This is a genomic window from Gammaproteobacteria bacterium (genome assembly GCA_015709635.1).
GTDB lineage: Bacteria > Pseudomonadota > Gammaproteobacteria > Burkholderiales > Nitrosomonadaceae > Nitrosomonas.
The window spans coordinates 865,069-980,411 of record CP054180.1 but is presented as its reverse complement, the minus strand read 5'-3'; the positions used below and the strand labels follow the sequence as shown (position 1 = coordinate 980,411).

The following is a 115,343-nucleotide window of genomic DNA, read 5'->3' as shown; positions in this document are numbered from 1 at the left end:
AGTGCGTGAAAATTTCGATCAGGAATACGATCTGCACTATCACGCTATGGATAAAGAATTGAGCGACATCATTCAAAAATACAATGATCCCCGGCTTATCGCGCGCGACATGAATCAACGCTACGACATCACCGATTCGACCGAGGATTATTACACCCTGAACGGACTGTCGTTTCCTTATACGTTGAGGGAATCCTTGATCATCGTTGAACCTGATCAGAAAGTTAAGCTGCGTCTGTTGAACAGTGGTGGTGAATCGATTGCCGTGCATACGCATGGGCACCATGCCACGATCACGCATTATGACGGTGTAGAGCATAATCCGGTTGCGCAGATCATGCGCGATGTGTTCGACATGGCACCGGCACAGCGTCTCGACCTGAAACTGGAAACCGTCAATGACGGAAAACACAGCTACGGTGAAGGCGATTGGTTGATTCACGATCACCGGGAAAGAGGCATCACCACCAACGGTATGGCCGAAGGCGGCAGCATGAGTTCGATCGTATACAAATCCTACCTGAACGGCAGCGGCCTGCCGAAAGTCAGTCATTTCGGCGTTGATCTGAACAAATACTTCACCAAAGAATATTTCGAAAGAAGGCTGCCCATCTGGCAGGATCTGGATGAATCGGCAAGCCTCGGTTCACCCGGCGGGCAAACCGGCCTCACCCCCCAGGCACAGACTTCATTATTGAATGGTGTGATCGGTCTGCTGATAGGGCTGATCATTTATCTGATTTTCGCCAAACGGGAACAAATCAAGCAAAGCGTTATCGCTGCGGTTTCACGTCTCAAAGGGGCAAAAGGGAGTAACCAATCATGATTAAGACGACAACCATTACTTTCTTACTGGCTGGAATTCTCGCTGTCAGCACGAACGTCATCGCTCAGGATAAAGCTAAAGCGACTGGCAATGAACATGATCATCATGATCATAGCGGTCATAGTATGAATCAGGTTCCGGCAGAGACTGAGGAGCAACAAACCGAGGATCACAGCGGTCACGATCATAGCGACCATGATCATAGTGGCAGTCATGACATCAGCGCAGAGCAGCATACCGATCACAGTGCGCATTCCACCAGTTCGCAATCCGCGGAGCACGGCGATGGGCACCACCATCACCATATGGATCATGATCATATTATGGATCACGAAGGTACCATGATCATGGGGCAAAATTTGGATAAACTGCCCAGCAGCTGCAAGAGTATTTCCGAAGAAGTGGAAATTACCGTGCGTGCCGGCAGAAAATATGCCGCCAAATTTCCCGGTACCGCTTTTGCGTTCGATCAACAGCAATGGCATGTCAAACCTTGCTCCAAAGTTACGTGGAACTTTGTCAATGAAGACGACATCCGGCACCAATTCATGATGCACGGACTGCCGAAATATCTTTATAAATATGGCATGTTCCACTTGGAAGTAACGGGACCTAAAACGGTTACCGGCACTATCATTGTGCCGGGATCCGATGATACGTTCCTCGTTCACTGTGATATCTCGCATCACATGGAAAAAGGGATGAAAGCGCAATTGGTGGTCGGAAAAGGGGCGGAAAACATACCGAGCATTCCCGGTGTGACGCCTTACAATATCAACGATACGTATGAAGCGGAAAATCTGCCCAAAGTCTCGGATAAAGCGGAACAAAATGCAATGGTGCGGCAAATTACCACATTTACCAACAATAATTTGCAAAACTACGGCATGATGCTGATCGGCGCGCTAATCGGATTACTTGGCATACCTCTGATCAGCAAGAGCCCATTCTTCCGCAAGAAAAAAACCAATTAAGCTGAAGCAAAATTTTCAGTTAGCAAATAAAAATAGCCCGGGTAAATCCAGATCTGGATTTACCCGGGCTATTTTTGTATAAAACATCCTCACATTACGAGGTTGGCGTACTGGTTGGTGGTTGGTTGGTCGCTCACTTCTTATTGGGCAAGTTTTTAATCAACTTACTTAAATATTCTCCAAATTCATTTTTAAGCTCGGGGTGCTGCAGTGCAAACTCCACAGTGGCTTCCAAATAACCGGATTTACTGCCGCAATCATAGCGCTTACCGTCAAATTCGTAACCCAGTACCGTTTCGTCTTGCAACAGTTTTGCAATGGCATCCGTGAGCTGAATTTCATTACCGGCGCCCCGCTCGGTTTTCTCCAGCAGCTTGAAAATCCGCGGTGTCAGGATATAGCGGCCGACCACCGCGAGATCGGACGGCGCCTTGTCGACCGGCGGCTTCTCGACAATCGCATTGACTTTGGACAGATTATCGGCGATCGACGTGCCGTTGATAATACCGTAACGATTAACCGTATGATGCGGTACTTTTTCGATTCCTAAGACTGAACAATGGTGCTGCGCGTAAATATCGACCATTTGACTTAAGCAACCTTTTTCGCCGCCATCGATCAAATCGTCGGCCAATAATACCGCAAACGGTTCATCACCAACGACCGATTGTGCGCATAAAACTGCGTGCCCCAAACCAAGCGCCTCGGCTTGTCGGATATAAACGCAATCAATCCGCGACGGCAGGATATTGCAGACGATATCCAGCATTTTATGCTTTTTACCCGCTTCCAGTTTCGTTTCCAGTTCAAATGCCTTATCGAAGTGATCGGGTATGGAGCTTTTATTGCGTCCAATGATGAAAATTAATACGTCGATACCTGCGGCAACCGCCTCCTCTGCTGCAAATTGGATCAATGGTTTATCAACGATCGGGAGCATTTCCTTGGGATTTGCCTTAGTCGCGGGCAAAAAACGCGTACCTAATCCGGCTACAGGAAAAACCGCTTTTCTGATCGCTTTCATTTCTAGTTCTCCTTAATAATAAGTCGTCACAATTGCTTTTACGCGATTCTGATAATCCGGGAAAAGTAACGTACTTAACTTTGATAGCCGCTTGGATTGATACTCTGCCAGTGCCAACTGCTTACGCACATTGCTTCCAACCCGAGCTTCGCTTGCCAGCCCAGAATTTCGGAAGCACGCGTTGGATCGGCATAACAAGCGGCGATATCACCGGAACGCCGCGGAGCGATTTTGTACGGAATAGGCTGTCCGCTCGCTCGTTCGTATGCACGCACCACATCCAGTACGCTATACCCTCGCCCGGTGCCTAGGTTTACGGTCAAGCAACCGGAATGTTGATTACTTTGTTGTGTATGACGCACGGCATCGAGCGCTTCCAATGCTTTAAGGTGTCCGTGCGCCAGATCGACGACATGAATATAATCGCGCACGCCGGTGCCATCCGGTGTAGGGTAATCGTTTCCCCATACATTGAGAGCTTCTCTTCGCCCCACGGCGACCTGCGCCACAAATGGCATTAAATTATTCGGAATTCCTTGCGGATCTTCACCGATCAATCCGCTCACATGAGCACCTACCGGGTTGAAGTAGCGCAATATGCCGATGCGGAATGAATGATCACTGTGCTGCAAATCGCGCAGAATCTCTTCGATCATCCATTTGCTGCGCCCGTAGGGATTCGTTGGTGCCAGCGGATGATCCTCGGTTAGCGGCAACCGCATCGGGTCACCGTAAACCGTTGCCGATGAACTGAATACCAGTGTTTTGACATTGCATTCCTGCATCGCTTCCAATAATCGCAATGCCCCAACGATGTTATTATCGTAATAGGTTAATGGTTTCTCAACCGACTCCCCGACCGCCTTAAGTCCGGCAAAATGGATAACCGCTTTGGCTTTGCAGTGCTGTAATGCTGCCGTCAAAGCAGCGCGGTCGCGGCAATCACCGGTAATTAATCCAGGTTTTCTGCCGGTGATTTTCTGTACACGAGCCAGAGCCTCCGGATTGCTGTTACAGAAATTGTCAAAAATAGTGACATCAAATCCCGCACTGAGCAATTCAACGCAAGTATGTGATCCTATATACCCGGCACCGCCTGTGACAAGAATCATGATAATGGGCCTCGAAGAAAGTCATGAGCTTGAATGCCATGAACCCTGGAAAACGGCAATCATTTATCGCAACAGTGTAACTCGAAACTAATTACAAAATGATTTAAGAAAACACTGAATAACTATCTATATAAGCGATTTGTTGCGTAAAGATACGCTCAAGGATTCGCTTCACACGATCTCCCTGCGTCCTATCCGCTTGTAATTTTCTTATTTACCAAGTTATTCAGTATTTGTATTTCCTTAATGACGCGAATGATTACCAGCAATCAATTCAGCACACCTGCATGCGTCAGGCGGTGGATGATATGCTCGACCGCCTGTTCGATTGTTTGAGCCGTCGTATCGATGTGAATCTCTGGGGTTCCGTGCAATGAATCAAAAGGGGTCACAGCATCGATGAATACCTCAAAAAATTCATTCTGAGCAACCATTTCCCGCGCTATTGTGTGCTCAGCAGAAGATGGTGACATTAAGGACACCAAAACAATTTGCCCGGCCTCAACCATCAACTTGGCCACTTCCACCATACGCCGGATGTGTTCAATACGATCGGCATCGCTGAAACCGAGATCTTTGTTCAAGCCGCGGCGAACATTGTCTTCATCCAGCAAATATGTGTGCTTACCCAGCGAATAGAGTTTCTTCTCGAGTAGAGCGGCAATGGCCGATTTATCACTACCAGCCCCGCTAAACCAGATGATAAAAGGCTTTTGCCCCTTGAGAGTCGCATGTGCCTGCTTGTTTACAGTGATCGCTTGCCACTCGATGTTTTTGCGCGAATGGCGCAAAGCAGACTGCAGCATGCCGGCGCCTACCGTGTTGTTGGATAAGCGATCGATCAAGATAAAACCGCCCGTATCACGATCTTCGCTATATGGATCGAATGCGATCGACTGGTCCGTATTCAGATTACAAGCACCGATTTCATTGAGCTCCAGTTTCGTGGCGGCAACCTGCTCAAGCGTATTGACATTGACTTTATACTTTATCCCGGAAACATTGGCCGTAACCGTTTTTGTGCCAATCTTCATCAAATACGGTCTATCGGGCAATAACGGTTCGTCGATCATCCAAACCACGGTCGCTTCAAATTGATCCGCCACACCGGGTGGCGAATCGGTAGTTGCCAGAACATCGCCCCGGCTGATATCGATTTCATCCGTCAACGTCAGTGTAATCGATTGGCCGTTAACGGCCTTGTCTAGATCTCCGTCCTGAGTGACGATTCTCGCCACCCGGCTTTGTTTTCCGGACGGCAGGACACAAATAGGATCACCCGGCTTGACACTGCCACGCACGACGATGCCGGAATAACCGCGAAAATCCAGATTGGGGCGATTCACCCATTGCACCGGCATGCGAAAAACACCGGATTGCTCAGCGGCATCTTCAACTTGCACGGTTTCCAGATACCCCATCAATGTATCACCGCAATACCAAGGCGTATTCCTGCTCAATTCGATAATATTGTCACCCTTCAGGGCCGACATCGGAATGGTGACAATATTCCGCAATCCGACTTTCTTGGCAAACACACGGTAATCGTGATCGATGCGGTTATACACTTCTTCGGAATAACCGACCATGTCGAGCTTATTGATCGCCAGCACGACGTGGCGGATGCCGATTAACGAAACCAAGTAGCTGTGCCGCCGCGTTTGCGTCAAAACACCCTTGCGCGCATCGATCAGAATGATGGCCACGTCCGCAGTCGATGCGCCGGTAATCATATTACGGGTGTATTGTTCATGCCCCGGTGTATCGGCAACGATAAATTTTCGTCTGTCGGTAGAAAAAAAACGGTATGCGACATCGATGGTAATGCCTTGTTCGCGCTCCGCCGCAAGCCCATCGACCAGCAGCGCAAAATCCAAATCACCCGCTTGCGTGCCGACTTTCTTCGAATCAACTTCCAGCTGCGTCAATTGATCCTCGAATATCATTTTCGATTCGTAGAGCAATCGGCCGATTAGGGTGCTTTTGCCATCGTCGACACTGCCGCAGGTAATAAAACGAAGCAAACTCTTATTTTCGTGCGTTTTTAGATACAGTTCGATATCTTCGGCGATTAAGTCGGATACATGTGCCATCAGAAATAACCCTCTTGCTTTTTCTTCTCCATAGAACCGGTTGAATCATGATCGATCAACCGGCCTTGCCGTTCGGAGGTTTTGGTCAATAGCATTTCCTGGATGATTGCCGTCAAAGTATTGGCTTCGCTTTCGATCGCGCCAGTTAGTGGATAACATCCCAACGTGCGGAATCTCACCCGTTTCATCATCGGTTGCTCCCCGTTCCGCAATGGCAATCGTGCGTCATCCACCATGATTAGTGTGCCGTCACGTTCGACCACGGGGCGTTCCTTGGCAAAATACAATGGCACAATGGGTATGTCATTCAGATAGATATATTGCCAGATATCAAGTTCGGTCCAGTTAGAAAGCGGAAACACCCGGATACTCTCACCTTTATTCTTGCGCGCATTATATAACCGCCAAAGCTCGGGCCGTTGCAGCTTGGGATCCCAGCGGTGTTGCGCCGAGCGGATGGAAAAAATACGCTCTTTGGCACGAGACTTTTCCTCATCCCGGCGCGCGCCACCGAATGCCACATCGAAACCGTGTTTATCCAACGCTTGTTTTAACCCTTCTGTCTTCCAGATATCCGTGTGAATCGCCGAACCGTGCGTAAACGGATTAATTCCTTTTTCTACCCCGTGCGGGTTGATATGTACCAGTAATTCGAGTCCGAGCTTTTTCGCCATGACATCGCGAAATTCAATCATTTCTCTGAATTTCCAAGTTGTATCAACATGAAGCAGCGGAAACGGCGGTTTTGAAGGATAAAACGCTTTAACTGCCAGGTGCAGCATGACAGCGCTATCTTTACCAATGGAATAGAGCATCACCGGATGTTCGCACTCCGCAACAACCTCTCGCATGATTTGAATACTCTCTGCTTCTAAACGCTGTAAATGTGTCAGCATTATCAATTACTTCCTCTAATGGCAAAACATCGTAGATCTTGCATTAACTAAATTAACTCGCCGGTGAATTTTCTCAAAAAACTAAAAAGGATTATTTTTCCTATCGCTTGCTACTTGAAAAGTGCATCTCATCAATGACACATGATGATTTAGGTAGAATCAATACCGAAAAGGATAAAGATTTGAAATTTGATTTAATAACTATAGGAAATATTCTTGCAACATTGAAATTTGCAGTAAATTCAACTTAGCGCTTTACCGCCTATTCTTACAAATATTTTATCTGATACTGGCGATATTGTCAGTGAACAAGACATTATATTTGCGACCCGTATTATAAAAACGAGAATTCAAACGGAGAAAGCCATTTCTATCAGCAGCCGATTAAGGTATAATGTTGCGCTTTGGGTCGTTAGCTCAGCCGGTAGAGCAGCGGACTTTTAATCCGTTGGTCGGCAGTTCGAATCTGCCACGACCTACCAAATAAAAACAAGGGGTTAATCATTTCTGATAACCCCTTGTTTTTTCCTGGGGTTACACCGGGGTTACTTTGTGCAGATTTTTTGACTGAAATATTGCTGTGTAAATTATTCAGCAAATTATTCCAAACTGATCTCTATGTTTAAGCGATGAACAACCCCGCCGCAAGCAGCGGGGTATCAGAAGAGAGCGAGTTGTCTGTCTTCGTATAACTGCTGATAGACATCTCCCTGCTTTTTAACGTAATTTCTTATTGTGTCCTCATCGCCATGACGGCCAACTGTGCTGACGAAATAACCATCAGTCCAGAATTCCCCGCCCCACAACTGTTTCTTCACATGAGGGCACAAGCGAAACACCTCCCGCGCCGTGATGCTCTTGATCAGTATTACCAGTTTTGTGACACTGTATGCGGGAACCGACTGCACCAGAAAATGCACATGATCCTTATCCGTACCGATCTCCATGAACTTCAACTGGTAACGCCGTTCGAGATCTAAACAGACATCCCGCAACACCCCATCCACAGCCTCGTCAAATACGGCGCGGCGATATTTCGCCGGAAACACCAGATGATAAAGCAGCACCGTTACATTATGGTTTTATGTATATATTCGCTCACACGAATATATTACGCCCCAAGGGGCGGGGAATAAATCCCGGAAAGATTAAAGGGCGTGCAAAAGTCGATATGTGGAAGAGTGGTGTGATCCTACTACTGGAAAGGTTTTGGTGTAAATGAGAATGATGTCTGGATGGCTGCCTTAGCAATGACATACAATTTGGCACTTGTAACTGCTGATAAAATGAATCACATTAAGAGCATCGCTCCAGCTCAATTACAAGTACTTGATTGGTCAAAAGATGGATAGCGATTATTGGAAATTTTAAGCATGCATAACGAGGCTTTCTGGGAAACAATCAAGATTTATAAAAGGCGCAGCCTGGCTTCAGGTTAGCTTTTCTAAACCAGTAAGTCTGACCTCCCAGCCGACTTTTTCACAGACGAAGAAGGCTGGGCTTTAATCATATTCACGCCTCTTCTTACGATCACAAAACTTCATAATCAAGTTGATACACTGTTATTGGTTCGATTTTTCCTTGCTGTTTAATCGATCCCCTCTAAGCTTTGATAACCTGGTTAATGACGGGGTTTGTTCTTTTAAAGCGCGTTTCCTTCCCCATTAGGAAACGCGCTTCTTTATTTCTCCACTCGCTTGCGCCCCACAAACCCCACCAACCCCAGCCCGGCCAGCAGCATGGCGTAGGTGGATGGCTCAGGGATTGGAGCTACCGGGGAAAGAAAAAAACCACTTCCTCTATCAAATTCTGATGTTCCAACACCTAATATTTGACCTTTGTTGTTAATAGCAACAGGTATCGGAGCATAGAAACCTGAATCTATTGTAACAAGCGACGCTATATTGGTAGCAATACCATGGCTGTATATAAATCCACTTTTCCAATGTTCACCGGCGCCGTAAATATCGAGACGTTGAACCAATAATATCACCGAAATCGTTAATTCCTGTTGGAATAGCATCATTCATTCCTATTGATCCAAGATCAAGAAAACTCATATTCTCGCCGTTAGGCCCTGTTACAAAAGAATGTATATGTGACCTAAGTAATCGCTAAATGATGTAACAAATGAGTAACCTATTACCTGTCCCGAGCTATTTATTCCAGTGGCGACATAATGCAGGGTATCTCCTGGGTTGTATCTTGCTTGATTACGTCAAGCGCTTTCATGCCAGATGCATCAGGCCCAGTGATAAATGCCCGATCACCTTCTGAAGAAACCGAATAGCCGGCAACTTGACCATTATCATTTATCTCAGTGGCAACGCTATATGCTCCTCCAAGTGTTCCAAGGTCTGTTATTCCAACACCATTAGGCCCGGTAACAAACGCATGAGATAGCCATCAGGTGTTTGAGCGCTCCCAACAATCTGCCCTTTGTTATTCATATCATAGATGCTGGTGTTTTTACCGCCCAATGACAAAGGTTGATTTCATTTATTCCGACTCCATTAGGTCCAGTGATAAAAGAATGCCTAGCACCGTCTGAGTCAGTATAAAACCCAGCAATTTGTCCAAAATCGTTAATTACGTTACTGTCTATTTTTTCTCCAAAAATTTCATCCCTTCGCCATCCGGACCGGAAATAAATAGTCCTTCTGGATAAGTTGCCCCAACAATCTGACCTGAGTTATTAATATCCCCACCAAACAGAGAGGGGAATATTTTTATTGAATAATCAGTGCTTGCAACGACAGATAACGAAGATGAGACGAGAAATGCAATTACTGCTGCGCGCAATGTTTTTCTTATCATTCTTAACTCCTTTTGTTTTCATCTTAGTACGTTGTACCCACATCCCTGCATGCACCTAATTACCATTTGGAGCTTACCTCGGTTAGCATGCCGATTAAACCGGATAGCGATGTGAATAAGATCAAAATGTTGCGTATCCGACTCCTTCCCAAAGAATATGCCATAGGATTCAGGCATTCTCTAAATATTTCCCATTGGGCTTATATCAAATAGCGATATTAATCGCATCAAACCTATTGAGCAATCAAAACGAGGAAAATTAAAACTGAACCACTACCCACTAATCGGAATGTTTGACACTCGATCAAGTTTCATGTAGGTTTATTCACTAAGATAAGAGAAAAGCTTTAGTTGTTTTGTTTTCCTATTTAGCAGGGCCAACCTTCGGAAGAGGAAAGAACTATGAACTTGTCTGAATACATTCACGTTACCAGCCATCCCTATAATTCTCTTTTGAAGGAATTCAATATCTGGGGAAGCTTTTCTTATCCAAACAGCTTTCATTCAACATGCAGTCACAAACCGAATCCAATTGGTGCTGGGCTGCAACTTCAACAAGCGTATCTCATTTCTATTGGTTATGGAGCACCTGGACCCAATGTCGAGTGGCAAACGGGGAACTTGGCCATAGCGATTGCTGTAATAACCCGGTGCCATCGGCTTGCAACGTGCCGTGGTATCTCGACAAGGCGCTGACTCGCACCAACAACTTTGTCAGCATAATGGGGCAAGCCAGCTTCCAGCAGGTGAAGGATGAAATCGATGCAGGCCGCCCTGTGGGTGCCAGAATCGGTTGGAATGGTGGTGGCGGTCATTTCATGGTCATTTACGGCTATAGTCGTGTTCTTAATTTGGAGTACTTTGATATTGATGATCCGATTTACGGCAAGAGTCACCTTACGGTATCTGATTTTGCAAGCAACTATCAAGGAAGTGGCACCTGGACCCACACCTATTTCACTAAGAGCTATTTCAAATTGCCAATAAAATATCTGATTCCAATCGAGCCGATTCTTCGTCGTATTTGGGAAGCCCGTCCGCTATTACAATTAAAGCAGGGAAAAATATCGACGACGGAACTACCTGGAACACGTGCATTTCAGGAGATCGAGGATGAAAACCGCGCTGCCATCGGTATGGCTCATCGCGTATATTCACTCGGACTGGATGCATTATTGGATAGACGTGAAGCGGCACCAGAGCCTGTGGCACTCCGGGTAATCGAAACTTCTGGAGAAACCTTGCAAGCATTTTTCGATGTCAGCGAGGAGGGCGAACCGCGCGTCCTGCAAATGTCAGCAGCAAAGATCAATTGGATATATATGCCTGAGGCCTAACTGAAATTCTTAGGATAAGTGGCGAAGAGCGTCAGGAGATTGAGTTACGACTATTTCGCGTGCCAGCACTTAATTTCGAGGCATTGTGGCTCAATTACGAAGGCGAAGGCGCAGGAAAGGACTCGCTCGTTCCAATACATACAGTGGGTCGACTGGCTCAATATAAAGCAGTGCCTTTGAATGAAGCTCTGGATACATTACGGGATGCAGCAAAGCCGTTAGCACAGATGAATGACACGATGGGAGCATAGTCTGCAGCGTTTCGGTTGATTGCTAAATTTTTTATCCAGTGAGCTCAGTATACCGGCCTTCACTATTACCGCTTTTGCCTTTATTAATAGCGCCAATAGTCTTTGGTTTCCAATACAAATCAAGCTCAACGTCAGCGCCAATCAGTTCCTCAATGCTGATATACCCAAGTTCACCGCCATCACCGAACAGATCAGCTAGTCCGAACGCCTGAAGCTGCTCTTCCTCCATATCGCGTTCGGTGATATACCAATCTCCAGACCCTTTGAAGTAGTGCAGATAAGCAATTGCGTCATCCCCATACCGTCTTGCTCGTATGTTTTTGGCATCGCTTGGATTACATTAGCAATTTCGATCAATTTATCCTTGAAAAACTGGCCTTCATCGCCACGAATACCCATGCCGATTGCAGATAACTGAGATTTGCCGATGAACCGCTTTAACAGCGGCATGACTTTGTTTACATCTTCTATGGTGTTTTGCTGACTCACTTCCGGCTCTGGTGCGCCACCAACACCAAGAGCATCACGAATTTCTTTGATTCTTTTAACAAACCCAAGCTTCTCAATGCCCGGTGCTGCCGTACTAATAATTTTTCTGATACCGGCAAGCTCTTTCATCAATCCGATCTTTTCGATACCCGAAACGCTATCAAGCGTTATAGTCGCAACGGAATCAAATTCTTCACGCGGCTGATTATCAATTTCGGATATTTCTTCTTCATTTCTGGTGTGCGCAATAGATTCCTGGCGCCACGATGACGAATACGATTTGTCATGTAATCGTAAATTACCCTCGCGTCCCATTGATAATCTGACAATTGTTTCCTTTGCTCTTCTGTCATATCCGGAATGCCAGCCTTCCTGTTTATTGCAACATCCAGCAAGTATCTTAGGAGTTTTTGGCTTCCTCCTTGTTCATCACGCTAGTTCCATTGATATTTGGCATTCCTTGCGGAATTCTTGCGGATTCTTTATCCGATTCAAAAATTGCTTGAATGCCTTGAATAGTTGAAGTGTCGCCGATATTACCTTCTTGTCCTTGTCGAGATAAATACCATCAGCAGAATCAATCGCCATTTCACCTTCCATTTCGTCGCCCTCTTCATTATTTTGGTTATCAACAAAATCGCTCTCAGCAAAAGCCAATAAATCATCAAATGGCGGGATCACTTCAATGTCGCTTCTGGTCGGCTGGCAGAATCCGTATAGGTCGACAGGTGTTAAGTTCTGGACATCCAGTAAGTGGCCATGATCACCGCTCACTTGATTCAACAGCAGCCAGTCTTTGAAAAATTGAATCGCACTTTCATCACCGACATACTCAATAGAAACGTCCTCATTTTCACTGAAAACAGCATCGAATTGACCGACCGGCGTTAGAACCTTGTAAATGCTATTCATCATGATTGTTCACCTGATAATTTATTGGCCTCTTTAATGATTGCAGATTCCTTCCGACCACGCGATAAAGAATAGTGTAAACCTGGTTATTGTTCATACTTGCCATGCGCATAAAGGCTTTGAGAAATCGCTCATCGCCATGTACCGGTGCTGAGTTAGGTATGAATCGTTTATTGTCGCTAGTTACCAATGTCCCAGTCATCTCTGCGAAAACCACCGCATACCCATTCGCCATGCGTTTAGTTAAGACATTCTTGAACTTGCCTACAAATACCCGGTAATTACCCCATGAACCAATGAATCTGGTGTTCAAATCACCCAGCCCATCCCAGCCGAGCAAATTGTTTTGATCAACCTGATCGAGTTTCTCAAACCATCCATCATCAATAATTTCAATGCCAGAAGAGAGGACATCCAGGGCGGATTCGTACTCGTTGTTTGCTTGCTCTCTTTTTCCTGAGCCTTGTCTTTGGCGCCATCCTGAACCAAGCGAAGCGCCCTCATGGCTGGGCTTAAATCAGCTTGCAAATACCCTGCCATCAGCGCCGCCATTTCGGATCTTTGGCCACCAACATTGCGGCATCGGATGGATTGGAAAGGTATTGAATACCCATTGACCAAACTTCCGTGGTTTTGTCGCGGTAAACCTTGCCAACGTAGGGATTGATGAAGTCATCAGAATACGCACCCTCATTGCTGCGATAACCACGATTGCCGGTCAATGATCTGAGAGAATAAACCTTCTCGCTTTTTCTTCGCTTCAGCAGATACCCATTAGATGCCGCCTTGGCCGCAGGATCAGCCTCAAGATGATGAGCCATTTCATGCCACAGAATGGTTTTATTAAAACTGCTTCCGGGGCGGATAACGTTATCCTCAAAATGACCGATTCCGCTGGCATTTGCGCGCCTGCTTCCATCTGTTTCGATGCGCACTTGCCTGAGCTTCCCGCCAGTGATTCGGTAGAATTCAGCCATGTCGCGACGCACATCCTCTTCCCGGTACCAGATCTTCTTCAATTTAGTCAGCGCGGATTTTTCAATAATCTGACTATTTGCCCAAGCATCGGCTTGCTCTTTAGTTACTTTGGAGCTATTAAGCAGAGTATCAATGATTTTCTGGCCTATTGGCGCAATGCTGTCCTTTAATTCGGCAATACGCTTTCTTTGGTCTTCATATTTTTTACCTCTTAATTTCTTTATTAGATCCAACGCCGCAGTTTTATTGATCATTGCCGCCTTAAATTCTTCGGCTGCTTTCGCTATCTCCTCAACGCTGTATCCGTTTGCTGTATTTATCGCAATCAGCTCTGATAATTTGAGGTGCAATCTTTCATATTCCTGATCCGCTTCCTTTTCAGCGCGGCAATTTCTGGCTTGTCTTCTGGCCGCGCATTGGTCAGCTCATCAATGGATTTTAAGGTTTCTTGAATCACATCCTTATCGACATCAAACACGTTACCGGAAGATTTTAAATGGTCGAATGCCGCCGTCATCCATTCTTCACTGACCATATCTTTGCCGCCGCGCATGACATCAGCAATGGCATTCATAAAATCGCTTCTTAGCTGCTCGAATTCTTCACCGGGATTATTTGATAGCAGCAGATTGTGTATTTTAAGTGCCGTATCAGCCTCAGAACCCTCAACGCTTCCGGAACCCTGGAAATATCAGAACGCAAGTGATTGGTTAAGGATTTCAGCGATTCAACGGGATTTGATGGATTGATCGACAGGTTTACGGCCAGAGTGCCATCTTGAATCGACAGCAATTGCCGTATCTCGCGCACGCGCTTTACCAGGGTAAGCTTGTTTACACCGGAAACGCCCGGCATGTTTGATCTGATTGAACCCAGCTCACGAACCAGTTTTAGCTTTTCTGTGCCGCCGATAGCGCTATCTAATGCGATCATAGTTTTACCCGTTCGCCTGTTTGTCCAATTCCGCCCAGCGCTCTGCGGCTTGACCTATTAGCGCGTCATACTCATCGCCCTTGCCAGCGGCAACAATCGCATTGGCAAATGCTTCAATCTCATCCAGCAGCGCCATTAGATCGGACTTATCTTTATCACCGGCGATAACCGAATTAAGGAATTCTCTGGCTGCTTTCATGTCATCTGACTCCGCTTCGGTTTTAGAAGCCTCAGTAGCTTCACGCAGCAGTCCTTTGCCGAATGCGTCAAAATATCGGTATCAGTCACACCTGAATTCTTGATGTCGTAATCACTGACAGTGTTTATTTCTCCACTTGGGCGGATAATTAAACTGGAAATTCCCAGCCCATCAAGCTTTGAATAGCCGCTATTAACGATGGAATATCAACGTTAAAATCAGATTCCGGGAGTTTTTGCCCGCTATTTATCCTTTCTTCAATTTCTCTTCTGCTATCCAAGTCTTCAAACGATAGTCCGCCAGCGTTCTCATGGAATTTAAGAAAATCTTCAGCATCCTTAATATTCTGATCAGTCCCTTTTCTCTTGGCAAGAAGCACTACGTTCTGTGAGTGAAAATTCCAATTATCCAGCGCATAGCTGGCCGCATTAAATTCTTCTTCAGTCATAGCTCTTACACTATCGATCGGAAGATTCCATAATTCCGGGCTACCGCTCTCATCAAAACGCGCGACGAAAATTCGTCCATGGTCTCTGTGGTGTTGGCTAATTTGTAAGAATCTGCAATTTTTCCTGATGAAAATAGCTGTTGAATTTGTTGCTCTATATCTGAATCTTTTATTTCCACCGAGAACTTTCGGATGTAATTGAACCATCTATTTCAGCAGCAATCTGTTCCGGAGTTTTGGTTAGACTATCGCCGGTCTTGAGATTGAAGCCACCCGGACCTTTCACAACGTATGAAACACCGACAACATTCTTACCTGGACCAACATGCTTGATACTTACATCCATAGAATAAGATCCCTTGGTCATCGGCCAGGAATAGTGTTCTGCGCTCCACCCTAAACCTCGCAACGAATTCCGAACCGCAACAATACGACCCTGGAATAATGCATCAAGAGAATCCTGATATTTCAACTGCATTTTGGATCAGCCATGACTTTGGCGTATCCTTCTGGTGATGTTGGGTCAAAATCGGCGTTTTCTTGTATCTTGGCAGAAAAATTCGGATCAACGGCATTCACCGCATCATCAAGATGCTTTGCATTTTCCTTCGCGGATTCATCGGTTCTGAGTTCAACGCTCACCAGTGGATTATCACCATGCATTGCATCGATCTTTCCGCCAATTACCTTGGCAGAAACACGGCGGATTCCGTCTCGATTAACCATGCTCACTACGCCACCACCGATTTCTTTCGTAACCCAATAGAGCCGTTGTCCGTCACCCTGGTTTTTCCATCCAAAATCATCAATCAGTGATTTCAATATTTCTTGCGCAAAATCATCGCTGGCTTTAATTGCCGCGTTATCACTGTCCTCGCGTTCTATTTTCGCCACCTCGAAATCACGCTGCACAGATTTTAGTTCTTCCTCCAAACCGGCTATTTCATCCTTCAGACCTTGAATGTTTTGCATGCGCTCTGCCCGCTTCGAATTTGCCCGGCCAAACGCAGCACTATTCTTCTCGGCCAATCGCATAATTCGGCGCGATACCTCGCGTATATCCAAATCTTTACCGCGCTCAGGCGCAACAACGATGGTTATATCCTTTTGTTCAGCAACCATTTCCAGCTAATCAACTCATCCGCTGGCGTCAGTTTGTTTGGCGTTGTATCCGGATTGTGGAAGAAGATCGAAACTGTTTGCCCGTCCGACAATTCAAAATGACCGCAACATTGGTTCTGCCAAGCTGTTTGAATGGATCGGTGATTTGCATCGCCACAGGCTTGACGGTATCTCCCGTGCGCTCCATAACTACGCGCAGCAATTCCATCTTCCGGTTGAGTTTTGCGTATGGAGTAACAAACGCGTCCAGTGCTAAAACGGAATCTGAATCTTCCATGATTTCCGCAATACTTACCGAATCAAGCAGCAACACATTGCCGCTTTCCTCGGATTGGCGAACCTGATACAACAATTGATCGATAGCTATTCCGATCGGTAGCGCTTCGCTATCCCACTGCACTCTTCTTGTCATGGCTTCTAGTCCTTCGTTTGGTAAGTTTTTGGCGTTATTATGTAGCAACAACACAAAGTTGCTATTAGCTTAAGCGATTAATATAGCACCTGTATTTTTACTTTCAGGTGCGGAATGTCCGAATCAAATGTTGCTTCAAGTCTTGTTGCGAAACGCACAGAAATGTCTGGCCTTATCCAACAATATCAGTCTGAAATAGATCGAATCCTGGGTGAAATAAGTCACTTAGATGCCACAATTAAGTTATTTGCGCCAGGATTGGATCTACGCTCAATCCGCGCCAAGAAACGCAGAGTGCAGAACAAATATTTTAAGCCTGGGGAGTGCCCTAAATTGGTTTTAGATATCCTTAGAAAAGCCGGATGCTCAATGACCAGCAGGAAAATAGCTGAAGCCATGCTGCAAGCGAAAGGTATTGAACCAACCCCAGAAATGATAGATCAGTTACAAAGAAGTGCCTTGGGTGTATTGAAGATTTTAGAAAAAAGAACTGGTTATTCAAGGATCTCAGGATGGAGTAGCTCGCACTTGGTTAATCAATTAAAATTCCTAATATTCAGTTGAGTGACTTTATATTTAATGGCAAACGACAACAAAACAAAACCTGATACTGGAATTGCTGATTTAACCCGGAAAAATCCTGACTTCTCTGAGAAACCTATCTTTGATAATGCAGTTTTGACACATTAAAGCCACCTCCTCCGCCTGGTGGTGTTCCGGCTAATAAGGATGATTCGAATGAGCCTAGAAAATGAGTATCACGGTCTCCTATTTGGAGTCCGAAGATCAATTCGTTATCACAGCAGACGACGCAGCTTCTATGATCGATTTAATCTTTTCGTGAATGCATTTTCACTTGTTATGGGTTCGGCAACTGTATATGGAATATTGAAGGATCAATATCAGGAGGTTGCCATTATAGCGGCCATGTTTGTAACGATATTTTCAGCAATAAATTTGGTTGTCGGATCGTCTCGCCAAGCTCGTTTACATCATGATTTGTGCAAGCGTTTTATTGATCTGGAAAAGAAAATTACTTCATGCCATGAAAAGAATGATGGCAACATTGCTGCTTTCATTGGCGAAAGATTAGATATTGAAGCAGAAGAGCCGCCGGTACTGCATATGCTTAACTCTATTTGCCATAATGAGTTAGCTAGAGCGATGGGGTATGGTGAGCCGGAGCATTTCGCAAAAATAACTTTCCTACAAAGGCTGTTCGCTCCAATCATTGATATTCGTGTGAACACACTATCAAATTAGGCTTGAAATCTATTATCAACTAGCACGCCAGCCTCTCAGATTGCCGCTTATTCCCCTGCCAGTATCCGCACCAATCATTATGTGTGCGAGTTTTGGCACATTTCTTTGTAATGTCCATAAAAATTTCACCGTTCGGCTGACGTCGCGTATCTTCACGATAAGCCGCTTCATTAGCGTAATTTGCCAGATATTGATTGCCGAACTTATGTGTTTGACCGTACTGCATGCGGCGGAAACGTGAAAAATAAGACTCTGCCAGATTGTTTGTTATTCCTTTATCGCTCCGATACTCTTTGGTATGGTTCACGCGGCGCGCATCGAATCTAGCATGTAACGTATCGTAAGCATGAGATTCATCGGCACAGATTATTGATCCTCTCTTCACGAATTGATTGGCTGGTTTACTTACGTCTGCTTGATTCTCGGCTTTGATAACGAAAGTCAAAGTTTTGTTTGAACCTTTAATCAAATTCCCATCTGTTTCAACTTTTGCCGCATCACGAACACGCAGCGCTTATTTGGCTTCTGATGCTCGATGAGACGACGATCAACACGGTCTTTCTTCTTATTTTTCTGACGGATTGATCCATTCACGTAAGCGCCGTCCATGTGTATCTCACCTGTGAGCTGAGAATTATCCCGGCATTTAATCAACGATTCACGTATTTTATGCGCTAGGACAAAGGCGGTTTTATATTGCACCCCAAGATCGCGGGATAGTTGCAGCGCAGACAATCCTTTTACAGCGTTGGTATAGATCGCAATTGCAGCTAGATAAACGCACAGCGGTAACTTGTGGAATGCAAATATTGTCCCTGAAGTCACCGAGAACGTGTGGCCACAATCCTTGCAGCGCCATTGCTGGCGTGTATTAATGAAGTAATGCTTTCCTACTGTTCCACATACCGGACACGCCACATTGTCGCCAGAACCCCAGCGCACTTCCTTGAATAATTGAAATGCTTGGTCATCAGTCAATTCCATTACTTTGCGCACCGATAAAGTGCGGGCTTTGGCTGATAGTAGAAAGTGTTGCGACATGGTTAATCACTCTGTATGTGTCATATATGACATCAATATATCATGTATAGAATAATATACAACACATATATTTCAAATACGAAACATATGTTACTTATGTGTTATTCTATAATCTTAAAATAAACACGAGGATTGAGACATGGAAACTCAAGATTGGAAATCTAATGCAAAAATATCCTGAAGTCCGAGTTAGCACGGAAAGGTGTTGATTACGAAACCCTAGCCAAAAAGCTTAAGGAGCTTGGTATCGAAGAAAACTATAACAGCATAAACACCAAGATCAATCGAGGATCATTTACTTTTCAGTTCTTCTTGCAGTGTATGAAAGCTATTGGTGTTGATACAGTAAAGATTGATTGAGGATTGACGCTATGATTCCAGAAATAAACGCGGCAATACAAAGCGCTAAGGTGCTAAAAGAGTTTATCAGCGCCCATAAAGATCTAATGAGCTACAATGATTTGTCATCTGCTATAGCAGAAGTCAATTCGAAACTAAATTGTTCCCCAATATGTTTCGTCAACCTCTACAGGAGAACCATCACTACCTAGACTTCCGGTAGGCTCAATGCTCATAGCTTCACGAATACGGTGCGCCATAAACCATGCTGTTTTATAAGTTACTCCTAGAGTACGGTGTAATTGATGTGCGCTTATTCCTTTCTTACTGGAACACATAAGATGAGTAGCGAGCAACCATTTATGTAATGGGACTTTTGATCTCTCAAATACTGTTCCAACTGTTACAGTATATTGTTTGCGACAATGACCACAAAAATATAATCCTAGGCGATGAGCTTTGCCCTCTAATTTCGATTGACGATCGTGGCCTCCACAATGTGGGCATGCCGATCCATTTGGCCAACGAATTGATTCAAGATGCTCTCTTGCTGCATCATCATCGTTAAATCGTGGCTCGGAAAATAATGTGGTTTTCATATCAATACCTCATATAGTTAAATGAAGTATAAATATTAATTTTGCATTTGTAAAGTATATAATTCCGTTAAATTAGATCAAATTCCGAGGTGACTACACACTACTTGCCCTTGGATGATTGCTTGTATGCCCTGCGAAGCGGTATTCCCAGCCTGACGCGCTCTAGCCTGTATCGTTTGTTTCGGCGTCGTGACATCAGCCGATTGCCGGAGATGGAAGGTGATAAGCCGACAAAAAATTTTGCCAAATATCTGATCGGCTATTTCCATGTGGATATAGCCGCAATACGGATAGAAGAGGGCAAACTCTATCTATTCGTAGGCATCAACAGTACCAGCAAGTTCGCCTATGCCGAACTACTCACCAACAATACGGCAAGATGGAAGCCGCATAGCTCTTGCGCAACCTGATCGCTACCGTGCTCACCGACAATGGTATCCAGTTCACTAATCGCAAAAAGACCGGTGGGCGTTTGTGCATATCTTTGATCGGTCTGCCATGAAAACGACATAGAACACAGACTCACCAAGGTTAGTCACCCATGGACAAATGAACAAGTGGAACGCATGAACCGGATGTTGAAAGAGGCAACCGTCAAGGCTACTATTACGAAAATCACGCCCAGTTACGAGCACATCTGTACAACTTCCTAGATGCCTATAACCTTCGCCAGACATCTCAAAACCCTACAGGGACTCACACCCCATAATACGTCATTAAATGCTGGCAAAAACAGCCCAAACGATTTAAGATCAACCCAGATCGTCACAAAGTGGGACTAAATATCTAGAGATCTTACACGTAAGTGACATTTTTGTTAGCTAATGACACGATATGTCAATGATAGTTATGGTTAGGAATGAAGACCAAAATGGCGGTGAATTTGACTAAGAATCAGGTTTTATGTATATTTTGGAGCGATTTATCTTTCCTTGCATTTAATCCAAATCGAACTGAATTACAATCAAGATTCATTTGGTTACCCAGCTTTTATCAAAACATAGGACATAGTTGATCTATGATCAGGTATCTAGCAGCGGCAGCAATGCTAAAAGCATTTTCACTGAATAATCTTACACGTTCTAGTTACCGCTACCTTGGCAATATATTTGGTCAAAAAAAACGCCAACAACAAAGTATTGACGTATATATTAATCGTGGCGACTTGTTAGTCCAATTAGTAAAAAATTTAGTGTACTAAAAGACGGTGGCGCAGTGGTTGAACTTGGCACCGGTTGGATACATTGGTTTGGATTGTATTTGGCTTTGCACGTAGAGAAAACATCAGCTTGGAGTTATTCGATGTATGGGATAATCGCCAACTAGATGCGCTGAAGAGTGCTTTCAATAAGCTAGCATCGCAATCGAAACATGATATTGGCATCAATCCGACACAGCGCGCTCGGTTAACCTCTATTCAAACAGTGCATTCTTTTGATGAACTCTATCGCATTTTCAACGCAAATTACACCATCAATAGTGAAGGCTCTTTATCGGGTTACCCGGATGCAAGCTATAACTTAATTACTAGCTTCCATGTGATGGAGCATATCAACAAAAACTCCATCGAAGAATCTATTGAACATATGTTCCGCATATTGAAACCGGGAGGTTTCTGTATACATCAAATTGGTATTGATGATCATCTTGCACACTACGATAACAAAGTTTCCCAGAAAAATTATCTTCAGTTTTCGATCTTCAATCGCAAGTACCTATTTGAAAATATAGTTCAGTACCACAATGTCTTGCAAGGCGAGGATTATCAACACCTGTTCCGAAAAATGGCTTCGAGATTGCCGAAATCAATCGTGAGCATTGTGACATTTCCGGGCTCAGAGTTCATCCCGACTGGAAAAATTATTCACAAGAAGATCTCGAAACCACTATTCTTACGATCATCTGTCATAAACCGGTATGATTTTACGTAATTATGAATGCCATTCATCTTTATCGTATTGCACATTATTTGCACTGTAGGCATGTGCCATTATTGCCTGGTCTGCTCCGCCTGCTGATGTTCCTTCTTTATAATAGTGTAATTCCTCCCCAATGCAGTATTGGAAAAAGCTCCTGGTTTGCACATGGTGGAATTGGTGTGGTACTACACCCCGATTGCCTTATTGGTGAACGAGTATTGATTGGACAGGGCGTCACGATAGGAGGCAGTTTCGGCTCCGGGACACCCAAAATAGGAAATGACGTTTGGATTGGACCAGGCGCCAGAATACTTGGAGCCGTAACTGTTGGATGTAACTCGATCATTGGCGCTAATGCTGTGGTAATAAAAGATGTAGTAGAAAATAGTGTGATTGGCGGAGTTCCAGGAAATTAATTAGATCAATCCTCCCGGATCGCTTAATGTTCAAGAAGGTAAGCTAGTAGCTGATGAGACGCCAGTAACACTGAGGAATTCTTGATTTTCATACTTAATTTTCTCAAGCTTTCCTATAACTCATGAATCAATATTGTAGATTGTCGAATTATTACTTCAACCCAGACGACACAATTATTTTTATCATAACAAGACACTCTCACACCACACGGAAAATCATCCCAAATTTCCAATCCTGTGATGTGGTTATCCACCGATGCTCGTCCCCACTATAAGGATTACTGATAAAGATCCGGTTTATCGGAAGATTATAATCTCCATATTCGGTCCACTGTGATCGACAATTACTTGACCATCAACAGCTGCCCAATAGCGTCCGTCACTATCACTTGATCGGTGCCAGTAAACTTCAAATTTAGACCACTTATCAACCGGTACTGGAACAACATGATTTTCTTCACGCCAGTAATCGACTGGTGTGAACGGACCATTGGCAACATTATCACCCTTTGTAGTCCAATAAAGTTTATTATCAGGTCCCTTCATCACATAGACGGTAATACGATAATCACCATTTCCTGTATTTGCGTAACCCCTGTCTTGAACTCAAAATGAGCACGCCATTGCGCACCTGATACTGTACTATCCAATTGCGTTTCCAAATCAGCTTGATACTTGAACCAGTAAGTTATGTACAAGTCCTTAACATCACCAATATTCCACGGTCTCCTGATTAACAATGGTGCTTGCGACCCTCCTGTTCCTAAGACTCCCTTTATTTTTACTTGTTGGAAAAGCTCATTAACTAAATCTCCCTTGGGTCCAGTTACCTGCCTGATCTTACTGGTCATGTAATTTCCAATTGTAGAGGGGTAATAGGATCAACAGTAATCCACTGGAGACCAGAAAATCCGAACCCAAGGCCGAAACCGGCCAAGTATATCCAGTTTCTTTATCTGTGCCATTTAGAGCTTGCCATGCTCCGTTAGTATAGAAGTTAGTTAATGACCCAAGTGAGACATCAGTTCCAAAATTTGATTTAAAAAGTAAATTTGCTGCGTAAAGCGCTGGAGTAAAAGATATAGCTATAGAAAAAATTAATAACATAATCATATTACCCATAAATTGAGCATTGCTGCTCGTACTTAATTTTCCAATTTGCAATAGCTTATTGCCGATCAATGATACAAAATTGGTAATTAATAATGTCTGTCTATTGATTTCCATATCTGCTCGGTATAAACATAATTCTTCAATATTGTTGTAATCAAATAAAACCAGATACTTTATTAAGTCCTTTTTCAAATTCTATTAAGTCACATTATCGATCGCTTATAGATACGCTGAGAATTATAGTAACTCATATAAGCGTTGTAGTCACTGTAGTCACCTCGGAAATTTGATCCAAATAAACAACCCCGTGGCAAGACCACGGGGTATTAGAAAAGCTCAAGTTGACGCAGCTCTTCTTTTGGTTTGCCTTGATTCTTTACATAACGCTCAACTACACCCCAATCCGCTCTTTCCCCTACAGTTGCAACATAATAGCCATCTGTCCAAAACTCACCACCCCACAAATCTCGTTTCAAATCCGGCTTCTTCTTAAACAATTCCCACGCTGTTATGCTTTTGAATATCCTAACAATCTGACCCGGTGCAATTTTAGGATGGGCCGTACAAAGTATATGTACGTGATCTTTGTCACAACCTATCTGCCCAAACTCAATGTCGTATCGTTCTTCTATCTCTTTCGCTGTCAGCATAATAATTCTTACAACCGCTTCGTCTAACAGTCCACGCCTGTATTGCACAGGAAATACAATGTGATAATGTATCTGCCATGCACAGTGGCTCGCTTTCTCTACAACATCTCGCATCCCAACATTCTAAAGCCTACTTAGATCCCCGTGGCAAGACCACGGGGAATCGCAAGTTTAAAGTAGAGTTTTCTTAACCAAAAGGAGCTCTATGATGAAGAAATCGAAGTACAGTGAACAGCAAATCATTGCCTTGCTCAGGGAAGTCGAGCTAGGCGCCAAAGTCAACGAGACCTGCCGCAAGTACGGCATCAGTGATGCGACATACTACAAATGGAAATCCGCTTACGGGTGGTATTATGGATGCATCGCAACTCAGGCATCTGAAGGAACTTCAAGCCGAGAACGCCAAGCTCAAGAAGATGTGTGCTGAGCTGGCACTCATGCACAATGCGCTGCAGGATGTTGTCACAAAAAAGCTATAGCCCCGGCGAAAAAGGTTGAGATAGTTCAGTTTATGACTGCGGAACATGAGTTATCCTCCCGTCAGGCCTGCCGGGCGATCCGGATGGCGAGATCGTTACTCTATTACCGGGCCAGCAGCAAGAATGACGAAGGCGTGATCGAAGCCATCAACGCTTACATAGCAAAGAATCCCAAACATGGATTTGGTTTGCTGGGTGGATTCAACCGGTCGTCGCAACACATTTGATTATGGAGGTGTTTATGGGACGACCAGCAGGATGGATGCAAAAGTTGACGAAGAGAGGAGCGATGCGCTCGCCAGGTGCGCCGTCACTTCGCAGTGAGATTGAGCGGCTATTTTGGGAGCAGATTGCAACTGGTATAACAAGCGAGAAAGCGGCAGAGGCTGTTGGTGTGTCGTCAGCGGTGGGTACCCGCTGGTTCCGTTATCGTGGCGGGATGCCATTATTTATGTCTAACCCCATATCAGGAAGATACTTGTCATTTGCTGAACGAGAAGAGATTGGACTGCTACGAGTGCAAAGTGTTGGCGTGCGTGAGATTGCTCGCCGTCTTGAACGAAGTCCGTCGACAATTTCACGGGAGCTGACTCGTAATGCTGCGACTCGTAGCGGTCGGCTCGAGTATCGCGCTTCTGTCGCACAGTGGAAGGCGGAACTGGTTGCCAAGAGACCGAAAACGGCTAAACTGGTGACTAACCCTCGGTAAACAACGCTAGAAATTCTTACAATGCGCAGCGTACGCCAAGCGCTGTCAAGAATGAACGAATCCGGCACTGGAATGACACCCCCCTTTGATTCCAACAAGGTGAGCACGCGAAAAAATATTTCAATTTAACCATTCGAGCCTGTCAACGAATAAAAAGCTGCTTCGTTAATTGCTCTCGAATACAAGGCCCTCGGTTTTATGTGAAATCAGAGAGGCGATTTGAAAGAATAAAATTTAATGTGCTAGCTGCCCGCTTGCTATGAGAAAACTTAATATTGCCTATACTTGCAATGTCAGAAAGCCATGGATGGAGGATGAGCGCTATGGCGAATTCGAAGGTCCGGATACGATCGCAGCAGTAACAGCGGCGCTGGAACGCATCGGTGCAAATGTGGAATTGATCGATGTGGGACCTGACATTTATTCGCAACTGCAAAAACGCAAGCATCAGATCGATTTGGTGTTCAATAACAGCGAAGGTCTCGATGAAAAAGAATTACGCGAAGCCATTGTCCCTTTCTTTTGCGAACACTTGCATATTCCATATACCGGCAGCAGCCCTAAGACTTTCATCAATAAAATGGATAAAGCAACGGCCAAAAAGATCGTCGCCTATGATGGCGTACCAACCGCGCAATTCCAGCTCATGGCGCCCGGCGACCGGCTTGGTAACTTATCCTTCCCTTTGATGGTCAAGCCGTATAGTGAAGGCACCAGTATCGGTATCAGCCAAAAAAGCAAAGTAAACTCGATTGCCGAGCTGAATGAAGCGGTGGATGCGATTTATGCGCAATTCAATCAGCCAGCGTTGGTCGAAGAATTTCTGCCCGGCGCCGAGTATACGATCGGTTTTATCGGAAATTTTGTGCTGCCCATCTTGGAAATCGATTTTGCCAAGATTCCCGGACAACCACACGTTCGTGATCCGCATGTGAAAGACATCGAGAATCCTTATATTTCACATCTTGATTGGAGCGAGAAAGCGAAGAACTACGCCAAAATCGCCATCGCAGCGCACGAAGCATTGGAAGTGCGTGACTATAACCGGATCGATTTTCGCACACGGGATGGTCAGCTTTATTTTCTCGAAGCCAATGTGATTCCGGGTCTCCATCCCACCGAAGCGGATCTCACTACCATGTGCCGGCACGCTAATATTATGCACAACGACATGATCGCATTGATCGTACATGCCGCTGTGCAGCGGCTTTCGCTATCGCGCCCGGAACAATTCACGGAAAAAACGGAATTACTCGCTGAAGTAGCGCATCTTGCTATCGGCAAAGCAGCGCAAGCAGGCACGATTGCCTACCGTGACCGGACATACTCACTGTTGGGAAAACAAACAGCAGAGCAAGCATCATGATCGTATCCATCTCAAAGGAATTATTTCCCAGTCTGGTAAAAATCGCGTTACAGGATATCGGTTCGATGTATCAAGCGGCTATTTATGACGAGTTGGAAGATATCGCGCACGGCAAGAATTTCGGTGTTTGCATGATGGATAGCGGCGAGCCGGCCGGCTATGCGATCGCCAGAAGAACGGTCGACACCTACCATCTGCTGACGCTCGCCGTAGACAAGCAACATCGCGGCAAAGGGTACGGCTCTTTGATGCTGGATAGCATTTTTGCCGAAATCGAGCGCCAGGGAGGGAAAATCCTCAACGTCGTAACCGATGCCGATGCCAACGAAAGCTTGCGGTTTTATCTGAAAAACGGCTTTGCCTTGACCGGCATCGTGCAAGATGAGTTTATTCCGGGCGTAGCCCAAGCGCATCTCACCAGACGGGCGGGCTATAGACCCTACAGCTAGGCAGACAAGAATCGTCAGGTTGCTTGCTATTTTATAACGATGCATTCTACGAGGCGTACACGACCATGAGAATAAAAGCGATCAAAATGGATGGATGTGGTAATTCTTTTCTGGTAGTCGATGAAATGAAAACGCCTCTGATGGGATTTAACCGATCCTTGATTGCAAACGCACTGGCAACGCAGCACGATACCGACGGTATTCTTTTTGTCGACGTGGATCGGCTGCAAGGAACGCCGACGATGAAAATTTTCGATCGTGACGGTACCGAAGAAACCATGTGCGGCAATGGTCTGCGTTGCGCAACGCGATATCTGCATGACATGTACATCCGCAGCGGTAATTTTTCGATTATTACCGGCGACGGCAAAAAGGAAGTGCACGTCATCGACGATCTGACCGAAGTGAATTTAGGCGAAGCACGCGACTACCGGCAGATCAACGATCAGCTGCACTACGTCTTTACCGGTGTGCCGCACGTTGTGGTGATTGGTTCGGAAATGAGTCTGGAAAACGCCAGAATATTTGGCAAATCGTTGCGCGAAGAAAAATCGCTGTGCGAGTTCGTCGGCCATCCGGAAGGCGTCAATGTGAATTTTATCTGGCGCGATGCGGAAGGTATTTCGGTACGCACGTTTGAAATGGGTGTTGAGGATGTCACGCTCAGTTGCGGAACCGGAAGCGCAGCAAGCGCCTATGTTGCATCAAAAGTCTTCGGCACCACCTTACCGATTATGACCAACTCACTGGGCGGCAGCCTGAAAATCACGCAAATCGAGGGACGCTTGTCGATTCGTGGACAAACACGCTATCAAGGTAAAGTCACCGGATTTGTAAATAATATTCATCCTAAGTCCAATAGTCCGATCGATTACCATCATCACTACCCGCAGTACCACTGGTAATTCACAACAAGGCGTGGGTTTTTTAAAGGGTATTCCATGGAATTTTCAATTGTTACATTTTTACTGATCATGGCCGCCATGGCGCTTGCCGATGTGTGCTGGACGCTCTATTTCATCGATGTGGAAGAAAGAAGGGCGCACCCTGCCGCATTCTGGTCCGCGATGATTATTCTGGTTACCGCATTTACCGTCACGAATTATGTTGAAAACAAAATCTACATTGCCGCCGCTTTCTTGGGTGCGTATTTGGGCACATACGTGACTATCAAATGGAAGCTGAAACAAGAAACCGAAATGAAAAACACAGCAACTACGTCAAACGAGACTGAAAAATAACCAACTTCCACCATTCAAATCGCTAGCCCTAAGAAGTCGATCATAGCCTCCTCCATATCTCCACTCGCCACCACTCGCGGCGATTTCAGAAAACAAAATCACGGGCACAGGTTTACAAAGCTGGATGGACTTCAGCATCAGCAACATAAAGTATTCTTTGACAAGATATTCATTTTAATGTAAATGAGAATTGTCTTAATTCGAGAAAGGATATGGATTACTTTTTTATTGATTAAATCATTCAATGCCGGCCGTTGCGGATAAGCCCGGTTGACACCAACTCAACGCACCGGCCAATAATAAAGGAGCTTTATCATGCATAAAATCCGACTCCATCGTGCAGCGCTCGTTACCGGTCTACTTTTAGTTACATTCGCCCTTCCTTCTCACGCTGTGTTATTCAATATCGATAACCTCGTCACTGACGACCAAAGCGCTCATGCCGCACAAATTACCGATTCCGGCCTGATCAATGCTTGGGGATTATCCTACGCACCAACGGGACCATTTTGGGTATCCGCCAACGGTACCGGAACATCTCCTCTATATAGCGTTGACCCGGCGACTCAAGTGACCAGCAAGTTAGCGTTAACTGTTACGATTCCTGGTGCCGGTAATGTCACGGGCCAGGTTTTCAACGGCACGAGTGCTTTTAACGGCGACCGGTTTCTGTTCGTCAGTGAAGACGGTACCGTTTCCGGATGGCGCCCTGCTTTAGGTTCGACTGCCGAAACACTCGCTGTCGCATCCGCTACTTCGCTTTATAAAGGCGCAGCCTTCAGCACAATTGGCAGTGATAGCTATCTGTACGCAGCCAACTTCCATACCGGTGCAGTCGATGTATACAAGGGCTCCACACTGTCTCCGGCACTCACCGGCACATTCACCGATCCTAGCTTGCCATCGGGTTATGCGCCGTTCAATATCCAGAATTTGGATGGTACGCTTTATGTGACTTATGCTCAGCAAGATCCACTCTCACCGGATGAAGTTGCCGGACCAGGGCTAGGTCTCGTGGATGCATATGACCAACAGGGAAATTTCCTTGCCCGCATCGCCACGGGTGGCAGCTTGAATGCGCCTTGGGGTTTGGCGATTGCACCGTCTTCCTTCGGCTCAATGGCCGGTGCGCTGCTGGTCGGTAACTTTGGCGATGGCCACATCAGCGCCTTTGATCCGGCAACGCATGCATTTTTAGGACAGGTTCTCGGCAATGACGGTAATCCACTTGCAATCGACGGGCTTTGGGCGATATCACCCGGCAACGATGGTTTGGCTGGAAGCAGCCATTTGCTGTATTTCACCGCCGGTCCTGACGATGAAAGCCATGGATTGTTCGGCGTGTTGACACCGGTTCCGGAACCATCAGTCTACGCTATGCTGCTCATCGGTTTAGTTGTGATCGGTAGTGTATTCATACGCCGCAATCCGAGCTAGCTGATCGTCTTAAAACGACTCTACCGTTTAAGGAAACTCTGAGAAAGGTAGCGAGCGACGACCAGGCACGCAGTTTACAAATGATAAACGAGCTCTTGAGCCTGATTTCAACGCAGCATGACCGAGCATCGCAGTTTCTCGGAGCTTTCTTAAACAGCTAAAATACAACATGCGCTGCGCTGTTTTTATTCAAAATTGGAAAGGTGCGCGGAGTCTCATAAAGTTCCGGTATTCCATACTCGCTTTCCCGCAACCGGCGGAGTAAACTTGATACAGCTTTTGTCAGGAAAATGATTCATCTTGGATCATTTTCCGATACCGCCACTACTATCAAGCCGGAAGATTTCTACAAATCATTGCAAAACGGAATCGCATGCAGAAGATTGTGGCGAATTTCGATTAATTATCAGAAAGGATATTGATGATGAAAAAAATTCTCATGCTCGGCTCACTCGTAGCTTCCGTGATTCTCTATGGAACCTATATGATGACTGGCAATGGATCGTTATTGGCTTTCGTATTGCTCGGGCTGCTGATCTCGTTTGTCTGTGCCATGCTATTTCTGACGGATAAATAGCGATTGAATCCAAAATCGCCATCGGATTGCGAGATCACGATAGCAATATGTAAAACAATCTGGAAACTTCACGCCATCTCGTATTTAAAACCGGGCCGGAACATTGCTCAGACCCCGGGATTATCACCTCACTGATGGACTCACCGGCAATCACTGCACAACAAGTGCTAAGCTGAAACTTTATACTGCGGTGTGATTCTCTCACAATCCATTCACTGCTCTGATATTTCCGAAATAAGATTCATATGAGTCGAGAAAAATGAAATCAGTGAGGCGCGCCCCACTTTCAGGGCAATTTGTAAGTTTTACGGGCAACAATTCGCCTCACACTTCGTGTGTTTCAGTTAATTTAAAGCGAAAATCCAGCGCGGAAATGATCCTGTTGCCACCTCCACACCAATGCGGAAGAATCTAAGGAAAATGCTTATTGTATTTTCAATTAACCCCTCCTATTATCACAAACGTGATAAGTAACTAAAACTCACTTATCTCAAGTAGTGAAGTATTGAATAACCAAACTTTCAGGAGGTTATCATGCGACGCATCTATTTTCTTGCCCCCGATCTTGCTGTAACTAAGAATGTTGTTAATGACTTACTACACGCAAAAATCGATGAAAAACATATCCATATCATTGCCAAACGCAACACACCCTTAGAAGACCTTCCAGAAGCCAATCTTTTACAAAAAAGTGATTTCATTCCAGCAATTGAACAAGGAATCGCAGTCGGCGGATCAACCGGCTTGCTCGCGGGATTGGTTGCAATTATGCTTCCGCCTGCTTCAACAGTGATTGCAGGCGGTGTATTGCTTGCCAGTACAGTCGTTGGGGCCGGTGTGGGCGCATGGGTGAGCGGTATGGTAGGGATGAGTATTGGAAACAGACAAATTAAAGAGTTTGAAGCTGCTATAGAAGCGGGTAAATTTCTGGTATTGGCCGATGTTCCGGCTAATCGTGTTAATGAAATTGAGGAGTGTATAAAACAGCATATTCCTCAGGCAGAAATCGAAAGTACCGAACCCAGAATACCTTCCTTTCCATAAGGGCAAATCTTTAATCTTCTCCTGCTGTGGAAAATTGCAATAATTCGAGGCGATCTATCGAATTGTAATTTTCCACTTTCTATTGTTTTTGGGAGCCATCATGAATCATATGCCTGAGAAAACAATGTTTCCCGATCCTAAGTATAAAGTCTATGTAAGCTATAACCACTGCATTGAAGATCAGGAATACCGGAATCATTTCGAAGAAATCCTCTTGGCCAATCAAGATATAGTCATTATGAAATCAGCTCAAATTGGAAACATAGAGCCTGGTCTTTCCGTAGAAACCATTCGGCAATTGATAAGAGAGAAATATTTGAAAGATTCGACTGTCACAGTCGTTCTTATCGGCTCCAATACGTGGAAACAAAAACAGGTCGACTGGGAGATAGACGCAAGTATCGAAACAACGCAGAACAACCAAATTTCCGGATTACTAGGGATAATCACCCCCTCATATCATAAAAATGATACGTTAGAATACAATGAACACACCATTCCACCGAGGCTATATGACAATACTAGATGCGGCTTCGCCAGTATTCACTTCTGGGATACCGATCCGTTCATTATTCAGGAGTGGATTCACGATGCCTTCGAGAGAAGAACCAGATTTGATCCCGATAATTCGCGCCCAAGTTTTGCAGAAAATTTACTGGGGAGTGAGTGGCATTCATAAATAAAATAGAAGGGGCTGTAGTAGATCAAGTTAAATCTGAGTCCAAAGTTTGAGTATTTTTAGTTGTTGTTTAGGTGTTCCATAATTGAATCTGAATTCGCATTCTTTGAGAAACAGTGGAAATGATTCTTTAGGAATGCCATTGTATTTTCTTAAGACGCGTTTAGCCTGATTCCAAAAGTTCTCAATGCCATTGATGTGATTCTTACCTTGAGCAAAGAGTGTGGAATGATTGATCCGTTCATGGTAAAAATGATTCACATCAAGCGCATTGTAACTGCGATAACAATCTGTATAAACTACGCTGTCAGGTGCTATTTTTCTAGTAATGAGCGGCATCGACGTTTCTGTCTTGGTATCTCCAACGACCTTCGTATAGACCTTGCCACCACGTTTTAATATGCCAAACACCGCAACCTTACCTGCAGCACCTCGACCTCGTTTACCTTTACGGATACCGCCAAAGTAGCTTTCATCCAACTCCACCACACCATCAAAGATTTCGTGAGATTCCTGTTCCAAATGGTAAACAATTACTTCGCGTATTTTGCGATAAAACAGGACTGCACTATTCGTGTTGTCCAGTATATCGGCTGCCGATCTTGCTGTAACTTCCAATACAAAATATTCCAGCAGCTTTAATTGTGTTTTCTTTTAATAATCTACAATAGCTTATCTTCATTCAGCTAGCTTAGCATCTAAGCTAATCTACTACAGCCTCAAATTGAATATTCCGGAACGTGAAAGGACGCAATGTATAAGTTAGGCAATTATATAGTCGCCCCTGCAAAATTCACACAGTCATGCCGACAAACGAACGTTTTGTGTAAAAGGTGTTGATCAGTTGCAGCAGCGCAAGTCGCAATAAAGAATTCTTGATGCCCAAACGGTGTATAGCTCTCATCAGCCAGCGCAGATTGTAGCCAGCCGCACATAACACAGCGTGCAGTGCATCACCCAACTGACCTGGTAACCAGCAGCGATCCATTCGGTGATCCGACTTCAGATGCCCGATTGCAGGTTCCACGGCCTGCCGGCGCTTGAGCCAGCGCCGCTGCGGTTTCGTCAGCGACTTGTACTTGCCGCGATGGATGATTTCCACTGCCGGATTGTCAGCATCCACTCCCCGGAACCCGAGATCGGCAATAACCTGCTTCGGTATTGATCCGGTATCTTCGAGTAGCCTGTGCGTTTGTTCGAGCTGTTGGTGGAGAATATGACCATCGTAGGGATTGCCAGGAAAGGTTCTGGCACCGACTATCAGGCCGCTTTTGTGCGTAACAGCAATGCCGGCTTTAACTCCGAACTCGTAAGGTTTGCGTGCTTTGCCCTTGCCGATGCATTCGGCTTCCGGTGCGTGCAATGCATAGAGTTTGTTGTTGTCCTTGGGTTGCTGCTTATGAATCCGTCCTGCCCGTTCCAATAGCGTGGTCAATTGCTGCAGCGATGCGGCACAGACCGTCGTCACGGTTGCCAGTTTGCGCTGGATCTCCCGCAGCACGATACCAAGGATCGTGCGTTGGCGTTTAACGGTTTTGTGCAGACGCCGCAATTGCCTGGCGTGGGCATAGCCGCCTGCCCTTCGGCGCAGCGCCTTGCCTTCTTTGGCGTAGGTTTGCTTCAAGGTGATGCCAGCCCGTCTGGCTGCTTGCACAATCTTGCCGCGAGCAATTTCCAGTAACCGGCTATCCACCGGATGCGCAATTGCCTTTCCTGAATTGTCGTGTCAACAATCACTCGTTTGAATTCAGCCGGTTTGACCGCCTTGGTGTGCACCGCAGTGTCAATCGTTGCCTTCAGCAGCTTCTCAACACCAGCTTCACCAATGGCGGTGCGGAAACGGCCAATCTGGGTGGCATCACACGGCAACTTCGATGTGTAATATTCCTCGCCGCTGAAATACTGCCACACCACATTCTCCGGCCAGCGAACCACCAGCTCTTCGTCACTGAGGTTGAACGCATGCTTCAGATACAGCAACGATGCCATCAACCGGATCGGCAAGCGGGGGCGACCCGCAGTGCTCACGCCCCCACTGGCAATCGCCAATGTTGTGCCAAAAAGATCGTTGATCTCCAACACTTCACCCTGACGGTTTTTACGCTCAAAAGCAGGGACAAGTGCTGCTTCAATATCAGCCCACGGCAGTCGATTCGACAGCACTGCCAGGGGATGACGCAGATCAATTATCTGATCGAGACGCGCTCGGAAAAAATCATCGGTCGGCATTTCAGTTCCTCTTGATTCTCTCAGTGTTTTGATGCGAATAGTATAAATTCTCAGGGATCAATGCCGTCTAAAATTTGATGATTCCTGCAGTTCATGCAAGCTCTAAGTGTTTTGCAGGGATGACTAAATAGCAAAGAATTTCGTGGATTCGTTATTTCTGATGAATTTGCACCTGCAATTTTCATAAATGGCGACGATACGAAATACGCCAACATATTTACTTTGGCGCATGAACTTTCCCATATATGGCTTGGCGAATCAGGTATTTCTGATGCCGATATAAGCTCCAGAAATATAAATGAAACAAGATGCAATACTATTGCAGCAGAAGTTCTTGTGCCATCCAAGGATTTTATGCATCAATGGGGAAACACTAGTGCAGATTTTAGAGAAAAAATATCAGTTTTAAATAAATCGTTCAAAGTTAGTGAATTAGTTATTGCAAGAATTGCCCTGACAAACGGAAAAATTTCTCAAGATAACTATAGAACAGTTTATGCGGAAGTGATTAAACGATGGCGAGAAAAGAAACGTAAAGACAAAGAAAAGGAAAGCATAGTACCATTTGCGATTACATTACCGATAAGAAATAGTAGTCGTATCACTAATACCGTAATCGAATTAGGGCCTGTTAACACTATTTGATATAATACGGTGATGGAAATCACCGAAACTCAATATCAACAGATCGAACACTGCATGCCGCGCCAGCGTGGCAATGTCAGTCATTCCAATCTACAAATTCTCAATGCTATTCTGTATGTTACCGAGCATGGTTGCAAGTGGCGCGGACTACCCAAGCGTTTCGGTAATTGGCATACCATCTACACTCGAATGAATCGATGGGCGAAAAGCGGCGTGCTTCAAAAAGTTTTTGAGCAGCTGCAGCATCAACAAATCATTCGCATCAAGATTGAAGCCGTTTCGATGGATAGCACCAGCATCAAAGTGCACCCTGATGGTACTGGTGCATTAAAAAAACGGCCCGCAATCCATCGGCAAATCCCGAGGTGGCTGGACCACTAAAATTCATCTGGTTGCCGCAGATACCAGAACAGCCATAACTTTTCCTTATCTCCGGGGCATACACATGACGCACCGGAAGGACGACAACTCCTGTTAGCACTCGGCCCCGTCTCTTCTCCTACTCATCTGCTGATGGATCGCGCTTATGAGGGTGATCAAACCAGACAGCTTGCATTGGAGCTCGGTTATATCCCGGTTGTCCCACCCAAAACTAATCGGCTGGAGCTCTGGGAATATGACCGCGCCATGTACAAAAAACGCAATGAGATCGAAAGATTATTCCGCAGACTCAAGGGATTCCGTCGAATATTCTCCAGATTCGACAAACTGGATGTCATTTTTCTCTCATTCATCCATTTCGCTCTCATCGTCGAAGCACTTAGGTAGTGTTAACAGGCCCTAGTTAAAAGTAATCGGTTGGGGCCTAGCGAAGCGGCAATTATTCTAAACATCAGTGCTGCCACAGTTGCATCAATATCTTTATGATTAATAGGAAATATTTATTTGATGCTAATGCACTAATAATGGCAAAGAATTTTCATTATTCACCGAGCTTTTGTCAGGCTTTCTGGGAATGGATTGTTGCTGGCAACAATAACTCAGTTTTCTTCACTATCGATAGAGTTGCTGATGAATGCAAATATAAAAAAGATTATCTTTGTGATTTTATTGAAGAGAATAACGATAGCTTTGTGAAAAACACAAATAACTCGGATATTCTTGGAAGATACTCAGAAATTCAGGTTTGGGCCAATACGATTTGGGTTAATGGTAAAGATAAAAATAAAACAAAAAAGCATTAGAAGTATTCGCTCTTGAAAAAACTGCTGATCCGTGGCTTGTAGCATATGCCAGCATTTATAAATATCAAATCATTTCAAATAAAGTGCCAAGCCCGAATTCACAAACTTCAGTAAAACTTCCAGACGCAGCGCAAGCTTTCGGGGTTAGTGTTGTTAAATTGCACGAGGTGTTAAACGTATATTCTGGACACAATTTCTCTTTCAAGGCATCATAATCTATGAATACTTCAGACAAGAAACAAGATGAAAACATCAAATTAGTTAATGATGTTCTTCGTCGAATGCTATCAACGCCGCCACAAACACAAAAGCTAAAGAAAGAAGCAAAGAAATCAGATAAGTAGTTATTAGTTATATATTTTTTTGTATTTTGTGTTTCTTAAGTATATAATTACCATTAGAAAAGCTCAAGTTGACGCAGCTCTTCTTTTGGTTTGCCTTGATTCTTTACATAGTCGCCCCTGCAAAATTCACACAGTCATGCCGACAAACGAACGTTTTGTGTAAAAGGTGTTGATCAGTTGCAGCAGCGCAAGTCGCAATAAAGAATTCTTGATGCCCAAATGGTGTATAGCTCTCATCAGCCAGCGCAGATTGTAGCCAGCCGCACATAACACAGCGTGCAGTGCATCCCCAACTGACCTGGTAACCAGCAGCGATTCATTCGGTGATCCGACTTCAGATGCCCGATTGCAGGTTCCACGGCCTGCCGGCGCTTGAGCCAGCGCCGCTGCGGTTTCGTCAGCGACTTGTACTTGCCGCGATGGATGATTTCCACTGCCGGATTGTCAGCATCCACTCCCCGGAACCCGAGATCGGCAATAACCTGCTTCGGTATTGATCCGGTATCTTCGAGTAGCCTGTGCGTTTGTTCGAGCTGTTGGTGGAGAATATGACCATCGTAGGGATTGCCAGGAAAGGTTCTGGCACCGACTATCAGGCCGCTTTTGTGCGTAACAGCAATGCCGGCTTTAACTCCGAACTCGTAAGGTTTGCGTGCTTTGCCCTTGCCGATGCATTCGGCTTCCGGTGCGTGCAATGCATAGAGTTTGTTGTTGTCCTTGGGTTGCTGCTTATGAATCCGTCCTGCCCGTTCCAATAGCGTGGTCAATTGCTGCAGCGATGCGGCACAGACCGTCGTCACGGTTGCCAGTTTGCGCTGGATCTCCCGCAGCACGATACCAAGGATCGTGCGTTGGCGTTTAACGGTTTTGTGCAGACGCCGCAATTGCCTGGCGTGGGCATAGCCGCCTGCCCTTCGGCGCAGCGCCTTGCCTTCTTTGGCGTAGGTTTGCTTCAAGGTGATGCCAGCCCGTCTGGCTGCTTGCACAATCTTGCCGCGAGCAATTTCCAGTAACCGGCTATCCACCGGATGCGCAATTGCCTTTTCCTGAATTGTCGTGTCAACAATCACTCGTTTGAATTCAGCCGGTTTGACCGCCTTGGTGTGCACCGCAGTGTCAATCGTTGCCTTCAGCAGCTTCTCAACACCAGCTTCACCAATGGCGGTGCGGAAACGGCCAATCTGGGTGGCATCACACGGCAACTTCGATGTGTAATATTCCTCGCCGCTGAAATACTGCCACACCACATTCTCCGACCAGCGAACCACCAGCTCTTCGTCACTGAGGTTGAACGCATGCTTCAGATACAGCAACGATGCCATCAACCGGATCGGCAAGCGGGGGCGACCCGCAGTGCTCACTCCCCACTGGCAATCGCCAATGTTGTGCCAAAAAGATCGTTGATCTCCAACACTTCACCCTGACGGTTTTTACGCTCAAAAGCAGGGACAAGTGCTGCTTCAATATCAGCCCACGGCAGTCGATTCGACAGCACTGCCAGGGGATGACGCAGATCAATTATCTGATCGAGACGCGCTCGGAAAAAATCATCGGTCGGCATTTCAGTTCCTCTTGATTCTCTCAGTGTTTTGATGCGAATAGTATAAATTCTCAGGGATCAATGCCGTCTAAAATTTGATGATTCCTGCAGTTCATGCAAGCTCTAAGTGTTTTGCAGGGATGACTCTGTAACTCCCTCGGAAAGAACCTCATTTTCTCTATTGTGTGTCACCAAATGAAAACCTTACGATTCAATAACCGATTCAGTCTTTCCCGTTCATCTCTATAGAAAGGTTTGATGAAATAAGATATCAACAAAAAAAGGCCACAAGAAAAAATCGCCATGAGAAACAAATCCAGCCAACTCTGTATCGACAATGGGAGTCGTTGTGCAAAAGTAAATCCAATCACAGCTGCTACAATAAGCTTAAAGAATCCAGCAAAATCAAATCTATAGGTAGTAGTATGAGTTAAAACAATAATAAGTGTACCACTAAATAATATTTGGCTCATAACAATCAAAATGATGACACTCCACAGACCCTGTCCGGATTCGAGCAGCAAATAAGCCATTGGTAGAACCAGCACACCCATAACCGCTCCCCAGGAACATAGATGGCTTTTTTCGCTGATTACTGCCACGATTTCCAATAACTGGCGCTGACTCAACGGTACTAGTGCTAGCAACAAGCCCGCCAAGTAATAATCTGCTTCATCGAATTTGCCGCCACTAAGCAAGCTTGTCAACTCGCTCCCGGCTAGCCAAACAAAAATTAATATAGGCATTAGCACGAACATGCTCAGTTTACCCACGAGATTGGTATTACGTGTTAATTCCGTCATTCCCCTTTCACCCACAAAAGAAGCCACCAGCTTAGGTCGAATTAAATTCGACAACAACGCAGCCGGCAAATAATTGGTAACTTGTACATATAAGTTACGTAAAAAGCCAAATAAAGCTGCGGCCTCCAAGCCAAGATAACGTTGAATGAGAAAAACAAACACTTGCGGATTATAGGTCTGAGTGATGAGATTACCGAGATACATGTAACGCGCAACACGCCACATCTCAGACCATTTCGGTGACTGCCAACCATCTTTTCCTTGTAAATCGCGATACATTTGCAAGTACTGAATTAATCCATGCAATGCCAGTATAGTACCGAGCAACGATGCTACCAACTCGGCAAACACAACATAATACAAATGGACTGCACCCTGAGATATTTCAATACCAATTAGCAGCAAGAAGGCTAGATTACGCAATACTTGACTAATTTGCGCCCGGCCTTGCTGCATTAAAGGTCCCAGAATGCTTTCTCGAATATACCGCCCTAAACCTTCAATAAGCAATAGCAGTAAATATAATTTAGCCGCATCTGTGTATTGTGCAAGCTCCGACGGCAATAACCATGGTACTGCCGCCAACAACAATAATGCACCTGCAATGAGAAATAGGCTAATCCAGGCAATAATTTGCCACACAAAATGTATCAACATTTTTCCGTTGGCATACAATCGAAATTCCGGCAAGTAACGTGCTGATACCCATGGTAGACCCAGTGCTGTAATAGCCAATGTGATTTCCATTCCAGCCACAAATACCACATAAGCACCATACTCTTTCGTCGGCAACAGACGCACCAACAAAAGTAGAATGATCAGGCTTAGCAGAGCTGAAGCAGCCTTACCAGCGAGGAAGTGTAACGTGCTACGCTTAAACTCAGAGCTGGAATACGGTGATGGAACGCTCATGAAAGTTATCTATCTTTAATTTCACTTATAAGTAGAAATAGAGATCGAATAACACTATGCAACAGACAACATCCTTTACATTTTCGATGCTAGTGCACTCTTTTGCTCCATCCGAGACATTACTCACTTACTGTGCACTGTCCGATCAAAATGCGCTCGCATTGAAAATTCGGATTTATTTGTGTTCCTAATCGGCTTTGCTCCTCTATCCATTACATAGATAAAGTAAGCTATGACTCCAAAAAAACTACCTGTAAGGACAGTATCAGTATCGATAGTCGATTCGAACATCGCTCGCACAAAAAACGCCACCATTAGAGCAATGCTTCCTCCATTTGTATTTTTAGATGCTCGTAATGAATAACGTACTAGGAAAAATAAAAATATCAATAAAGTTATCAATCCGACAAAGCCCGAACGACTAAAGATCTCAAGAAATAAATTATGAGCACTTGTCGCACCACCAAATCCGGATCTCAATCTAACTTGTTGATTCCAAAAATCTCCTCCCTGACCAAACAGTGGATTTTCCATTCCGGCTGCAATCGCCACTTCCCATATATCGGTCCGACCAGTTGCGCTTGACAGGCCATAAACTGCGTTCGCGCTTAGGTTACGATTTAGTGCAGTAGAAATACCCCAATCATAAAACATTGTCCAAACTGCGATTACTGCGAACAAAGCAGAAAAAATAACAACTAAACCAATTACAATCTCGCGGCTATACCCTGATTGATCGCGACTTTTCGCCAACATATGCCCAACAAAAATGATTACGAGTCCTATAAATGCAGCCAAAATAGAAGTCTTGGATTGAGTCATAATCAATGCCAATCCGGTAACAATCAAAATACTTCTTCTCAACCACACTCTTGCTGATGGTTCAGCGGCTTCGAGTAAAAAGAGAACGCAGGCCGCTGCCCCAAGTGTGTTTGCATGAGATGTTACCCCCCAAAGCCGTATATTAAATCCCGGAATCAATCCATCGTTATAGCCAATTTGCAGGGCAAGATGTGGTATAAGTGCCGCTGCAATCAGACTGGAAAACACGATAAAAACAAGACATAGCTTAGCTACCGTAACTGGATCGATTTTCGATAATCTAATCCAAAGAAATATTGCAAGATATACAAAAAATGAATAAATCAGGTTGATATGGAAATAATAATGCTTACCTAAAAAGATCGGAAGAATATTAACCGCAATGAGGAATGCCATAAATGCAATAACGATGTCAGTAGGTGGTTCAAATTGCTTATTTCTAAATCGACATGCTTCTTTGACTTTATCTCGCAAAAAAAAGAACCAAGTCACGCTTAAGGCGAAAGAACATCCAACGATCACCGCAAGTAGCACTTTGACTAACAGGTATCCTTCGAGCCCGCCTTCTGATGTAACGGTTAACCCATCACTTCCAGCAGTCAGAATCCGTCCAGAAAAAACTATTGTCGCTATACTCGCAACTGCCATTAAAAACATCAGAAAACTCAATGACCAACCGGGCCATCGCACCGCACTCGCCGCCACGACAGCAATGGCGACAACCAAGAAAATCGCTAAGAGAAATGCCGCAAATGAAAATAAAGTAAAAGCTAACATACGCAATCACCTGTCATGATCAAAGCTAACTGCATGAACTATCCATTACTCCTGTACCATCAATTCAGCGACATATACATATATATATAAAATATAACTAAGACTCTAATTACATTGAACTCAAATCCATAGTAAAAAGAACAGTACCACGAAATGCGATAGTATTAAACCCACTGCCTCAAAACCAATAGAAGTAAAGCGCGGAATAATAATTAAAATCGATTTGACAAGATCAAACTATAAGAGAATAGAAATTGAAACTTATATTTCACTAAAAACTCCCGTCAATCGAGTACGTCCTTTAGTATCGATTGCTGACAGCATATCCTGAATAAAATTAGTCTGCAATCGGTAGGCTTTCTCTTTGTCAGTATCAATCGTAGATACACGAACTAACATACCGTCGGGTACACTTCCTGTTAAACCATATCGCAATTGTTGCAATTTTTCTTCAATACCGGGCAAAACCGCTTTGTTACCAATGGTCACCCAGTAAGTTATAGGCTCACTGCGGTTTCCTTTTACCGCTATCAAACGCTTAATCGGAAGTTTCCCATATTGAGTAAGTAATTCATCAGCAAAATTTTTCATAATCTCAAAACCTTGTGCGTAATAACATACTTCCGGCTTATGTATTGCTAGATTGTCACTTTGATCACCTCCATAAGCTACAGAAAGCATAACACGCTCACCCAGTGAGTTGATGTAAGTCCTTGCTAATGTTTGATTATATATTTTATCAAGCATCGCTTGCGTTTCAGCATCCACTTGTAATGGTATTATTGACTTATCAACATGCCAATCTCCAAACTTAGATGGAATCATGAATTCCAGATCAATTTTTTCTTGTTGATCTGCAATCTTACTTGTTGGAGTTAATGCCATTGTCAAAGCACCTGATGACACCATCAATATGCCAAGAATAAAACTAACAATCAGAGATCCTTTCATTATTCTCCCTTTTTATCAATCATATATAACCTTGTTATTTTTTTACTAAACACACATCATTACACAAACTGACTAACTGTTACTTATAGCGGAATGCGATTCTCCAAGAGGTTGTGTTTTAACAAAATACTGCAATACTGCATCAACACCAAGTATTAGTATTAATGCACTAATGAACAAAACCATTCCAGCGAATCCATGCAGAAATCCTTGCCCTGCCGCATCTCCATAATGATAAGTAATCAACGTGAGTACGATAACGCGAATAACATTGGCAGTAAAAGAAATCGGTACAATGAAAATAGCTAATGTTATATTTCGTAAAATTGAAGTATGGTGCACAAGATTCAAATAAAACAACCCGAGTGCTTCCAATGTCAACAATGTTTGAAGCCCAGCACAAGCATCGGCTACAAGAAGTTGATATTGCCCGATCTGTAAAATGACACCATTTCTTGCTATTGGATAATTTGCCCAAAACAAAATATGCTCAGCAACAAACGAAACCGCCATTTTCATGGGCATAGTAAGTAGGCTAACTACTTGCCCTGGTAATGGAATCATAAATAATAAAAAGAATAACGGGAACCACATAACCTTCAAAGCAGTAGAACCTCGTTTAACGAGGAAAATCGCTGCTAGAATCCATATAAAGGAACCCATTTCGAAAACTAATATCTGTTGTGAGCGCCCAAGCACATACAATATCAGAGCTATAAAAAAAATTACCCATCCAAAACCAGAAGCAGATCTCCCTTTACTTCTTCTTATCATCTCAGGCCACTTACGATAAATAAGCCAAAGTGAAAGTAACAAAATAATTGGCCCGTGCGCTTGCTCTTCTTTAGACCATAACCCATTGGCTAAATCATGGAAAGTAGGTATATATAAAATCAATAATCCAAGTAATATTGGCCACCAATCCGAAATAATCGACTTAAAACCATTAGGTAGATATATAAAAGAGAACATAGTTAATTTCTTTTAAAAATCAATTAATACAGAACCCACTACTTCACTACCGCTACACTTGAGTTGCTCATTAATTGCATCGACCTCACTCAATCGAGTATTATTTTTATGAGCGACAATCAATACGCCATCTGTACGCGCAGCAATAGCAAGTGCATCGGCACCACTTGAAACAGCCAATGTATCGTAGAGAATAACATCAAATTGATTGGCAAGCTGATCGTTTAACTCGTCAAATAGATTACGATTGAGAAGCTCCAAAGGATTTGGCGGAAGTGTTCCTGCTGGTAATACTGAAAGATCTATGAATGAATCAATTTTTGCAATTACCTCAGAGACACTTGCACGACCAGCAAGAACATCTGATAGTCCCAATCTATTTCTTAAATTAAATATTTCATGCTGCTGCGGGCTGCGTAAGTTAGCATCTATAAGTAATGTGCGCTCACCGAGTTGAGAAAATACAACAGCAAGATTTGCTGCAAACAGACTCACACCATCGCCCAAATTATAACTGACTATCGCAAGCGCTTTATGGCCCGAAGTAAACCAACGTAACATTAGCTGACTACGTACTGCACGAAAAACTTCTACTTGAGTGCCAAAAGGTTGATAAGCAACAACCAATTCGGGCGAATGATTTCCCTGACCGGGTAATAAGTAGGGGTAATCAAATTGTTGCGCCAAAACTAACTGTATATCAGCTTCAGTAATTAAACCTAATTTAAGCGCAGCATCACCAAAACGTAAACCAGTCTCCTTTTGTAAATGCAGTACACGCTCAGCCTCAACTGGTGTAATTTTTCCCATATCCAATAGAATATGCCCAATACTAAACTTGCGAATATGGGAAGAACTTGCGTTGATAGAACTAGAATCGCTAAGCTTCTTAGTTTCTGAGGAACTTGTAATGCTCATTTTTTCTCCTAATAACCCAAGAAATTCATCGTATCAAACGTGGCCAGCTCAATTGCAAGCGTTTCTGTTTTTCTATTCCTTTGCTTATAACACCTAGCACAGGTACTTGAAGCACATCTACTAGATCTTCAGGGGAACGCACACGCCGATCAATCATTTCAGCTATCAAACCAACCCCCAATCCGATAAGAGTACCCAAAATTACCGATAAGGCTATGTTAAGCAGCAATTTTGGGCTATCAGGTTTTTCCGGAATTTTTGCAGCATCAAGCAAAGAAACACTCGATAAGTTAGCTTGTCCTTCAAGTGTTGTTTGATTTAGACGTTGCATCGCATTGTTATACGCTTGCTGAGCACCCTCCACTTCTTTAAAAAGGAGGTGTAGCTCATTTCTAGCTCGATTGAGCGATAATACCTTTGCTTTCTGTTCTTCAAGTGCTGCGCGTATCTCTCTTTCCTGGCCAGCAGCAGTATGCGCAGTAGTTTTTATATGCTTATTAAGTTCCGCTCTTAATTTATCCACTTCCGCCTTTGCTCCGGCATAACTTGGATGATTAGGTCCCAATTTCTGGGAAACTTCAGAAAATCTGGATTCGGCTTGTGACAAACTTAACTTGAGATTACTAATCATCGCATTTCGAGCAATACTATTAGTTTCACCGCCACGACTATCAATCCCCTGCTCTGAGACTGTCCCCATTAACTCCGCTTGAGCCAATACTAGTTGACTGGAGAGGTCGTTTAAACGCTTTGTTTCAATATCAAGACGAACATCTGCATCAATGATTCCTGCTTCGTGCTGATATTCTGTTAGTTTTCTCTGCGCTGTTTCAAGTCTTTCACGTAACACATTAAGTTGATCAGTAAAATAAGCCGCTGCTTTCTGTGATGGTTCAACAGTGAGACGAATACTTATCTCTTGATAAGCATTCGCAAAAGCATTAGCAATAATTGAAGTAAATTCAGGATCTGCGCCCTTATAGCTAACGCCGATCACACTGCTATCTCGAGAAGTTTCAATATCCAAATTCTTAAGAAGCAAAGCAGCCAACCACTCTCGTAGTCCTAAACTGCTATTACTGTCCTCAAACTGCTTTTTTACTATCTCATTCTGATCAAGCCTGAGTTGATCCACCACCATTAGCGCAGTCTTAGTACTTTTAATGACATCTAATTGGGTCGCCATATATCCTGAGTTTAGTTGCGCCGGTAAAATCATGCCTGTAACAGGATCGGCTCCTTTATAAGTAAGAACGAGCGTTGCGGTAGACTTGTAGCTTTTTGGAAGAAGAAGACTGACTATCAGAGTTGTTGATATTGTAATAATTAATGTAGATAAGATAAGCTTACGACGAGCTAAAATAATTAGAAAAAAACGAGAAAAATCCATGCGCAAAACCTCAGTTTAAACCTGATTGATTACAATATTTACTTCATAAATCTGAAACAAAAATATCGGAATTAAAATCAGAACAGACTCTCTTTGATATAGATCACATCATCCGGTTGGACTAAATCACTAGATTTAGCACTAATTTCTTTTAAGTTACCTTCTGTATCCCGGCGTTGGATCCTTAAACCACGTTCAGTTCCTCGTAGAGTTAGTCCTCCACCTACTGATAGAGCTTGCATCACCGTCATGTTTCGTTCAAGCCTATAAACTCCGGCACGCTGAACTTCACCATATATATAAAATCGATGAGCACGCTCAATGTAGATTAAATCATCACTTCGTATATCTATGTCTCGGGATAAATCACCAGTACGAACCATCTCAAGTACATCAATTACTTCCTTAACAAACTTGTTACCGTCTGAACGAATCAAAGTAACAAGCTCTCCACCTTCAGGAATTATTCCTCCTGCCATAGCGATGATTTCAGTCAGACTGCGTTTCCCTTCAATTGGATAACGTCCCTGATTACGAACATTACCAAGCACGGACACCATCTGGCTTTGCAATGCAGCGGCAACCACTATCACTTGCGGTTTACGCAAAATATCCCGCGTTTCCAGAAGATTGGCTATCTTTCTTTCGGCTTCTGATGGTGTTAATCCATTGACTGCAATTTCTCCTAGTAGCGGAAACGTTATTTTTCCTGTTTCACTCACTTTGGTTTCAGTAGTCATATCAGGATGACCATAAACAAAAATTCTTAATGTATCGCCTGGTCCTAATGCACTTTCCCTAGCTTCTCCTGCAATCGTATTTTCAATACAAGCAACTCCCAGCAATATGATCATTATTGCCAAGACCTTTGTTTTTTTCATAACATTTATCATTAGCCTATAGTCCTTAATTCACACCACATACCATACAAAAGACACTTACGCAGTCCATTAGGAAGCAAAACTCTCAAATAATTCACTTTAGACCCATAATACCACGCTCAATTGAGCTCTCAGAGGCTGGTTCAGTTAGATTCAAATTATTATTTGTTGCATTAGGAGAAGTCGCTGGCACAGCCTGTGGAACAGCTGATTTCTCCACATTACTGGATACCGGTGCTGCAGCATTAAGATATTCTATTTTTGCAGCTGCTCGTAAACGCGCAACTTCTGCGTCGGTTGCTTCCTTATATTTTTGGTTTAGCAGGAATCGTTCAATTTGAGGTACTGCGGTTGCTAGTGTCACTGGACTATCTTTAATCGCATCGACTGAAATTAGTAAGCTATTTTCTTGTTCGTTGACGATAAAAATAGTGTCTTTGTTTTTTTCCTGCAACATCTTCGCCATCTGCGGTGGCAGATCAGTCGAGCTTCGCGACGCTAGGCTCCTAAAATACTGAACTTTATTTTTATCAAGCCAAGACACAACTTGGCCTAAAGACTTGGCAGCATCTATAGTTTTCTTTAGCTCTTCGTTGAGATCTTTAGTTGCGATACGAACTGTTATCAAATCAAATTGTTTACGCTGAGAAAAAAATTCAGGATGTTTCTGGAAATATTCATTAATTTCTGCTTGAGACGGCTTAGCAACTTTACTCGCAATACCTTGCATATAAGCTTGCGCGATCACCTGCGCGTTGGCACGATCGCGTGCTTGCATGACATCAGGAGTACGATCCAACTTGTTACGTATAGCTTCATCAATTATCAATTGACGAACAATTAATGACTCCAGTAATTGTTTACTTGCTGCTTCGTACTGATCAGGACGAATATTGGCACGCTTTATTTCATCATTTAATTGAAGTGTGGTAACTTCCTTACCATTAACACTAACTAGTGCTTGTCCAGATTTTTTTTCTTTTGGCTCATTGCTGTCACAAGCTGCTAGAACCAAAACAGAACCAATCACCAATCCTATCAATGCCACTCGCGTTTTTGCCAATACCATACTATTTCCCTTTGTGATTACAAATATAATGAAATGAAGTAACTTAGAAAATCCAACACACTTCTTATATCGAATACATTAAAAAGTTTTAATGACCATTTAATGATAGTGAGTTGGATACGACAATTAAATTCCAAACTTTAATACTTTCTTTCTTGATGAAAAACACCAATATACATTAACAATCAATAATATACAAATATATTCCAATAATATGCCGAGAACCCGCACGTATTTGTAGAATGCACTTCATAAGCAATTAATTTCTTTACAATTATGCATCATACAACTTTACCTGTTTATTCCATTGAAACCATTTCTATTGTAAGATTTCTACCAAAAGATACTTTAAATTTTCATTTTTTCTTTATTGAGAATTTTAAACTAATTGATTTATTTTAAATTTTGAGTAAATAAAAATTTCTTCCGAGAAAATTTATGATTAAAGCTTATGCAGCGTTTGAGGTGGGCGGAAAGCTCCAGCCTTTCGAGTATGACCCCGGATTATTGAACGATCATGACGTAGAAATAGCCATTGAATATTGCGGCATTTGTCACAGCGATCTTAGCATGCTAAACAACGAATGGGGAATAACACGCTTTCCATTTGTACCAGGCCATGAAATTATTGGCACGATCTCGGCAAAAGGAGCAAATGTACACAGTCTGCAAGTAGGACAACGGGTCGGTCTCGGTTGGCATTCCGAATATTGCATGACTTGTTATAGTTGCTTGTCAGGTGATCACAATCTTTGCGCACAATCGGAATCAACCATTGTTAACCGTCATGGCGGCTTTGCTGACAAAGTTCGCGCTCATGCTGCCAGTGTAATCGCGCTGCCGGACGGCATTGATGCCCAAAATGCAGCCCCCCTTTTTTGTGGTGGAATCACTGTCTTTAATCCCTTATTGCAATTCAATATCTCACCCACTGCAAATGTCGCTGTCATCGGCATCGGCGGCTTAGGGCACATTGCTCTGCAGTTTCTAAATGCCTGGGGTTGTCAAGTAACCGCCTTCACTTCCAGTGATAACAAGAAAAAAGAGGCATTGGCGTTAGGTGCGCATAATGTCTTGGATACACGCGATTCTGCTCAACTTGCCGCTGCATCGAATCAGTTCGACTTAATTCTATCGACAGTCAATGTGAAGTTGGATTGGAATACCTACCTTGCAACTTTGCGTCCCAAAGGGCGGTTACATTTTTTAGGCGTAACGCTAGAACCACTGGATATTAATGTATTTCCACTAATCTCAGGTCAATATTCAATTTCCGGCTCACCTACCGGCAGTCCAGCGAGCATGATCGCCATGTTGAATTTTGTCAAACAGCATAATATTAAGCCGGTTGTTGAGATATTCCCCTTTGACAAAATCAATGAAGCACTGGAGAAGTTAGCCAGCGGTAAAGCAAAATATCGTATTGTTCTTAGCAATCAGTAGAATAACATACTCTAAACAAGTTATTCTCGATCTCAAGCACACCGATCGTATTCATTTTTGCGCATTAGCCAGCATCAAGATTGTATTCCATTGCTTTAATTTCTCGGCAGCTTCTCTCGCAGGCAGCGGTTTACTAAAATAAAATCCTTGATATTGCCTGCATCCGCGCTGCTTGAGAAAATCAATTTGCTCTTTTGATTCCACACCTTCGGCAACCACATGCATATTCAGACTGTGCGCCATCGCGATGATCGCTGTCACTATTGCTGCATCATTTTCATCGATTGCGATATCACGCACAAAAGAGCGATCTATTTTCAATGCATCAATCGTATAGTGCTTCAAATAGCTCAGATTTGAATAGCCGGTACCAAAATCATCAATCGAGATCTTAAATCCCATGGCACTCAATTGCTGCAATGTTCCATTCACCTCTGCAATGTTTTCCGCCAGCATGCTTTCTGTAATCTCCAAAGCCAGACAACTCGCCGAAACCTCGACTTGTTTCAGAATACTCGCCACCTCTTGCACAAAATATTTCTTTTGAAATTGTTTGACGGAAAGATTGATGGCGATTCTGGGCACTTCAAGTCCTTCATCCTGCCACTCTTTTAGCTGCATACATGTAGTTCTGATGACCCAATCTCCAATCGGCAAGATCAAGCCGGTTTCTTCGGCCAACTTAATAAATTGAGCGGGCGAAATCAATCCCTTTTCCGCATGCTGCCAGCGTAGCAACACTTCCAGACCAACCCAATGATGCGTATCCATATCAATAATCGGCTGAAAGTACAGCATCAGCTCGTTATTTCTTATTGCCTTATGCAAGTCATTGCCCAATTCATGTTTTTCTTGCATCAAACGATTCATCTCTGCGGAATAAAACTGGTAGTTGCTGCGTCCTGTTGCTTTCGCATGGTACATCGCCAGATCACTGTGTTTTAGCAGTGCATCCACATCTTTCCCATCTTTGGGATACAAAGCAATGCCAATACTGCTATCAATATGCAACACCCGTTCATTAATGTGATAGGGCTGTGCCAATCCATACAATATCTTTTTCACAATCGATTCGACAGCCGCAACATCGGTGATTTGTGTCAGTATCACGATAAATTCATCGCCACCTTGACGAGCTGCCGTATCCTCGCTGCGTATGCTGGATAAAAGCCTGGCAGCCACCTCCTTCAGCAAAAGATCGCCCAAACCGTGACCAAGCGTGTCATTCACAACTTTGAAATGATCCAGATCGATGAACAAAACCGCGGAAAAATCCCGATGACGCTGATTATGAGCCAGCGCCTGCGACAATCGATCTTGCAGCAATAATCGATTCGGCAAGCCTGTCAGCGCATCATGGTTGGCCATAAAGCTGATATGCCGCTCCAGCTGCTTGCGTTCCAGCCAGAATCTGAAGTCATCTGCTATATGGTCAATAAGATTTTGTTCATCCGGCAGCATGAACGACTTTTCTTCTGTATAGAAAACCTGCAATTGACCACAAACTGTCCCATTTATTTTGATTCTTGCGAAAATACCATGATTAAGATCCTCATTGTAGTTATAAGAGGTATAGCGCTGATCATGAATACTGATCATGCACGCAACATGATCAGGAAACTGCATAGCCGGTATAAGGTGTTCAAAAATTCGCGCGCACAATTCACCGATGGAGCAATCTTGCTCCATCTCGCGGCGGATCGCATACAGACAAGTTCTTTCCTTCAACCTTTCGCGCAGAATCAGTTCCTTCTGCTTACGCGCAGTTATATCCACACGTACGGATATATAGCGAATTATCCGGCCGTTACTGTCTTTGAACGGAACGATGGTGGAATCCACCCAATATAAGCTGCCGCTTTTCCTCCGGTTGCAGATCTCTTTGTGCCAGATTCTTCCATTGATGATCGTTTCCCACATTTCGATAAAAAAATTTTTAGAATGCACACCGGAATTGAGGATACGGTGATCTTGTCCGATCAATTCCTGCTGGCTATAGCCGCTAATCTCGCAAAACCGGTCATTGGCTTCTATAATCCGGCCGGATCGATCGCTCACGGAAACTAATGCAAGCTGTCCGATGGCTTCGAGATACGTCGTTAATTCCGCATAAGTGGTTTGCAATTCCCGGTACAGCAGTTTCAAATTGGCTTTAGAGGCGATCAATGCTTTATTGGCAGCTTGTAACTCTCTATTTGCCGCCAGCAATTCTTCATTGGTCGAATGCAGTTCTTCATTACTGGATCTGAGTTCTTCTTGCGAAGTTTGCATTTCTTCCTGCGTAGTCTGCATTTCCTCGCGCATCAGTTGCAACTCGGTCATCATCGCTGTAACTGCGGCATCGTCCGTTCTTTCTGGCAAATCCATTGCTTGCTCCATTCTCAACAGCTGCAGAATTTCCTCCAAATTCATGACCGGATTTTTCTTGGTGATCGCTGACAGAGAAAAGTCTTGCATCAGATTACGGTTTTCCAGTTGCAGTCCATTGTCAAGCCGTTTGTATATCGCCAAACTGCGTTCCAATGGGGTAAATAACTCGGAGAAATTATCGATAGATTCCGCAGTACCCAGCAGCAAAATACCACCGGGGTTTAATGCATAATAAAATAGGGGCAATAATCTTTTTTGTAGCTCGCGATCCAGATAAATCAATAAATTACGGCACGATAAAATATCCAATTTGGAAAATGGCACATCGGCAAGCACATTTTGCGGTGCGAACACCACCGTCTCGCGTATTGCATTACAAACCCGGTAACCATTTCCCTGCCTGATAAAAAATCGGTTCAAGCGCTCCAATGAAATATATTGACTGATACTCATCGGATAAAGCCCCCGACGGGCTTTTATGATGGCTTCTTGATCCAGATCGGTGGCAAATATTTTCACCGCATACCAGTCTTGCAAGCCGCTTTGTTCCAACGCTTCCTGAAATAAAATCGCAAATCCGTAAGCCTCTTCTCCTGTTGAACAGGCAGGCACCCAGACTCTCACCGTTTTCCCTTGCGGATTTGCCGCCAAGATCGGTGGAATAATCTCTGCTTTCACATACTGCCACATCACAGGATCACGAAAGAAATGGGTCACATTGATCAATAACTCCTTAAATAATAAATCCAACTCCTTCGGATTTTCATTCAAGAAATGAACATAATCTTTCAGCGTGCTCATTTGATTCTGTTGCATCCGTCGATCAATACGGCGATGCAATGTGCTTCTCTTATAACGGGAAAAATCATTGCCGGTCCGCGCATGCAAAAGTTGCACGATGTCATTTATAACAACCATTGCCTGCGGTTTTTCCGAATTGGATTTTAAATAACGCGCAATGATGTCCGGCAATAGCTTAAGTGTTGCTCTGGTACCAACCGCAGTTGTATCGAATACACTACCGAGGTCTTCCAATTCTGTAAGTAAGCAATCTTGGGCAAGACTCAGCCCACCTTTTTTCTTTATCTCCAGTAAACCTTGAGCACCGTCGCCGCCCGCACTTGAAAGAATAACGCCAACCGCTGATTCCCTGCGATCTTCCGCCAGACTGCGAAAGAAAAAATCGATTGGAAAATTTGATACCGACTCCGGCACTGTATCAAAGACACACAAGAAACCGTTCGAAATAAATAAATTCCTATCCAACCGCGTGGCCATATAGATGCAGTCGGGCTGCATTTTCGACAGGTCTTCCACTAACACAATCTCCATGCCGGTGACATCGCGCAGCTGACCGAAAAATTGGCTGACCTGGGTCGAGTCCGTTGACTGGAAGATGACTACGAAAGCTGCACCGGAATCCGCAGGGATTTGGGCAAGGAGCTGCCGCAGAGTCTCAAATCCTGTGATTGAAATACCGATACCCACCACTGGAAATGAAGCAACTTCAAGATTTCTCGCTTGATCAGACGGATTGGGCAGACTTAAATGCGACTTTTGCGATGTGAAGGATAACTTCTTTGCAGCTCGACCAGTTTTTCTGATTATCAAAAGAAGCCTCTGATTCCATGAAGTTAACAGAAAATTTCCGATTGATGTTTATAGCATAGTTTTATGGAATTTTTTCAACTTTATGATTACAACAGCAAAAATGGGTCGCTTATTTTTAAGCGATGATTATTTCAAACGAGCTTTTCACCACAACATTGCAGTCGCATAAAAATCATTTGCAATTGGAAATTTTTTTAGTTCCTGTTTTCAGAATAGGAATTTTTATACAATGAGAAATCCGGCAAACTCATTAATTCAACATGAAATTACGAAACATTTACGCAGAAATTCCCAAAAACCTGAATCAGGAATTCTTTGAGTTACTGACGAAGAACGAAGCAGTAAAGATCGAGAGAATTATTTCAAAAGGACAAAGATCGCCAGAATCCGGCGGCTGGTATGATCAGGAAAAAAACGAGTGGGTTATGATATTAAAAGGTAAAGCTGTACTGTCTTTTGAAGATCAAACGTCAGTACAACTTTTTGAGGGAGATTTTATTACTATACCTGCGCACAAGAAACACAAAGTTGCGTGGACAGATCCCGATACCGAGACTATCTGGCTCGCCATTCACTATTAAAGAGAAACGACCAGTCATCAGAACATACCGAATCCTGTCGCCAGGATGCGAATGCAATTTTGCAATTACTCGGGTAATTATTTGCGTATTTGCTTACTGTATTTTTGGCGGAATTTCTCAACCCGACCAGCGGTATCCACAATCTTATGCTTTCCAGTGTAAAACGGATGACACTGAGAACAAACCTCAATATTCAAGGGCTTGTTCATAGTAGAACGGGTTTTAAAAACACTGCCGCAACTGCAAGTCACGGTGATTTCCTGATAATCCGGATGAATGTCTGCTTTCATTGCCAATATCCTTGTTTATTTCAATCCCAATGAGAACAATGGGGAAGATTAAAAAGCGGTGTATTATCCTTTAATGTGCGTATTGGTGCAACTGGGAAAATTTTATCTAGACCCGCCGCATAGAATCAAAAAAGTCGGAATTATTCTTGGTTGCCTTAATTTTATCAAGTAAGAATGCCATCGCATCCATATCATCCATGGGATGCAACAATTTGCGCAGTACCCAGATTTTTTGCAGCACATCGGGTGAAATCAGTAATTCTTCCCGTCGAGTTCCTGATCGGTTCACATTGATCGCTGGATATATCCTTTTCTCCGCCATTTTCCGGTCAAGATGGATTTCCATATTGCCGGTGCCCTTGAATTCTTCATAAATCACATCGTCCATGCGTGATCCGGTATCGATCAACGCGGTCGCAATAATGGTCAGCGATCCGCCCTCTTCGATATTGCGCGCCGCACCGAAGAAGCGTTTGGGCCGTTGTAATGCGCTGGCATCTACACCACCGGTCAATACCTTACCCGAAGCGGGCACCACAGCGTTATAAGCGCGCGCCAGCCGGGTGATCGAATCAAGCAGGATTACCACATCCTTTTTATGCTCGACGAGGCGTTTCGCTTTCTCAATGACCATTTCAGCTACTTGAACATGCCGTGTGGCGGCTTCGTCGAAAGTGGAAGAAATCACCTCCCCTCTGACTGAACGAATCATCTCCGTCACCTCTTCCGGCCGTTCATCGATCAGCAACACCATCAAAATCACATCCGGATAATTAGCCGCAATCGCATGCGCGATATGTTGCAGCATGACGGTTTTACCGGATTTGGGACTGGCCACCAGCAAACCGCGCTGACCTTTACCGATCGGGGCGATCAGATCGATGATACGGCTGGTAATGTTTTCTTCGGCTTTGATATCGCGTTCGAGCACGAGTCGCTCATCGGGAAACAATGGGGTCAGATTTTCAAACAAAATTTTCTGCTTGGAATTTTCCGGCGGCTCGTTATTGACTTTATCAACTTTCACCAGCGCGAAATAACGTTCCCCATCCTTCGGCGGCCGAATCTCGCCATCAATCGAATCACCGGTATGCAAATTAAAGCGCCGGATCTGGCTAGGTGATATATAGATATCATCCGGCCCGGCCAGATAAGAAGTATCAGGAGAACGCAAAAATCCGAAACCGTCTTGCAACACTTCCAGCGTACCGTGACCGTAAATATTTTCACCCTTGCGCGCCTGATTCTTAAGCAATGCAAAAATCAAATCTTGTTTCCGCATTCGGTTAGCGCCATCGATTTCGTTTTCGACAGCCATTTTTACTAATTCAGTGACGTGCAGGTTTTTTAAATCAGATAAGCGCATGTAAAGCTCGCGAAAAAATAATACTCGGGTGAAAGATAATGATGCTGGAAGGAAAGTTGTTACGGATGGGATTATTAAATATACGGTTGTGGGCTTTTACCGCTCACTTAGTCCACAAATTTATTATGTGTATTAGACTAGCGGGTTTAAATATGGCTGTCAATAAAGGCTGTCAACTGTGACTTCGACAAAGCTCCGACTTTAGTCGCTTCAATATTCCCATTTTTAAATAACATTAATGTCGGAATACCGCGAATGCCGTATTTAGGCGGTGTTATCTGATTCTCATCGATGTTCAGCTTCGCCACTTTAAGACGCTCACCATATTCGCTCGCAATTTCGTCGAGTATCGGCGCTATCATCTTGCACGGACCACACCATTCCGCCCAGTAATCGACCAGGACAGGCGTTGTTGACTGCAGAACTTCCGCATCAAAATTTGCATCAGTAACGTAATGAATATGCTGACTCATATAATCCTCATTCAAATTATTCAGTATTAAGAACAGTAAACCTTATTATCTCAAAGACCGGTTTACCAGATTGATGGAATAAAGCTGTAAAAGAGTGGTATAAAACTGAATGGTTATGCTATAGAAAAAATAATCAAAAGGGAAGTGGCTTCCCGCTTAAAATAGCAATCAGAAAAAGTAAGTCGATAAAAGTGTTACACCGACCGGATACAAAAGTGCGCCATCACCCTTGCAATTGCCGGAATGCCACAATATGATCGGCTTCGAGTTTGATGCCTATTTTCCCGCCGATCGCATGATCATGATGACTGGGCACCAGCACAAGCACTTTGACTCCACTCGCCAGCCGCAAGGTGTACAAAATCTCCGCGCCACGAAATGCCTTGTGCATCACTGTTGCCTTCATCGGACTGGCATCGTCATGCACGATATCATCCGGACGCAATAACACGTCCACCTGGCACCCCGCTTCACAGTGTTGCGGTATCGCACCGCTCAATACCCCCAGTTCGATTTCGACTTGCTGCGCATCGGTCACCCTGCCGGGAAGGAATACGCCCTGACCGATGAAATTGGCCACAAAACGGTTAGCCGGGCGATGATACAGATTGAACGCGGTATCCCATTGCTGAATCTCGCCATGATCCATCACCCCGATCACATCGGCAATCGCAAACGCTTCCGTCTGGTCGTGCGTTACCAGAATGGCCGTAATTCCTTGATTCTTGATAATCTCACGCACTTCCATGCTCAAGCGTTCGCGCAAACTGACGTCCAGATTAGAAAAAGGCTCGTCCAGCAATAACAGATCCGGTTTCGGCGCCAGTGCGCGCGCCAGCGCCACGCGCTGCTGCTGACCGCCCGACAATTCGTGCGGATATTTTTTCGCGACGCTGGCCAGATGTACCACGTGCAAGAGCTCTTCAACCCGCCGCTCACGTTCCGCCCGGGTTAACCGGTGCAGGCCGAAACCGATATTGGCGGCGACATCCAGATGCGGAAACAACGCATAATCCTGGAAGACCATACCGATACGCCGCCGTTCCGGCGGCACAAAGGCACTCGCGCTGCTCACGCTTACTTCGTTCAATAGAATTTCACCGGCCGATACGCGCTCAAAACCGGCGATACAGCGCAACGCCGTGGTTTTACCGCAGCCGCTTGGGCCGAGTAAGCAACCGATCTGACCCTTGCGTAATTGTAACGATAAGTCGTGAATGACAACTTGCGCGCCGTACGCTTGCCGGATGTTGTGCAATTGCAGCAAAACCGTACTCATTTATTTACTTCTCAGTTTGACGCATAAACAAAAAAATCGGAATCAATCCCGCGAGCACCAGCGTGACAGCCGGCAAAGCGGCTTGCTCCCATTGCCCTTCCGAAGTCATTTCATAAATCCGCACAGCCAGTGTATCCCAGCCGAATGGACGCGTCATCAGTGTAATAGGCATCTCTTTCATGACATCGACAAACACCAAAGTTGCAGCCGTAAAAATTCCCGGTTTCAGTATCGGGATATGTACTTTCCGGATCATCATCCCGCCGTGCACCCCCAAACTCATCGCCGCTTCATCAATACTGGGAGTAATCCGTTGCATAGCGCCGTCAATCGGGTAATGACTCACCGCCATGAAGCGGATCAAATAAGCAATCAACATGATCATCAACGTGCCCTGTATCAATGGGCCTGTTTCGACTTGCAGCCAGCCTGCCAACCATTCGCTCAGCCGTCCATCCAGCCACACCAGCGGCACGTACACGCCAATCGCTAGAACCGTACCGGGCAATGCGTAACCGATGGTGGCGATACGCACGGCAAAACGCGCGGCTGGGCTGGGATAACGCCGCGCCGCATACACCATCGCGATGACTACCAGGCAGATCAATAAAGCCGCCAGGCCGGATAATGTCAGAGAATGCCAGAGAAATTCGAGGTAGCGCGTGAGGTCGAAGTCTTGCGCAAACGATTGCACGGCCCAGCGGCACAATTGCAGCATCGGTAATAAAAATGCCAGAAACAGTACACTCAGCACAAAGCCGGCCACCAGCCAATTGCGCCATCCCGTCAGGCGAATGCGCTGCGCCCGCTCGGTCCTTTTATTTTCCGCGTAGCGCATGCGCAACCGCAGCTGTTGCTCCACCACAATCACGGCAAAAACGATCATGATCAACAAAGAAGCCAGTTGAGAAGCTGCCGGCAGTGAAAACATGCTGAACCATGCCTTGTAAATCGCCGTCGTGAAGGTGTTGTAATTAAAAACCGCCACGGTGCCGAAATCCGCCAATGTTTCCATCAGCACCAGCATGATGCCACCGGCTATCCAGGGGCGCGCCATCGGCAGCACCACTTTAAAGAACCCTTGCCTGCGATTGAAACCGAGCGATTGCGCCACTTCCAGTGAACGTTTACCTTGACTCAAAAAAGCATTGCGCGCCAGCAAATACACATAAGGATAAAAAGCCAGCATCATGACCGCAACCACCCCCATTCTGCCGCGAATATCGGGAAACCAGGATAAATCGGAATCCAGCCAAGCGCGCAACGCCGTTTGTACCGGACCGGTAAAATCGAACAAGCCCAGTGCGACAAACGCCGTCACATACGCAGGCATTGCCATCGGCAACAGCAACGCCCAAGAAAAAAAACGCCGCCCGGGAAATTCATAAACTGCGGTGATCCACGCCAGACTAATCCCCAATAACGCGGTGCCGGCAACAACTCCCAATGCCAGCCAGAATGTATTGACCAGCAACAGCGGCAGTGTCGTCTCAAGCAGATGCTGCCAGACATCGCTGACCGGCGCGAAAAAAGAAGAAACGATCACGCCGACGGGCGCCAGTACCAATGCAGCGGCGATAAAGGGAACTGAGCGCCAAATGGCCATGACCGGTTGGTGAAGAGACAGAATGGAAAATGGCGAAAGAAGCTATGTTTTCTATCGCTTCTTTCGCCGCCTTAATCTTGGTATTTGCTGCGCCTTTTTACTGATAACCCGCACGATCCATCAGTTTGACGGCGGTTGTTTGCAACTCGCCGGCTTTTACCAGATTGATCGGGTTTTGTTTGAAACCGCCCCAGGCAGCAACAAACGGATCGACTGCAATTTTCGGATTGACCGGATATTCCATGTTGACGTCAGCAAAAAGATTTTGCGCTTTGTCGGACGACAAAAATTCCAGCAGCTTGACGGCGGCTTGCTCATGACGGGCATGGCGCGTCACACCGGCACCGGAAATATTGACATGCACGCCACTGGTATTCTGATTCGGCCAGAAAATCGCTAGCGGCAGATTCGGATCTTTCTTCATCAAGCGGCCAAAGTAATAAGTGTTGACCAAAGTCACGTCGCACTTACCGGCAGCGACGAATTCCAGTGCGCGCGTATCGTCCGATAAAGGATCGACGGCCAGATTGGCCACCCAACCTTTAACAATTTTTTCGGCTTCGGCTTCGCCGTGCTCGGCGATCATCATCGCCACCAGCGATTGGTTGTAGACTTTCTTCGATGTCCGCAAACACAAACGTTTATTCCATTTAGGATCGGCCAGATCCTCATACGTCGACAATTCTTCCGGCTTCACTTTCTTGGTGTTGTAAATCAGCGTCCGCGCACGGATCGACAAACCGAACCATTCATTAGCCGGGTCGCGCAAATGCGCCGGAATGTTACTTTCCAGCACGGCGGATTTAATCGGCTGCAACAACCCCGCCTGCGCAGCCGCCCAAAGATTACCGGCATCCGCCGTAATCAGCATATCGGCCGGGGTATTTTTTCCTTCCGCCTCGAGCCGGGCGAGCAATGCGCCTTCATTATCCGTGACGTATTTGACTTTGATTCCGGTTTCCTTGGTAAACGCATCGAACATCGGCTTGATAAGCTGTTCGATACGCGCGGAATAAACCACGACTTCCTCGGCATGTACCGGCTTTATGATCAACAAAGAAAAAAGAAGAAAAACAGCAGTAGGGAAACGGCTTAGATTTGATTTCAACATGAAAATACTTCCAGGAAAACGTGCATCAATCGGATTAACAATTGGCAGTTACTATAGTACGAATAAGAATAATTATCAATTGAATGATCGGAATCAATTTTCAACTACAGGTTGAGACAGAAAATCCAGCTCCTTGCGCCCGACCAGCGGCAATTTGAGCGCGAGTGGATCCCAATCGACACCGAACGACAATCCCAGCAGATTGAATTCGATACCCTCCACCGCGCTGACCAGCATGCCCATCAACCCGAACAAGGAAATCTGCAAACCGCTGCCGCTCGGCGCTTGCGAAATCAGCCGGTAGCCCAGATAATCCTTGCCGATCGCAGTCGGCGGCAAATCCAGTTGCAGTTCGGGAACGGAACGGGAAACCCAGGCGGTGAAGGTATTGGAATTCGGTCCCGGCCAGATCGTGTAATCTTTTGCGTAAGGATACTTGCGCGCGGCTTCATCGATTTTCTCAATGAGCCCATCCGCTTCCGCGCCGCGTTTCTCCAGCAGTATCTCCGGCATGTTGCCGTACCAGCGCCGGTCCGGCGCATTGTCATAAATCACCAACACCGGCAGCTTGCGGCGCTGCAACCAGCCGATCACTTCGTAAATCGTATACGACTGTGCTGCAGCCGGTTTCACCGCAATCCAGGTGTGAATCGCAAAATAACCGCGCCAACTGAATGCCCGTGCGCCATAAACCTGTACAACCGCTTCCGGTGTTGTGGCGGGATCGGGCGCCAAACCGGCCGGCTCGCGGCTCGCACTCCACCAGTTTTGCGCCCGCGCCCGATCCGGCATGACCATCATCGCGGTCACACCCAAAACCAGCAACAGAATACTGACGATTAAAACACGCTTCATTGCTATCCCCGTTCCACAAAGGAAATGCTGATTAATTGACTATACGAGCGAATCACTTCGTTGCGCGGTACTCGCTCCCTCACCTATCTTGTTGATATGTCCCGGTTGCTGTGTTCCGTGCGCTTCGTGCTTCATCTCGTTCGCCGAATTAATCAGCACTTCCCTAACGCCCGGTACGCTTTCCCAATATTTCCGGGCAAATCGCGCACAAACCGGCCGGCACCGGCCATCTGCCGCCGCAGCAACACCCAATCCTCGGCACGCTTTCTGGCATCCAGGCAACGCATCAAGCGCACGCGCAACGCTTCGTCCTGATGATTCAGGATCGCCGCCCACAAGGTATCGTCGACATTGTAAACGTTGCCCGCGAGCAGACAGACGGGAATTACTTGCTCAACCGGCACGGCCAGATCGGCTGCAATCGCGCGCACCGCGGCATTGATATTGGCCGCCTTACTATTCAGCGCATCCGTCAGGTTGTACGGCGGTTGCCATTCATTGACCGGCCGCAAACGGTCGATAAAACTCGCCGCAATCAGCAGCGGCGGCGCACGCCGGTCTGTACGCGAAGCCTGAGCGGCGCGCAGTGTATCCAGACAATCGCGCTCAACCTGCCGGTCCGGCCGGTTGGCCGGCGTCACCCACAAAATCAGATCGGCGTTTTCCGCCGCCGCCAGCATGCGCTGATGATCAAACAACGCACTGTCACAGCCGGGGCTATCGGAAATCAGCGCTTGTGTCAGCCCCTCACGCGCTAAAACAAACGGCGTAAGCGCTTGCGTCGTATCCGGCAGCACATCGGCAGGCGCCGTAACCGCACCGAACAACGCATTGATCAGACTGGACTTACCCGAATTCGTCCGACCCAGCACCAAAATGCGCAACGGTTCGGCAGCCACTTTCGTTGTCTGCTCGATCTGTCCGAGGTCTGTTTGCGATAGCGGCGTCGGCGCAGTGACGGATTCTTCCTCCACCAGCGGCAGACGGCCGCTATACAAATCGATCGCGTAGTAACCGACCTTGCACACATAGGCGCGCAAAAACCAGCGGTGCAACTCGTCCCCGGCCTGGTCAAAACTACGCGCGCGTAGATGCCGCCAGGCTTCACTGAGCAACGCATTGACCGGATTGATGAGCAGACTGCCGGCACGGTATATGTTGACCACCCGTTCGGCTTTTTCTTTCCAGCGTTGCAGGCGGAACAGGTCGCCGATGGTCAGGCGGTTGCTGAACGGTATTTTTTCCGCGACATCCTGGCGCAGATCGCGGCTCGCCCGTTCGATAATCAGCAAGGTGTGCGGTATGGTGAGCTCCAGCAGCGGTTTTTCGACATCCGGGTAATAACAATGCGCGACCGTTTCCATCGTTTTCTGCCCCAGCGCCAGCACCCAATCGCCCTCCTCGATCGGCCAATCCTCCGGGTTGCACGTCTGCGCCAGCGCTTCCACTTCCCGCCACACTTTTTCCGCGCTGGGCGGCCACTCCGGATTAGGCTCGGTGGCCGAATCCCTGAGCAATTGCCGTTCCCGCCGCACCAGCCAAACTTGCAAGCCGTATCCCAGACCGCCGCATATCACCAAGGCAACCAGCCAATACTGCAAATTCCCGCTCTGCCACAACCACAACACGCCCAGCCCGAGCAATGCCAGCAGCGGCAGCAGCATCAGGATGAATACCAGCAGCCGCAGCGGATCGACGGACGGCAGCAGTGCTTTCATGCGGATTTACCCTGCAACCGGTCTTTTAAGAATGAAGCGCCGCGCTCCAGTTCTGCCGCATAAATTTGCCGCAAGCTATCTGCATCCACGTTCAAACCATCCTTGCGCCGCGCGAAGAAATAAATAGCCGCCTTACCCAACGCGTACGTGGTCGCACCGCTGGAGCTCGCCCCCCATAACGCACCCACGGTTTGTCCGAAAACCGGAATCACTTTCGCCACGGTGCGGCTCAGCAGCCGAGCCAGGTAACCGGATGCAATCCCGGCGCCCGCCAAACCGAGAAACTCGGTGATCGTGCTCTTATCCCAATTCTGACCGTACAGCAGCGCCAGACTATGCAGCAATTTCGCCTGCACCGCCGAGACCGCGACCCAATCCACCACCGGCAAAGCGCCCAGCCCCGCCGCCGCCAACGCGTAACCGGTAATGTGCTGATGCGCGGTGCGCGCATACAAATCCTGCACCGCTGCATCGCCGCTCAACTGGTACTGCAAACCCAGCGACGTCAGCGATTCAATCGCCTGCCACAGCGCTTCCAGACCGTAATCCGGCGGATCGAAACCATCCTCGGGCAATGTCAAATCGACCGCCACCCAATGCACCGGTGCGAAGCCGGGCAATGTTCCCAGCGCAGCACGCTGCGCCGCAATGGCGCGGCGCAAATCGAGCGGCACCGCCTCCGACAACGGATCGCCGGCATACGGCCACGGCCGGATATGCCCGCTGCCATGCGGATACAATTCGTGCAAACCGGTTTGCACCAGCAGCAGCGGCCATTCCGGATGACGCCTGCGAATGGCGAACAAGGCATCGAACACCGCGGCCTGATGAACATCCGCCACTTTCATCACCGCCACCAACAAATGCGCCTGCGCTTCGCAGTACTGCATATCGTCCGCCGGATCGTACGCCACTTCACCCAAGCCGCGCGTATCCAGAAAGCGCACCAGCGGCGCTTCCGTCGGAAAATCGTAAAACCGCGCGCTGCGCGTGCACGGCTGAAAACCGTTGCCGATCTCAGCGGCTTCACTGCCGGTCAATGCCCGAATGATCGATGTCTTGCCGGATTGCGTTTTACCCAGCAGCCACAACACCGGCACCGGCATCTTCGCGCGCGCTTCACGCAGCGAGGCATCCAACAATGCCGGATCGACTTTGGGCTCAAGCAATGCCGTGCGGAGCTGCTCCCAATACTCCGTCCAGTTTTTCAGATCATGCAATTTCATCGGGCCATCTTATCATCAGTGGCAGCAAAAAAACTGAGATAGCATAGGGAACGACAGAGCGATAACAAGTACCGGTAAAGCGAAGTTTGCCGCAAAAGAATGCTAAAAAAGATTCAATGCGGCGCCTGGAACGGCACGCCGAGAAAATGCCGCCGGGTGAATTCCGATTCGTTCAGTGCCTTGTCGTAGCGGGCGAATGCGGCGACCTCATCGGCTGGTGTCGAATTACTTCCCGAAAACGTAATCAACCCAGTGCGGAAGCGGCGCAAGTCGGTGCAGCGATCCACTGCCTGATCCACGGTCATGTGGCCGCTTTTCATACCGAAATCCTGCAGGCTTTCCATTTTGATCCCGAGCTGCACGATGGAGGGATGAATACCGGCGCTAGTGATCGATTTCAGGATTTGCACATGCCGCTTCGTCAGCGCATCCTGCCCGCCGGATGATTTCTCGGTTTTTTTCCCGCCGCCCGCCTGGAATCCTTCATCGTACGCCATGATCCGGGCGATCATGTTGGCGCGTCCGGCGGCCAGGCCGATCGGCTGCACCCGGGTATGGCCGAAAATATAAACGCCGTCGTCGAAATTGCCGGATTTGGCATCGACAAAAGCGGCCGTCGCATACGATACGAAGCGCCCCTTAGTAATCAGCAGTTGCGCCAGCGTTTGATACAGGTCGCGCAGATTATCCGCCGCGGCTTGTTCCTTTTTGGCGGCCGGGTCGGACGATGTCGGTCTCGCAACCACCCAATCCTTGATGGTTTTACCCTGTTTGAACCAGGCCTTCATAGTATCGCTTTGTTCACCCGGGCCGATACCGTTCACCTCGATATCGAAGCCGACACCATCGAAGCTCCAGTTATCGAGCACATCGCGGATGCGATTGGCATGATCGGTCATATCGGAATTTCGCGAGGTAATGAACGAGACAAAATCGCCTTGGGTTTGTTTACTGAAATCATCGCGCACTTCATAGCCCGCGGTGACCTGAATACCCAGCGAGTGACTGGCGCCGATCAAGTTCTTCAGCGCCAGCTCGACGAAGCTGCGTTCCTTGCCGGGCGATTTTCCGACCGCGTGACCAAATACCGCCAATTCCGGAGTCAGATCGACCGAACCATCCGGCCGCCGGCTGATCGTAGCGATCAGCGAAATATCGTCCAATCCTCCGCAATGCTTGCTCATGAACGATTCATACTGCTGCGCCGAAGGAATCTTGCCGTCGATTTTATGGAAAACGGCGACGCGCTTGGTAAAGTTCGCCAGACCGGTCCACAGCGATAACCGGGATCGCGCCGACACGACCGCACGCAACGGCGTTCCGGCATCGACCTTGGGAATCAATGCCGCTTGACCGATCATACGCCATGCATACGGCACATTCTGCACGCGCCGGCGGATATCAGAAATGCTCCAGGGATCGGCCTTATCGCTCGACCATTTGCACGATCCGCTAGCATCGGGCTGCAACACCTGAGACTCGTCGGCGCCGCGAAACACCACGACTTCGTTGCTTTTCCAGCCGAACGCCGCTTCCTGCGCCGACGGTTCAATGAAGGACGGATCGGCGAATTGCACTTCGAAATCCGCCATATCTACAACTGCCGTCCGGTTTTCGGATCGTACGCCACCGGCACCGGCACGACCTGATCGGTCGGCAGCACTTCCACCCATTGATCAAAAACCTCGAAATCCTCACCGGCCTGCAACGCACGGAAACCGCCCTGCAGCGGATAAAAGCCGTGCTCGTAGACCTTGTCGACCGGCGTCGCCGAGACGCGGTTATCGTCGTTGATTTCGTCGCCCGGATAACGTCCCACTTTCATCGACTTGGCGTGCTTGTCGGCGACGACATCGCACAAATGGTTGATGGCATCGCGAATCGTTACGTTCGGCCCGCTGTGCGGAATTTTGCCCAGCTCGTCGAGCGGCGCGACGTAATTGTCGTCCAGCCCGTCGGTGCCTTCCACATGCAAGCGCTGCAACCAGTTCATCGCCGCGCGTTCCTTGCCGGGACGGATCGGAATCACCGCTTTGACCCACGGCGCATTGAGGAAGGCGTTGCGCATATTGTCGCCGTCGAGCTGCAACAGCCAGCCCAGCGATGCACCCAATTTGGCGGGATCAGATTCTTCCGTGATGTAGTAGTTATCCACCCGGTTGTCGTACATTCCGCCCCAGGTGACGGTGTCCATCGACGCAATCTGCGTGTTTTCCGCTATCGCAGCCGCGGCGGTGATCAGATTCTTGGCTGCCTTGCTCTTGATTTGCGTATGAACCGAGCCGCCCGCAGTGGCAACGCTCACCGGCGCGGGCGTGACGGAAGACGGTTTGCGGATGCCGCCCAAGCCTTGATGACTGTGGTGCAGACGCGGCCGCCACCATTCCGGCGCGACGAAATACAGCATCTTGTCGATATCGAAAATCGTATTCAGCAGTTCCGACACCACATGCCGCGTGCGATCGTCCGGCATCGGCAAATCCTTGGTCAGCATGTCCTGAATCAAGCAACGGTACACCACGATACGCTCTTCCTCACGCAGATCCTCGTATTTGCGCGACTCGATACGCGACATTTTGTTGATGCGGTCGCGCGCCGCTTCGACAAAGGCCTGCTCGTACTCAAACTTGGTTTTCTCGTTGAATTCCTTGATCTTTTGCTCGTTCTGCGCGGTGACTTCGTCATTCAGCTTTTTGCCCGGCTGCCAGGTGATTTTGGCCACCACGCGCAGCGGCGACACATTGCGAAAGTTCACATGCTTGACTTTGACGGAAAAACGGATCGCGCCGGGTGTATCTTCCTGCACCTCGTCCAACTGCAAGCGGATATCGCTGCCGCCATAGTCAAAGCTGATAAAACCGGCTTCACCGTATTCATAACCCGGCTGATCGCATTGCGCCTTGAAACCGCCGAAATGCCACTGAATTTGCTCCGCCTCGCCTTCGTTGTCATCCAGATTCACTTCCTTGCCTTCGCGGTACACTTCGTCCATATCGTCTTCCGGCAGCGTGTCCTCGGTTCTCGGCACAAACGGAATGTCGATGCTCAAGTCGGTCGTGACCGGTTGCGGCATCGGAATCGCTTCCGGCGGCGGTATCTCGCCCACCTCGGGGCCTTTGGCCAGATGCACCAGCTTGGCGATACCGAGCTGGCGGCCCGGATCGTCGACATACGTCTGCCAGCACAAATACGTGCCGATATCCTGCACCTGCACGCCGACCTGGCGCATTTTGCGGCGCATCTCGTAATTGAGCAGATCCTGGGTGGTGTTGTTCAGCACGTAGCGCTTGCTCGAGGTATCGGTCGTTTCGGTCACGGTGCGGAACGTCGATTTGTAGTTTTTGCGGATCTCGGTGGAAATTTTCTCGGTCTGCTGGCGCATGTGCTTGTGCGAAACTTCGCGCGCTTTGGATTGCGTGTTGGCCATATCGATACTGGCGGATGCGCTGGCGCTGCCGCCGATCCAGCTTTGGTTGGCGGTGGCGTTCATGCCGAATTTGGTATCGGATTTGTTGTCTTCCTTCACCGCTTGCGACAATTCGTCTTCCTCGGTCAGCGATTTCTCGGTCTTCAGCACCGTTTCCAGCGCTGTTTCCAGCGTGCGCTCGACCAACGTCCGGCGCGTACTGACTTCGACCAATTCGACACTGCTGCCCGGACTGAGCCACACATGTCCGACCGGCGAACCGAGAAAGGTATCGAACTCGAAGAAATATTGCCGGAACAAATGCACGATGCCGATCGGCGACAACCCGGCGCGGTCGATATCCTTGAACGGATCCATGTAGTCGAGCGGATCCTTGAAACTCAGCAGTTTTTGCAGATTCGCCAGTTGATTGTCCTGCTTGTAGAACAACTGCTTGAGGGTGTCGTACTGCTTGGTCTGCTTCAAGTGCAACACATAACCCGCGACTGTGGATTCGCGCTGCAACTGCTCCGCCGCCAGTTCGTTGGCGGCTTCCACGCTACGAGGATTTGCCCGCGCGTCCTGCGCGGTCTTGTACCATTCGGTCACCTGGGAAATCACATCCTGATTCAATGTGGTCTTGATGCGATCGGCATCGATCAGCTTGTCCCACATGCGTTCGTCGTAGCGCTCCAGCGGCGGCAACTCGCGCGTCAAGTTCTCGATGACGAAGCTACCCATTGCCCCCTTGCGCGACACATCGCCGCTCGCGGTTTCCAGCCGCGAGATCTTTTGCAACACGCCACGCTCGTCCAGCACCATCTCGAAATCGCCGCGGAAACGCTTGAACAGTTGCTCGCGCACTCTGCTCAAATCCGCACTGAAACCCTTTTCGATACGCTGTTTGATGCGTTTGGATTTCCAGCCGATCATCGGTTGATACACGCCGAAGATCTCGCTGTCGTACGGCAGGATATTTTTGTATTGCGAGAAATCGCTGATTTTTCTCATGACCGGCACTCCTTATGATTGACGATTGTCATTGCGAGTGAGAGGAACCCCTGCTTGCGACTATAGGTAAAAGCGAGGACTCAGTCAAACGAAGCCGCCGTATTATTCAATCCCAAATTCTTTTCGCTGTTTATTGAATTAGTGGAAGGAAGTTGCACCTGAATCCGGAAAAATATTCAGAATAAGATTGCAAAAGATTTTGATTCAGGAGCAATTCAATACAGTCATTTTATAGTGGCACAACCAATGAAAAGCTGGTCGGATTTTTACGATGAATGGTAAGTTCTGCTGAAATCTGTTCGCTGAGTAACTGGACCAGCTGCAGACCCAGAGATTGGGTATTTTCGATATCGAAATCATCCGGTATACCTATGCCGTCATCGCTGATGCTTACCAGCAACTGCCCCGGATTCTGACGTTTCAGGCGGATATCAATATTGCCCGATCGTTCTTCCGTAAACGCATACTTCATCGCGTTGGTGCAAAGCTCATTCAGAATCAACCCCAAGGGAATACTGATGTCGATCGGCAGGAGTACCTGATCGGTGTCGATATTCAAGGCGATTGTCGACGTATTCAGCGCATACGAAACGGTTAAGTTGTCGACGAGGGATTGGATGAAACTGGAAAAATCAATGCGCGAGAAATCCAACGACTGATACAAAATTTGATGAATCAGCGCCATGGATTTCACCCGGTTTTGACTTTCTTTCAAAACGGATATGGCGGTACTGTTATTGACCATATCGGATTGCATACCGAGTAAGCTATCGATAATTTGCAGATTGTTTTTAACCCTGTGATGAATTTCCGACAGCAACAAATCTTTTTCCTTTAATGCCGCTTTGAGCTGTTCCTCCTGCTGTTTCCGTTCGGTAATATCAATGACCGAAGCAAGTACCATGACTCCCCTGGGTGTCTGGATCGGGTTCAAACCCACTTCAACCGGAAATTCCTTGCCATTTTTGTGCAAGCCGTGCAGATCCCGGCCGTGCCCCATGGCACGCGCACTGGGGTGTTTCAGATAGTTACTTCTTAAGGTGGGATGGTGGGTGCGATGCGATTCTGGAATCAGGATTTCAATCGATTGACCTAGTAATTCCTCCCGGCGATAACCGAATAGCTCTTCGGTAGTGGAATTTACCATGACGATTTTTCCCTTATGATCGGTCATTACCATGCCGTTCGGAGAAGCCTCGACCGCCAGATGGATCATTTCCTCAGCATGCTTGCGATCGGTGATATCGACGATGGCGGCGAGCACAAAAATGCCGTCGTGCTCAGTCTCTACCGGATTCAATCCAACCTCGACCGGAAATTCCCTGCCACTCTTGTGCAATCCGTACAGATCCCTGCCATGACCCATCGGGCGGGATTTCGATTCACTGATATAAGCCTGCCGATATTCGGGATGATGGTAACGGAATCGTTCCGGGATAAGCATTTCGAGAGGGTGGCCGATTAATTCCTTGCGGGAATAACCGAACAGCCTCTCCGTAGCGGAATTCACCATGACGATTTTTCCATCGCAATCGGCCATGACCACACCGTTCGGGGAGGCTTCCACGGCAAGATACATCATTTCTTCGTTATTGCTGAAACTTCTGAGTCGGGTGGGCGGCATGGCTGTATGGAGTCCCGGATTGTAAAAAAGCTTAAAACTTTAAGGTATTCAATCGATCCGGCAATTTCCGGATCAAATAAGGTATTTGTTCGGCATCTACCGGTCTGCTGAGGAAATAACCCTGTAGCTCATCACAGCCGAGATTGCCAAGAAAATCAGCTTGCTCGTAGGTTTCGATACCCTCAGCCGTTACCTGCAGATTAAGTTTCTGAGCCAATGCCAGAATAGCTGCTGCAATGGCGCAATCATTCGTGTCATGCGGTATGCTCCTGACAAAGCTTTGGTCGATTTTCAACCGATTTATTGGAAGATTTTTCAATGAACTCAAACAGGAATAACCGGTGCCGAAATCGTCGATGGAAATCGGTATGCCTAGGCTTTCCAGTTGCTCTAAGCATTTAATATAAATCAATTCATTTTGCAAACAGGATTCGGTGATTTCCAGTTCCAGCGAATGGGCCGGCAAAGAATATTGCTGCAATAGCTTTGCAATAAATTGCTGCAAATCTTTATCCGCAAGTTGACGTATGGAAATATTGACCGCGATGCGCAGATCGCTAAAACCTTCAGCCCGCCATTGCTCGAGTTGCTTGCAGGCTTCCGTCAGGATCCAGTTGCCGATTTCCACAATAAGCCGGCTCGATTCGGCAATCGGAATTATCTCAGCCGGAGATAACAGCCCCTTTACCGGATGCAGCCAGCGGATCAACGCTTCCACCCCGGTTATTTTGTTCTGCGATAAAGAAAATTGCGGTTGATAGTGAAGCAGAAACTCATTCCGGATTAAAGCATGATGCAATTCCCGCTCTCTCGTTAAGTAATGCGCGGCTTTTTGTGTCAAGGCCGGATGATAAAAAGCGTAGCTGTTGCGTCCTTTGTTTTTTGCTTCATACATGGCCGTGTCCGCCATTTGCACCAGTTCGTCATGATGCGAGGAATGATCAGGATATGCGCTGATCCCGATGCTGCACGACGGAACGATTTCCATGTTGCTGATGACTACCGGATGAGAAAGACATTCCAATATTTTTTCAGCCACGGTGATCAAGGCGTCGCGGGATTCGGCATTCGTTACGATAACGATGAATTCATCACCGCCCAATCGACCCAATGTATCGCTTTGCCGCAGTACCGAAAGCATTCTCTGCGCCACGAAGCAGAGCATGGAATCGCCATGCGTATGCCCGAGGGTGTCATTGATTCTTTTAAAATTATCGAGATCGATAAACAACACGCCAAGAAACGAGGAACTTCGTATCGCTTTTGCCAATGCCAATCGCAACCGATCCATGATCAACATCCGGTTGGGCAAGTTGGTCAGACTATCGTAGTAAGCAATATGCGACAACTGTTCCTGCGTCTCACGGATCGGCGTGATATCCGATATCATGACGACGAATTGCTGTTCTTCGCTCGCGTCGACGGGAATGAGCCCAATCGTCAGCCAGACATACATGGTTTCGTTATTTTTTTTGCACGCCGTGATTTCTCCGCGCCAATGACCGTGTTTTTCAATGCCTTGCCAGATACTGTTGTAAGTATTCTCGCCTAAAGCAAGGCGGGTAAGAAAGGGCAGTTCCTTATTGCGAAGATTATGGGATTGAAACTTGGTGATCTTATAAAAAGCGCTGTTGGCACAATTGAATTTTCTATTCTTATTCAGAATAATAATGCCTTCCGAAGCACAATTAAAAACAGTCGCCGCTTGCGCCAGGCGGTCTTTTGCCAGATGACTCTCGGTTGTTTCCTGCAAGATGCCGACGATCTGATGCTTTCCCACATCGCTGTTTTTAAACGATTTGCCATACAGTTTGTACCAGCAGCTTTTTCCGGGACCAGGGTTGACCCGGAATTCTATTTCGGCGGACGAACCCTTTTTAGTGCGCAGCCTATCGATAAAATCGGATACATTGCGCTTGTGATTTTCGTCTATTGAAAGAAAAAAGCTTTCCCAGCCGGATATCGGCTCTATGTTTCCTTCCGGGCTCTTCCCCATGAATATTTCACGGGATTCCTTCGTTACTTCCCAGGTACCCAATCGCGCCGCTTCCAGTGCAAGACGAAAGTGCTGCTCGTTCTTTTTTAGCAGAATATCGTTTTCGTAACGCTCGATCGTGACTTGGATAATGATGTGTAATTCTCTGTCGGAAAACGGTTTTAACAAATAACCGTAAGGCTTGGTCGCCTTCGCCCGGGTCACGGTTTTTTCTTCGGAATAAGCGGTCAGATAAATGATTGGAATACTATGTGCTTTTTGCAATCGATCCGCTACTTCAACACCATCCATTTCGCCCTGAATATGAATGTCCATCAAGACGATGTTCGGCAGCTCCTGATCCACCAGCGACAGTGCTTTTTGGCCGTTAGCCGCCATGCCGGTAACCTGATAACCTAATTTTGTCAGACGTCTCTTCAGATCAAGCGCAACAATCTTTTCATCTTCAACGATGAGTATCTTGACGAATCCATTCATACTTGCCCATCCTATTGCAAACAATAATTTCCAATAAACAATTACCTACATTTCAGCATCCTTCTCCGGCAATTTCTCGCCGTGAAAAAACGGGTAAATTATGTAACTTAATATTTTTGTTTGAATAAGATTCCGATATCAATGAATATTATAGAATTTCTAATTTCATACAGAAGGAATCAAGAAAGAGGAACAAATTAACAAAAAGAAGAATGAATTTATATCAGCAATATCTTACATGCTTATTAAACAAACCATTAATAATTCATGGTTTTGCGATATCAGTTACTTGCAATACGTAAGAAATCTGAGGAAGACCTATCCCTTCTGTCAAAATTCACATATTTACACACTCTGAGCCTATCAATGAACAGATAACTTGGCTAACACAGAGCACCGGAACAACCGCAAACAGACCCACAAGGAATTGTTTCTGAAGGAAATGGAACAGGTCGATTGAATCGCGCTATGTTTGCCCCAGTTGAAGAGTGGTAACAAAAAAGCAGTTTATAGCATCTAACCGCTAAAAAACCGCCTCAGCACTTTGATCATATAACCATGATCGTCCACACCGGCGCTTTCGCGGACGCTATGCATGGCCCACATCGGGCAGCCGACGTCGACGCTGCGGATACCGAGCTTTGCCGAGGCGATCGGTCCGATGGTGCTGCCACACGGCAAATCGCTGCGGTGCGTGTAGCGTTGGTGGGGAACACCCGCTTCTTCGCACCAGCGGATGAAGTGCGCAATCGACACGCTTTCGGAGCTGTAGCGGCGGTTGGCGTTGGATTTGATCACCGGGCCTTGGTTGACGAAAACCCGGTGATCCGCGTCATACGCGGCAGGGAAATTCGGCTGGTAAGCATGTGCCATGTCAGCGCTGATCAAAAAACTGTGCGCCAAGGCGCGCGCGCTATCTTCGCGCTCGGTTGACGCCGCCGCGTTGATACGCTGCAAGACATCAGCCAGAAAACTACCGCCCGCACCGATATGGCTTTCGCTGCCGATTTCCTCGTGATCGAAAAATGCGCACACCAGCGTGCTTTGCGCGGAATCCAGCACGGCATCGTCGAGCAATGCTTGCAATGCGGCGTGGCAGGAAGCCAGGTTATCGATCTGACTGTCGGCGTAAAATTCCTCGCTTGCGCCCCAGAATGCACCCTTCTGCGTATCGTAAACCGCCAGATCCCACGACAGTATTTGCATAGCATCGATGCCGGACGCTTGCGCAAGCAGCTCGAGAAAATAAGGTTTCGGCAACTGCTCGCTGGTCAACTGCGCGAGCAAAAGCGGCAATTCGTTCTGCTTATGCAGTTTCAAACCGTCTTCGTTGACGCCGCGGTTCATGTGTATCGCCAGATTCGGCAGCCGCAGCAGTGGCTGATTGAAGCGCACCGGTTTATGCGTCAATTGTTTGCCGTCGCCGAGAAAGCTGATGCGCCCGGCCAAGCTCAAGTCGCGGTCGGTAAACGTCGCGAGAATCGGCCCGCCGTATATCTCGACACCCAGACGGGCCAGACCGTCGCTCACCGTCGCACCGTTCGGTCGGATGCGGAATCCGGGCGAATCGGTATGCGCGCCGACGATCCTGAAGCCCGACTCGGCAGGCGCTTTGCGCCCCAGCACAAACAGCACGATCGACGAATCGTCGCGCACCACGTAATAGCGGCCACCCGCCTGCAACGGCCACTTGGCGGTTTCATCGAGGCGCACGAACTGAAACGTCTTGATCGCCGCTTCGATTGAAGCCACCGCATGCCAAGGGCTCGGGCTGTTATCGATGAAATCGAGTAAATGCTTTACCTGTTGTTTTGCTGTCATGATTCGGATTTATATTGCCAGTTCAGTTGGTTAATCGATGTGGGCACACTGTGCCGGCAGAATATACGTAATGCCGTTGGTTCAGTCAAATGACGTTTTGTGCGCATAAACCCGGAAATGAACGGTAATTGCGCCGTTCAGCCGATGCATGGAAACGGGACATTGATGATAAAATCCCGGCCATTCGACAATTACCCAATCGCCTTTAAGCAAAGGAATCACCGCGTGCCGCGTTTTCGACTCAAATTTTTCTTGCCGTTTCTGCAGTTTTTTTGTTACCTGTTTTTTTTGCTCAATGCCCCAACCACGCAGGCATTGATTGCCAAAGCACATGAAATCGAGCAGCAACTGGCAAAACCCGCCGCGCTCGGTTTGAGCAAAAACGCACTGGGCGATTTGCAGCGGTTTTATAACGCGCGCCAGTATCAACCGGTGTGGGTGACGAATAATCTGCACTCACCTTTGCTCGACATAGCATTAGCGTTCATCGCCAATGCGGAAACCGAAGGTCTGGATAGCGAAGATTATCAACTGCAACATTTACAGCAATTACAGCATCACGCTGGACAATCTTCATCCGCAGCGGTCGAGCTGGAAGCGCTGACAACGCATGCCGTGCTGATGCTGGCGCGGGATTTAGCGCGCGGACATTTGACGGCAACCGCGGCCGACAAGGATTGGCACATTCCACAGCGCGCATTCGATGCCGTCGCGTTCTTGCAGGAAGCGCTCAAGCAAGACCGCTTGCAACAGGCATTCGATGAGTTATCCCCCAAGAATCCAAGTTATCAGTCGCTCAAGAAAACATTGGCGCACTACCGCCAGCTTGCCGGCAATCACACCGAATGGGTTCATATTCCCAGTTCACCCTCGATACGGCCGGGCGACACACATCCGCACATTCCCTTGATCCGCCAACGCATCGTGCAAGCGTATGCTGCCGATGGCGCTGCCGAATATCACATCGCGGATACTGCGAGCGAACGTTACGATAACGAGCTGGTCACCGCCATCAAGGCATTTCAAGCGCAACATGGTTTGAACAGCGACGGCGTGATCGGCAAAAACACCCTCCGTGCCTTGAATAGACCGCTGACCTGGAAAATCCGTCAGTTGCGCATCAATATGGAGCGGCTGCGCTGGCTGCCGCGCAATATGGGCGAACGTTATTTGCTGGTCAATACCGCCGGTTTTAACCTCACCGCGGTAGAGCGCGATGAACCGGTTCTGACCATGCGCATCATCGTCGGGCGCGACTACCGCAGCACGCCGAGTTTCAACGGCGCGCTGTCGCATATGGTGCTGAATCCTTACTGGAACGTTCCGGTCAGCATCGCCACCAAGGATTTGCTGCCGAAACAGCAAAGCGACCCGATGTTCTTCACGCACGGCGGTTTCAAAGTGTACCCCGGCAATAACCGCAACGCCGAAGCCATCGACCCGGAAACGATCGACTGGCATAATCTGAAAAGAGGATTTCCGTACTTCCTGCGGCAGGACCCCGGCAAGCACAACGCGCTGGGGCGGATCAAGTTCATGTTCACCAACCCGTTCAACATTTATTTGCACGATACGCCGTCCAAATCGCTATTCCAGCGCGATATCCGCACATTCAGTTCCGGTTGCATCCGGCTGGAAAAACCGCTGGAACTGGCCGCTTTTGCGTTGAATCAGCAAAGTTTGCCGGAAAAATTCACCGCAGATTTGGACAGCGATAAAACGATTACCAAGCATTTACCCAAACCGCTACCGATTTACTTAGTGTATATTACCGCCTGGATTGATGAGCCGAACCAATTGGTACACTTTTATCCCGATATTTATGACCGGGATTCAAGTACTTTGCGTTATGCTCGCTGGTAGTCATTGATTATTCGCACACATTCGCAAGATTTTCAGGGAGAAAACAGCTGATGATACGAAGTTTATTCAATCAAACAAACTTATCAGAATCAGAACAACAACCGGAATTGAGCCGCCGCCGGTTTTTACGTGCCGGATTAGGTGCTTGCGCCGTGCTGGCATTGCCGATGGGCGCATCGACCGCGCATGCGGTGATCAGAAGACCATTCGAGAAAAAACTGAGTTTTCTGAATTTACACACCGGTGAGCGCACACAAGCAACCTTCTGGGTAAACGGCCGTTATATCCCGGAAAGCATGCGCGCCATCAACCATGTGCTGCGCGATCACCGCACCGGCGACCGCCGCCCGATCGACCCGCAGTTATTTGACCTGCTCCATCTGCTGCAACACAAATTAGGCACCAAACAAGAATTCCACGTCATCTCCGCCTATCGTTCACCCGCCACCAACGCCAAGCTAGCCGAACAAAGCGGCGGCGTCGCCAAGAACAGCATGCATACGCACGGCAAAGCCATCGACATCCGCCTGCCCGGCCGCAAACTTTCCGATATCCGCGCGGCAGCCATGTCGTTGCAAATGGGCGGTGTCGGCTATTATCCTTCCTCCAACTTTATCCATCTGGACACGGGCAATTTCCGTTACTGGTAGCGGAAATTGCCTAGGGAAACGCTGATTAATTCGGCGAATGAGATGAATTAATCAGCGTTTCCCTAGCGGCTGGAGCCGGTGCGCCGATTGGTCCATTTATTGAGCATCGCCACCAAAAGATTCATAGTGACGGGTTTGGCAAGAAAATCATCCATACCTGCCGCAAAGCAGCGTTGACGGTTATCCTCAAAGGCATTTGCAGTCAAGGCAATGATGGGGAGATGCGTTTTTCCGGTTTCCCGTTCCCATCGGCGAATTCTTTCTGTCGCTTGATAACCATTCATCACCGGCATTTCGCAATCCATCAGCACCAGCGCAGGCGGTATTCCCTGCATGACCGCATGCACCGCTTCTTGTCCGTTCGCAACCACTTTGCAGCGGAATCCTTGATTTTCCAATAAAGCGACGATTACCGTACGGCTGATCGCATTATCCTCAACCACTAAAATCAACCCGCCTTGCGGAGAAGTTTTTCTTACCGGTACTTCACCGGCAATGTTGGCATCACTTGTGGCAAGATTGCTCGCATCGTCGGCGCTGGCCGGGTTGGCGCGGATCTGAAACCAAATTCTCGTACCTTTGCCTTCCTGGCTTTCGAACCCGACGTAGCCTCCCAGCAATCTGGCCAAATTGTGCACGATGGAAAGTCCAAGACCGGTACCGCCGTATTGCCGGGTTGTTGAGGCATCCACCTGGGAAAAAGGCTTAAACAACCTATCGTGCTTGTCCGCAGGAATGCCGATGCCGCTATCGGTTACCATAAACTCCAGCAGCGTTTCTGCTGGTGCGCTTTTGAGTTCACGCGCTTCGATATGCACGAAACCTTGCGGCGTAAACTTGATGGCATTGTTGACCAGATTAGCCAGCATTTGGCTTATTCTGAGCGGATCGGAACAGTATCGCATGCGCGCTTTCCCATGCCATGACACATCCAGTGCCAGCCCTTTCATGTTCGCACTCTCGGCAAATAGTGCCGCCGTTTCCAGCATCAGTTGCTCGGGCTCAAAAACATGACTTTCCAATTGAATCTGTCCGGCCTCAATCTTGGATAAGTCAAGGATATCGTTGAGTATGGTCAACAAGTTATTTCCGGAAGTTATGATCACCCGGGCATAATCCATTCGCTCGTTATCTTTGATATCCGGCATTTGCAGCAGGTAGGCCATACCTAAAACACCATTCAGCGGCGTTCGGATTTCATGAGACATGGTAGCCAGAAACTGACTCTTAGCCAAATTGGCCGATTCTGCGGCAATCTTAGCCAGCTGGAGCGCTTCGCTGTTCGCGCGCAATTGTGCCGTTTGCTCATCGACGGTTTCTTGAATCAGCAGGGTCCGGCCTGTTGTAACCAACATCAACAACTGCAGTATGCTGGCCACGAGCAGTCCGGCAAAACTCAGCGCCCAGGCCTGCCATGGCCGGTGCGCATTCAACCAATCCGCATCCGGAAAAACGATTAATTCCCAGCTGCGATCCGCCATCATCAGCGTTGTCCGCCAGTCGTTGGCATTTGTTGCAACCCCTGGCGCTGAACTGAACAACAATTGATTGTCGCGTTGCCCGGCAGAATCCCGCAATTGAAAAACGATACCTGGCGCTACGACATTGCCGACGGCGGAGTTGACCATGTCAGGAATTTTTAATGCACCCACCACAAAACCGGTAAATTCCGCCGGATGTTCCGGACTGCTCCGGTCAAAATTCTGGCGGTAAGCGGGATGGAGCACCAAGATGCCGGCCTTATTCTGTTGATCCTGCACCAGATTGATCAAGCCCGTGGCCGCCGGCCGGCCGGAATGCCGGGCACGGTCAATGGCTTCCGCCCGGATGGGATTGGAATAAATATCGTATCCGATTGCTTTCCGGTTGTTTTCAAGCGGCGTGATATAAGTCACGACGATATACTCCGGACGCTTGCCTGCAACGGTTAACTCGCCCTGCGCATCCAATTCGGTTATGTGGAACGGTTCCCCAGGAACATTTGTGGAGTGGGTCTGTTCGAAGTATGGCCGGTCCCGGTCACGTACAAAATAATTGTAGCTTAATCCTGCAATGCCTTGAGATTCCTTTATTATTTCTTGCGTAAAGTAATCGAATTGGCGGAAGCTCATATCCGGATTCAATTCCATCAAACGCCGCAATGCCGATAGCGTTTCGTTGTAGGCATTGAATCGTTCCTGTAACTGGAAAGCAATGTTTTGCCCAATATTTTGAATCTCAGCTTGCTGTTGCCTGTTTTCGAGTTTCGATGTGTTGACGAATCCCATAACGATCAACACCACCAGAATCAGCGTAATGGGTGCAATGACGGCCTTTCGCGTTTTCCAATAAGAATGCTTGCCAAGAAAAGCCAGCGACAAAGGTGCAAAGACGAGCACCCCAAAGGTATCGCCGGCCCACCAATTCCACCACGACCAGGAGATATCCGCCGCACCGATAGCGCCAGAAAAAAAGAGCGTCAGCTGCGCGACACTGGCTGAAATCATGCAAGACAATGGACCGCCCAGCAGAAAAAAAGTGAAGATCTCTTGTTCCCGCATCAAAATTTGCCAGCGATCCTTGATGAATCTGCGAACAAGCCAAGCCCCGATAGCGGCTTGCAGCATCGCACCCATTCCTAAGAACGCCGCAACCGCGATACTGTCCTGCGTGAGGTCGTTGTGATTCCAAGCCACCCAGATATTGAGCCCCAGCGAGCCGATCCAGATGCCCGGCAACAAACGGTAACCCGACACCAGCGTCAGTGCCAGCGCCAAACCGGCAGCAGGAAACACCGGACTCGCATAACCCGGCGGGATCGCCAGCAACAATCCCAGGAAGCCTAGCAGGGCATAGCCCATAGCCGCATACGCATTGTGCCATATGATTCTCAAAGACAATCCAGTTGAAGTTTGGATCTTATTCAGCATGCAAATAACGATTGGTTATAGAAAAAGGTCTCGCACGACCGATAGCGGACTAGACCATAGGTACGTTGTGATTATATGTTAACGGCTATGCGTTTTTCCGATTGCGGAAATAATGACAGACTTCGGAGGGTATTCTCCGGAAATAATTGTTCATCCGGTTGATTGGAATCTATTTCTCAGGCTGTCCAGTGAATTCTGGTTGAACGCGATTGTATGACGGTTTCAGAGCGTGTGTCCGTGTAACCTTCAAAGGATGGTTATCAAAAAACTTCTAAGTCCGCAATCGCTGGTAAATATTCGCGGTTTCGAAATGGAACATTTGTTCGTGCAAAATGCAAGATCGGTTTGAAGTCATCGCTCATGACACAAACTGTTCCCTGCGGCATGAGCGATACGTCCGCAATCACATCTGCGATTGCAAATAATTTTGTAGTCCTACTCTGTTGATCAGTCCCAATTGCTTCTCCAGCCAATGCGCATGATCTTCTTCAGTTTCGGCCAACATACCTTCGAGAATTTCCCGCGTTTGATAATCCCGCTCCTGTTCGCATATCGCGATGGCATCGCGTAACGCGGTGATCACCGAGCGTTCCAGATTCAGATCGTTTTGCAGCATCTCCGGCACGTCCCGGCCAATCCGCAATGGGCTGCGGTTGCCGATCACCGGCACGCCTTCGAGCAACAGAATCCGTTTGATCAAATAATCCGCATGCTGCTTCTCATCATTCATTTCGTGATCGATTCGTTCATACAGCTTGTTGAATCCCCAGTCTTCATACATGCGCGAGTGGGTGAAATATTGATCCATGGCCGTCAGCTCTTCCGCCAGCAGCTTGTTCAGTAAATCGATAATTTTTGAATGGCCTTTCATGATGGTGCTCCTATAATCTATTGAACGACAGGTAGCTCTTGATACCGTCTTATTCGAGCAGACAAGAGCCGCGAAACATTTTGCAAACAGTCGGCATTATACGAGCCAAAGCATGCAAAAACAATATCAAATTATTGATTACAAACGATAATAATTCTTGATATCGCTATCATTATATTTAAGGGCTAGCTAAGAAGACACCTAGGCCAAACCGAAATTACTTACGAACAATACGATTATTACGTTTGGCAGCAACAGCGTGCAAGCAATAAGGTTGAATTTCCCAATGCAACCAAGGGCGGACGTGGTGATCAGCCGGTTATCAACGTCAGCTGGTTTGAGGCAATGGACTATGCACGCTGGTTGAATGAACAAACAGGTAGCCAATGCCGCCTGCCGACCGAAGCGGAATGGGAATATGCAGCGCGCGCCGGCACATCAAGCCGTACATTGAGGCACGAACCCGGGCAGCAACAATGCCGATTGTGACGCGGCTGCGGCAGTCCATGGGATAAGCAAGAAGCAGCACCAGTAGGCAGTTTCTCCGCCAATAAGTACGGATTGCACGATATATCCGGTAACGTTTGCGAATGAACCTGTTCGAATTGGCGTGATCGGTTTGACGAAAATGAGCAGCGTTGCAACGATGAAGAAACCGATACACAGATCCGCGTGGTGCACGGCGGTTCCTGGTTCAATTTTCCGAGCTACGCGCGCTCGGCGGCGTGCATCAACTACCATCCAGGGAATCGTTACGACTATTTCGGTTTCCGGGTGTTATGTTCGTCCCCCATCGAATAGCGGTTCGCTGGCGCGCTGAACGCTGATGCGCTGGGATGCTGTTCACTGTGCGCCGCGGAGCATTGCATCAGAACGGTGGAATGGATAGATAATTATCTGCGATGCTTCCAATAATCCGGATCTCGATGCAGGTTCATAACGGCCAAAATGTACAAGCCCTTGGGCTCAATCGAATACAGAACACCGTACGGAAAGCGCCTGACCAGGCAACGCCGGATATCGCCTTCCAAAACAGGCCATGAGTTCGGATAAATAAGTGAGCGCTGTATCGTGGCATATACTTCGACGGCGAAATCGTAACCAAGCCCAGTCTCGATTTCCTCATAATAGTCGATCGCTTGATTAAATTCACTTTCAGCATCAGGGTGAAACCAGTAATTCATTTTTGAAATCGCTGCCAAACCCTGTCAAAGACTTCGTTACCCGGTATCGCCATACCATCAGTTCCAGAACGCATTTCCATCAAGCGTCGGTGAGCGATCGCAATCCATTTTTTGTCAATTTCGGATTCGGGCTGATTCAGGCTGCGCAGCAGTGAATCGACGATCATCACGCGTTCTTCTACCGGAAGTGCACTGATCTCATCAATCATTTTTTTCGTGTTCATCGTTATTACCTTCCTTTCAAATCGGTTATATCAATTCAGATGATAAATGGTAACACCCAATTTCAATAACTCACTCCATACTGCTCCCGGTACCGCTGCACCGCCTGCAGATATTGCGACAGTTCCGCGTGATGCTGTAAATACGCCACCAGATCGTTGAGGTTGATGATCGGCGTCACACTAAGGCCGTGCATTTGCTGCACTTCCTGCACTGCCGAAAGCTCACCGGTGCCGCGTTCCATGCGGTCGAGCGCGATCACGACGCCGCCCGGTGTTGCGCCAGCGGTTTTGATCAGTTCGACCGATTCGCGCACCGATGTACCTGCCGAAATCACGTCATCGACGATCAGCACGCGGCCTTGCATCGGCGCGCCGACCAGCACGCCGCCTTCGCCGTGATCCTTGACTTCCTTGCGGTTGAAACAAAACGGATAATTACGCCCCATTTCCGCCAACGCAATCGCGATGGCGCTGACCAGCGGGATGCCTTTATACGCCGGACCGAATAAGAGATCGAACGGAAGCTCGGCAGCCACAATCGCTTTGGCGTAAAATTGCCCGAGTTTGCGCAAGGCGTCGCCGTCGTTGAACAAACCGGCGTTGAAAAAATACGGCGACAAGCGTCCTGCTTTGGTTTTGAATTCGCCGAAACACAGCACATTGCGCTCGATGGCGAATTGAATGAAGGCTTGCCGGAAATCGGACATAAATTAATCCACCTGAAATAGAAAGATGCAAATTATAACGCTGAACTTAAACGGCATCCGCGCAGCGGCGAAAAAAGGCTTTTTCCCTTGGCTGGCGAAACAGACCGCAGATGTCGTATGCGTGCAGGAATTGAAAGCGCAATTGCCCGACTTTTCCGCCGAGATGCAGTCGCCGGACGATTATCACGGCTATTTTCATTGCGCCGAGCAAAAAGGTTACAGCGGCGTCGGCCTATATACGCGCAAGAAACCGGATCGCGTCGTCGAAGGCGTCGGCATTGCCGACATCGATGCCGAAGGGCGTTTTCTGCAAGCGGATTTCGGTGATTTGAGCATCGTGTCGATCTATCTGCCGTCCGGTTCCAGCGGCGAACACCGCCAGGCGGCGAAATTTTATTTTATGGAGCATTTTTTCCCAATCCTGCAAAACCTGATGGCCAGCGGGCGAGAGTTGATTTTATGTGGTGACTGGAACATCGCGCACAAGGAAATCGATTTGAAAAACTGGTGCTCGAACCAGAAAAATTCCGGCTTTCTGCCGGAAGAACGCGCGTGGCTGACGAATGTTTTCGATGCGATCGGTTTTGTCGATGTGTTCCGCCGCTTGAACACCGAGCCCGATCAGTACACTTGGTGGTCGAACCGCGGCCAGGCTTGGGCCAAAAACGTCGGGTGGCGCATCGATTACCAGATCGCCACACCTGCGATCGCACAGACCGCGCGTAGCGTGTCGATTTTCAAAGACGAGCGTTTCTCCGATCACGCCCCGCTGATCGTCAATTACGACCACACCTTATGACCCCTTCCACCGCTTCCAGTTGGTCGCAAGCGCTGCGGGTTTACACCCATCCGCGCGTGCTCGGCATGCTGTCGCTGGGATTTTCCGCCGGGTTACCGCTGCTGCTGATCATGGGCACGTTGTCGTTCTGGCTGCGCGAAGCGGGCATTGACCGTGCGACCATCGGTTACTTGAGCTGGATCGGTCTGGCGTACAGTTTCAAATGGCTGTGGTCGCCGCTGGTCGACCGCTTATCGCTGCCATTGCTGACATCGTTACTAGGGCGGCGGCGCGCGTGGCTGTTGCTGTCGCAAATCGTCATTGCGAGCGCTTTGGTAGGCATGGCCGTGACCGATCCCGTGATCAACTTGCCGCACCTGGTATTTTTCGCACTGGCCGTGGCATTTGCCTCGGCGACACAGGACATCGCACTGGATGCTTACCGCATCGAGGCGGTCGCGGTGGAACTGCAAGGCGCGATGGCAGCAACGTATCAGGCCGGTTACCGCGTCGCGATGATATTCGCATCCGCCGGTGTGTTGTGGATTGCAGCAGCGGTCGATGCCAGCGCCGATGCGTACGATCACGCGCCGTGGCGCTTCGCGTACCTGGTGATGGCGGTCAGTATGGCGATCGGCATTGTTACCACATTGATCATTCGCGAACCGGATGTGCTTTACAACCGCACCGTTTCGGAAAACGAGCAAATCGCGCAGCGCGCACTGGCACATTGGGCACTACCCGAACGCGGCAAAACCCTGCTGGTTTGGTTGTACGGTGCGTTGATCGCACCGTTTCGCGACTTTATCGTGCATCACGGCCGCAAAGCGCTGCTGATTCTCGGCTTGATCGCGATTTACCGCATTTCCGATGTCGTCATGGGCGTCATGAGCAATCCGTTTTATGTCGACATGGGCTACAGCAAGGACGAAGTCGCCACGATTTCCAAAGTGTACGGCGTTATCATGACCATTGCCGGTGCTGCCATCGGCGGCGTGCTGACGGCGAAAATCGGTATCATGCGCACGTTGTTTCTCGGCGCCGTGCTATCCGCCGCAACCAATTTGCTGTTCGTCTGGCTGGCGGGGCGCGGGCATGACGTCAGCGGCTTGATTTTCACCATTTCCGCCGATAATCTCTCCGCCGGTATCGCTTCCTGCGCCTTCATCGCTTACCTCTCCGGCCTGACCAACGCTGCGTATTCGGCCACGCAGTACGCGCTGTTCAGTTCGGTCATGCTGCTGTTGCCGAAGTTCATCGCCGGTTTCAGCGGTGAATTTGTCGATGCTTACGGTTATGAAACCTTCTTCATCGCCACCGCATTGCTGGGATTGCCGGTGTTGATTCTGGTCTGGCTCGCCGGGCAGGCAAAATTTGCGCACTCCGGCGAATAATCCATGCCCTTCCACAGCATGCCGCAAACTCCGCAAAAAACCGGCCCCGAAGCTGAATACCATGCGCTGATCGAAGCGGGCGAGTTGCAGCCGGATGCCCATCAAGCCAGTGCCATCATAGCCCTGGAGCGGCTGCATCGCGAACTGATCGAATACCGCCCAAGCGGCAATACATGGACTGCCGGCTGGTTACGCTGGCTCGGCAGCAAACCGGCTCCTAAAGGTGTTTACCTCTATGGCGGCGTCGGGCGCGGTAAATCGATGCTGATGGATTTGTTTTACAGCGTGGCGGCAATTCCGGCCAAGCGGCGCATGCATTTTCATGAATTCATGCTGGACATCCATGCGCGGCTCAAAGCCTGGCACGATCTTTCCGCACGCGAACGGGCGCAGCATGGCCAGCGTAGCGGCGACGATCCGATTCCGCCGGTGGCACGGCAAATTGCCAATGAAACTTCACTGCTGTGCTTCGATGAGTTGCAAGTCACCGACATTGCCGACGCCATGGTGCTGACCCGGTTGTTCAAGGAATTATTCGCGCTCGGTGTGGTTGTGGTGGCAACATCCAACCGCCCGCCCGATGAACTTTACAAAGACGGCTTGCACCGCCAGCGCTTTCTGCCGTTCATCGCGGATATCAAGGAGAGGCTGGAGGTCATCGCGCTCAACGGCCCGGTCGACTACCGCTACAACCGCTTACAGGGCGCGGAAACCTATTATTTTCCGGTCAACGCGGAGACCACTGCGCAATTATCGTCGACCTTTTTCCGCCTGACCGACCGCCGTGTCGAAGACCGTGCCAAAGTGCCGAGCGAAGAACTGATCGTGCAGGGACGCACATTGTTTGTGCCGAAAGCCGCACGCGGCGTCGCCGTGTTCTCGTTCAAGCGCCTGTGCGCCAACCCGCTCGGCAGCGCCGACTATCTCGCGATTGCCAGAACTTATCACACCGTCATCATGGTCGCCATCCCGCAATTCACCCAGGAAAACAGCGACCAGGCCAGGCGCTTTATCCACTTGATCGACGCTTTGTACGAACACGGCGTCAAATTCCTCTGCTCCGCCGCCGTACCGCTGCAATCGCTATATGCCGGTGGCGATGTCGGCTTCGAGTTTGAACGCACAGTCTCCCGCTTGACGGAAATGCAATCGCAAGACTATTTGGCAAGAGGGCATGGCAAAATAACAACAGGCTAAGGAAACGCTGATTAATTGACTACACGAGTGAATCACTTCGTTGCTCGGTACTCGCTCCCTCGTCTATCTTGTTGATATGTCCCGGTTGCTGTGTTCCGTGCGCCTCGTGCTTCATCTCGTTCGCCGAATTAATCAGCGTTTCCCTAAGTAAAGCCGGTTTTCTCAAATTTCAGCAAGTTCCACCACCTGCTGACTGTTCGTTAGGATTCGGTCCACCGGTCCAAGGGTTGAAATAGGTATACGCATGCTTCTCAAACGGATTGCCACAGCCATTGCTGTCGAGGGCATTCCAGGGTCCGCCTTGTGCCCATGCAAACAGAGAGCCAAAAGTGATGTAAGTCACATAGAAACCGAATTCGCCAAGTGCCGCCACTGTGCGCGTGTGATAGGCCTCATGGCGCGCGTAATCGTCCTTGACGCTGCCGTCAGCATTGAAGTTGCCGCTTTGCGTGTAAACGATCGCACCCAGAGTCAATCCCCCGCTGCCCGATCCAACTTCCACGAACAGAGCACCGCGCCGGAAGTCCACTTTCTTGCCGGCGATTGCGAAGCCAGCGACGACAAACAATCCAAGAATCGTCATTATCGGCGATTTAATCAACTTAATCGCCCAACTGAAAGCCCAGGCTACGCCGCTATTACTTTCGTCGAGCAGCGGCGTGAACAACCCAAGTATCGATGCACCCAGTGTAATTGCAGTAGCCGCAATCGCAGCAGCAACAGCCGATACGCCAAGCCACACCAATATGCCGTACCAAGCGAGCACCGACAGCACACCGCCAATCGCCCCGCCAACAATCCATAATAACCATTCATCCCAGGTTTTTGCTCCGTTAACACCCGCGCCAATCGCACCGATCACCGCGCCAACGATCGCCGCAACGATAATAGCGATCAACAGTGGTGCAATCTCACCCGTTGGGTCGACAAAATTAGTAGGATTGGCATAGGCATAAAGATATAAATTGATCGCTGTTGCGAGCGGTGCGATACGATCTTGATCGATGACCAGGGTCGGATCGCAAGTCAAGAAACGACCGAGCGCTGGCCGGTACCAACGCGCACCGAGCAAAGTAATTTCCAATCCATCGGTGAAACGCCCCCCTTGAAAAGTAAAGGCCGGCTGTATCACCATCGCAGCAAACAAACGCCCGAACGGCGTATACTCGTTGGAACCAGTGTAAGCGCCGGTAACCGCATTACTGACGACATTCACGTTACCAAGCCGGTCAAAGTGGTGCAGCAAGGTATCGCCAACCGATGGAATTACCGCCAGACGGCGATCTTCATCAAATACTATCTTCGATGCAACACCATCTTCAACCAGATATAAACCTTCAACTTCGAGGCGCGAGCGTGTTTCTTCTCCCGCGCGTTCAATGGTTGTCAACACTCGCCGGTCGTTGTGATCGTAGCGATACTGAATGACGCTGCCATCGGATCGCTCGATACGAACCAACCGATGTCTGAGATCGTAATGCAGCAAACCGATCTCGGGGTCTCGCGTCAAATTGCCGCTCGCATCATAAGCAAATTCATCATCAGCAGCATCATTGCGCCGCGTCAAGCGATTCGGTGCAGCGGCCGCACCCGATTCATGCGCGTAATGCAAAGTAGTCGCAGTTTCACCGTTGAACGTAAGATTACCCAGATCGTCGTAGCGATATTGAAAATCGAAGCCGGATTGATTACCCACTGCGCGCGTCAAACGATTGCGCGAATCATAAGTGAATGATTGGTTCAAGCGCAGCTTACCGGGCACCGTCGACAAATCATCGATATGCCTGACCTGCCCCACCGGATCGAGTTCATATACCAGGTGCTGGTAGCGATGCCCTCCCGCCACCGGCTGCGTCAACAATTCGCGCACAAGGTAATCGCCCGGCGTATAACTACGCCGTGTTTCCAGACCATTGGCATAAACGATTCGTTCGCGCAAACCTGTCGCGCCGTACTCAACCGCCGCTATAACGCCAGGAATCGATTCAAGCATGCCATTTGCGGCAAAACGGTATTCAATCGCATGGGAATCGGGATAAATTACCCGCTGGATTTGATTATTGGCACTGTACTCAAAATTGGTTACAAACACCTCAGCATAGCCCGGATAGCTGCGTGTGATGCGCGATGCGTGCCCATCCACTGTATAACTATACTCTGCACTGCCAAATTCACCGCTTGCACGTACCAGCCTCCCTTTAAGATTATCTCCGGTCCCTGTATCGTATTCAAAGCGTTCGACCACGTTACCGCTGCCATCGCGCAATTCCATTGGACGTCCGCGGTTATCGCGGATGGTGACAAGCTTGCGGCCATCTCCGTCGACACGCTCAACTTCGACGCAACCGGCATCAAACAAGAAGCTCATATCGCCACCCTCTGCAGAGCGAATATGTATACGATTGCCCCACAAGTCGTAAACATTCTCCAAAGCAACATTTCCGAGCGGATCAATCACTCGCTGCAGGCGATGCAACACATCATAGTCCCGCTTTACCTCAAACTGGCTTACGCCATCATACTCAAATACCGAGCGGATCAAACCACCAGCATCGAGCACACTGCTACGCGTTGGCGGCGTAGCAGGATTGAGTTTCAGTGCATCAACCGCATCGGGGTTGTAGAACAATACATGGTTACGATCATAGCGATGCAATGTTTCGCGGCCGTTGAACAACCGTTCGCGCACAATACGTCCAGCATAATCGTAATTAAGAATCCGCTGCGCGGCACCTTGCGGAGGATCCGGCGTAAATTCCCGGAAGGTAGAAAAGTAAGCATCGACCTCACCGAGTAACCGCCCCGCCACCGACAATCGCTGTTGCTTACCTACAGCCCAGCGATTGTCATCAGCAAGTAGCTTTGTTTGCGCAATGCGCGCGCAACCATCGTAATATTCAACCTTCACATAACCCGGTTCGGCATCCGCATGATTGATACGCACGCGCTGCACGCGCGCAACGGGTACAGCACTACGAAGGTATTCATACGTTTCACTCGGCAACCCGGGCAGGGAACCGCGCTTGTAAATCGCACTGACATTACCGAGCGGATCGTATTCGGTGCGTACCGTATGGCCATTCAAATCAATGTATAGAGAAACTTGTTGCGCAATCGGATCGAAAGCGGTATCGCGCCAATCTCCTCCATCTTCGCGTATGGCTACCGGATGCAACGCATCCGCATCGAAACGGAATTCACGCAGCAAGCCCGCTGCATCGATCGTCTCAACTTCATTACCCGTCGTATCGACTCGCACGCGCCCTACATCACGCACGTATACCAGACCATGTTCCGGATCGTTCTCACTGCGCATCAGTGCGGCCAGTGAATCGGGAGTTACTCCACCGAAGGCAAGTGTAATCTCGCGCGCCGTTAATGCGACCTCCGTTTGACGGATGCGGAAACCTTGTTCCACTTGCCCCAGGGAAAGACCTTCAAAAGCTGCGCCATCGTAGTGCTTGCGCACATCTTTCAACAATACACCGTCTCCATCCACTTTGCGTATACGTGCATCGAATGAAGTAATACCGAATTCCGCATGACGGGCAAAGTCGGTATCGATGCGCAACGTCTCACTGCGTGGCGCACCGCTTGCATCGGACCATGCCGTGCTGCGAAGTTCTCGCACGATATTGCCTACAGCATCGATTGTGAAAACTACTTGTTCGTGTTCATATTCGATTCCTTCCTGCAAACGGCGGCTTATACGGCGCGCTTCGTAAGCAAGATATGCAGGGCTGTCATCGCTGCTCCCTGCCACCCGGGCAGCTGCCCAGTCGGATTCTTCCAGCAAGCTAATCTGGCCGTTTTCAGGATCAAAAGTCTCGGTCCGGTGAGGCTGGCCACGCCCGGCGATAAACGCCGGATCACGGGCAGTTGTAAGTCGCGTGTGATAGGTAATACGCTGTTTGAGAGATGATTCTTCCAATCCGGTTGTCCGGACCGATTCCACTTCGGCGAAACCGAGATATTCCCGCTCGATACCGTCGAAATGACCGTCATGGTAACGCAATGCAGTGACCGAACGTTGCAATGTCACTGAATCTTCGAGCGTTAATCGCGTAACTACCGGCACGGCAAACGGTAAATAACCACTCCAGCGGCGCCCCTCGGCGAGGTCACGCGCCCGTTCGAAAGTTGAGCTGCCATATTCGATGGTGGTCACAAGACCGCTGGAATTATCGATCTTGCTCAGCAATCCCGGTTTGACACCGCCTTGCAGATCAAGGAAACGGTAGGCGCCGCCAGGGCCTGCCGTGAATAAAACCCCCGCTGCGCCACTGCCTTTCATATCTGCCAATAATACGCGTTCGGCTGCCAGGCGCGGCGTCCGATCGAGAACGATGGGTGATGCGAAACCTTCACCCGCACGATTGATATAGATACGAATTTCAGCCGCACCGATCAGCACCAAGTCGGCAACGCCGTCCCCATTCACATCAGCCAGTAACACATCAGTATCGGCATTAGGCACGTCGAAAACCGGTGTATCCGCCATCTGCCGCTTTTCACCCCAACGGCCGTCGCCCAGATACGGCCAATAGACGATCTGGCGAGAATGCATCAGCACCAGATCGGATAATCCATCGCCGTTCATATCGGCCATGCGCAACCGGCGCTCAACGCCAGCAAAACTTGGCAAACCACTCGCACCGAGCACCACCGGACCATCCCACGTCCCATTGCCACGATTGAGAAACGCCATCGGCACACCGTTGCGAAAAGTCAGCAAGTCGGCAACACGATCGCCATCGATATCGATCAAATACGATCCATCTTCAGTCAAGTCGAAACTTGGCACTACGTTAGCCGTACGTTTACGTTCAAAGCCGCTGCCTGCGCGATTGGGGTAGAACCCGGCGCCGTGATCGCGCCCTACCACCAAATCGGCATTGCCCCTTCCTTCCATGTCGGCAAAGCGGACACCGGATTGTGCCAGCGATACGCCGGACGGCAAATCGCGCAAAGAACGCGGCGGCCCCCAGATAAGCCGCCCCCGGTTCTCCCAATAGGTCGCACCGTTATCACCCAGCCGCAGCACGCCCGGAAGCCCTGTACCGCCGAAATCAACCAGCGTCACATCGTCTTCGAGTGGTGGCGGTGGACTAACCGGCGCATCAAAGGTTTCGATCCGCCGGGCCAGTGGCGCGAAACGTGTGTACCCGAATCTCTGAGAAGGCATTGAGGCGTGTTGATCGGCACCGCGATGACCGGTTAGCGTAATGCTGGTCAGTAGCGACATGCCCGTCAAATCAGCTTGTTCATAGCTCAGCTCGAAGCTGCGCATCAAGGTATCGGGAGCAAGCCGCTCATGATGAATTTCAATACGCTGGCACCGCAATCGGGTGCGTAGCTCAAAACCGGCGTCGAACTGGGACCAAGGATCGGACCGCTGATCGTAAATGAATTCGGCTCGAAAGACACTCCAACGTATCGTCTTGAGATACAACTGAGAGCTATCGCGTAAGTATTCGTAGCGAATCTCCCGCCCGCCGGGATGCAGACTGCGCTCGATAAACCAGCGCTGGGTGCGCAGAACGCTATCCACCTCAGCTTCGATACGTGTTCCCGCGTTCTCTCCAAAACATAATTCGACTAACGTCAGCGTGCGGCTTCGCCAGCTATTGCCGCTTAAAGAAAAGCGCTGCAGCTTATCCGCTACTGCCACAACATAACTGTCATCGGTGCATCGCACCAATCGTTGCGCACCACCCAGACTGTACAGCGGCTCGCTTTCGGCTACGAATGCGCGCGGCCGCTGCCGCTCTATGAAAGGCACCGATAACGACCAGCCAACACCAAATGGACTGTTACCGCTACCCGTATCGTATTGAAGCTCAAGTTGAGGTGTGAGTCCGCCACTGCCAGCAGGCAGTTCGATTGGCACCCGGTAAGTGCCGCCGCCCATCGCCAGATTAGGTTGAAATGCGTCACCGAGTGAACGGACACCACCGGCCGCGCCAAATTGCGCTTGGCTGCCTAAACCAACACCGCTCGGTTTGCCTGCCATGGCTCACTCCGGTTTAAGCAAGACTGCCGTTGGCGCGGTAATTAAAGCGATAACTGAAGAACAACTGAATATCGCCAATTACGGTTGAATCAACACCATCGCCAAGTGCAATCTGCCAGGTATCAATTGCTGAAACTCCTTTCCACGCTGCGAAAGGCGCCATTGTAATTGCATTTCCAGAAACCGCACCATTAGCACCGGTAACCACACTGACGGCCGACGCATCGGATTGCCGCGTCACTTTCAATGCAATGTTCGCCATGCCATTACCGTTGCGGTCAAGCACACGTACACCGAACGCCGACAGAACCGGCAGTTCATAGTTAAACGCAAAGAACGAGGGCAGCACTTCGAAGCGAATATGCCGTTCGGTATCGAGCCGGAAATACTCGTCAGGTAACTGGAAGCGCGCGGAAACAACTGTCGAACGTCCACCGGTTGTCGGATAGAACGCTTGCACATGTGCCGCCAATGCATCGTCTACATCGGAGTCAAAATAGATTATAAATTTGATGTCGGCAATCGAATTATAATCGAGGTTGTTGCCCGAACGCGGAAGCTCAAGCGTCCAGTCACTTTGCAGCGCATTATTTTCAAACTGCCCCAGCAATTCTTCCGATGGCTGGAACACTGCAATATCCCGGCGGAACTGATAGCTTGACAGGACCATACGTTCGACCGGCATCACTCGAGTATGTTTGACCCAATTTACACCACTCCGGCGCCATTCCGAGCAAACACCATGACAAGTCAGGAAACCACTCGCACCTTCGAGGGGTACCAATCCCTCGACAAACAGTTCCACTTTCTTCAATTTGCGGCGCACAGTACCCGGATAACGGCGATCGAATAACTCGAGATCGGTTCGGAACGGCAATATTCCGGTTTGCAAAAAAGTCGCGAAGCCGCTTGGAAATTCTTCGCGCAGCGATAGAGCTAGACGAACCGGATTTTTTTTCTGGGCATGTTCAAGATAATCGGAAGTAAAAGAAATGATATCGCGCTTGAGTATTTCTCCTCCGAGCAAGCCGGCTGGACCACCCAATCCGTAGTCTAAACGGATACGGTTCAGCTGCCGGTCAAATTCCAGATCGTATGCCAGCTCCATGACTTGCGCTGCATAGATCGCTGCATCCAGATAATGCCGTGCCAAATCTTGCAGCTGTGCAGCAAGCTGAAACCAAAGATCTTCGTCGAACATGCGCTGCTCCGCGTATTCAAGCACCTCTTCAGCAGCCTGAACACGCAATTGCTGCATCTGCACATTCAGCGCTTGCACTTGCAATCGCACTTGCGCCTGTTGCTCGCGCACATTGGCCAAACCTACTTCTGCTGCCACTTCTGCAGCTTGCCGCTCGAGCCGGTTACGCTGAAGTTCCCAATCGAGCCATTCCCGCCGCTCCCCGACTGTGTCAAAAAAATCTTCGACAGTACCTTCGTAATTGTGACTTTCACCATCGTACTGAACACCAGTGTAACGAATCTTTTGGTCATTAGCCGCAGCACCAGCCCACGACAACGCGGCATTCATCGAAGTTAACTCAGCGCCTTTGGTATTCCATTCCGCGACCGCATCGTCTGCATTGTTCTTGCGCAGTTGCGCGTATTCGCGCGTACGGCGTGCAGCTTCAATTTCCAGCTGCGCATCTTGCATGCGTTTGTTCTCGATCGCCAGTGCGGCTTTGTTAACGTCGACCGCGCTCTGCAACTGCATGCGTTCCATTTTTTGATTCTCTGCGTTCACGCGATAGCTGATGAAAGTGCGCTCCGCCTCGATCGCGTTATCGGCCAGATAAGTGGCAACCGATTGCAAATATTTGAAACGCAATACCGGCGCATAATCCGGCGCCAGACCCAGGAAATTAAAACCCTGCGTCAGGTAACTTTGTCGCAGGGATGCTTGTACGATTACCGTTCCGACCCGCGGATTAAATGGCGCATGTGCTTGACCACGAATACTTTTGGCAACTTCTGCCGCCTCGGCTGCTAGCGGCGAGAAGGCCGCCCCTTGGTAAAGCGCTGAACCAGCGGGTATTGCGCCGTCGGACCCAATAATGCGCGCATATTTTTCAGCCGCTGCCGCACGCTGCTCCCGCCGGTAGAGCGTATTTCCCCATTGCAAAGTGGCTTCAGCAATTTTCAGCCAAAGATAATGGCCTTCAATACCAGTATTGAGAAATGGATAAGCAAGCACACGGTTATATTCGGTAATACCTTGTTCATATAACCCCATCGCCACATAGGTATCACCGATTGCTACCGGTAACACAAAGTAATACAAGTGCACGTAATAAGAAACGAAGTTGATTTCGATTTCTTCGTAAAAACGTAAACCCTCAAGTGTCGCTGCAGTGATCCTCGGTTGATAAATCTGCGCTTGCAGCTGCGATCGCCAATCGGCTTGAGAGAGTAATACGACACTGGCACCATCTGGACGGAATAGTCCAAGTTGCTTGGAGGTAACCACAGTAGCGGCGTGCAGATCGAGTGTAGCCGCAGGAGTCTGCCATGCACCAGCATCGCGCAATATTAACGTGCGCTGCGTTTGTTCGGTAGGTAGATAAGGCCGCACAATACTCGAACTGACGGAAGCACTGAATGTATCGCGCAAATTCAGCGTTGATCCACCCCGCAAACGAATATCGCGATCTGCAAATACCGCCGGTTCCGGACTTTTGTTACTGGACATATCGGCTTCGATATTGACCCGATTCGCACGTACAACTTCCACCGCTTCAGTGTTACCTGCACGCGCGAATAATTGTTCAGCCCGCGTCAATGATTCCAGTGACTGCTTGAGCGTAGAAACGCGATCTTTGCCCGCTACATAGGTAGCAAGCATCACTGCCGATTCGTTAGCAATCTCAGCAGCAAGCTCGGTTTGCCCAGCTCTTAGCGATGCTTCGACGGCAGTAGTATATTGCTTAGCTGCCTCTTCAAAACGGTGCTCTGTAATTAGTCCGCGTGCATGATCGCGGAGCGCAGGATCGACTTTCTCAACTTGTGCATCAAGACCCACAGTCGAAAATTTTTTGAATTGCGGTTCAGGATCGAACTCACCCTGACGAATCAGTGGCCGATCAGAAATCAGGTAGGGTATCGGATCACCGGGATTGACGGTACCCACCACTCGCCTTGCCAGTTCAAAAATACGATCAATCTTGATTTTTGACCAATCAATCAACCAACTGTCACCGGCGCCCGGCATGTGCGGTAACTCGGGGTGACTTTGTTCGAGTATCTTCTGCCGCAATGCCAGATAGTTCTGCAATGCAATTGAATACTCACGGTGAAAATAATTAAGATTGGCTTCGGATAGAAGGTCGCGGTAATCACGCTCGGCAACGCTGACAGGAGGAGATACTTCGAGCCGCGACTTAACCCGTTCTGTCACACGCGGGTATAACCTGCGTATCGTTACAAAGTTCTCAAGATAAACAGCCATAATTGCTCCCCCCTCGAGAATATCCGCTTCACCTTCCGGTTGAGTTGGGATTATAGAAAAACAGACGTGCTTTCTAGTAAGGTCGAGCGTACAAAAAAAGGGATACAATGTCAAACAAGCCGATGACTGGTCAAATCACATTTGCTCATCTTTAGTTATTAATTGCACATCTTTTCCCAGGAAATTATCAATCGAATCATTCTCAACAAACCCATCAATGGTTTTTCAACAATGAACATATTGATCACAGGCGCAACGGGATTTATCGGCCGTCAGCTGGTGCGGCGTTTGCAGCAGGAGCACCAAAATATCACGGTACTGAGCCGTAACGGCACGCGTGCAAGTCAATTACTGGGGGTACCGGCATTTGATTGGGATTACGCGACACAAGATGTACCCGCTGAAGCGCTGCAAGACTGTCAGATCATCATCAATCTGATGGGCGAGAATCTAGGCGATGGCCGTTGGACTAAAGCGCGCAAACACGAGATTTATGCTTCCCGCATCCTCAGCACGCGCAAACTGGTCGCCGCCGCGCCCGAAAGCTTGCAAGCTTTCGTGTGCGGCTCGGCCATCGGTATTTATCCAGGTTCCGGTGACGATCTTTATGACGAATCCTATACCGTCCCTCAACAACTCAGTTTCATGCAAACCATTTGCCATGACTGGGAAGTCGAGGCGGCCCGGATTGAAAGCAAGGGTGTACGCCGGGTCAGCATCCGCACCGGCGTGGTGCTGGGTCATGGCGGCATGCTGCAAAAGCTGCTGCCGGTTTTCAAACTGGGGTTGGGCGGGCCGGTTGGTAACGGCCAGCAGTGGTTGCCGTGGATCCACATCGACGACATCGTTTCGGTTTACACTGCAGCCGCACTGGATGCGCGCTATCACGGCCCGGTTAATGCCGTGACACCCAACTCGGTGCGCTACCGCGAATTTGCATCGGCGTTTGGAAACGTATTGCACCGGCCCGCATTCTTCCCGACTCCGGCATTTATCCTGAAACTGGCATTAGGCGAAGCCGCCGCACTGGCGTTGAATAGCTATCACATCGTACCGAAACGATTGCAAGAAGAATACGGTTTCAAATTCAGATTCACCGATTTACCGGCAGCCTTGGCTGATCTATTCGGTAAAACCGATGCTTCAGAACCAAACATAGCCTCATGACGACTCCGCTTGCTGTTTTCTGGTTCCGGCGCGATCTGCGCCTGGACGATAACGCCGGACTCTCGCATGCGCTGGCCTCCGGGCGGCCGGTTCTGCCAATTTTCATTTTCGATCCCGTCATACTCACCGGATTACCGCGAGACGATGCGCGTGTGACATTCATTTTCGACACCTTGCAAGCGCTGCGCGCGGAATTGGAGAAAAAACACGGCAGCTCGCTTGCACTTTATCACGGCAAACCGTTGGAAGTTTTCGAGCGGATTCTGCGCACCCATCCGGTCGCCGCGGTCTACACCAATCACGACTATGAGCCTTATGCGCGCGAGCGGGACGAAGCAATCCGCCGCTGGTTGCAAGCGCGATCGGTGGCTTTTAACACTTACAAGGATCACGTCCTGTTCGAAAAAGACGAAGTCATTAAGGAGGATGGCGGCCCGTACAGCGTGTACACCCCATACATGCGCAAATGGAAACAGGTGCAAAGCCGGACAGCGCTGACAACTTATGCCACCGCAACCAAATTGACCAACTTGATCCAGCAAACATCGCTGCCGGATGTGTCATTGCTGGACATCGGCTTTACCCGCTCGGCCATTACCGTTCCCGCTTACCGTTTGGATATCGGATTGCTGCAACATTATGCGCGCGACCGGGATTTCCCGGCCATAGCGGGAACTTCGCTGTTGGGGCCTCATCTTCGCTTCGGCACGATCAGCGTGCGGCAAATATTCCGGCAAACGTTCCAGGTCAGTGATATTTTCTGCAATGAATTGATCTGGCGCGAATTCTTCAGCCAAATACTGTGGCGCTTTCCGCACACACAGCAGCGCAGCTTCAAACCGCAGTACGATCGCATCGTGTGGCGCAACGATGAAGCGGAATTCAAGCGTTGGTGCGCAGGGACCACCGGTTACCCCATCGTCGATGCCGGCATGCGCCAGCTCAATGCAACTGGCATGATGCATAACCGCGTGCGTATGATCACCGCGAGCTTTTTATGCAAACATCTGTTGATCGATTGGCGCTGGGGCGAAGCGTATTTCGCGCAGAAATTATTGGACTACGACATGGCCAGCAACGTCGGCAACTGGCAGTGGGTGGCGGGCTGCGGCGTCGATGCCGCGCCTTATTTCAGGATTTTCAATCCCGGCACGCAAACGGAAAAATTCGATAAACAGCTCACTTATATTCAAACCTGGATCAGCGATTGGCATACTCTGACCTATCCCGCGCCGATCGTTGACCACACGGTTGCGCGCGAACGCTGCTTGCAAGCGTACCGGCAAGCCGTGGGTTAGCCGGGTGGCATAAATTTACAGTTTTGCATCTGGATTATTTCTTTTTAGTTACTGCCGCTTATGCCCCGTGCCGGAGACTCCGGCCTTGTTGAGTTAGCAATATCTGACGCATTTCAATTCCATACTTTTTTTTTTAATGTTATCCTTACTGCGAATAAGTAATTTTCTTATTCGTAGCGAAACCATATCTTGTTTTAGAGGGTTTTAGGTTGCACGATCGGATGATCTTCTAAACGATCTTTTCCTGCAAAAAGCAGTTCGATGCCGGATTAGATGTGGGATATGGCTTGAAGCTGATGAAGTTTCAACGTGACATTAAATTTGTTGATAAACAATTTTTGATTTTAATAACAAAGGAGATTTTCATGAAATACTCACTTTTAGCTATCGTCCTTATCGCGTTTACATCTACAGCTTTACTCGCCGGATGTGGTGAGCCTAAACCATATAATAAACCGCCAAGCTTATATAAAGATCCTGAATCAGGCGAAAGGCTAGGTGCCGAAGCCGGTAAAAAATAATCGGTTGGTTGATTATCGAACGGCTCCTATCAGGGGCCGTTTTTTATTGAGGATTATTCAGCAGGGATAATTTTCTTAACCGCAAGACCAATCTTCTCGTAGCAATCACCTCATCACAGTTATAGTTCGAGTCAGTGGCGGAATCACGGCCACGTCAAGCAGCATGCGATCACGTACTCCGTTGATACCGCAATAACGATCGGACTGGCGTTGTTGCTGGCACAGACGCCCGCACTTAGCTGGATTCCTGCACCTCGCTGCTGCATTTCGATGATTGGCTACTGGCCATTGCCGGTGCAATGACCGCTGCGGTATTAACCTTGCTGCCGCGCCAAACAGCGCATCGATTAACCGAATCGGTAATAACAAGCCCGCATCAACCGGTTTTGAGTTATTGTTACTTTTCAGAAGGGTCGGTAATAAAACCGATTTTTGTCATGCCGGACTTGGCCGCAATACTCATGAGCCGTGCGACATGTTCGTAATGCGCCAGCTTATCGGCGCGGATATGCAATTCCGTATTGGGCGCTTGCGCCACGGTTGCACCAAAGCGCGGCGCCAGCTGTTCCACTGACACCGGCTCGCCATTCCAGAAAAGACTGCCGTCGGCGCGAATCGCCAGTTCGACATGCTCGGGCTGGGTGATATTGGGATTGCTTTCCGCTTTCGGTAGATCGACCTTGACGGAATGTGTCAGCAGCGGGGCTGTGATGATAAAAATGATCAACAGCACCAGCATCACGTCCACCAGCGGCACCACATTGATCTCTGACATGGGCGCCTGACGCCCGCTATCCTGCATGCTGCCGAACGCCATTATTGCCCTCTCTCCATCGCAACATCGGCGATCCCGGTTGCAGCCGTAGCCTCCGATTGCGGCTCAACAATCAGCGACTCATTGTCATCGCCGACCGTGATCAGTGTGAACAGATCATGCGCGAACGCTTCCAGGCGCGCGAGCCAGATGCGATTACGGCGGACAAAAGCGTTATAGGCAAGCACCGCCGGTATGGCCACCGCCAGCCCTAACGCGGTCATGATCAGCGCCTCGCCGACAGGACCGGCAACCTTATCCAGGGTGCCCTGACCGGAGAGTCCGATTTGAATGAGTGCATGATAAATGCCCCAGACAGTCCCGAACAAACCGATATACGGCGCAGCCGAACCGGCTGTGGCAATCAGCGTGAGGCCATTCTCGACACGCGTGGCTTCCTGATCGATACCATTACGCAGGGTACGCGTCAGAAACTCGCTGGTGCCGCCAGCTGCGGCCAATTTGTGCGAGCTGTGGATTTTGGAATCGGCGGCTGCATCGATACCCAGTTTGGCAAGCTCCGCAAAAGCATTATCCGGCGCCGCATTCTTGAACTCGACATGGGCCGCTTGCAGCGAATCGAAACTCCAGAAGTGTTTCAAAAAAGCTTCGGCACGGCGCTTCGCGATCAGATTTGCGATACTTTTTGTGATGATCAGATACCAGCTTGCAACCGATAGCGACAGCAACAGCACCAGCACACTCATGCCCACGCCGTCGATCTGATCGAGAAAATGGGAAAAACCAAGCCCTTGTTCCATGAATTAATTTCCTTGCAGTACAAAATTAAAGGGTTGTAAGGCCACCGCCCGCACCGGTTGACCGTCACGCATCGACGGATTGCATTGCCAGCTCTTTACCGCAGTCAGTGCAGCAGCATCAAGCCGCTCATAGCCGCTGCTGTTAAGAACTTTTGCTTTATCGATACGCCCGCTTTCATCCAATTCCACGCGTAACACCAATTTCCCTTCTTCACCCATGCGCCGCGAAATCGCAGGATATTCCGGCGGCGTTAATTTGGGGCAAGATACCGCCAATTCGGATGATAATGCTACGGGTGCCGTTGGCATTGGTTTGGGCGATGCAGCGGGTGCAGATGCCGATTCTTTTGCTTGTTCAACCGGCTTCGGCAGTTCCGGCGCTGGCTCCGCTCGTTTCTTTTCGGCTGGCACGGGAGATTTTGCTGTAAGCTGCTCTTGTTTCGGTTTGACGACAGGCTTTTTGACAGGCTGCAATTTAACCGGCGTAGGCTCGGGTAATGCTTTAGGCACGGCCGGCGCCGGCGGCGTAATCAGTTCGGCAAACAAGGCCATCGCCTGCTCGGGATGCGGAATCAAACGTTGATGCCATAAAAAATAAAATAGTGCGGCATGCACACCAAGAACAAACAACAACCCAGGTAATGAGATAAAACGCTGCCGTTGCTCCAAATACTCGATATTTTTGCGGGATAATGAGTGCATTACAGAATAAACAAATCAGACAAACTTCTTACTTACTTGATCTAAAATACACCGGATACCGCTGATTTTGCTTTTTTGTTCACAAGCGCCGATTCCTGAAAACCACTCTATGCTGCAATTAAACGCGCATAGATTCGGATTAAACCAATCAAATGAATATTCTAACGAAAACGATAATAATTATCAATAACCAAAGCTTATATTAAATTCTATTTCAACATACAATGATTGATTTACCGATTCCGCATCGATAGCCCTTACTTTTTACTCATTAAAACATGACATATTCCACACCCAGTTTCTGGCGCCGCATCATTTGCCTGATTTATGACTTTCTTTTGATATTGGCCATTTTGTTTATTTCCAGCTTTATTTTTCATTTTATTTTCAGCGATACGGAAGCGGCTTATTTCAAACCGCTCTTTCAGTTTTATTTGTTTATCATCATGGGGTACTACTTCACCTGGTTCTGGACACACGGTGGTCAAACGCTGGCGATGCAAACCTGGAAAATGCGGATCGTGACCGCTGATGGACATGGCCTGACAAAAAAACAAGCGATCACCCGCTACTTATTTTCTTTAATAGGTATTTTCACTTTTGTCGTCATCAATTTCATATTTCCGATCAATTTTATTTCCTATTATCAACTCGTACTGATCAGCATCCTCATCTTCGGTTCCGGATTCATTTGGGCATTATTTGACCGCGATCACCAATATCTTCATGACCGGTTAGCCGGGACTCGCATCATTAAGCTGGAAAGTTGATTACCGACTAAAATTCCCGGCGATACCAGCACCGGCTAATACGCATTTATCCACAGAAATTTATAAGCAAAATTTACAATCTCATTTTCAAATGAATGTATAATAGATTGATTGTTATCCAGTTATTTAAATATTTATTGTCATAAAGAATGAGCGCCAGAATCCGTAAAATGTAAGTCACTTAACTTCCAAACACTCCGACCGATGCGTAGCCAAATACTCTCAGCAGCCGCAGCTTTGAAACTCCTATTCAGAGAATGTGCAATCCAGGCAAACATGTTCATTGTCATCGCTTTAATGCTTTGCATTTTTGTCATCGACTTAAATACACCGTTAGGAGTTGCGGCTGCAGTTCCGTATGTGCTGGTGATCTTTGCCAGTCTATGGGTGAGCGGAATCCGGTTTACCTATTGCATTGCTGCAACGACGTTAATTCTGACCGTCACTGGCTTTTATCTATCGCCCGGCATTGTAATGCCGATGAATATTGTGATGTTTAATCGCGGCTTAACCCTCTTACTCATCGTATGCTCTGCATTGATGGTCATTAAGATCAAGAAAACGAATATCGACATGTCCGCTTTGATGACACAAATATTGATCGATCCGGTCACCGGATACAAGAACAGGCAAGCTTTCGAAACCGAACTGGATACCGAAATTTTACGTTCGCGGCGCTATCACCGGAGCTTCTCCATCGCGATTATCGATATCGATCTGCTGAAGCTGTTTAGCGATAACTATGATTACAAAGCCAGCAACGATTCAATAAAACAAATCTCACAAGAAATAAAAACCAACATCCGGATTACCGATCTTTTCTATCGGATCGATATCAACGTGTTTGCCATTTTATTTCCCGAAACCGATTTATGCGAAGCCAAAAAAGTATGCGAATCCGTGCGCAAAAAAGTTTCAGCCCGGATGGACAAACATACTGAAAATAAAATCATCATCAGCATCGGTGCTGCAATGCTGGATGAAACCGATAACAAGCTCAAATTGTGCAAACGCGCGGAAGATGCGCTTTTTACCGCAAAACGCAACGGCGGAAATCAGGTTTCGACATTGCCTCAGATTGCCAATAAAGATAAACCTGCTGTTGCTGCAATTTTATCGCGCTCACGCTCTACCGAGACGGTTTAAGGAAATACTGAACAATTGTCTACACAGCGGTCCGCTGAGCTGCTCGGCGGTATCCGCAAATTCCTATCGCTGTTAGGCAATTGTCTGTTAACACGTTAACAAAATACATTCATCGCGGTATTGAAGAAATTACTGCGCATTCTCTTATATAATTCAGCGTATCTATCAGACAAAATCTTTCGTTTCTGAGATACCCATGAGTTTACTGAACAAGCCGATGGCCAAGAAATCAGGCGGCCACTCCTTCTCACCCAGAGTTGCCCGGCTACTGCGGGAATCCGGCTTGCTGATGCTGATGGGCGCGGCGCTTTATCTGGTGTTGATATTTTTCAGCTACGACCGCGGCGATGCCGGCTGGTCTCATAGCGGTGACTTCAATCAAGTGCAAAATGCCGGAGGACACGCCGGCGCATGGTTAGCGGATTTGCTGCTGTATCTGTTCGGCGCATCCGCTTGGTGGTGGGTAGCCTTCTTTCTGTCGGCAATCGCCTGGAGCTATCGCCGCATCGATAGCGCCGGCATTTTTGACCGCCACTCCTTGTTCCTGACTTTAGGCGGTTTCTTTTTACTGCTTGCTGCCAGCAGCGGTTTGGAATCGCTGCGGTTTTATTCCATCAACATCGCGCTGCCGCTGATGCCGGGCGGCATGCTGGGCAACACGATCAGTCATTATCTGTCGCAAATTCTCGGTTTTACCGGCGCAACACTGACCTTGCTGATCCTGATCGCCGTCGGTTTCAGCCAGTTTACCGGTCTATCGTGGGTGCGCTTTGTGGAAAAAATCGGTGAAAGCATTGAGAATCTGCTGTTGCTGCTAAAAGATACCTGGGAAACACGGCAAGACAAACTGACCGGTATGATCGCATCCCAAGTGCGCAACAAAATCGTCGAAAATGAAAAGAAGCGCATAGAAAGCACACCGGTGCTGCATATCGAACCGCCAACGACAACCATCGTCAAATCGCAGCGTATCGTCAAAGAAAAACAACCTTCACTGTTCTCCGATTTACCCGACTCGCCACTGCCACCCTTGCATCTGCTGGATGAACCGGAAAAAGACTTCGAAGTGCTGTCCAAAGAAACACTCGAATTCACATCGCGCTTGATCGAACGCAAGCTCAAGGAATTCGGTGTCGATGTCAAAGTGGTCGCTGCCTTTCCCGGCCCGGTCATCACCCGCTATGAAATTGAACCGGCAGTCGGCGTCAAAGGCAATCAGGTCATCAATTTGGTCAAAGATCTGGCGCGCGCATTGTCCGTGGCCAGCATTCGCGTGGTCGAAACCATTCCGGGCAAAACCAGTATGGGACTGGAAATCCCGAATCCCAAGCGGCAAGTGGTGCGGCTGCAGGAAATTCTCAGCTCGCAAGTCTACGCCGATTCCGCCTCCCCGCTCACCATCGCGCTGGGTAAGGATATCAGTGGCCGCCCGATCGTCTCCGATCTGGCCAAAATGCCGCATGCATTGGTTGCCGGAACCACCGGCTCGGGTAAATCGGTTGCAATCAATGCAGTCATTCTGAGTCTGATCTATAAAACCACGCCGGAGCAAACCCGCCTGATTCTGATCGACCCGAAAATGCTGGAATTATCCGTATATGAAGGTATTCCCCATCTGCTGACGCCGGTAGTCACCGACATGCGCGAAGCCGCCAGCGCGCTGCACTGGTGTGTCGGTGAAATGGAGCGGCGTTACAAACTGATGTCGGCGCTCGGTGTGCGCAATCTCAGCGGTTACAACCAGAAAATACACGACGCGGCTAAAAACGAAGAACCTGTGGTCAATCCCTTGCTGCCGCCGGGAGACGAAACCGAGTATTTGAACGAATTACCGCTCATTGTCGTGGTGATCGATGAATTGGCGGATCTGATGATGGTCGCCGGTAAAAAAGTCGAACATCTGATCGCCCGGCTTGCACAAAAAGCACGCGCTTCCGGCATTCATCTGCTGCTGGCGACGCAGCGCCCGTCGGTCGACGTGATTACTGGCTTGATCAAAGCCAACATTCCGACCCGCATCGCTTTTCAGGTGTCGAGCAAAATCGATTCGCGCACCATTCTCGACCAAATGGGCGCGGAAGCCCTGCTCGGTCAAGGCGATATGTTGTATCTGCCGCCCGGCAGCGGCTACCCGCAACGCGTGCACGGCGCTTTTGTCGCCGACCACGAAGTGCACAAAGTGGTTGAATATCTGAAAGAACACGGCGAACCCGATTACATCGAAGAAATCCTGCAAGCCGGTGACGAGGAAAACGATAGCAGCGGTTCGCTCGAAATCAAAAAACCATCGGAAGGCGAAGCCGATCCGCTTTACGATGAAGCGGTTGCCATCGTCGTCAAAACCCGCCGCGCGTCGATCTCCCTGGTACAAAGGAATCTGCGCATCGGCTATAATCGCGCCGCCCGTCTTATCGAAGACATGGAACGTGCGGGTCTGGTTTCATCGATGCAAAGCAATGGCAATCGCGAAGTATTGGCTCCGGCGCGCAACGAATGATCTTCCTCTCAAGCGCGCTGCGCAATTTCACCCCACAACCACATGCTAGGAATTTTATGCTCCGCTCATGCAGCTTTCTTTTTCTCCTGTTACTCAGCGGCCTGATACCGCGTTGGGCTGAAGCAGCCGCTGTCGCCAGCCTGAAAACGTTCATCCAGGAAACGCGCACGGTGCGCGCGAACTTCTCCCAGACGCTGTACGATAAAAACGCACGTACGATACAAGAATCGAAAGGCACGATGCAATTCGAACGCCCGGAAAAATTCCGCTGGGCTTATGAAAAACCGCATGAACAATTGATCGTCGGCAACGGCAGCAAAGTATGGTTTTACGACCCCGATTTGAATCAAGTCACTGAGCGGTCATTCAATATCGCCATCGGCAGCAGCCCGGCCGCCCTGCTGGCCGGCAGCAGTGCCATCGAAGACAATTTTGAGCTGGTTGAATTGGGTGTGCAAAACGACATGGAATGGCTCGAAGCGGTTCCGAAAAGCAAGGAAAGCGCGTTTGAATTCATCCAGATGGGTTTCTCGCCGGATGGCACGCTCAAAATCATGGCACTGCGCGATAATTTCGGCCAGACTACTATCCTGTCTTTTTCCGATCTCGACAAGAATCCCACGCTGCCCGCCGATTTGTTCAAATTCACCCCACCTGACAAGGCCGACGTCATCCGTGAGTGAAACCGACCTGTTTTCACCAAGTCAACCCAAAGCACCGCTGGCGGAACAGCTACGCCCCAAGCATCTGAACGACATCATCGGACAAAGCCACTTGCTCGGAGCGGGAAAACCGCTGCGCCTGGCGTTTGAATCGGGCAAACCGCATTCAATGATTTTGTGGGGCCCGCCGGGAACCGGCAAAACCACGTTGGCACGCATCATGTCGACCGAGTTCAACAGCGAATTCATTGCGCTGTCCGCCGTATTATCCGGCATCAAGGACATCCGCGCCGCCATCGAGCAAGCCGAACTGATGTTGCAACAAAGCGGGCGGCACACCATTCTGTTCGTCGACGAAGTGCATCGCTTCAACAAATCGCAGCAGGATGCCTTTTTACCGTATGTCGAGCAAGGATTGATCACCTTCGTCGGCGCCACCACGGAAAACCCATCGTTCGAGGTCAATAACGCGCTATTGTCGCGCGCTCAGGTTTACGTGCTGACCGCTCTGTCGGAAGCGGAATTGTCGCAATTACTGGAGCGCGCGCAAAAATTGGCGCTGGGTAATCTGCAATTCTCCGCTGAAGCGCGGCAACTGTTGATCGAATTCGCCGACGGCGATGCCCGCCGTTTACTGAACTTGCTGGAGCAAATCCATACGGCGGCTGAAACCGGAGGCCTCACGTCCATCGACAAGGATACTGTCGTAAATACCTTGTCGCGTAATGCACGCAACTTCGATAAAGGCGGCGATGCGTTTTACGATCAGATTTCCGCGCTGCATAAATCGGTGCGCGGATCCTCACCGGATGCGGCGCTTTACTGGCTGTGCCGCATGCTCGATGGCGGCACCGATGCGCTGTATATCGGGCGGCGGCTAGTGCGCATGGCCACCGAAGATATCGGCCTGGCCGATCCGCGCGCGCTGCGCCTAACATTGGATGCGTGCGAAACTTTTGAGCGGCTGGGTAGCCCGGAAGGCGAACTGGCGTTGGCGCAAGCGGTGCTGTATCTCGCCTGCGCGCCGAAAAGCAACGCCGCTTACTTGGCTTACAACAAAGCGCGCTCGTTCGTCGCTCACGATAAATCGCGACGCGTCCCGCTGCATCTGCGCAATGCGCCGACGAAGCTGATGAAAGATATCGGCTACGGCGACGCTTACCGCTACGCGCACGATTGCCCGGAAGCGTATGCCGCAGGAGAAAATTATTTTCCGGCCGACATGCCCGAAGTCAGTTTTTATCAACCGACCGCTTACGGCCTGGAACAGAAAATCCGGGAAAAACTGGCTTATTTGCGCAACTTGGATGAGAAAACCAAGCATAAAATATAGGAAGCTCTGAAAAACTACTGCGCTCTGTCATGCTGTGTTGAAATCAGACTCAAAATGCTCATTTACACTTTGTAAACTGCGCTTTCTCGCCTGATTTCGCCTTGCCTGACCGTCGCTCGCTACCTTTTTCAGAGCTTCCATAGCGCTTCGTTTACATCGATCATTATTTTGGAGTTTTCGCATGTTAGAAATTCAACAATTACGCACCGACCTGGACACTGTCACCCGGCAGCTTGACAAACGAGGTTACGCCTTTCCCGTGGAAGCATTCAATGACTTGGAAGCGGAACGCAAAATAATTCAGACCCAGACTCAGGAACTGCAAGCGCAGCGTAATTCGGCATCGAAACGAATCGGCCAGGCCAAAAGCAAAGGCGAGGATGTTTCCGCCATCATGGCGGAAGTCGCCAATCTGGGCGATGCCTTAAAGCAAGCGGAAGATCACCTCGAGCACATTCAGCAGCAGCTGCAGAAAATCTTGCTGGAAGTACCGAACCTGCCGCATGAGAGTGTACCGGAAGGCAAAGACGAGACCGGCAACGTGCAAATCCGCCGCTGGGGCGAGCCGCGGCCATTCGATTTCGCCGTCAAGGATCATGTCAGCGTGGGCGAAGAGCTAGGATTGCTGGATTTTGAAACTGCCGCAAAACTGAGCGGCGCACGCTTCAGCTTGATGAAAGGCGGACTGGCCCGCCTGCACCGGGCTTTGGCGCAATTCATGTTGGACACACATACGCTGGAACACGGTTATGTCGAAACCTACGTGCCTTATCTGGTCAGCCGCGATAGCCTGCGCGGCACCGGACAGTTGCCGAAGTTCGAACAAGACCTGTTCGCCGTGCACGCAGGCGGCGCAGATTCTGCCGATACACCGGAGTATCACCTCATCCCTACCGCCGAAGTCCCAATTACTAATATGGTGCGCGATGAAATCGTGCCGCTGCAAGCGTTGCCGCTGAAATTCGTGTCGCACACCCCGTGCTTCCGCTCCGAAGCGGGCAGTTACGGCCGCGACACGCGCGGGCTGATCCGCCAGCACCAGTTCGACAAAGTCGAGCTGGTGCACATCGTTCACCCCGATCAATCGTATGCCGCGCTGGAACAACTGGTCGGACACGCGGAAAAAATCCTGCAGAAACTCGCATTGCCTTATCGTGTCATGACGTTGTGCACCGGCGATATGGGTTTCTCGGCGGCGAAAACCTACGACATCGAAGTATGGTTGCCGGGGCAAAATACCTATCGCGAAATTTCTTCATGCAGCAACTGCGAAGCGTTTCAAGCGCGGCGCATGCAAGCGCGTTTCCGCAATGAAAACGGCAAGCCCGCGCTGCTGCACACATTAAATGGCTCCGGCCTGGCCGTGGGACGCACGCTGGTTGCGGTGCTGGAGAATTATCAAAATGCCGACGGCAGCGTCACCATCCCGGAAGTGTTGCGGCCTTACATGAATGGTCTTGACCTACTCACGAGTAGCAGAGGACAATGAAAACGGACTCTATCTTTTCACCCTTCTTATAAAGGATGCATCATCATGGAAAATCACAATACCGGGCAGTCCAGTCATCAATCCGGCGATGATCTCAAATCATTAGAAGCTGAAGTTCGTGAAGCGCTCGCCAATGGCACGCATGTCAAGGAAACGGTGCATCGTTTGACGCTAAAAGCCATGAATGCAAAAAACATCGACCTGGATTCGCTGCAGCGCATCGTCACGGCTGTGCTGCAAGGTGTACACGACGGCGCGACGCAGCAGTTGCAGCACGCCGCCAACCAAACCCAGACAGCGAAGTCGCAAATTACCGAAGCCGTTGCCGGACTCGATACGGCGCTGGCCGGCTTCGCGCAAGCATCCAAACTGGCTGTGGAAGAAGCAGCCAGTCAGGCCAAGAAATTTTCCGATAAGGAATTGACGCGCACCCGTTCCGACCTCGAAGGCTTGGAGAACCTGTTCCTGGATACCTTGCATCAAACCGCCTCGGCAACACAGGGACTGGTTTCCGATGTCTTGCACGACTTAGGCCAGCATGCCAAAAACAATGGCACAGCAGTCGGTTCTCAGCTCAAGGAAACACTGGCGACATTCGCCCAGCAAGTCGCATCGGTCGGGCACGCGCAACTGGAAAGCGGCGCCACGCTGGCGCATACCACGGCGGACATCATCGGCAAAATCGCCAGCGGCGTGCTGTCGGGAATCAGCGATCAAGGCAAAAAATAGCAAAAATCGCAGCGATCACGACCGGTTTGCATCAGCAGCCGGTCAATCGCGGTCTTCCCCGCCCAGAGCCTCGATCAGATCGGTGATCAACTGACTCAGCTCACCGGTCATGATGGTGAAATCGCTGACAAATAATTCTTCCGCGCTTTCGGTGGATTCTTTCAGGATATCCTGCGGCGCGATCCGCCGCAGTTGCAGATTGTCCTGCAACACAAACGAGATCTTGCTATCCCAGGTCATGGCGAGCTTGATCGCTTTTTTGCCGGCACGGATATGGCGTGCGGTTTCTTCCGCTTCCAGTATGTGGTGGGTATATTTGATGGTTTCCTTCTCATCGCTCATCCCTTGCAGCTCACAATCGCGATCGACGGTAAAAATCGACGGCAAATCGTCACCGCTCAGCCAGCGCGTCATCGCCGACGACGGTGAAATCTTGGTATCCAGCGGCGCCAGCGTGATTCCCTGCAGCGTTTTCAGCAACACTTCGATGAATTCTTCGGCTTTATTAGCGCTGGACGTATCCAGAATCAGCCGGTTGTTGAGCGTATCGATCCAGGCGTAAGTTTTATGCCGTTGCGCAAACGCACGCGGCAGTAGCTCGACGATGGTCGCCTCCTTGATATCGCGGATTTGTTTCTTGCCCGCTTTGTAGCCCTGCATCTGCTCGATTTGCGTGATGCGGTTTTTAGCGTGTTGATTGACCACCGAAGCCGGCAGCAGCTTCTTATCCACGCCGAAAGCGATCAGCCAGTGCTGGCCATAGGCATGCACGAAATTCGGCTGCTCGTCGCGCGGCGTCAACCAGCCGCGGCTTTGCATCTCCATTTGCGTGCACGGTTGCAGCGCATGCTGCGACAACGTTTCTTCAAGACTGCCCGGTGTTATATTGCCGCTGGTGATACGATATATTTGCAGATTTCTAAACCACATTGTTTGATTCCATAAACCGGTTGATTATTTTGTATTCCTAATTGCATGAAAAAAATTTATTCCGCCAGCAATCTGATGGAAGCGCAGATAGTACTTGATCTGCTCGAACACGCCTATATTCCAGCGCAAATTTTCAACCAGTACGCACAAGGCATGGCTGGAGAAATACCGGTCCACCACGCCTGCCCGGAAATCTGGATCACGCGCAACGAAGACTTTGATCGCGGCAAACACATCATCAACACCTACGAGAACACCCCGGTCAACACCGGCAACGTGCACTGCCCATCCTGCGGCGAGGAAAATCCGGTCAATTTTCAGTTGTGCTGGAAGTGTGGGGATGGATTGGAGGTTGCCGTGCATCGCCAACCCTGAGCTGATTCTGGCTTTTGACCTATCGTCACCCGGTTTGCTGTTGCAGCCATTGCCGCCCCTTCGGGGTTAATCGATAGCGTTGTGTGGGACTGCGTGGCGAATCGGATTGCGTGCGCTCAATCCAGCCACCTACCAATGCCGGATTCAGATAATTCCCCCGGAAAGTCGGGCGATGCATCAGTCCCAAAGCCTGCATCAAATCATTACTGCCAAGTTCGCCGCCACCCATTGCCTGGATAAGTTTTGCTACTTGATCGGTTACTTGATCGGTCGTTTGATGGTTATCGACCGCCTCACGTAGGGCAGCAAGTAACTTGCCAAGCATATACTCGACGAAAGGGGTCGCATCCGCTCGCTCATCGGTTGCCGTCAACCCTCTCGCAGAACGCAATACACTATCGCTATTGACTCTACTGATCGTGTGTCGTGCTACACGTAGATTAGAATGAGAGAGAATAATATCTCGCCTATTTTCATTCCGGTTCCCCGGCGGATATCTTCTGCCTGTACTGGATGAATAAATAAGACATGACCACTCTGTTCCGACAGTCTATGCATTTCACCAGAGAAGGATCTAGCTTGCGTGCAGTATCTTCCATAGGAATCAAAATATTTGTATCAATCAGAACATTCATGTGTTCACTTGAGTCATGTTGTTACTCTTTCATTGATCAGAAAATCGTTGAGGCTGCTCTCGCCGTCTCTATATCAACCATTTTCCCAATGCAAAAGCATCACTTTCCGCCAAATCCCTTGATCGTTCCAAAAATTTTTCAGATTGACGAATCATGATCATTGAATATTTGTGCTTCCTGGATTAAATACAGCAAGCCGGGAGCCACATTCCACTGATGGCCATCGCCGGTAACAACGCTGACAGTCTTCTTGTTTAGGCGCAGTACTGTACCTTCCACTTTGCGGCCGTCCGGGGTCTGAAAACCAACCCGGTCGCCCTTGGTAAAACTGACCATCAACGTGGTAGCACGGGCCTGGGAAATGAGTTTAAGCCGTTCGACGATCATGCGATTGAGAAAACGCAAATCTTCCTCGTTCAGCCGTTTGATCGCTTCGACGGCGGAAACACGGTCGATGATTTTAATGTCTCCGGGTTTCATACGGTTACCTGGTTTTATAAGTTGGATTCAAAATATCTGAATATGACCTGCTGCGTCAATGCTACCCTGTGCAATCCATTGCGATCCCGCCGCCACTTGGTTTAACATCCCTCCCCCTACTCAATTATCCCAACACACTCCCATGCTGCCATCCATCGAACAACGCCTCGCCACAGAACTCGCGGTTAGATCATCGCAAATCCAGGCCACCGTCCAATTGCTCGACGACGGGGCGACGGTGCCGTTTATCGCGCGTTACCGCAAGGAGGCGACCGGGGGGTTGGACGATGCGCAGTTGCGCTTGCTGGCGGAGCGCTTGCACAGTTTGCGCGAGCTGGAGAAGCGGCGCGCGGCGATCATCGGGGCGATTGAGAAGCTTGGCAAGATGACGCCGCCGTTGCTCGATGCGTTGACGCATGCGACGGACAAAGCGCATCTGGAGGATTTGTACCTGCCGTACCGCAAGAAACGCCGCACCAAGGCGCAGATTGCGCTGGAGGCGGGTTTGCAACCGCTGGCGGATACGCTGCTGAACGATCCGCGGCTCGATCCGCTTGGCGAGGCCGCCAAGTACCTGAAAGCGCCGTTCACCAGCGAAGAAGGCGATAATCCCGGTGTCGCCGATGCCGCAGCCGCGCTGGAAGGCGCGCAGCATATTTTGATCGAGCGCTTTACCGAGCATGCGCCGCTGTTGCAAACCTTGCGCGACTATTTGCGCATGCACGGCGTGCTGACCGCGAAAGCCGCCAAGGACAAGAAAGACAACGATACCAAATACACCGATTATCACGATTACAGTGAAGCCATCACGAAAATCCCGTCACACCGCGCATTGGCGTTGCTGCGTGGCGAGCGCGAAGGCGTGTTGAAGCTCAAATTGCTGCTCGATTCCGAACTGGAAGACAAATCCCGCGATGCGGCATTGAATCCGTGTGAAGCGCAGATCGCGCAGCAATTCAACATCCGCGATCAAAAGCGCGCGGCAGACAGTTGGCTGATCGATACCGTGCGCACGGCGTGGCGCGGCAAAATCTTTTCGCATCTGGAAACGGAGTTGATGAGTAACTTGCAAGAGCACGCGGAAACCGAAGCGATCCGCGTATTTGCGCAGAATCTCAAAGCGTTGCTGCTGGCACCGCCTGCTGGAACGCGCGTGACCATCGGACTCGATCCGGGATTGCGCACCGGTGTCAAAGTCGCTGTCGTGGATGCGACCGGCAAAGTCCTTGAAACGGCAACGATTTACCCGCATGTGCCGAAAAACGATTGGGATGGCGCCTTGCACGCATTGAAACAACTGGCGGAACGGCATCAGGCTTCGCTGATCGCCATCGGCAACGGCACCGCATCGCGCGAAACCGACCAATTGGCGAAGGAGCTGATCAAGCGTTATCCGCAGCTCAAGCTGACGTCGATCACGGTGTCGGAGGCCGGTGCGTCGGTGTACTCCGCGTCCGAACTGGCGTCGGAGGAATTGCCGGAGCTGGACGTATCGCTACGCGGCGCGGTGTCGATTGCGCGGCGACTGCAAGACCCGCTGGCCGAACTGGTCAAGATCGACCCGAAATCGATCGGCGTCGGCCAATATCAGCATGACGTCAATCAAAACCAATTGGCGCAATCGCTCGATGCGGTGGTGGAAGACAGCGTCAATGCGGTCGGCGTCGACGTCAACACCGCATCACCGGCGCTGCTGCGTTACGTCGCCGGACTGAACAGCAAAATCGCGCACAACATCGTCGCGTATCGCGACAGCAAAGGCCGCTTCGCCAAGCGCGCCGAGTTATTGAAAGTGCCCAGCCTGGGTGAGAAAACCTTCGAGCAAGCGGCCGGATTCCTGCGCATTCCCGGCGGCAACAACCCGCTCGACGCCTCGGCCGTGCACCCGGAATCGTATCCATTGGTCGAACAAATTCTCAATGACATCCAACTCAACGTCACTGCATTGATCGGTAATTCGTCGGCGTTAAAATCGATCCGTCCAGAAAAGTACGTCACCGCACAATTCGGTCTGCCGACCGTGAAAGACATCCTGCGCGAACTGGAAAAACCCGGCCGCGATCCGCGTGCGACGTTCAAAACTGCAACGTTCAAGGAAGGCGTCGAAACGCTGCAAGACCTGCACCCCGGCATGGTGCTCGAAGGTGTGATCACCAACGTCGCCGCATTCGGCGCGTTCGTCGACATCGGCGTGCATCAGGATGGCCTAGTGCACATCTCCGCGTTGGCGGATAAATTCGTCAAGGACCCGCACACCGTCGTCAAAGTGGGGCAAGTCGTCACGGTGAAAGTGCTGGAAATCGATGAAAAGCGCAAGCGGATTGCGCTGACGATGCGGCTGTAAAAGCCTTGCGGTTACCCTTGCAAAAACACCCGGGGACCGCATACATGCGACAACATAGAATCATGCAAAAAATCCTTGTAAATCCTGCTTATAGAGAATAACATGCAAAAGAAATCGGTTATCAGCTTAACCGATTTCTCTACTAATCAAAGGAGAGCGAAATGAAAAAAATATTCCTAAGACATATCATCCCGGCCGGTTTTTTTTCTATGTGCACTGCACTGACAATGACTTCGGCAGCCAGCGCAGCACCGACCGTCATCGGCTTTGAAGAGTTCGGCGATGTCGGCATCAGCGGCCCTACCGTCACCACCGATTATCCGGGCGTAGTATTTTCATCGACAGGCGGAAACGTCAACATCGTCACCAGCCAACCGGGCATCGGTGATGGAATGAATTTCTTGTGCACCGGCAGTCCCGGTATTAACTGTACAGGCGAGACGATTCTGAATTTTACCAATCCGGTACACGGCTTGTCTTTCTTAGCCGTCGGCAGTAATGCCGGAGGGGTTCAGGCGCAGGTGGATGTTTTCGTGAACGGCATCTTCGCCGCGACGGACAATATCACGGTAAACGGCTTATTCAACACCCCGAATCCGATCGACCTGTCTGCATTTAATAACGTGACTTCGATCCGCCTCTATCACATTACCGATCCGGGCGGCTTGGGTTGGGATAATTTCACTTATATCTCCGCTGTTCCGGAACCGGAAACCTATACGATGTTGTTGCTGGGTTTAGGTTTATTGGGATTTGCAGCACGGCGCAAAAAAGAAATGCTGGCATAACGATCCAAATTTAGTCAGATTCAAAACGGGAGCCGAGGCTCCCGTTTTTGTTGGTGGAATCGCTTCCTCCGATGCGGCACGCAGATGCGATGGTGCCCGCAAAAACAAACCCCGCCACTCGGACGGGGTTGTTGAAAAACAAATTACATCCGTTTAAACGGCTTGCTTTCTGCGGCGCGCCATGAAACCGACCAATCCCAGTCCAGCAAGCAGCATTGCGTAAGTTTCCGGTTCGGGCACGGCTGTCACTTGGTCGAAATTGATATTATCAATACCGACGTTCCAATCGTTATAGCCGAAGCGGATTGACAGTGGTCCGGCAAATGTCAGGTTTGGTGTGAACGTACTATGCGTACCGCCAGCTCCCAGAATAGTAACCGGGGAGTAATCAAGCAAAATGGTATTGCTGGTGCCATCCAAAATCCGCACTTGAGAACTAGGATGATCGCTAACAGGGTAACCGGCTATATCGAAGCTGTTCAAGCGAATCGCCCAACCGGGTTCGGGCACCAGGGTGATTTCCGCGAAATGATCGCCACTGACCACACTAAAAGCAACTTTTGACAAATCACCGTAACTATCATGCCAAAAGTCCAGATTATTGTAATCCACCGTATTGGTGCTGATTTGCCACGTGCGATATTCGGTCGTCACATTGGGCGTATAGCCGTTACCCATCAGGTATGACCCTACGGCGTCACTTGCGGCGTTTACATTATCGCCATAGCTACCGGGAATATCGCCGTAATTCGGTATATCCGGATTCAAATCAAAAGTCAGAACAGTTGCGTGCGCCGATGCCGCGAGCAACACGCCCGCTCC

Annotated in this window: 98 protein-coding genes, 1 tRNA gene and 10 pseudogenes (1 of these 109 running past the window's edge); 46 read left to right on the top strand and 63 right to left on the bottom strand. The window is 48.6% G+C overall.

Annotated features, from left to right (window positions below; genetic code table 11):
* Together HRU78_04360 and HRU78_04355 are read left to right on the top strand one after the other, a co-directional pair.
* A protein-coding gene (locus tag HRU78_04360) for a multicopper oxidase domain-containing protein (protein ID QOJ22974.1) crosses the window boundary here: on the top strand, positions 1–826 show its end. The gene continues 884 nt to the left of window position 1, outside the view; only the last 826 of its 1,710 coding nucleotides appear in the window; its start codon lies off the left edge, out of view; its stop codon occupies positions 824–826.
* Entirely contained in the window at positions 823–1,800 is a 978-nt protein-coding gene (locus HRU78_04355) for a copper oxidase (protein ID QOJ22973.1), read from the top strand. The genes HRU78_04360 and HRU78_04355 overlap by 4 nt, the downstream gene beginning before the upstream one ends.
* Before the next feature lie 133 nt (positions 1,801–1,933).
* On the opposite strand, the gene galU is transcribed toward HRU78_04355, so the two are convergent.
* From galU to cysD, 4 genes are all read right to left on the bottom strand, one after another.
* The gene (galU, locus tag HRU78_04350) at positions 1,934–2,824 is read right to left on the bottom strand and encodes a UTP--glucose-1-phosphate uridylyltransferase GalU (GenBank protein ID QOJ22972.1); all 891 of its coding nucleotides are present in this window, start codon (positions 2,822–2,824) and stop codon (positions 1,934–1,936) included.
* Between the two features lie 74 nt (positions 2,825–2,898).
* Positions 2,899–3,936, bottom strand: a complete 1,038-nt coding sequence (gene galE, locus HRU78_04345; GenBank protein ID QOJ22971.1) for a UDP-glucose 4-epimerase GalE — start codon at positions 3,934–3,936, stop codon at positions 2,899–2,901.
* A 269-nt stretch (positions 3,937–4,205) separates the two neighbouring features.
* Entirely contained in the window at positions 4,206–6,029 is a 1,824-nt protein-coding gene (cysN, locus tag HRU78_04340; protein QOJ22970.1) for a sulfate adenylyltransferase subunit CysN, read from the bottom strand.
* On the bottom strand, positions 6,029–6,925 hold the full coding sequence (gene cysD, locus HRU78_04335) for a sulfate adenylyltransferase subunit CysD (GenBank protein QOJ22969.1): 897 nt from the start codon (positions 6,923–6,925) through the stop codon (positions 6,029–6,031). Before cysD ends, cysN begins: the two co-directional genes overlap by 1 nt.
* Before the next feature lie 406 nt (positions 6,926–7,331).
* Between cysD and HRU78_04330 the strand changes: the two genes are divergently transcribed.
* Positions 7,332–7,407, top strand: a tRNA-Lys gene (locus HRU78_04330).
* A 177-nt stretch (positions 7,408–7,584) separates the two neighbouring features.
* On the opposite strand, the gene tnpA (HRU78_04325) is transcribed toward HRU78_04330, so the two are convergent.
* The 3 genes from tnpA (HRU78_04325) to HRU78_04315 all read right to left on the bottom strand — a co-directional run bounded on the left by tnpA (HRU78_04325) (position 7,585) and on the right by HRU78_04315 (position 9,742).
* Positions 7,585–7,992: an IS200/IS605 family transposase gene (tnpA, locus tag HRU78_04325; GenBank protein ID QOJ22968.1), complete on the bottom strand. Its 408-nt coding sequence runs from the start codon at positions 7,990–7,992 to the stop codon at positions 7,585–7,587.
* Positions 7,993–8,606: 614 nt separating this feature from the next.
* Positions 8,607–8,951 (bottom strand): PEP-CTERM sorting domain-containing protein, encoded by a 345-nt coding sequence (locus HRU78_04320; protein QOJ22967.1) that lies wholly within the window; start codon positions 8,949–8,951, stop codon positions 8,607–8,609.
* 575 nt (positions 8,952–9,526) lie between these two features.
* Positions 9,527–9,742: a hypothetical protein gene (locus HRU78_04315; protein ID QOJ22966.1), complete on the bottom strand. Its 216-nt coding sequence runs from the start codon at positions 9,740–9,742 to the stop codon at positions 9,527–9,529.
* Positions 9,743–10,251: 509 nt separating this feature from the next.
* On the opposite strand from HRU78_04315, the gene HRU78_04310 reads away from it, so the two are divergent.
* Positions 10,252–11,079, top strand: coding sequence for a C39 family peptidase (locus HRU78_04310; protein ID QOJ22965.1), 828 nt, complete (start codon positions 10,252–10,254; stop codon positions 11,077–11,079).
* Between the two features lie 282 nt (positions 11,080–11,361).
* Here HRU78_04310 and HRU78_04305 read toward each other — a convergent pair whose 3' ends face one another.
* The 10 genes from HRU78_04305 to HRU78_04260 all read right to left on the bottom strand — a co-directional run bounded on the left by HRU78_04305 (position 11,362) and on the right by HRU78_04260 (position 16,503).
* Positions 11,362–11,646, bottom strand: a complete 285-nt coding sequence (locus HRU78_04305) for a DUF2958 domain-containing protein (GenBank protein ID QOJ24910.1) — start codon at positions 11,644–11,646, stop codon at positions 11,362–11,364.
* A 602-nt stretch (positions 11,647–12,248) separates the two neighbouring features.
* Entirely contained in the window at positions 12,249–12,734 is a 486-nt protein-coding gene (locus HRU78_04300; protein ID QOJ22964.1) for a hypothetical protein, read from the bottom strand.
* A gap of 306 nt (positions 12,735–13,040) precedes the next feature.
* On the bottom strand, positions 13,041–13,283 hold the full coding sequence (locus tag HRU78_04295) for a hypothetical protein (GenBank protein ID QOJ22963.1): 243 nt from the start codon (positions 13,281–13,283) through the stop codon (positions 13,041–13,043).
* A complete protein-coding gene (locus HRU78_04290; GenBank protein ID QOJ22962.1) occupies positions 13,271–14,059 on the bottom strand; it encodes a hypothetical protein in 789 nt (262 codons plus the stop codon). The genes HRU78_04295 and HRU78_04290 overlap by 13 nt, the downstream gene beginning before the upstream one ends.
* Complete coding sequence (locus tag HRU78_04285) at positions 14,035–14,283, bottom strand: hypothetical protein (GenBank protein ID QOJ22961.1); 249 nt, start codon at positions 14,281–14,283, stop codon at positions 14,035–14,037. The genes HRU78_04290 and HRU78_04285 overlap by 25 nt, the downstream gene beginning before the upstream one ends.
* An 11-nt stretch (positions 14,284–14,294) precedes the next feature.
* The gene (locus HRU78_04280; GenBank protein QOJ22960.1) at positions 14,295–14,642 is read right to left on the bottom strand and encodes a hypothetical protein; all 348 of its coding nucleotides are present in this window, start codon (positions 14,640–14,642) and stop codon (positions 14,295–14,297) included.
* Positions 14,643–14,646: 4 nt separating this feature from the next.
* Complete coding sequence (locus HRU78_04275; protein ID QOJ22959.1) at positions 14,647–14,841, bottom strand: hypothetical protein; 195 nt, start codon at positions 14,839–14,841, stop codon at positions 14,647–14,649.
* Positions 14,842–14,989: 148 nt separating this feature from the next.
* Complete coding sequence (locus tag HRU78_04270) at positions 14,990–15,496, bottom strand: hypothetical protein (GenBank protein ID QOJ22958.1); 507 nt, start codon at positions 15,494–15,496, stop codon at positions 14,990–14,992.
* A 261-nt stretch (positions 15,497–15,757) separates the two neighbouring features.
* Positions 15,758–16,411 carry a hypothetical protein gene (locus HRU78_04265; GenBank protein ID QOJ22957.1) on the bottom strand — a complete coding sequence of 218 codons (654 nt, stop codon included), beginning with the start codon at positions 16,409–16,411 and terminating at the stop codon, positions 15,758–15,760.
* On the bottom strand, positions 16,387–16,503 hold the full coding sequence (locus HRU78_04260) for a hypothetical protein (protein QOJ22956.1): 117 nt from the start codon (positions 16,501–16,503) through the stop codon (positions 16,387–16,389). The genes HRU78_04265 and HRU78_04260 overlap by 25 nt, the downstream gene beginning before the upstream one ends.
* A gap of 434 nt (positions 16,504–16,937) precedes the next feature.
* Between HRU78_04260 and HRU78_04255 the strand changes: the two genes are divergently transcribed.
* A complete protein-coding gene (locus HRU78_04255) occupies positions 16,938–17,387 on the top strand; it encodes a hypothetical protein (protein QOJ22955.1) in 450 nt (149 codons plus the stop codon).
* A gap of 165 nt (positions 17,388–17,552) precedes the next feature.
* The gene (locus HRU78_04250; protein ID QOJ22954.1) at positions 17,553–18,086 is read left to right on the top strand and encodes a hypothetical protein; all 534 of its coding nucleotides are present in this window, start codon (positions 17,553–17,555) and stop codon (positions 18,084–18,086) included.
* A 19-nt stretch (positions 18,087–18,105) separates the two neighbouring features.
* Here HRU78_04250 and HRU78_04245 read toward each other — a convergent pair.
* Positions 18,106–19,127 (bottom strand): annotated as a pseudogene (locus HRU78_04245) (IS1595 family transposase).
* A 494-nt stretch (positions 19,128–19,621) separates the two neighbouring features.
* Complete coding sequence (locus HRU78_04240; protein ID QOJ22953.1) at positions 19,622–20,065, bottom strand: IS1595 family transposase; 444 nt, start codon at positions 20,063–20,065, stop codon at positions 19,622–19,624.
* A gap of 104 nt (positions 20,066–20,169) precedes the next feature.
* Here HRU78_04240 and HRU78_04235 point away from each other — a divergent pair.
* The 3 genes and pseudogenes from HRU78_04235 to HRU78_04225 all read left to right on the top strand — a co-directional run bounded on the left by HRU78_04235 (position 20,170) and on the right by HRU78_04225 (position 22,400).
* A pseudogene (locus tag HRU78_04235) lies at positions 20,170–20,855 on the top strand (transposase).
* A 445-nt stretch (positions 20,856–21,300) separates the two neighbouring features.
* Positions 21,301–21,996, top strand: a complete 696-nt coding sequence (locus HRU78_04230) for a class I SAM-dependent methyltransferase (GenBank protein ID QOJ22952.1) — start codon at positions 21,301–21,303, stop codon at positions 21,994–21,996.
* Between the two features lie 2 nt (positions 21,997–21,998).
* Positions 21,999–22,400 (top strand): serine acetyltransferase, encoded by a 402-nt coding sequence (locus HRU78_04225; protein ID QOJ22951.1) that lies wholly within the window; start codon positions 21,999–22,001, stop codon positions 22,398–22,400.
* A 297-nt stretch (positions 22,401–22,697) separates the two neighbouring features.
* Here HRU78_04225 and HRU78_04220 read toward each other — a convergent pair whose 3' ends face one another.
* The 4 genes from HRU78_04220 to tnpA (HRU78_04205) form a co-directional block, all read right to left on the bottom strand.
* Positions 22,698–22,946 carry a hypothetical protein gene (locus tag HRU78_04220; protein QOJ22950.1) on the bottom strand — a complete coding sequence of 83 codons (249 nt, stop codon included), beginning with the start codon at positions 22,944–22,946 and terminating at the stop codon, positions 22,698–22,700.
* Positions 22,946–23,251 (bottom strand): hypothetical protein, encoded by a 306-nt coding sequence (locus HRU78_04215; protein QOJ22949.1) that lies wholly within the window; start codon positions 23,249–23,251, stop codon positions 22,946–22,948. The genes HRU78_04220 and HRU78_04215 overlap by 1 nt, the downstream gene beginning before the upstream one ends.
* Positions 23,241–23,705, bottom strand: coding sequence for a hypothetical protein (locus HRU78_04210; protein QOJ22948.1), 465 nt, complete (start codon positions 23,703–23,705; stop codon positions 23,241–23,243). The genes HRU78_04215 and HRU78_04210 overlap by 11 nt, the downstream gene beginning before the upstream one ends.
* Before the next feature lie 134 nt (positions 23,706–23,839).
* Positions 23,840–24,277: an IS200/IS605 family transposase gene (tnpA, locus tag HRU78_04205; GenBank protein QOJ22947.1), complete on the bottom strand. Its 438-nt coding sequence runs from the start codon at positions 24,275–24,277 to the stop codon at positions 23,840–23,842.
* 91 nt (positions 24,278–24,368) lie between these two features.
* Between tnpA (HRU78_04205) and HRU78_04200 the strand changes: the two genes are divergently transcribed.
* From HRU78_04200 to HRU78_04150, 11 genes and pseudogenes are all read left to right on the top strand, one after another.
* A complete protein-coding gene (locus HRU78_04200; protein ID QOJ22946.1) occupies positions 24,369–24,590 on the top strand; it encodes a transposase in 222 nt (73 codons plus the stop codon).
* A gap of 84 nt (positions 24,591–24,674) precedes the next feature.
* A complete protein-coding gene (locus HRU78_04195; GenBank protein ID QOJ22945.1) occupies positions 24,675–24,869 on the top strand; it encodes a hypothetical protein in 195 nt (64 codons plus the stop codon).
* A 35-nt stretch (positions 24,870–24,904) separates the two neighbouring features.
* Positions 24,905–25,348 (top strand): annotated as a pseudogene (locus tag HRU78_04190) (helix-turn-helix domain-containing protein).
* Positions 25,349–25,610: 262 nt separating this feature from the next.
* Positions 25,611–26,717: a hypothetical protein gene (locus HRU78_04185; protein QOJ22944.1), complete on the top strand. Its 1,107-nt coding sequence runs from the start codon at positions 25,611–25,613 to the stop codon at positions 26,715–26,717.
* A complete protein-coding gene (locus HRU78_04180) occupies positions 26,714–27,166 on the top strand; it encodes a GNAT family N-acetyltransferase (GenBank protein QOJ22943.1) in 453 nt (150 codons plus the stop codon). Before HRU78_04185 ends, HRU78_04180 begins: the two co-directional genes overlap by 4 nt.
* 65 nt (positions 27,167–27,231) lie before the next feature.
* Positions 27,232–28,071 carry a diaminopimelate epimerase gene (gene dapF / locus HRU78_04175; protein QOJ22942.1) on the top strand — a complete coding sequence of 280 codons (840 nt, stop codon included), beginning with the start codon at positions 27,232–27,234 and terminating at the stop codon, positions 28,069–28,071.
* 36 nt (positions 28,072–28,107) lie between these two features.
* Positions 28,108–28,407, top strand: coding sequence for a hypothetical protein (locus HRU78_04170; GenBank protein ID QOJ22941.1), 300 nt, complete (start codon positions 28,108–28,110; stop codon positions 28,405–28,407).
* 315 nt (positions 28,408–28,722) lie between these two features.
* On the top strand, positions 28,723–29,844 hold the full coding sequence (locus HRU78_04165; protein ID QOJ22940.1) for a TIGR03118 family protein: 1,122 nt from the start codon (positions 28,723–28,725) through the stop codon (positions 29,842–29,844).
* A gap of 421 nt (positions 29,845–30,265) precedes the next feature.
* Positions 30,266–30,421 carry a hypothetical protein gene (locus HRU78_04160; protein ID QOJ22939.1) on the top strand — a complete coding sequence of 52 codons (156 nt, stop codon included), beginning with the start codon at positions 30,266–30,268 and terminating at the stop codon, positions 30,419–30,421.
* 534 nt (positions 30,422–30,955) lie between these two features.
* Complete coding sequence (locus HRU78_04155; GenBank protein ID QOJ22938.1) at positions 30,956–31,465, top strand: DUF1269 domain-containing protein; 510 nt, start codon at positions 30,956–30,958, stop codon at positions 31,463–31,465.
* A 100-nt stretch (positions 31,466–31,565) separates the two neighbouring features.
* The gene (locus HRU78_04150; GenBank protein ID QOJ22937.1) at positions 31,566–32,144 is read left to right on the top strand and encodes a TIR domain-containing protein; all 579 of its coding nucleotides are present in this window, start codon (positions 31,566–31,568) and stop codon (positions 32,142–32,144) included.
* 30 nt (positions 32,145–32,174) lie between these two features.
* On the opposite strand, the gene HRU78_04145 is transcribed toward HRU78_04150, so the two are convergent.
* Together HRU78_04145 and HRU78_04140 are read right to left on the bottom strand one after the other, a co-directional pair.
* A complete protein-coding gene (locus HRU78_04145) occupies positions 32,175–32,780 on the bottom strand; it encodes an IS1595 family transposase (protein ID QOJ24909.1) in 606 nt (201 codons plus the stop codon).
* 157 nt (positions 32,781–32,937) lie between these two features.
* Positions 32,938–34,373, bottom strand: a pseudogene (locus HRU78_04140) (IS5 family transposase).
* A 153-nt stretch (positions 34,374–34,526) separates the two neighbouring features.
* Between HRU78_04140 and HRU78_04135 the strand changes: the two are divergent.
* The 4 genes and pseudogenes from HRU78_04135 to HRU78_04120 all read left to right on the top strand — a co-directional run bounded on the left by HRU78_04135 (position 34,527) and on the right by HRU78_04120 (position 36,417).
* Positions 34,527–35,018: an ImmA/IrrE family metallo-endopeptidase gene (locus HRU78_04135; GenBank protein ID QOJ24908.1), complete on the top strand. Its 492-nt coding sequence runs from the start codon at positions 34,527–34,529 to the stop codon at positions 35,016–35,018.
* A 12-nt stretch (positions 35,019–35,030) separates the two neighbouring features.
* Positions 35,031–35,786 (top strand): annotated as a pseudogene (locus HRU78_04130) (IS5 family transposase).
* Between the two features lie 137 nt (positions 35,787–35,923).
* A complete protein-coding gene (locus tag HRU78_04125; protein ID QOJ22936.1) occupies positions 35,924–36,202 on the top strand; it encodes a DUF4411 family protein in 279 nt (92 codons plus the stop codon).
* A gap of 2 nt (positions 36,203–36,204) precedes the next feature.
* A pseudogene (locus HRU78_04120) lies at positions 36,205–36,417 on the top strand (DUF4411 family protein).
* A gap of 318 nt (positions 36,418–36,735) precedes the next feature.
* Here HRU78_04120 and HRU78_04115 read toward each other — a convergent pair.
* The 9 genes and pseudogenes from HRU78_04115 to epsD all read right to left on the bottom strand — a co-directional run bounded on the left by HRU78_04115 (position 36,736) and on the right by epsD (position 47,581).
* A pseudogene (locus HRU78_04115) lies at positions 36,736–38,107 on the bottom strand (IS5 family transposase).
* 167 nt (positions 38,108–38,274) lie between these two features.
* Positions 38,275–39,801 (bottom strand): oligosaccharide flippase family protein, encoded by a 1,527-nt coding sequence (locus tag HRU78_04110; protein QOJ22935.1) that lies wholly within the window; start codon positions 39,799–39,801, stop codon positions 38,275–38,277.
* A 123-nt stretch (positions 39,802–39,924) separates the two neighbouring features.
* Entirely contained in the window at positions 39,925–41,400 is a 1,476-nt protein-coding gene (locus HRU78_04105; GenBank protein ID QOJ22934.1) for an O-antigen ligase family protein, read from the bottom strand.
* Between the two features lie 261 nt (positions 41,401–41,661).
* Entirely contained in the window at positions 41,662–42,351 is a 690-nt protein-coding gene (epsI, locus tag HRU78_04100; GenBank protein ID QOJ22933.1) for an EpsI family protein, read from the bottom strand.
* A gap of 72 nt (positions 42,352–42,423) precedes the next feature.
* Positions 42,424–43,323, bottom strand: a complete 900-nt coding sequence (xrtB, locus tag HRU78_04095; protein ID QOJ22932.1) for an exosortase B — start codon at positions 43,321–43,323, stop codon at positions 42,424–42,426.
* Between the two features lie 12 nt (positions 43,324–43,335).
* Positions 43,336–44,241 carry a chain length determinant protein tyrosine kinase EpsG gene (epsG, locus tag HRU78_04090; GenBank protein ID QOJ22931.1) on the bottom strand — a complete coding sequence of 302 codons (906 nt, stop codon included), beginning with the start codon at positions 44,239–44,241 and terminating at the stop codon, positions 43,336–43,338.
* A 25-nt stretch (positions 44,242–44,266) separates the two neighbouring features.
* Positions 44,267–45,631, bottom strand: a complete 1,365-nt coding sequence (epsF, locus tag HRU78_04085) for a chain length determinant protein EpsF (GenBank protein QOJ22930.1) — start codon at positions 45,629–45,631, stop codon at positions 44,267–44,269.
* A 77-nt stretch (positions 45,632–45,708) separates the two neighbouring features.
* Positions 45,709–46,524, bottom strand: coding sequence for a polysaccharide export protein EpsE (gene epsE / locus HRU78_04080; protein ID QOJ22929.1), 816 nt, complete (start codon positions 46,522–46,524; stop codon positions 45,709–45,711).
* An 82-nt stretch (positions 46,525–46,606) separates the two neighbouring features.
* Positions 46,607–47,581, bottom strand: a complete 975-nt coding sequence (gene epsD / locus HRU78_04075) for a peptidyl-prolyl cis-trans isomerase, EpsD family (protein QOJ22928.1) — start codon at positions 47,579–47,581, stop codon at positions 46,607–46,609.
* 438 nt (positions 47,582–48,019) lie between these two features.
* On the opposite strand from epsD, the gene HRU78_04070 reads away from it, so the two are divergent.
* Positions 48,020–49,024 (top strand): NAD(P)-dependent alcohol dehydrogenase, encoded by a 1,005-nt coding sequence (locus HRU78_04070; protein ID QOJ22927.1) that lies wholly within the window; start codon positions 48,020–48,022, stop codon positions 49,022–49,024.
* Between the two features lie 51 nt (positions 49,025–49,075).
* On the opposite strand, the gene HRU78_04065 is transcribed toward HRU78_04070, so the two are convergent.
* Complete coding sequence (locus HRU78_04065) at positions 49,076–52,885, bottom strand: EAL domain-containing protein (protein ID QOJ22926.1); 3,810 nt, start codon at positions 52,883–52,885, stop codon at positions 49,076–49,078.
* A gap of 380 nt (positions 52,886–53,265) precedes the next feature.
* On the opposite strand from HRU78_04065, the gene HRU78_04060 reads away from it, so the two are divergent.
* On the top strand, positions 53,266–53,586 hold the full coding sequence (locus HRU78_04060) for a cupin domain-containing protein (protein QOJ22925.1): 321 nt from the start codon (positions 53,266–53,268) through the stop codon (positions 53,584–53,586).
* Positions 53,587–53,663: 77 nt separating this feature from the next.
* Here HRU78_04060 and rpmE read toward each other — a convergent pair whose 3' ends face one another.
* From rpmE to HRU78_03990, 14 genes are all read right to left on the bottom strand, one after another.
* Positions 53,664–53,876, bottom strand: coding sequence for a 50S ribosomal protein L31 (rpmE, locus tag HRU78_04055; protein QOJ22924.1), 213 nt, complete (start codon positions 53,874–53,876; stop codon positions 53,664–53,666).
* A gap of 106 nt (positions 53,877–53,982) precedes the next feature.
* Positions 53,983–55,242 carry a transcription termination factor Rho gene (rho, locus tag HRU78_04050; protein QOJ22923.1) on the bottom strand — a complete coding sequence of 420 codons (1,260 nt, stop codon included), beginning with the start codon at positions 55,240–55,242 and terminating at the stop codon, positions 53,983–53,985.
* A gap of 146 nt (positions 55,243–55,388) precedes the next feature.
* Entirely contained in the window at positions 55,389–55,715 is a 327-nt protein-coding gene (gene trxA / locus HRU78_04045) for a thioredoxin TrxA (protein QOJ22922.1), read from the bottom strand.
* 223 nt (positions 55,716–55,938) lie between these two features.
* On the bottom strand, positions 55,939–56,994 hold the full coding sequence (locus HRU78_04040) for an ABC transporter ATP-binding protein (protein ID QOJ22921.1): 1,056 nt from the start codon (positions 56,992–56,994) through the stop codon (positions 55,939–55,941).
* A 4-nt stretch (positions 56,995–56,998) separates the two neighbouring features.
* Positions 56,999–58,600, bottom strand: a complete 1,602-nt coding sequence (locus HRU78_04035) for an iron ABC transporter permease (protein QOJ22920.1) — start codon at positions 58,598–58,600, stop codon at positions 56,999–57,001.
* 97 nt (positions 58,601–58,697) lie between these two features.
* Positions 58,698–59,711 (bottom strand): Fe(3+) ABC transporter substrate-binding protein, encoded by a 1,014-nt coding sequence (locus tag HRU78_04030; protein ID QOJ22919.1) that lies wholly within the window; start codon positions 59,709–59,711, stop codon positions 58,698–58,700.
* A 93-nt stretch (positions 59,712–59,804) separates the two neighbouring features.
* Positions 59,805–60,566, bottom strand: a complete 762-nt coding sequence (locus tag HRU78_04025) for a DUF3750 domain-containing protein (GenBank protein ID QOJ22918.1) — start codon at positions 60,564–60,566, stop codon at positions 59,805–59,807.
* Positions 60,567–60,718: 152 nt separating this feature from the next.
* Positions 60,719–62,284, bottom strand: coding sequence for a 50S ribosome-binding GTPase (locus HRU78_04020; protein ID QOJ22917.1), 1,566 nt, complete (start codon positions 62,282–62,284; stop codon positions 60,719–60,721).
* A complete protein-coding gene (locus tag HRU78_04015; GenBank protein ID QOJ22916.1) occupies positions 62,281–63,510 on the bottom strand; it encodes a 50S ribosome-binding GTPase in 1,230 nt (409 codons plus the stop codon). The genes HRU78_04020 and HRU78_04015 overlap by 4 nt, the downstream gene beginning before the upstream one ends.
* Positions 63,511–63,623: 113 nt before the next feature.
* Positions 63,624–65,183, bottom strand: coding sequence for a hypothetical protein (locus HRU78_04010; protein QOJ22915.1), 1,560 nt, complete (start codon positions 65,181–65,183; stop codon positions 63,624–63,626).
* Positions 65,105–67,927, bottom strand: a complete 2,823-nt coding sequence (locus tag HRU78_04005) for a peptidoglycan-binding protein (GenBank protein ID QOJ22914.1) — start codon at positions 67,925–67,927, stop codon at positions 65,105–65,107. The genes HRU78_04010 and HRU78_04005 overlap by 79 nt, the downstream gene beginning before the upstream one ends.
* Positions 67,928–68,156: 229 nt before the next feature.
* On the bottom strand, positions 68,157–69,551 hold the full coding sequence (locus HRU78_04000; GenBank protein ID QOJ22913.1) for a PAS domain S-box protein: 1,395 nt from the start codon (positions 69,549–69,551) through the stop codon (positions 68,157–68,159).
* 31 nt (positions 69,552–69,582) lie between these two features.
* Positions 69,583–72,024 carry an EAL domain-containing protein gene (locus HRU78_03995; protein ID QOJ22912.1) on the bottom strand — a complete coding sequence of 814 codons (2,442 nt, stop codon included), beginning with the start codon at positions 72,022–72,024 and terminating at the stop codon, positions 69,583–69,585.
* Positions 72,025–72,540: 516 nt separating this feature from the next.
* On the bottom strand, positions 72,541–73,845 hold the full coding sequence (locus HRU78_03990) for a M18 family aminopeptidase (GenBank protein ID QOJ22911.1): 1,305 nt from the start codon (positions 73,843–73,845) through the stop codon (positions 72,541–72,543).
* A gap of 165 nt (positions 73,846–74,010) precedes the next feature.
* On the opposite strand from HRU78_03990, the gene HRU78_03985 reads away from it, so the two are divergent.
* Together HRU78_03985 and HRU78_03980 are read left to right on the top strand one after the other, a co-directional pair.
* Positions 74,011–75,708, top strand: a complete 1,698-nt coding sequence (locus tag HRU78_03985; protein ID QOJ24907.1) for a L,D-transpeptidase family protein — start codon at positions 74,011–74,013, stop codon at positions 75,706–75,708.
* Between the two features lie 50 nt (positions 75,709–75,758).
* Positions 75,759–76,358, top strand: coding sequence for a DUF882 domain-containing protein (locus HRU78_03980; GenBank protein ID QOJ22910.1), 600 nt, complete (start codon positions 75,759–75,761; stop codon positions 76,356–76,358).
* 62 nt (positions 76,359–76,420) lie between these two features.
* On the opposite strand, the gene HRU78_03975 is transcribed toward HRU78_03980, so the two are convergent.
* Both HRU78_03975 and bfr read right to left on the bottom strand, forming a co-directional pair.
* Positions 76,421–79,231 (bottom strand): CHASE domain-containing protein, encoded by a 2,811-nt coding sequence (locus HRU78_03975; GenBank protein QOJ22909.1) that lies wholly within the window; start codon positions 79,229–79,231, stop codon positions 76,421–76,423.
* A 439-nt stretch (positions 79,232–79,670) separates the two neighbouring features.
* Positions 79,671–80,138 (bottom strand): bacterioferritin, encoded by a 468-nt coding sequence (gene bfr, locus HRU78_03970; protein ID QOJ22908.1) that lies wholly within the window; start codon positions 80,136–80,138, stop codon positions 79,671–79,673.
* Between the two features lie 216 nt (positions 80,139–80,354).
* Here bfr and HRU78_03965 point away from each other — a divergent pair, with 216 nt between their 5' ends.
* From HRU78_03965 to HRU78_03955, 3 genes and pseudogenes are all read left to right on the top strand, one after another.
* Positions 80,355–80,627 (top strand): SUMF1/EgtB/PvdO family nonheme iron enzyme, encoded by a 273-nt coding sequence (locus tag HRU78_03965; protein ID QOJ24906.1) that lies wholly within the window; start codon positions 80,355–80,357, stop codon positions 80,625–80,627.
* Positions 80,628–80,648: 21 nt separating this feature from the next.
* Positions 80,649–80,732, top strand: a pseudogene (locus HRU78_03960) (SUMF1/EgtB/PvdO family nonheme iron enzyme).
* Positions 80,733–80,804: 72 nt separating this feature from the next.
* Positions 80,805–80,939, top strand: a complete 135-nt coding sequence (locus HRU78_03955; GenBank protein QOJ24905.1) for a hypothetical protein — start codon at positions 80,805–80,807, stop codon at positions 80,937–80,939.
* A gap of 92 nt (positions 80,940–81,031) precedes the next feature.
* Here the strand turns inward: HRU78_03955 and HRU78_03950 are convergent, their stop codons facing one another.
* The 3 genes from HRU78_03950 to pyrE form a co-directional block, all read right to left on the bottom strand.
* Positions 81,032–81,322 (bottom strand): type II toxin-antitoxin system RelE/ParE family toxin, encoded by a 291-nt coding sequence (locus HRU78_03950; protein QOJ22907.1) that lies wholly within the window; start codon positions 81,320–81,322, stop codon positions 81,032–81,034.
* Entirely contained in the window at positions 81,319–81,546 is a 228-nt protein-coding gene (locus HRU78_03945) for an addiction module protein (protein QOJ22906.1), read from the bottom strand. Before HRU78_03945 ends, HRU78_03950 begins: the two co-directional genes overlap by 4 nt.
* Positions 81,547–81,608: 62 nt before the next feature.
* Positions 81,609–82,253: an orotate phosphoribosyltransferase gene (gene pyrE / locus HRU78_03940; protein QOJ22905.1), complete on the bottom strand. Its 645-nt coding sequence runs from the start codon at positions 82,251–82,253 to the stop codon at positions 81,609–81,611.
* A 25-nt stretch (positions 82,254–82,278) separates the two neighbouring features.
* Between pyrE and xth the strand changes: the two genes are divergently transcribed.
* Genes xth through HRU78_03925 form a run of 3 tightly spaced genes read left to right on the top strand, consistent with a single transcriptional unit; the run spans position 82,279 to position 85,622 of the window.
* Positions 82,279–83,052, top strand: a complete 774-nt coding sequence (xth, locus tag HRU78_03935; GenBank protein ID QOJ22904.1) for an exodeoxyribonuclease III — start codon at positions 82,279–82,281, stop codon at positions 83,050–83,052.
* The gene (locus HRU78_03930) at positions 83,049–84,425 is read left to right on the top strand and encodes an MFS transporter (GenBank protein QOJ22903.1); all 1,377 of its coding nucleotides are present in this window, start codon (positions 83,049–83,051) and stop codon (positions 84,423–84,425) included. Before xth ends, HRU78_03930 begins: the two co-directional genes overlap by 4 nt.
* Before the next feature lie 18 nt (positions 84,426–84,443).
* Positions 84,444–85,622 (top strand): cell division protein ZapE, encoded by a 1,179-nt coding sequence (locus tag HRU78_03925; GenBank protein QOJ22902.1) that lies wholly within the window; start codon positions 84,444–84,446, stop codon positions 85,620–85,622.
* A gap of 169 nt (positions 85,623–85,791) precedes the next feature.
* On the opposite strand, the gene HRU78_03920 is transcribed toward HRU78_03925, so the two are convergent.
* Positions 85,792–91,635 carry a VCBS repeat-containing protein gene (locus HRU78_03920; GenBank protein ID QOJ22901.1) on the bottom strand — a complete coding sequence of 1,948 codons (5,844 nt, stop codon included), beginning with the start codon at positions 91,633–91,635 and terminating at the stop codon, positions 85,792–85,794.
* A 13-nt stretch (positions 91,636–91,648) separates the two neighbouring features.
* Positions 91,649–95,080, bottom strand: coding sequence for a hypothetical protein (locus tag HRU78_03915; protein ID QOJ22900.1), 3,432 nt, complete (start codon positions 95,078–95,080; stop codon positions 91,649–91,651).
* A gap of 231 nt (positions 95,081–95,311) precedes the next feature.
* Here HRU78_03915 and HRU78_03910 point away from each other — a divergent pair, with 231 nt between their 5' ends.
* From HRU78_03910 to HRU78_03900, 3 genes are all read left to right on the top strand, one after another.
* On the top strand, positions 95,312–96,247 hold the full coding sequence (locus tag HRU78_03910) for a TIGR01777 family protein (protein QOJ22899.1): 936 nt from the start codon (positions 95,312–95,314) through the stop codon (positions 96,245–96,247).
* The gene (locus HRU78_03905; GenBank protein ID QOJ22898.1) at positions 96,244–97,545 is read left to right on the top strand and encodes a deoxyribodipyrimidine photo-lyase; all 1,302 of its coding nucleotides are present in this window, start codon (positions 96,244–96,246) and stop codon (positions 97,543–97,545) included. Before HRU78_03910 ends, HRU78_03905 begins: the two co-directional genes overlap by 4 nt.
* Before the next feature lie 296 nt (positions 97,546–97,841).
* The gene (locus HRU78_03900) at positions 97,842–98,066 is read left to right on the top strand and encodes a hypothetical protein (GenBank protein ID QOJ22217.1); all 225 of its coding nucleotides are present in this window, start codon (positions 97,842–97,844) and stop codon (positions 98,064–98,066) included.
* A gap of 397 nt (positions 98,067–98,463) precedes the next feature.
* Here the strand turns inward: HRU78_03900 and HRU78_03895 are convergent, their stop codons facing one another.
* Genes HRU78_03895 through HRU78_03885 form a run of 3 tightly spaced genes read right to left on the bottom strand, consistent with a single transcriptional unit; the run spans position 98,464 to position 100,343 of the window.
* A complete protein-coding gene (locus HRU78_03895) occupies positions 98,464–98,883 on the bottom strand; it encodes a biopolymer transporter ExbD (GenBank protein ID QOJ22897.1) in 420 nt (139 codons plus the stop codon).
* A complete protein-coding gene (locus HRU78_03890; GenBank protein ID QOJ22896.1) occupies positions 98,883–99,641 on the bottom strand; it encodes a MotA/TolQ/ExbB proton channel family protein in 759 nt (252 codons plus the stop codon). Before HRU78_03890 ends, HRU78_03895 begins: the two co-directional genes overlap by 1 nt.
* A 3-nt stretch (positions 99,642–99,644) precedes the next feature.
* Positions 99,645–100,343, bottom strand: coding sequence for an energy transducer TonB (locus HRU78_03885; GenBank protein QOJ22895.1), 699 nt, complete (start codon positions 100,341–100,343; stop codon positions 99,645–99,647).
* 278 nt (positions 100,344–100,621) lie between these two features.
* Between HRU78_03885 and HRU78_03880 the strand changes: the two genes are divergently transcribed.
* From HRU78_03880 to HRU78_03855, 6 genes are all read left to right on the top strand, one after another.
* Positions 100,622–101,113, top strand: coding sequence for an RDD family protein (locus HRU78_03880; GenBank protein ID QOJ22894.1), 492 nt, complete (start codon positions 100,622–100,624; stop codon positions 101,111–101,113).
* Between the two features lie 204 nt (positions 101,114–101,317).
* The gene (locus HRU78_03875) at positions 101,318–102,259 is read left to right on the top strand and encodes a GGDEF domain-containing protein (GenBank protein QOJ22893.1); all 942 of its coding nucleotides are present in this window, start codon (positions 101,318–101,320) and stop codon (positions 102,257–102,259) included.
* Positions 102,260–102,455: 196 nt separating this feature from the next.
* On the top strand, positions 102,456–104,756 hold the full coding sequence (locus HRU78_03870) for a DNA translocase FtsK 4TM domain-containing protein (protein QOJ22892.1): 2,301 nt from the start codon (positions 102,456–102,458) through the stop codon (positions 104,754–104,756).
* Positions 104,757–105,293: 537 nt separating this feature from the next.
* Entirely contained in the window at positions 105,294–106,751 is a 1,458-nt protein-coding gene (locus HRU78_03865; GenBank protein ID QOJ22891.1) for a replication-associated recombination protein A, read from the top strand.
* 181 nt (positions 106,752–106,932) lie between these two features.
* Positions 106,933–108,240 (top strand): serine--tRNA ligase, encoded by a 1,308-nt coding sequence (gene serS, locus HRU78_03860; protein ID QOJ22890.1) that lies wholly within the window; start codon positions 106,933–106,935, stop codon positions 108,238–108,240.
* Between the two features lie 45 nt (positions 108,241–108,285).
* Positions 108,286–108,969: a hypothetical protein gene (locus HRU78_03855; GenBank protein QOJ22889.1), complete on the top strand. Its 684-nt coding sequence runs from the start codon at positions 108,286–108,288 to the stop codon at positions 108,967–108,969.
* Between the two features lie 42 nt (positions 108,970–109,011).
* On the opposite strand, the gene HRU78_03850 is transcribed toward HRU78_03855, so the two are convergent.
* Entirely contained in the window at positions 109,012–109,899 is an 888-nt protein-coding gene (locus HRU78_03850; protein QOJ22888.1) for a recombination-associated protein RdgC, read from the bottom strand.
* A 45-nt stretch (positions 109,900–109,944) separates the two neighbouring features.
* Here HRU78_03850 and HRU78_03845 point away from each other — a divergent pair, with 45 nt between their 5' ends.
* Positions 109,945–110,274: a DUF2007 domain-containing protein gene (locus HRU78_03845; protein ID QOJ22887.1), complete on the top strand. Its 330-nt coding sequence runs from the start codon at positions 109,945–109,947 to the stop codon at positions 110,272–110,274.
* A gap of 25 nt (positions 110,275–110,299) precedes the next feature.
* On the opposite strand, the gene HRU78_03840 is transcribed toward HRU78_03845, so the two are convergent.
* On the bottom strand, positions 110,300–110,665 hold the full coding sequence (locus tag HRU78_03840) for a hypothetical protein (protein ID QOJ22886.1): 366 nt from the start codon (positions 110,663–110,665) through the stop codon (positions 110,300–110,302).
* A gap of 382 nt (positions 110,666–111,047) precedes the next feature.
* A complete protein-coding gene (locus HRU78_03835) occupies positions 111,048–111,389 on the bottom strand; it encodes a hypothetical protein (protein QOJ22885.1) in 342 nt (113 codons plus the stop codon).
* A 142-nt stretch (positions 111,390–111,531) separates the two neighbouring features.
* On the opposite strand from HRU78_03835, the gene HRU78_03830 reads away from it, so the two are divergent.
* Positions 111,532–113,733, top strand: a complete 2,202-nt coding sequence (locus HRU78_03830; protein ID QOJ22884.1) for an RNA-binding transcriptional accessory protein — start codon at positions 111,532–111,534, stop codon at positions 113,731–113,733.
* 689 nt (positions 113,734–114,422) lie between these two features.
* Positions 114,423–114,521: pseudogene (locus HRU78_03825) on the top strand (PEP-CTERM sorting domain-containing protein).
* A 153-nt stretch (positions 114,522–114,674) separates the two neighbouring features.
* Here the strand turns inward: HRU78_03825 and HRU78_03820 are convergent.
* Positions 114,675–114,767 (bottom strand): annotated as a pseudogene (locus HRU78_03820) (PEP-CTERM sorting domain-containing protein).
* Between the last annotated feature and the right edge of the window lie 576 nt (positions 114,768–115,343).

What these genes read in the sequence shown, in the direction of transcription:
- HRU78_04355 (QOJ22973.1), top strand. Translation starts at nt 823, where the DNA reads ATGATTAAGACGACAACCATTACTTTCTTACTGGCTGGAATTCTCGCT.
- galU (QOJ22972.1), bottom strand. Translation starts at nt 2,824, where the DNA reads ATGAAAGCGATCAGAAAAGCGGTTTTTCCTGTAGCCGGATTAGGTACG.
- galE (QOJ22971.1), bottom strand. Translation starts at nt 3,936, where the DNA reads ATGATTCTTGTCACAGGCGGTGCCGGGTATATAGGATCACATACTTGC.
- cysN (QOJ22970.1), bottom strand. Translation starts at nt 6,029, where the DNA reads ATGGCACATGTATCCGACTTAATCGCCGAAGATATCGAACTGTATCTA.
- cysD (QOJ22969.1), bottom strand. Translation starts at nt 6,925, where the DNA reads ATGCTGACACATTTACAGCGTTTAGAAGCAGAGAGTATTCAAATCATG.
- HRU78_04320 (QOJ22967.1), bottom strand. Translation starts at nt 8,951, where the DNA reads ATGATGCTATTCCAACAGGAATTAACGATTTCGGTGATATTATTGGTT.
- HRU78_04315 (QOJ22966.1), bottom strand. Translation starts at nt 9,742, where the DNA reads ATGATAAGAAAAACATTGCGCGCAGCAGTAATTGCATTTCTCGTCTCA.
- HRU78_04310 (QOJ22965.1), top strand. Translation starts at nt 10,252, where the DNA reads ATGCAGTCACAAACCGAATCCAATTGGTGCTGGGCTGCAACTTCAACA.
- HRU78_04300 (QOJ22964.1), bottom strand. Translation starts at nt 12,734, where the DNA reads ATGATGAATAGCATTTACAAGGTTCTAACGCCGGTCGGTCAATTCGAT.
- HRU78_04295 (QOJ22963.1), bottom strand. Translation starts at nt 13,283, where the DNA reads ATGGCGGCGCTGATGGCAGGGTATTTGCAAGCTGATTTAAGCCCAGCC.
- HRU78_04285 (QOJ22961.1), bottom strand. Translation starts at nt 14,283, where the DNA reads ATGAATGCCATTGCTGATGTCATGCGCGGCGGCAAAGATATGGTCAGT.
- HRU78_04280 (QOJ22960.1), bottom strand. Translation starts at nt 14,642, where the DNA reads ATGATCGCATTAGATAGCGCTATCGGCGGCACAGAAAAGCTAAAACTG.
- HRU78_04275 (QOJ22959.1), bottom strand. Translation starts at nt 14,841, where the DNA reads ATGAAAGCAGCCAGAGAATTCCTTAATTCGGTTATCGCCGGTGATAAA.
- HRU78_04270 (QOJ22958.1), bottom strand. Translation starts at nt 15,496, where the DNA reads ATGGTTCAATTACATCCGAAAGTTCTCGGTGGAAATAAAAGATTCAGA.
- HRU78_04265 (QOJ22957.1), bottom strand. Translation starts at nt 16,411, where the DNA reads ATGGTTGCTGAACAAAAGGATATAACCATCGTTGTTGCGCCTGAGCGC.
- HRU78_04255 (QOJ22955.1), top strand. Translation starts at nt 16,938, where the DNA reads ATGTCCGAATCAAATGTTGCTTCAAGTCTTGTTGCGAAACGCACAGAA.
- HRU78_04250 (QOJ22954.1), top strand. Translation starts at nt 17,553, where the DNA reads ATGATTCGAATGAGCCTAGAAAATGAGTATCACGGTCTCCTATTTGGA.
- HRU78_04240 (QOJ22953.1), bottom strand. Translation starts at nt 20,065, where the DNA reads ATGAAAACCACATTATTTTCCGAGCCACGATTTAACGATGATGATGCA.
- HRU78_04225 (QOJ22951.1), top strand. Translation starts at nt 21,999, where the DNA reads ATGAATGCCATTCATCTTTATCGTATTGCACATTATTTGCACTGTAGG.
- HRU78_04220 (QOJ22950.1), bottom strand. Translation starts at nt 22,946, where the DNA reads ATGAAGGGACCTGATAATAAACTTTATTGGACTACAAAGGGTGATAAT.
- HRU78_04215 (QOJ22949.1), bottom strand. Translation starts at nt 23,251, where the DNA reads ATGACCAGTAAGATCAGGCAGGTAACTGGACCCAAGGGAGATTTAGTT.
- tnpA (QOJ22947.1), bottom strand. Translation starts at nt 24,277, where the DNA reads ATGCGAGATGTTGTAGAGAAAGCGAGCCACTGTGCATGGCAGATACAT.
- HRU78_04200 (QOJ22946.1), top strand. Translation starts at nt 24,369, where the DNA reads ATGATGAAGAAATCGAAGTACAGTGAACAGCAAATCATTGCCTTGCTC.
- HRU78_04195 (QOJ22945.1), top strand. Translation starts at nt 24,675, where the DNA reads ATGACTGCGGAACATGAGTTATCCTCCCGTCAGGCCTGCCGGGCGATC.
- HRU78_04185 (QOJ22944.1), top strand. Translation starts at nt 25,611, where the DNA reads ATGAGAAAACTTAATATTGCCTATACTTGCAATGTCAGAAAGCCATGG.
- HRU78_04180 (QOJ22943.1), top strand. Translation starts at nt 26,714, where the DNA reads ATGATCGTATCCATCTCAAAGGAATTATTTCCCAGTCTGGTAAAAATC.
- dapF (QOJ22942.1), top strand. Translation starts at nt 27,232, where the DNA reads ATGAGAATAAAAGCGATCAAAATGGATGGATGTGGTAATTCTTTTCTG.
- HRU78_04170 (QOJ22941.1), top strand. Translation starts at nt 28,108, where the DNA reads ATGGAATTTTCAATTGTTACATTTTTACTGATCATGGCCGCCATGGCG.
- HRU78_04165 (QOJ22940.1), top strand. Translation starts at nt 28,723, where the DNA reads ATGCATAAAATCCGACTCCATCGTGCAGCGCTCGTTACCGGTCTACTT.
- HRU78_04160 (QOJ22939.1), top strand. Translation starts at nt 30,266, where the DNA reads ATGATGAAAAAAATTCTCATGCTCGGCTCACTCGTAGCTTCCGTGATT.
- HRU78_04155 (QOJ22938.1), top strand. Translation starts at nt 30,956, where the DNA reads ATGCGACGCATCTATTTTCTTGCCCCCGATCTTGCTGTAACTAAGAAT.
- HRU78_04150 (QOJ22937.1), top strand. Translation starts at nt 31,566, where the DNA reads ATGAATCATATGCCTGAGAAAACAATGTTTCCCGATCCTAAGTATAAA.
- HRU78_04125 (QOJ22936.1), top strand. Translation starts at nt 35,924, where the DNA reads ATGGCAAAGAATTTTCATTATTCACCGAGCTTTTGTCAGGCTTTCTGG.
- HRU78_04110 (QOJ22935.1), bottom strand. Translation starts at nt 39,801, where the DNA reads ATGAGCGTTCCATCACCGTATTCCAGCTCTGAGTTTAAGCGTAGCACG.
- HRU78_04105 (QOJ22934.1), bottom strand. Translation starts at nt 41,400, where the DNA reads ATGTTAGCTTTTACTTTATTTTCATTTGCGGCATTTCTCTTAGCGATT.
- epsI (QOJ22933.1), bottom strand. Translation starts at nt 42,351, where the DNA reads ATGAAAGGATCTCTGATTGTTAGTTTTATTCTTGGCATATTGATGGTG.
- xrtB (QOJ22932.1), bottom strand. Translation starts at nt 43,323, where the DNA reads ATGTTCTCTTTTATATATCTACCTAATGGTTTTAAGTCGATTATTTCG.
- epsG (QOJ22931.1), bottom strand. Translation starts at nt 44,241, where the DNA reads ATGAGCATTACAAGTTCCTCAGAAACTAAGAAGCTTAGCGATTCTAGT.
- epsF (QOJ22930.1), bottom strand. Translation starts at nt 45,631, where the DNA reads ATGGATTTTTCTCGTTTTTTTCTAATTATTTTAGCTCGTCGTAAGCTT.
- epsE (QOJ22929.1), bottom strand. Translation starts at nt 46,524, where the DNA reads ATGATAAATGTTATGAAAAAAACAAAGGTCTTGGCAATAATGATCATA.
- epsD (QOJ22928.1), bottom strand. Translation starts at nt 47,581, where the DNA reads ATGGTATTGGCAAAAACGCGAGTGGCATTGATAGGATTGGTGATTGGT.
- HRU78_04070 (QOJ22927.1), top strand. Translation starts at nt 48,020, where the DNA reads ATGATTAAAGCTTATGCAGCGTTTGAGGTGGGCGGAAAGCTCCAGCCT.
- HRU78_04060 (QOJ22925.1), top strand. Translation starts at nt 53,266, where the DNA reads ATGAAATTACGAAACATTTACGCAGAAATTCCCAAAAACCTGAATCAG.
- rpmE (QOJ22924.1), bottom strand. Translation starts at nt 53,876, where the DNA reads ATGAAAGCAGACATTCATCCGGATTATCAGGAAATCACCGTGACTTGC.
- rho (QOJ22923.1), bottom strand. Translation starts at nt 55,242, where the DNA reads ATGCGCTTATCTGATTTAAAAAACCTGCACGTCACTGAATTAGTAAAA.
- trxA (QOJ22922.1), bottom strand. Translation starts at nt 55,715, where the DNA reads ATGAGTCAGCATATTCATTACGTTACTGATGCAAATTTTGATGCGGAA.
- HRU78_04040 (QOJ22921.1), bottom strand. Translation starts at nt 56,994, where the DNA reads ATGAGTACGGTTTTGCTGCAATTGCACAACATCCGGCAAGCGTACGGC.
- HRU78_04035 (QOJ22920.1), bottom strand. Translation starts at nt 58,600, where the DNA reads ATGGCCATTTGGCGCTCAGTTCCCTTTATCGCCGCTGCATTGGTACTG.
- HRU78_04030 (QOJ22919.1), bottom strand. Translation starts at nt 59,711, where the DNA reads ATGTTGAAATCAAATCTAAGCCGTTTCCCTACTGCTGTTTTTCTTCTT.
- HRU78_04025 (QOJ22918.1), bottom strand. Translation starts at nt 60,566, where the DNA reads ATGAAGCGTGTTTTAATCGTCAGTATTCTGTTGCTGGTTTTGGGTGTG.
- HRU78_04020 (QOJ22917.1), bottom strand. Translation starts at nt 62,284, where the DNA reads ATGAAAGCACTGCTGCCGTCCGTCGATCCGCTGCGGCTGCTGGTATTC.
- HRU78_04015 (QOJ22916.1), bottom strand. Translation starts at nt 63,510, where the DNA reads ATGAAATTGCATGATCTGAAAAACTGGACGGAGTATTGGGAGCAGCTC.
- HRU78_04010 (QOJ22915.1), bottom strand. Translation starts at nt 65,183, where the DNA reads ATGGGTGGAAGTGCTGCCGACCGATCAGGTCGTGCCGGTGCCGGTGGC.
- HRU78_04005 (QOJ22914.1), bottom strand. Translation starts at nt 67,927, where the DNA reads ATGAGAAAAATCAGCGATTTCTCGCAATACAAAAATATCCTGCCGTAC.
- HRU78_04000 (QOJ22913.1), bottom strand. Translation starts at nt 69,551, where the DNA reads ATGCCGCCCACCCGACTCAGAAGTTTCAGCAATAACGAAGAAATGATG.
- HRU78_03995 (QOJ22912.1), bottom strand. Translation starts at nt 72,024, where the DNA reads ATGAATGGATTCGTCAAGATACTCATCGTTGAAGATGAAAAGATTGTT.
- HRU78_03990 (QOJ22911.1), bottom strand. Translation starts at nt 73,845, where the DNA reads ATGACAGCAAAACAACAGGTAAAGCATTTACTCGATTTCATCGATAAC.
- HRU78_03985 (QOJ24907.1), top strand. Translation starts at nt 74,011, where the DNA reads ATGATAAAATCCCGGCCATTCGACAATTACCCAATCGCCTTTAAGCAA.
- HRU78_03980 (QOJ22910.1), top strand. Translation starts at nt 75,759, where the DNA reads ATGATACGAAGTTTATTCAATCAAACAAACTTATCAGAATCAGAACAA.
- bfr (QOJ22908.1), bottom strand. Translation starts at nt 80,138, where the DNA reads ATGAAAGGCCATTCAAAAATTATCGATTTACTGAACAAGCTGCTGGCG.
- HRU78_03950 (QOJ22907.1), bottom strand. Translation starts at nt 81,322, where the DNA reads ATGAATTACTGGTTTCACCCTGATGCTGAAAGTGAATTTAATCAAGCG.
- HRU78_03945 (QOJ22906.1), bottom strand. Translation starts at nt 81,546, where the DNA reads ATGAACACGAAAAAAATGATTGATGAGATCAGTGCACTTCCGGTAGAA.
- pyrE (QOJ22905.1), bottom strand. Translation starts at nt 82,253, where the DNA reads ATGTCCGATTTCCGGCAAGCCTTCATTCAATTCGCCATCGAGCGCAAT.
- xth (QOJ22904.1), top strand. Translation starts at nt 82,279, where the DNA reads ATGCAAATTATAACGCTGAACTTAAACGGCATCCGCGCAGCGGCGAAA.
- HRU78_03930 (QOJ22903.1), top strand. Translation starts at nt 83,049, where the DNA reads ATGACCCCTTCCACCGCTTCCAGTTGGTCGCAAGCGCTGCGGGTTTAC.
- HRU78_03925 (QOJ22902.1), top strand. Translation starts at nt 84,444, where the DNA reads ATGCCGCAAACTCCGCAAAAAACCGGCCCCGAAGCTGAATACCATGCG.
- HRU78_03920 (QOJ22901.1), bottom strand. Translation starts at nt 91,635, where the DNA reads ATGGCAGGCAAACCGAGCGGTGTTGGTTTAGGCAGCCAAGCGCAATTT.
- HRU78_03915 (QOJ22900.1), bottom strand. Translation starts at nt 95,080, where the DNA reads ATGGCTGTTTATCTTGAGAACTTTGTAACGATACGCAGGTTATACCCG.
- HRU78_03910 (QOJ22899.1), top strand. Translation starts at nt 95,312, where the DNA reads ATGAACATATTGATCACAGGCGCAACGGGATTTATCGGCCGTCAGCTG.
- HRU78_03905 (QOJ22898.1), top strand. Translation starts at nt 96,244, where the DNA reads ATGACGACTCCGCTTGCTGTTTTCTGGTTCCGGCGCGATCTGCGCCTG.
- HRU78_03900 (QOJ22217.1), top strand. Translation starts at nt 97,842, where the DNA reads ATGAAGTTTCAACGTGACATTAAATTTGTTGATAAACAATTTTTGATT.
- HRU78_03895 (QOJ22897.1), bottom strand. Translation starts at nt 98,883, where the DNA reads ATGGCGTTCGGCAGCATGCAGGATAGCGGGCGTCAGGCGCCCATGTCA.
- HRU78_03890 (QOJ22896.1), bottom strand. Translation starts at nt 99,641, where the DNA reads ATGGAACAAGGGCTTGGTTTTTCCCATTTTCTCGATCAGATCGACGGC.
- HRU78_03885 (QOJ22895.1), bottom strand. Translation starts at nt 100,343, where the DNA reads ATGCACTCATTATCCCGCAAAAATATCGAGTATTTGGAGCAACGGCAG.
- HRU78_03880 (QOJ22894.1), top strand. Translation starts at nt 100,622, where the DNA reads ATGACATATTCCACACCCAGTTTCTGGCGCCGCATCATTTGCCTGATT.
- HRU78_03875 (QOJ22893.1), top strand. Translation starts at nt 101,318, where the DNA reads ATGCGTAGCCAAATACTCTCAGCAGCCGCAGCTTTGAAACTCCTATTC.
- HRU78_03870 (QOJ22892.1), top strand. Translation starts at nt 102,456, where the DNA reads ATGAGTTTACTGAACAAGCCGATGGCCAAGAAATCAGGCGGCCACTCC.
- HRU78_03865 (QOJ22891.1), top strand. Translation starts at nt 105,294, where the DNA reads ATGGCACGCTCAAAATCATGGCACTGCGCGATAATTTCGGCCAGACTA.
- serS (QOJ22890.1), top strand. Translation starts at nt 106,933, where the DNA reads ATGTTAGAAATTCAACAATTACGCACCGACCTGGACACTGTCACCCGG.
- HRU78_03855 (QOJ22889.1), top strand. Translation starts at nt 108,286, where the DNA reads ATGGAAAATCACAATACCGGGCAGTCCAGTCATCAATCCGGCGATGAT.
- HRU78_03850 (QOJ22888.1), bottom strand. Translation starts at nt 109,899, where the DNA reads ATGTGGTTTAGAAATCTGCAAATATATCGTATCACCAGCGGCAATATA.
- HRU78_03845 (QOJ22887.1), top strand. Translation starts at nt 109,945, where the DNA reads ATGAAAAAAATTTATTCCGCCAGCAATCTGATGGAAGCGCAGATAGTA.
- HRU78_03835 (QOJ22885.1), bottom strand. Translation starts at nt 111,389, where the DNA reads ATGAAACCCGGAGACATTAAAATCATCGACCGTGTTTCCGCCGTCGAA.
- HRU78_03830 (QOJ22884.1), top strand. Translation starts at nt 111,532, where the DNA reads ATGCTGCCATCCATCGAACAACGCCTCGCCACAGAACTCGCGGTTAGA.